General features: G+C 52.1%; 119 protein-coding genes and 6 tRNA genes. 20 read left to right on the forward strand and 105 right to left on the reverse strand.

Annotated features, from left to right (window positions below; all coding sequences use genetic code 11):
• On the forward strand, positions 1 to 298 hold a 298-nt coding region (locus GX659_05430), incomplete at its 5' end, for a four helix bundle protein (protein ID NLD28230.1).
• Between the two features lie 174 nt (positions 299 to 472).
• Here GX659_05430 and truA read toward each other — a convergent pair.
• The 7 genes from truA to GX659_05465 form a co-directional block, all read right to left on the reverse strand.
• Positions 473 to 1,237 carry a tRNA pseudouridine(38-40) synthase TruA gene (gene truA / locus GX659_05435; protein ID NLD28231.1) on the reverse strand — a complete coding sequence of 255 codons (765 nt, stop codon included), beginning with the start codon at positions 1,235 to 1,237 and terminating at the stop codon, positions 473 to 475.
• Between the two features lies 1 nt (position 1,238).
• The gene (locus GX659_05440; protein NLD28232.1) at positions 1,239 to 3,767 is read right to left on the reverse strand and encodes a hypothetical protein; all 2,529 of its coding nucleotides are present in this window, start codon (positions 3,765 to 3,767) and stop codon (positions 1,239 to 1,241) included.
• Positions 3,768 to 3,779: 12 nt separating this feature from the next.
• Positions 3,780 to 4,799: an aspartate-semialdehyde dehydrogenase gene (locus GX659_05445; GenBank protein NLD28233.1), complete on the reverse strand. Its 1,020-nt coding sequence runs from the start codon at positions 4,797 to 4,799 to the stop codon at positions 3,780 to 3,782.
• Between the two features lie 7 nt (positions 4,800 to 4,806).
• A complete protein-coding gene (locus GX659_05450) occupies positions 4,807 to 5,094 on the reverse strand; it encodes a hypothetical protein (GenBank protein ID NLD28234.1) in 288 nt (95 codons plus the stop codon).
• Positions 5,091 to 5,966, reverse strand: a complete 876-nt coding sequence (pssA, locus tag GX659_05455) for a CDP-diacylglycerol--serine O-phosphatidyltransferase (protein NLD28235.1) — start codon at positions 5,964 to 5,966, stop codon at positions 5,091 to 5,093. Before pssA ends, GX659_05450 begins: the two co-directional genes overlap by 4 nt.
• Positions 5,963 to 6,634: a phosphatidylserine decarboxylase family protein gene (locus GX659_05460; protein ID NLD28236.1), complete on the reverse strand. Its 672-nt coding sequence runs from the start codon at positions 6,632 to 6,634 to the stop codon at positions 5,963 to 5,965. The genes pssA and GX659_05460 overlap by 4 nt, the downstream gene beginning before the upstream one ends.
• A gap of 242 nt (positions 6,635 to 6,876) precedes the next feature.
• Complete coding sequence (locus GX659_05465) at positions 6,877 to 7,362, reverse strand: YajQ family cyclic di-GMP-binding protein (GenBank protein NLD28237.1); 486 nt, start codon at positions 7,360 to 7,362, stop codon at positions 6,877 to 6,879.
• Positions 7,363 to 7,587: 225 nt separating this feature from the next.
• Here GX659_05465 and GX659_05470 point away from each other — a divergent pair, with 225 nt between their 5' ends.
• Positions 7,588 to 7,812 carry a DUF465 domain-containing protein gene (locus tag GX659_05470; GenBank protein NLD28238.1) on the forward strand — a complete coding sequence of 75 codons (225 nt, stop codon included), beginning with the start codon at positions 7,588 to 7,590 and terminating at the stop codon, positions 7,810 to 7,812.
• A 49-nt stretch (positions 7,813 to 7,861) separates the two neighbouring features.
• Here GX659_05470 and hutH read toward each other — a convergent pair whose 3' ends face one another.
• From hutH to rpsB, 10 genes are all read right to left on the reverse strand, one after another.
• A complete protein-coding gene (gene hutH, locus GX659_05475; protein NLD28239.1) occupies positions 7,862 to 9,394 on the reverse strand; it encodes a histidine ammonia-lyase in 1,533 nt (510 codons plus the stop codon).
• Between the two features lies 1 nt (position 9,395).
• Positions 9,396 to 10,100, reverse strand: a complete 705-nt coding sequence (tsaB, locus tag GX659_05480) for a tRNA (adenosine(37)-N6)-threonylcarbamoyltransferase complex dimerization subunit type 1 TsaB (protein ID NLD28240.1) — start codon at positions 10,098 to 10,100, stop codon at positions 9,396 to 9,398.
• The gene (gene rseP / locus GX659_05485; GenBank protein NLD28241.1) at positions 10,100 to 11,452 is read right to left on the reverse strand and encodes an RIP metalloprotease RseP; all 1,353 of its coding nucleotides are present in this window, start codon (positions 11,450 to 11,452) and stop codon (positions 10,100 to 10,102) included. The genes tsaB and rseP overlap by 1 nt, the downstream gene beginning before the upstream one ends.
• The gene (locus GX659_05490) at positions 11,449 to 12,603 is read right to left on the reverse strand and encodes a 1-deoxy-D-xylulose-5-phosphate reductoisomerase (protein ID NLD28242.1); all 1,155 of its coding nucleotides are present in this window, start codon (positions 12,601 to 12,603) and stop codon (positions 11,449 to 11,451) included. Before GX659_05490 ends, rseP begins: the two co-directional genes overlap by 4 nt.
• A 9-nt stretch (positions 12,604 to 12,612) precedes the next feature.
• Positions 12,613 to 13,407: a phosphatidate cytidylyltransferase gene (locus GX659_05495; protein ID NLD28243.1), complete on the reverse strand. Its 795-nt coding sequence runs from the start codon at positions 13,405 to 13,407 to the stop codon at positions 12,613 to 12,615.
• A gap of 14 nt (positions 13,408 to 13,421) precedes the next feature.
• Positions 13,422 to 14,120 carry a di-trans,poly-cis-decaprenylcistransferase gene (uppS, locus tag GX659_05500; protein NLD28244.1) on the reverse strand — a complete coding sequence of 233 codons (699 nt, stop codon included), beginning with the start codon at positions 14,118 to 14,120 and terminating at the stop codon, positions 13,422 to 13,424.
• Positions 14,121 to 14,415: 295 nt separating this feature from the next.
• Entirely contained in the window at positions 14,416 to 14,973 is a 558-nt protein-coding gene (frr, locus tag GX659_05505; protein ID NLD28245.1) for a ribosome recycling factor, read from the reverse strand.
• Positions 14,966 to 15,679: a UMP kinase gene (locus tag GX659_05510; GenBank protein ID NLD28246.1), complete on the reverse strand. Its 714-nt coding sequence runs from the start codon at positions 15,677 to 15,679 to the stop codon at positions 14,966 to 14,968. Before GX659_05510 ends, frr begins: the two co-directional genes overlap by 8 nt.
• Before the next feature lie 103 nt (positions 15,680 to 15,782).
• The gene (locus GX659_05515; protein NLD28247.1) at positions 15,783 to 16,652 is read right to left on the reverse strand and encodes an elongation factor Ts; all 870 of its coding nucleotides are present in this window, start codon (positions 16,650 to 16,652) and stop codon (positions 15,783 to 15,785) included.
• A 376-nt stretch (positions 16,653 to 17,028) separates the two neighbouring features.
• On the reverse strand, positions 17,029 to 17,934 hold the full coding sequence (gene rpsB, locus GX659_05520) for a 30S ribosomal protein S2 (GenBank protein NLD28248.1): 906 nt from the start codon (positions 17,932 to 17,934) through the stop codon (positions 17,029 to 17,031).
• A gap of 438 nt (positions 17,935 to 18,372) precedes the next feature.
• On the opposite strand from rpsB, the gene GX659_05525 reads away from it, so the two are divergent.
• Positions 18,373 to 19,338: a tetratricopeptide repeat protein gene (locus GX659_05525; GenBank protein NLD28249.1), complete on the forward strand. Its 966-nt coding sequence runs from the start codon at positions 18,373 to 18,375 to the stop codon at positions 19,336 to 19,338.
• Between the two features lie 330 nt (positions 19,339 to 19,668).
• Here the strand turns inward: GX659_05525 and GX659_05530 are convergent, their stop codons facing one another.
• Together GX659_05530 and GX659_05535 are read right to left on the reverse strand one after the other, a co-directional pair.
• Positions 19,669 to 23,784, reverse strand: a complete 4,116-nt coding sequence (locus GX659_05530; GenBank protein NLD28250.1) for a hypothetical protein — start codon at positions 23,782 to 23,784, stop codon at positions 19,669 to 19,671.
• Between the two features lie 95 nt (positions 23,785 to 23,879).
• The gene (locus tag GX659_05535) at positions 23,880 to 24,887 is read right to left on the reverse strand and encodes a hypothetical protein (protein ID NLD28251.1); all 1,008 of its coding nucleotides are present in this window, start codon (positions 24,885 to 24,887) and stop codon (positions 23,880 to 23,882) included.
• 524 nt (positions 24,888 to 25,411) lie between these two features.
• Between GX659_05535 and GX659_05540 the strand changes: the two genes are divergently transcribed.
• Entirely contained in the window at positions 25,412 to 26,125 is a 714-nt protein-coding gene (locus GX659_05540) for a transposase (protein NLD28252.1), read from the forward strand.
• Between the two features lie 501 nt (positions 26,126 to 26,626).
• On the opposite strand, the gene rmuC is transcribed toward GX659_05540, so the two are convergent.
• The 5 genes from rmuC to GX659_05565 form a co-directional block, all read right to left on the reverse strand.
• Positions 26,627 to 27,805 (reverse strand): DNA recombination protein RmuC, encoded by a 1,179-nt coding sequence (gene rmuC, locus GX659_05545; protein NLD28253.1) that lies wholly within the window; start codon positions 27,803 to 27,805, stop codon positions 26,627 to 26,629.
• 72 nt (positions 27,806 to 27,877) lie between these two features.
• Complete coding sequence (locus tag GX659_05550; GenBank protein ID NLD28254.1) at positions 27,878 to 28,969, reverse strand: AsmA family protein; 1,092 nt, start codon at positions 28,967 to 28,969, stop codon at positions 27,878 to 27,880.
• A gap of 99 nt (positions 28,970 to 29,068) precedes the next feature.
• Positions 29,069 to 29,518, reverse strand: coding sequence for a large-conductance mechanosensitive channel protein MscL (mscL, locus tag GX659_05555; GenBank protein NLD28255.1), 450 nt, complete (start codon positions 29,516 to 29,518; stop codon positions 29,069 to 29,071).
• Positions 29,519 to 29,534: 16 nt separating this feature from the next.
• Entirely contained in the window at positions 29,535 to 29,990 is a 456-nt protein-coding gene (locus GX659_05560; GenBank protein NLD28256.1) for a hypothetical protein, read from the reverse strand.
• The gene (locus GX659_05565) at positions 29,975 to 30,418 is read right to left on the reverse strand and encodes a hypothetical protein (protein NLD28257.1); all 444 of its coding nucleotides are present in this window, start codon (positions 30,416 to 30,418) and stop codon (positions 29,975 to 29,977) included. Before GX659_05565 ends, GX659_05560 begins: the two co-directional genes overlap by 16 nt.
• Before the next feature lie 120 nt (positions 30,419 to 30,538).
• Here GX659_05565 and GX659_05570 point away from each other — a divergent pair, with 120 nt between their 5' ends.
• A complete protein-coding gene (locus tag GX659_05570) occupies positions 30,539 to 32,134 on the forward strand; it encodes a peptide MFS transporter (protein NLD28258.1) in 1,596 nt (531 codons plus the stop codon).
• A gap of 97 nt (positions 32,135 to 32,231) precedes the next feature.
• Here GX659_05570 and GX659_05575 read toward each other — a convergent pair whose 3' ends face one another.
• The 4 genes from GX659_05575 to GX659_05590 form a co-directional block, all read right to left on the reverse strand.
• Positions 32,232 to 32,597 carry a hypothetical protein gene (locus GX659_05575; GenBank protein NLD28259.1) on the reverse strand — a complete coding sequence of 122 codons (366 nt, stop codon included), beginning with the start codon at positions 32,595 to 32,597 and terminating at the stop codon, positions 32,232 to 32,234.
• Complete coding sequence (locus tag GX659_05580) at positions 32,578 to 33,048, reverse strand: PTS sugar transporter subunit IIA (GenBank protein ID NLD28260.1); 471 nt, start codon at positions 33,046 to 33,048, stop codon at positions 32,578 to 32,580. Before GX659_05580 ends, GX659_05575 begins: the two co-directional genes overlap by 20 nt.
• Before the next feature lie 67 nt (positions 33,049 to 33,115).
• Positions 33,116 to 33,727: an excisionase family DNA-binding protein gene (locus GX659_05585; protein NLD28261.1), complete on the reverse strand. Its 612-nt coding sequence runs from the start codon at positions 33,725 to 33,727 to the stop codon at positions 33,116 to 33,118.
• A gap of 107 nt (positions 33,728 to 33,834) precedes the next feature.
• Positions 33,835 to 35,094 carry an RsmB/NOP family class I SAM-dependent RNA methyltransferase gene (locus GX659_05590; GenBank protein ID NLD28262.1) on the reverse strand — a complete coding sequence of 420 codons (1,260 nt, stop codon included), beginning with the start codon at positions 35,092 to 35,094 and terminating at the stop codon, positions 33,835 to 33,837.
• Positions 35,095 to 35,184: 90 nt separating this feature from the next.
• Between GX659_05590 and GX659_05595 the strand changes: the two genes are divergently transcribed.
• Both GX659_05595 and GX659_05600 read left to right on the forward strand, forming a co-directional pair.
• Complete coding sequence (locus GX659_05595) at positions 35,185 to 35,919, forward strand: hypothetical protein (protein ID NLD28263.1); 735 nt, start codon at positions 35,185 to 35,187, stop codon at positions 35,917 to 35,919.
• A complete protein-coding gene (locus GX659_05600; GenBank protein NLD28264.1) occupies positions 35,916 to 36,677 on the forward strand; it encodes an ABC transporter ATP-binding protein in 762 nt (253 codons plus the stop codon). The genes GX659_05595 and GX659_05600 overlap by 4 nt, the downstream gene beginning before the upstream one ends.
• Here GX659_05600 and GX659_05605 read toward each other — a convergent pair.
• From GX659_05605 to GX659_05630, 6 genes are all read right to left on the reverse strand, one after another.
• Entirely contained in the window at positions 36,639 to 37,931 is a 1,293-nt protein-coding gene (locus GX659_05605) for an adenylosuccinate synthase (protein NLD28265.1), read from the reverse strand. The two genes, GX659_05600 and GX659_05605, sit on opposite strands and share 39 nt — an antisense overlap.
• A gap of 24 nt (positions 37,932 to 37,955) precedes the next feature.
• Complete coding sequence (hslU, locus tag GX659_05610; GenBank protein NLD28266.1) at positions 37,956 to 39,359, reverse strand: ATP-dependent protease ATPase subunit HslU; 1,404 nt, start codon at positions 39,357 to 39,359, stop codon at positions 37,956 to 37,958.
• Positions 39,360 to 39,375: 16 nt separating this feature from the next.
• Positions 39,376 to 39,906: an ATP-dependent protease subunit HslV gene (hslV, locus tag GX659_05615; protein NLD28267.1), complete on the reverse strand. Its 531-nt coding sequence runs from the start codon at positions 39,904 to 39,906 to the stop codon at positions 39,376 to 39,378.
• A gap of 389 nt (positions 39,907 to 40,295) precedes the next feature.
• Complete coding sequence (xerC, locus tag GX659_05620) at positions 40,296 to 41,201, reverse strand: tyrosine recombinase XerC (GenBank protein NLD28268.1); 906 nt, start codon at positions 41,199 to 41,201, stop codon at positions 40,296 to 40,298.
• Between the two features lie 149 nt (positions 41,202 to 41,350).
• Positions 41,351 to 42,841: a hypothetical protein gene (locus tag GX659_05625; GenBank protein NLD28269.1), complete on the reverse strand. Its 1,491-nt coding sequence runs from the start codon at positions 42,839 to 42,841 to the stop codon at positions 41,351 to 41,353.
• Positions 42,838 to 43,617, reverse strand: coding sequence for a hypothetical protein (locus GX659_05630; protein ID NLD28270.1), 780 nt, complete (start codon positions 43,615 to 43,617; stop codon positions 42,838 to 42,840). The genes GX659_05625 and GX659_05630 overlap by 4 nt, the downstream gene beginning before the upstream one ends.
• 232 nt (positions 43,618 to 43,849) lie before the next feature.
• Here GX659_05630 and GX659_05635 point away from each other — a divergent pair, with 232 nt between their 5' ends.
• Complete coding sequence (locus tag GX659_05635; GenBank protein ID NLD28271.1) at positions 43,850 to 44,833, forward strand: hypothetical protein; 984 nt, start codon at positions 43,850 to 43,852, stop codon at positions 44,831 to 44,833.
• Positions 44,834 to 44,855: 22 nt separating this feature from the next.
• Here GX659_05635 and topA read toward each other — a convergent pair whose 3' ends face one another.
• The 8 genes from topA to surE form a co-directional block, all read right to left on the reverse strand.
• On the reverse strand, positions 44,856 to 47,117 hold the full coding sequence (topA, locus tag GX659_05640; GenBank protein ID NLD28272.1) for a type I DNA topoisomerase: 2,262 nt from the start codon (positions 47,115 to 47,117) through the stop codon (positions 44,856 to 44,858).
• Positions 47,114 to 48,226: a DNA-protecting protein DprA gene (gene dprA, locus GX659_05645; protein NLD28273.1), complete on the reverse strand. Its 1,113-nt coding sequence runs from the start codon at positions 48,224 to 48,226 to the stop codon at positions 47,114 to 47,116. Before dprA ends, topA begins: the two co-directional genes overlap by 4 nt.
• Positions 48,227 to 48,281: 55 nt before the next feature.
• Entirely contained in the window at positions 48,282 to 48,605 is a 324-nt protein-coding gene (locus GX659_05650) for an integration host factor subunit beta (protein ID NLD28274.1), read from the reverse strand.
• 129 nt (positions 48,606 to 48,734) lie between these two features.
• Positions 48,735 to 49,364: a hypothetical protein gene (locus tag GX659_05655; protein NLD28275.1), complete on the reverse strand. Its 630-nt coding sequence runs from the start codon at positions 49,362 to 49,364 to the stop codon at positions 48,735 to 48,737.
• Between the two features lie 42 nt (positions 49,365 to 49,406).
• The gene (locus tag GX659_05660) at positions 49,407 to 49,928 is read right to left on the reverse strand and encodes an adenine phosphoribosyltransferase (protein NLD28276.1); all 522 of its coding nucleotides are present in this window, start codon (positions 49,926 to 49,928) and stop codon (positions 49,407 to 49,409) included.
• Positions 49,929 to 49,938: 10 nt separating this feature from the next.
• Complete coding sequence (locus tag GX659_05665; GenBank protein ID NLD28277.1) at positions 49,939 to 50,691, reverse strand: peptidoglycan DD-metalloendopeptidase family protein; 753 nt, start codon at positions 50,689 to 50,691, stop codon at positions 49,939 to 49,941.
• Positions 50,684 to 51,364, reverse strand: a complete 681-nt coding sequence (locus GX659_05670) for a protein-L-isoaspartate(D-aspartate) O-methyltransferase (GenBank protein NLD28278.1) — start codon at positions 51,362 to 51,364, stop codon at positions 50,684 to 50,686. Before GX659_05670 ends, GX659_05665 begins: the two co-directional genes overlap by 8 nt.
• Before the next feature lie 7 nt (positions 51,365 to 51,371).
• Entirely contained in the window at positions 51,372 to 52,124 is a 753-nt protein-coding gene (surE, locus tag GX659_05675) for a 5'/3'-nucleotidase SurE (protein ID NLD28279.1), read from the reverse strand.
• A 141-nt stretch (positions 52,125 to 52,265) separates the two neighbouring features.
• On the opposite strand from surE, the gene GX659_05680 reads away from it, so the two are divergent.
• Genes GX659_05680 through GX659_05695 form a run of 4 tightly spaced genes read left to right on the forward strand, consistent with a single transcriptional unit; the run spans position 52,266 to position 55,299 of the window.
• Positions 52,266 to 53,300: a phosphoribosylformylglycinamidine cyclo-ligase gene (locus GX659_05680; protein ID NLD28280.1), complete on the forward strand. Its 1,035-nt coding sequence runs from the start codon at positions 52,266 to 52,268 to the stop codon at positions 53,298 to 53,300.
• Positions 53,301 to 53,307: 7 nt separating this feature from the next.
• Positions 53,308 to 53,940 (forward strand): phosphoribosylglycinamide formyltransferase, encoded by a 633-nt coding sequence (locus tag GX659_05685; GenBank protein ID NLD28281.1) that lies wholly within the window; start codon positions 53,308 to 53,310, stop codon positions 53,938 to 53,940.
• Positions 53,941 to 53,967: 27 nt separating this feature from the next.
• Entirely contained in the window at positions 53,968 to 54,546 is a 579-nt protein-coding gene (locus GX659_05690; protein NLD28282.1) for a porin family protein, read from the forward strand.
• Between the two features lie 18 nt (positions 54,547 to 54,564).
• Positions 54,565 to 55,299, forward strand: a complete 735-nt coding sequence (locus GX659_05695) for a protein-L-isoaspartate(D-aspartate) O-methyltransferase (protein ID NLD28283.1) — start codon at positions 54,565 to 54,567, stop codon at positions 55,297 to 55,299.
• A 15-nt stretch (positions 55,300 to 55,314) separates the two neighbouring features.
• Here the strand turns inward: GX659_05695 and sctU are convergent, their stop codons facing one another.
• Positions 55,315 to 56,406: a type III secretion system export apparatus subunit SctU gene (sctU, locus tag GX659_05700; GenBank protein ID NLD28284.1), complete on the reverse strand. Its 1,092-nt coding sequence runs from the start codon at positions 56,404 to 56,406 to the stop codon at positions 55,315 to 55,317.
• A gap of 161 nt (positions 56,407 to 56,567) precedes the next feature.
• On the opposite strand from sctU, the gene GX659_05705 reads away from it, so the two are divergent.
• The 7 genes from GX659_05705 to GX659_05735 are packed head-to-tail and all read left to right on the forward strand — an operon-like array spanning position 56,568 to position 64,824.
• Positions 56,568 to 58,652: a protein kinase gene (locus GX659_05705; protein NLD28285.1), complete on the forward strand. Its 2,085-nt coding sequence runs from the start codon at positions 56,568 to 56,570 to the stop codon at positions 58,650 to 58,652.
• On the forward strand, positions 58,606 to 59,547 hold the full coding sequence (locus GX659_05710) for a GGDEF domain-containing protein (GenBank protein ID NLD28286.1): 942 nt from the start codon (positions 58,606 to 58,608) through the stop codon (positions 59,545 to 59,547). Before GX659_05705 ends, GX659_05710 begins: the two co-directional genes overlap by 47 nt.
• A gap of 50 nt (positions 59,548 to 59,597) precedes the next feature.
• Positions 59,598 to 60,440 (forward strand): bifunctional methylenetetrahydrofolate dehydrogenase/methenyltetrahydrofolate cyclohydrolase FolD, encoded by an 843-nt coding sequence (folD, locus tag GX659_05715; protein ID NLD28287.1) that lies wholly within the window; start codon positions 59,598 to 59,600, stop codon positions 60,438 to 60,440.
• A 46-nt stretch (positions 60,441 to 60,486) separates the two neighbouring features.
• Positions 60,487 to 61,575: a glycine cleavage system aminomethyltransferase GcvT gene (gcvT, locus tag GX659_05720; GenBank protein NLD28288.1), complete on the forward strand. Its 1,089-nt coding sequence runs from the start codon at positions 60,487 to 60,489 to the stop codon at positions 61,573 to 61,575.
• Positions 61,576 to 61,605: 30 nt separating this feature from the next.
• Positions 61,606 to 61,995: a glycine cleavage system protein GcvH gene (gene gcvH, locus GX659_05725; GenBank protein ID NLD28289.1), complete on the forward strand. Its 390-nt coding sequence runs from the start codon at positions 61,606 to 61,608 to the stop codon at positions 61,993 to 61,995.
• 1 nt (position 61,996) lies between these two features.
• Positions 61,997 to 63,340: an aminomethyl-transferring glycine dehydrogenase subunit GcvPA gene (locus GX659_05730; protein ID NLD28290.1), complete on the forward strand. Its 1,344-nt coding sequence runs from the start codon at positions 61,997 to 61,999 to the stop codon at positions 63,338 to 63,340.
• Positions 63,337 to 64,824, forward strand: a complete 1,488-nt coding sequence (locus GX659_05735; protein NLD28291.1) for an aminomethyl-transferring glycine dehydrogenase subunit GcvPB — start codon at positions 63,337 to 63,339, stop codon at positions 64,822 to 64,824. Before GX659_05730 ends, GX659_05735 begins: the two co-directional genes overlap by 4 nt.
• Before the next feature lie 38 nt (positions 64,825 to 64,862).
• Here GX659_05735 and GX659_05740 read toward each other — a convergent pair whose 3' ends face one another.
• The 5 genes from GX659_05740 to rlmN all read right to left on the reverse strand — a co-directional run bounded on the left by GX659_05740 (position 64,863) and on the right by rlmN (position 71,127).
• Positions 64,863 to 67,067, reverse strand: a complete 2,205-nt coding sequence (locus GX659_05740) for an amino acid permease (protein NLD28292.1) — start codon at positions 67,065 to 67,067, stop codon at positions 64,863 to 64,865.
• Between the two features lie 539 nt (positions 67,068 to 67,606).
• Positions 67,607 to 68,380 carry an energy transducer TonB gene (locus tag GX659_05745; GenBank protein NLD28293.1) on the reverse strand — a complete coding sequence of 258 codons (774 nt, stop codon included), beginning with the start codon at positions 68,378 to 68,380 and terminating at the stop codon, positions 67,607 to 67,609.
• Between the two features lie 59 nt (positions 68,381 to 68,439).
• Complete coding sequence (gene recO, locus GX659_05750; GenBank protein ID NLD28294.1) at positions 68,440 to 69,156, reverse strand: DNA repair protein RecO; 717 nt, start codon at positions 69,154 to 69,156, stop codon at positions 68,440 to 68,442.
• A gap of 62 nt (positions 69,157 to 69,218) precedes the next feature.
• Positions 69,219 to 70,082, reverse strand: a complete 864-nt coding sequence (gene mtnP, locus GX659_05755; protein NLD28295.1) for an S-methyl-5'-thioadenosine phosphorylase — start codon at positions 70,080 to 70,082, stop codon at positions 69,219 to 69,221.
• Positions 70,075 to 71,127 (reverse strand): 23S rRNA (adenine(2503)-C(2))-methyltransferase RlmN, encoded by a 1,053-nt coding sequence (gene rlmN / locus GX659_05760; GenBank protein NLD28296.1) that lies wholly within the window; start codon positions 71,125 to 71,127, stop codon positions 70,075 to 70,077. The genes mtnP and rlmN overlap by 8 nt, the downstream gene beginning before the upstream one ends.
• 77 nt (positions 71,128 to 71,204) lie before the next feature.
• Here rlmN and ftcD point away from each other — a divergent pair, with 77 nt between their 5' ends.
• Positions 71,205 to 72,869, forward strand: a complete 1,665-nt coding sequence (ftcD, locus tag GX659_05765; GenBank protein NLD28297.1) for a glutamate formimidoyltransferase — start codon at positions 71,205 to 71,207, stop codon at positions 72,867 to 72,869.
• 143 nt (positions 72,870 to 73,012) lie between these two features.
• Here the strand turns inward: ftcD and GX659_05770 are convergent.
• The 57 genes from GX659_05770 to GX659_06050 all read right to left on the reverse strand — a co-directional run bounded on the left by GX659_05770 (position 73,013) and on the right by GX659_06050 (position 114,524).
• A tRNA-Ala gene (locus GX659_05770) sits at positions 73,013 to 73,088 on the reverse strand.
• Between the two features lie 105 nt (positions 73,089 to 73,193).
• On the reverse strand, positions 73,194 to 74,429 hold the full coding sequence (locus tag GX659_05775; GenBank protein ID NLD28298.1) for an imidazolonepropionase: 1,236 nt from the start codon (positions 74,427 to 74,429) through the stop codon (positions 73,194 to 73,196).
• Between the two features lie 109 nt (positions 74,430 to 74,538).
• Positions 74,539 to 76,194: a urocanate hydratase gene (gene hutU / locus GX659_05780; protein NLD28299.1), complete on the reverse strand. Its 1,656-nt coding sequence runs from the start codon at positions 76,192 to 76,194 to the stop codon at positions 74,539 to 74,541.
• Positions 76,160 to 76,711 (reverse strand): TlpA family protein disulfide reductase, encoded by a 552-nt coding sequence (locus GX659_05785; protein ID NLD28300.1) that lies wholly within the window; start codon positions 76,709 to 76,711, stop codon positions 76,160 to 76,162. The genes hutU and GX659_05785 overlap by 35 nt, the downstream gene beginning before the upstream one ends.
• 2 nt (positions 76,712 to 76,713) lie before the next feature.
• A complete protein-coding gene (gene rplQ / locus GX659_05790) occupies positions 76,714 to 77,316 on the reverse strand; it encodes a 50S ribosomal protein L17 (protein ID NLD28301.1) in 603 nt (200 codons plus the stop codon).
• A gap of 13 nt (positions 77,317 to 77,329) precedes the next feature.
• Positions 77,330 to 78,340, reverse strand: coding sequence for a DNA-directed RNA polymerase subunit alpha (locus tag GX659_05795; GenBank protein NLD28302.1), 1,011 nt, complete (start codon positions 78,338 to 78,340; stop codon positions 77,330 to 77,332).
• 69 nt (positions 78,341 to 78,409) lie between these two features.
• Positions 78,410 to 79,039 carry a 30S ribosomal protein S4 gene (rpsD, locus tag GX659_05800; protein ID NLD28303.1) on the reverse strand — a complete coding sequence of 210 codons (630 nt, stop codon included), beginning with the start codon at positions 79,037 to 79,039 and terminating at the stop codon, positions 78,410 to 78,412.
• A gap of 41 nt (positions 79,040 to 79,080) precedes the next feature.
• Complete coding sequence (gene rpsK, locus GX659_05805) at positions 79,081 to 79,482, reverse strand: 30S ribosomal protein S11 (protein ID NLD28304.1); 402 nt, start codon at positions 79,480 to 79,482, stop codon at positions 79,081 to 79,083.
• 29 nt (positions 79,483 to 79,511) lie between these two features.
• Positions 79,512 to 79,895 carry a 30S ribosomal protein S13 gene (gene rpsM / locus GX659_05810; protein NLD28305.1) on the reverse strand — a complete coding sequence of 128 codons (384 nt, stop codon included), beginning with the start codon at positions 79,893 to 79,895 and terminating at the stop codon, positions 79,512 to 79,514.
• A gap of 23 nt (positions 79,896 to 79,918) precedes the next feature.
• Positions 79,919 to 80,032, reverse strand: a complete 114-nt coding sequence (rpmJ, locus tag GX659_05815; GenBank protein NLD28306.1) for a 50S ribosomal protein L36 — start codon at positions 80,030 to 80,032, stop codon at positions 79,919 to 79,921.
• 18 nt (positions 80,033 to 80,050) lie between these two features.
• Positions 80,051 to 80,269 (reverse strand): translation initiation factor IF-1, encoded by a 219-nt coding sequence (infA, locus tag GX659_05820; GenBank protein NLD28307.1) that lies wholly within the window; start codon positions 80,267 to 80,269, stop codon positions 80,051 to 80,053.
• Positions 80,270 to 80,272: 3 nt separating this feature from the next.
• Positions 80,273 to 81,019, reverse strand: coding sequence for a type I methionyl aminopeptidase (map, locus tag GX659_05825; GenBank protein ID NLD28308.1), 747 nt, complete (start codon positions 81,017 to 81,019; stop codon positions 80,273 to 80,275).
• The gene (locus GX659_05830) at positions 81,016 to 81,681 is read right to left on the reverse strand and encodes an adenylate kinase (protein ID NLD28309.1); all 666 of its coding nucleotides are present in this window, start codon (positions 81,679 to 81,681) and stop codon (positions 81,016 to 81,018) included. The genes map and GX659_05830 overlap by 4 nt, the downstream gene beginning before the upstream one ends.
• Before the next feature lie 14 nt (positions 81,682 to 81,695).
• Complete coding sequence (secY, locus tag GX659_05835; protein ID NLD28310.1) at positions 81,696 to 83,003, reverse strand: preprotein translocase subunit SecY; 1,308 nt, start codon at positions 83,001 to 83,003, stop codon at positions 81,696 to 81,698.
• Positions 82,996 to 83,445, reverse strand: coding sequence for a 50S ribosomal protein L15 (gene rplO / locus GX659_05840; protein ID NLD28311.1), 450 nt, complete (start codon positions 83,443 to 83,445; stop codon positions 82,996 to 82,998). Before rplO ends, secY begins: the two co-directional genes overlap by 8 nt.
• A 28-nt stretch (positions 83,446 to 83,473) precedes the next feature.
• Positions 83,474 to 83,668, reverse strand: coding sequence for a 50S ribosomal protein L30 (rpmD, locus tag GX659_05845; GenBank protein ID NLD28312.1), 195 nt, complete (start codon positions 83,666 to 83,668; stop codon positions 83,474 to 83,476).
• Positions 83,646 to 84,146, reverse strand: coding sequence for a 30S ribosomal protein S5 (gene rpsE / locus GX659_05850; GenBank protein NLD28313.1), 501 nt, complete (start codon positions 84,144 to 84,146; stop codon positions 83,646 to 83,648). The genes rpmD and rpsE overlap by 23 nt, the downstream gene beginning before the upstream one ends.
• Before the next feature lies 1 nt (position 84,147).
• Positions 84,148 to 84,498 carry a 50S ribosomal protein L18 gene (locus GX659_05855; protein NLD28314.1) on the reverse strand — a complete coding sequence of 117 codons (351 nt, stop codon included), beginning with the start codon at positions 84,496 to 84,498 and terminating at the stop codon, positions 84,148 to 84,150.
• Positions 84,499 to 84,500: 2 nt separating this feature from the next.
• The gene (gene rplF / locus GX659_05860) at positions 84,501 to 85,064 is read right to left on the reverse strand and encodes a 50S ribosomal protein L6 (GenBank protein NLD28315.1); all 564 of its coding nucleotides are present in this window, start codon (positions 85,062 to 85,064) and stop codon (positions 84,501 to 84,503) included.
• Between the two features lie 20 nt (positions 85,065 to 85,084).
• The gene (gene rpsH, locus GX659_05865; protein ID NLD28316.1) at positions 85,085 to 85,480 is read right to left on the reverse strand and encodes a 30S ribosomal protein S8; all 396 of its coding nucleotides are present in this window, start codon (positions 85,478 to 85,480) and stop codon (positions 85,085 to 85,087) included.
• Positions 85,481 to 85,511: 31 nt separating this feature from the next.
• Positions 85,512 to 85,697 (reverse strand): type Z 30S ribosomal protein S14, encoded by a 186-nt coding sequence (locus GX659_05870; protein NLD28317.1) that lies wholly within the window; start codon positions 85,695 to 85,697, stop codon positions 85,512 to 85,514.
• Between the two features lie 21 nt (positions 85,698 to 85,718).
• On the reverse strand, positions 85,719 to 86,372 hold the full coding sequence (gene rplE, locus GX659_05875) for a 50S ribosomal protein L5 (GenBank protein ID NLD28318.1): 654 nt from the start codon (positions 86,370 to 86,372) through the stop codon (positions 85,719 to 85,721).
• A gap of 36 nt (positions 86,373 to 86,408) precedes the next feature.
• Entirely contained in the window at positions 86,409 to 86,723 is a 315-nt protein-coding gene (rplX, locus tag GX659_05880; protein NLD28319.1) for a 50S ribosomal protein L24, read from the reverse strand.
• 31 nt (positions 86,724 to 86,754) lie between these two features.
• Positions 86,755 to 87,123 carry a 50S ribosomal protein L14 gene (gene rplN, locus GX659_05885; GenBank protein ID NLD28320.1) on the reverse strand — a complete coding sequence of 123 codons (369 nt, stop codon included), beginning with the start codon at positions 87,121 to 87,123 and terminating at the stop codon, positions 86,755 to 86,757.
• A gap of 27 nt (positions 87,124 to 87,150) precedes the next feature.
• The gene (gene rpsQ, locus GX659_05890) at positions 87,151 to 87,402 is read right to left on the reverse strand and encodes a 30S ribosomal protein S17 (GenBank protein ID NLD28321.1); all 252 of its coding nucleotides are present in this window, start codon (positions 87,400 to 87,402) and stop codon (positions 87,151 to 87,153) included.
• Positions 87,403 to 87,404: 2 nt separating this feature from the next.
• A complete protein-coding gene (gene rpmC, locus GX659_05895; GenBank protein ID NLD28322.1) occupies positions 87,405 to 87,611 on the reverse strand; it encodes a 50S ribosomal protein L29 in 207 nt (68 codons plus the stop codon).
• Positions 87,598 to 88,023 carry a 50S ribosomal protein L16 gene (rplP, locus tag GX659_05900; GenBank protein ID NLD28323.1) on the reverse strand — a complete coding sequence of 142 codons (426 nt, stop codon included), beginning with the start codon at positions 88,021 to 88,023 and terminating at the stop codon, positions 87,598 to 87,600. Before rplP ends, rpmC begins: the two co-directional genes overlap by 14 nt.
• A gap of 17 nt (positions 88,024 to 88,040) precedes the next feature.
• Entirely contained in the window at positions 88,041 to 88,709 is a 669-nt protein-coding gene (gene rpsC / locus GX659_05905) for a 30S ribosomal protein S3 (GenBank protein NLD28324.1), read from the reverse strand.
• A 24-nt stretch (positions 88,710 to 88,733) separates the two neighbouring features.
• Positions 88,734 to 89,060: a 50S ribosomal protein L22 gene (gene rplV / locus GX659_05910; GenBank protein ID NLD28325.1), complete on the reverse strand. Its 327-nt coding sequence runs from the start codon at positions 89,058 to 89,060 to the stop codon at positions 88,734 to 88,736.
• On the reverse strand, positions 89,057 to 89,353 hold the full coding sequence (gene rpsS / locus GX659_05915; GenBank protein NLD28326.1) for a 30S ribosomal protein S19: 297 nt from the start codon (positions 89,351 to 89,353) through the stop codon (positions 89,057 to 89,059). The genes rplV and rpsS overlap by 4 nt, the downstream gene beginning before the upstream one ends.
• A 21-nt stretch (positions 89,354 to 89,374) precedes the next feature.
• Positions 89,375 to 90,199 carry a 50S ribosomal protein L2 gene (gene rplB, locus GX659_05920; GenBank protein ID NLD28327.1) on the reverse strand — a complete coding sequence of 275 codons (825 nt, stop codon included), beginning with the start codon at positions 90,197 to 90,199 and terminating at the stop codon, positions 89,375 to 89,377.
• A 54-nt stretch (positions 90,200 to 90,253) separates the two neighbouring features.
• A complete protein-coding gene (locus GX659_05925; GenBank protein NLD28328.1) occupies positions 90,254 to 90,541 on the reverse strand; it encodes a 50S ribosomal protein L23 in 288 nt (95 codons plus the stop codon).
• Entirely contained in the window at positions 90,538 to 91,158 is a 621-nt protein-coding gene (rplD, locus tag GX659_05930) for a 50S ribosomal protein L4 (GenBank protein NLD28329.1), read from the reverse strand. Before rplD ends, GX659_05925 begins: the two co-directional genes overlap by 4 nt.
• A gap of 44 nt (positions 91,159 to 91,202) precedes the next feature.
• A complete protein-coding gene (gene rplC / locus GX659_05935) occupies positions 91,203 to 91,946 on the reverse strand; it encodes a 50S ribosomal protein L3 (GenBank protein ID NLD28330.1) in 744 nt (247 codons plus the stop codon).
• A gap of 18 nt (positions 91,947 to 91,964) precedes the next feature.
• A complete protein-coding gene (gene rpsJ / locus GX659_05940; GenBank protein NLD28331.1) occupies positions 91,965 to 92,291 on the reverse strand; it encodes a 30S ribosomal protein S10 in 327 nt (108 codons plus the stop codon).
• 14 nt (positions 92,292 to 92,305) lie between these two features.
• Complete coding sequence (tuf, locus tag GX659_05945) at positions 92,306 to 93,496, reverse strand: elongation factor Tu (protein ID NLD28332.1); 1,191 nt, start codon at positions 93,494 to 93,496, stop codon at positions 92,306 to 92,308.
• 24 nt (positions 93,497 to 93,520) lie between these two features.
• A complete protein-coding gene (gene fusA / locus GX659_05950; protein ID NLD28333.1) occupies positions 93,521 to 95,608 on the reverse strand; it encodes an elongation factor G in 2,088 nt (695 codons plus the stop codon).
• An 81-nt stretch (positions 95,609 to 95,689) separates the two neighbouring features.
• Positions 95,690 to 96,163: a 30S ribosomal protein S7 gene (rpsG, locus tag GX659_05955; protein NLD28334.1), complete on the reverse strand. Its 474-nt coding sequence runs from the start codon at positions 96,161 to 96,163 to the stop codon at positions 95,690 to 95,692.
• 55 nt (positions 96,164 to 96,218) lie between these two features.
• A complete protein-coding gene (locus GX659_05960; protein ID NLD28335.1) occupies positions 96,219 to 96,590 on the reverse strand; it encodes a 30S ribosomal protein S12 in 372 nt (123 codons plus the stop codon).
• Between the two features lie 175 nt (positions 96,591 to 96,765).
• Positions 96,766 to 100,899 carry a DNA-directed RNA polymerase subunit beta' gene (gene rpoC / locus GX659_05965; GenBank protein NLD28336.1) on the reverse strand — a complete coding sequence of 1,378 codons (4,134 nt, stop codon included), beginning with the start codon at positions 100,897 to 100,899 and terminating at the stop codon, positions 96,766 to 96,768.
• Positions 100,900 to 100,916: 17 nt separating this feature from the next.
• Positions 100,917 to 105,014 (reverse strand): DNA-directed RNA polymerase subunit beta, encoded by a 4,098-nt coding sequence (gene rpoB, locus GX659_05970; protein ID NLD28337.1) that lies wholly within the window; start codon positions 105,012 to 105,014, stop codon positions 100,917 to 100,919.
• Positions 105,015 to 105,147: 133 nt separating this feature from the next.
• Positions 105,148 to 105,525 carry a 50S ribosomal protein L7/L12 gene (gene rplL, locus GX659_05975; GenBank protein NLD28338.1) on the reverse strand — a complete coding sequence of 126 codons (378 nt, stop codon included), beginning with the start codon at positions 105,523 to 105,525 and terminating at the stop codon, positions 105,148 to 105,150.
• 110 nt (positions 105,526 to 105,635) lie between these two features.
• Positions 105,636 to 106,154, reverse strand: coding sequence for a 50S ribosomal protein L10 (gene rplJ, locus GX659_05980; GenBank protein NLD28339.1), 519 nt, complete (start codon positions 106,152 to 106,154; stop codon positions 105,636 to 105,638).
• Between the two features lie 35 nt (positions 106,155 to 106,189).
• Positions 106,190 to 106,879 (reverse strand): 50S ribosomal protein L1, encoded by a 690-nt coding sequence (locus GX659_05985; protein NLD28340.1) that lies wholly within the window; start codon positions 106,877 to 106,879, stop codon positions 106,190 to 106,192.
• Positions 106,880 to 106,939: 60 nt separating this feature from the next.
• Entirely contained in the window at positions 106,940 to 107,365 is a 426-nt protein-coding gene (gene rplK, locus GX659_05990) for a 50S ribosomal protein L11 (GenBank protein ID NLD28341.1), read from the reverse strand.
• A 27-nt stretch (positions 107,366 to 107,392) separates the two neighbouring features.
• Entirely contained in the window at positions 107,393 to 107,926 is a 534-nt protein-coding gene (gene nusG / locus GX659_05995) for a transcription termination/antitermination protein NusG (protein ID NLD28342.1), read from the reverse strand.
• A 15-nt stretch (positions 107,927 to 107,941) separates the two neighbouring features.
• Positions 107,942 to 108,316 (reverse strand): preprotein translocase subunit SecE, encoded by a 375-nt coding sequence (gene secE / locus GX659_06000; GenBank protein NLD28343.1) that lies wholly within the window; start codon positions 108,314 to 108,316, stop codon positions 107,942 to 107,944.
• A gap of 83 nt (positions 108,317 to 108,399) precedes the next feature.
• A tRNA-Trp gene (locus GX659_06005) sits at positions 108,400 to 108,472 on the reverse strand.
• Between the two features lie 73 nt (positions 108,473 to 108,545).
• A complete protein-coding gene (rpmG, locus tag GX659_06010) occupies positions 108,546 to 108,695 on the reverse strand; it encodes a 50S ribosomal protein L33 (protein ID NLD28344.1) in 150 nt (49 codons plus the stop codon).
• 71 nt (positions 108,696 to 108,766) lie between these two features.
• Positions 108,767 to 109,972: an elongation factor Tu gene (gene tuf, locus GX659_06015; protein NLD28345.1), complete on the reverse strand. Its 1,206-nt coding sequence runs from the start codon at positions 109,970 to 109,972 to the stop codon at positions 108,767 to 108,769.
• A gap of 173 nt (positions 109,973 to 110,145) precedes the next feature.
• Positions 110,146 to 110,218, reverse strand: a tRNA-Thr gene (locus GX659_06020).
• A gap of 136 nt (positions 110,219 to 110,354) precedes the next feature.
• Positions 110,355 to 110,426 (reverse strand) — tRNA-Gly (locus tag GX659_06025).
• Between the two features lie 186 nt (positions 110,427 to 110,612).
• A tRNA-Tyr gene (locus GX659_06030) sits at positions 110,613 to 110,695 on the reverse strand.
• A 12-nt stretch (positions 110,696 to 110,707) separates the two neighbouring features.
• A tRNA-Thr gene (locus tag GX659_06035) sits at positions 110,708 to 110,780 on the reverse strand.
• A gap of 276 nt (positions 110,781 to 111,056) precedes the next feature.
• Complete coding sequence (rlmB, locus tag GX659_06040) at positions 111,057 to 111,857, reverse strand: 23S rRNA (guanosine(2251)-2'-O)-methyltransferase RlmB (GenBank protein ID NLD28346.1); 801 nt, start codon at positions 111,855 to 111,857, stop codon at positions 111,057 to 111,059.
• 37 nt (positions 111,858 to 111,894) lie between these two features.
• A complete protein-coding gene (gene fusA / locus GX659_06045; GenBank protein ID NLD28347.1) occupies positions 111,895 to 113,964 on the reverse strand; it encodes an elongation factor G in 2,070 nt (689 codons plus the stop codon).
• Positions 113,965 to 114,182: 218 nt separating this feature from the next.
• A complete protein-coding gene (locus GX659_06050; GenBank protein NLD28348.1) occupies positions 114,183 to 114,524 on the reverse strand; it encodes a hypothetical protein in 342 nt (113 codons plus the stop codon).
• Positions 114,525 to 114,770: the final 246 nt, after the last annotated feature.

The following is a 114,770-nucleotide window of genomic DNA, read 5'->3' on the forward strand; positions in this document are numbered from 1 at the left end:
GATGCCAGAGCTAATCGGATCCCTTCCAAGGGGGAATTACTATCTGGAGGATCAGCTTAAACGGGCGTTTTCTAGCACGCTACTTAACTTGGCGGAGGGAAACGGCAGGAGATCGCAGAGAGACAGGAATCGGTTCTTCGATATTTCGCTAGGGTCAATAGCCGAGGTTGCCTCGATTATCGATATCTTGTCGGCTTATGGATATATATCGGCAGGCCATCAGGAGGAGCTGAAAACGCTGCTTCGCAGGGCTTATGCGATGATCATCAATCTGAAGAAGTTTAATCCGGTATCTTAAGTCTTCAGCTTCATCCTCATCTTGATCTTAATGACGCCGCGCTTGCCCCTTTTGCGTTATTCAGATGACTTGTAATTGATGGTTATTTCTTAGTTTGTAAGATTCGATGATGATTAAAAATAGAATATGTCAGAATATGTTGTGGTTGTTACAGACAAATCAGGCCTGACCAAATCAGTAAATAACCTTCACCAGGCAAAGCCCCCTTGCCGGGGCGCATTCAAATCGCTCCTGCCTGTTTTTTTGAAGAAGGATCCTTGCAATATCATCTGGAGTCATACGCCCTCTTCCCACCTCGACAAGTGCGCCCGTCATATTTCTAACCATATGCCTCAGAAACCCCTCCCCTTCAAAAATCAGATCCACAAATTGAGCCCCCGAGTAATCTGAAAAGGGAAAGCCGGATCCCCTTCGAACCTCTATTCTGTTTATGGTTCTGACGGAAGATTTTGCGCAACATCCGGTCGCGCGAAAACTCTCGAAGTCATGCCTGCCGACGAGTTTTTCCGCCCCTTCCCTCATCGCTTCGAGATCGAGTCTCGTTGAAATATGCCACGCGAAGGGATCCTCAAGCGGCAGCCTATTCGATGAAACGTAAATCCTATAAAGGTAGATTTTTCCCTTGGCGCTGTTTTTTGCATGAAAACCTTCGGTTGCATCTGAGGCATCCACGACGGATATGTCCGGAGGAAGCATTGAATTAGCGCCGCGGCGGATTCCATCGCAGGAAACCTCCGAGTCCGTCTGGAAGTGAGCGACCTGCCCTACCGCGTGAACTCCGGCGTCGGTTCTGCCTGCCCCCGTTATGGAAACATCGTGGGAGAGGATCCTCGAAATAGTTTCCTCGAGTTTCTGTTGGATCGATTCCCCCGCAGGCTGGCGCTGCCACCCGACGTAGTTTGTCCCCTTGTACGAGATTGTGAGCTTGACGATGCGCATTTCAGAATTCCATCAGAAGGCCGGCCGAGTAGACAAACCCGGAAAGATTGAGCCCCCTCTTTCCAAAATTATCCACCCACTGGTACTGCGCCTCCAGCGTGAGGAAAAAATCGTTGATCCCGATGTCGCTGTCTAGCGAAGAGGAGCTGTCGGCCATCTCTCCGATATTTATCTGAATCCCTCCGGTGCCGTGGATTCCATATTTCAAACCTTTGATCACGTTGCCGCTGAGGCTCTGCCTGAAATAAATCATGTCTGGGCCCACACGAATATAGGGGACTAGATATCTCCAGGAAAAGTAGTCGGCCCGCCAGGTGAAGTTGAGCTGCATCGGAACCAGAATCATGTTGAAACGCTCCTGCGCACGCTCACCTGTGTGAACTCCTCCTGCAAATGCCTGGGCGCTCTTGTAGAAAAAACCCACCCCAGCCCCGATCCCATAGCGTTTCTGAAGCAGCAGGCCTCCCTCAAGCCTCGTTATCATGTTGCAGCACTTGCCGAAGGCTTCATTGAGTATCTCGTTTTTCGGCATCCAAAAACCGGTCTTGATCTCGAATTCCCAAAGCTGTTTGGATGCGACATTGGGAGTGAACATGGCCGAGACAGATCGTTCGCTGATATCAGCGCCCTCCTGCTGCGCCAAAACGCTCGGGGGAACCAGGAAAAGCGCAGCAAATAAAATAATCGGAAGAATTTTTCTGCAAGGCGATCGCCTACGGAAAAAAATCAGGAAAACCGCAAACAGCAGCGGAATAATATCTGCCACCCTACCTTCTGCAGAGGGCAGCATCGAGCACCCTTTTTCACCGGAGAGTTCCGCCGGGCCGTAGGTTGGAGATGGCGTCTCGCTTGTTACACTGCGCGAGGGGCTGACATTTCCGGCCTCGTCTATCGCTTCAACGGCTATGTAGTATAGCTTGTCATTTTCAAGCCCGCCCACGCTAGCTGTCTGCGTCGTGCCACTTGAGGCCTGCGCTACCTGTGCCGTTGGCGTCGTCATCGTGATCACTTCGTCATAGTCCTGGCTGGCGTAAAAGCGGTACTTTGAAATGTCGGACTGCGTTAGCCTGTTGAAGGTTACATAGATCATCTCATCGCCAAAACCGGCCGATCTGATAGTGACAACCGGCGGAGGGGTGTCGACCAAAATCTCTGTGGAAAGGCGCCCCCTGTCGTCATCGGATGTTACAAAAACCCATATATCGACGTAACCTTCGTCGAATTTTCTCGAATTATCGTCATAGTTTATCTGAACGCTTTTTTCCTCATCGGCGGCGACCGTTCCGCTGCTATCCCCCTCCGAATCAACGAGCACATCGCCGGATGCATCGCTGCCCCCGCCGGATACTATCTGGTAGGTTCCTCCAAGATCGGACTGAAAGGTTATCACGAAGTAGCCTTCTATCGTGAGCTTGCTCAGCTCGTCATTGAAGACGACCGAATCTATGGTGACCCACGGATTTGCCGAAATGACGCCGACCGCACCGGTCGCAAAACCCATATAGACGTAACCATCGGTGGAACTTGAGGCCGCAAGCACCGAAGGAACCGCCGAAGTGGGCAGCGGCTCTCTTTCGGTATCCGGATCGTCGGACATATTGAAGACCTCGTCGTTGAAGGTGTTGACGACGCTAACTCCGTCGGTCCCGGCGACATAGGCGTATGCGCCGTTGGGTTTTTTCACGTTCGTTATGACGATGTCGGTTGGGTTGAGATTCTCCGAAATATCTATGCCGCTTTTGACTATCTCCCCGGAAGCAGGATTGATCTTCACCAACTGCGGCGTAGTGGAATCCACAACATAGATGTAATTTTGATTGGGGAAAATATCTATGGCAGTGAGCTTGTAGGAAGTGCCGATCTTCACATACGAGGCAGAGCTCCCACCTTCCGGCAGGCCGACGATATAGCCAACGTCGGTAGTGAAATATATCTCTCCATCGTCCTCGGCCAGCACGCCGTCGGTCAGATTAAAATCTGTGGATCCAGGAACCGTCAGGTTGATAGTTCTCGCCACCGACCTGTCGTTGAGATTCACCACCTGCACGGCGCCTTTGGTATTATCCGCTATGTAGAGGCTTTCTTCACTTCCATCTATCACGATGACTCCCAAAACGCTCTGTTCTGCCACCGTCACGATGACCGGCTTCTTCTCAAGGTCGTTCATATCGTATATCAGCAGATCCCCATCCTGCTGCGAGAGATACATCTCGTTTCTACCGCTTGAGTATGCGAGCCCGCCGGCGATCCCCTTCGTGTCCTCGTCATCGGATGGCTGAAAGGGCTGAAGCCTCGCAAGGGAATAGCTGCCCATATCTACGATTTTCAGAGACTCGGCATAGGCCACTAGAAGAGTCGTATCGTTTATCAGCTTGAACCCATCGAAGGCCGATCTGACTCCAAAGTCAAAGGGAGGATTCTCGTCGTTCGGGCCGAAGAGCTCAGCGTCAGGATAGGCCGAAGCGGACCGCGACAGGATAAGGATGGAGATGAAGGCAAAGCAGAGAATGAAGCAGCGTGGTATTTTCACGACAAAGGCTCCTCAGAGATAGTCTTTTGCTAGAATCTCAGCTATCTGCACGGCATTTAAAGCCGCGCCTTTTCGGATATTGTCGGCCGCTATCCACATCGAAATGCCGAACTCGACGGTGGGATCTTTTCTGATCCTCCCTGCGAAGACCTCATCTTTTCCGGTGACCTCTATCGCCATCGGATATCTGCAGAGTCCCGGATCGTCGAGAAGAAGAACTCCTGAAGCCGATGAAAGGATTTCCTTTACCGATGAAGGGGAAATCTCGTCCGAGAATTCGATATTCAGAGATTCAGCATGCCCGGAAAAAACCGGCACCCTGACCGCGGTGGCGGAGACCTTTATGGAATCATCCTCCATTATTTTTGCTGTTTCGTTGACGAGCTTCAGCTCCTCTTCAGTATCCCCATCGGCGTTGAATTTGCCGATGTGCGGAATGCAGTTGAATGCGATCCTGTGCGGGAAAACTTTCGAATCGCACTCCGCGCCGGAGAAGAGATTGACTGCTTGTTTTGAAAGTTCTTCCATGGCGGAAATTCCGGCTCCGGAAACAGACTGGAACGTGGTAACGACCACCCTCTTTATCGGAACCACGTCGTGCAATGGCTTCAGCACCATGACCATCTGTATCGTGGAACAGTTAGGGTTGGCTATTATCCCCTTCTCCTTGTAGTCGGCGATCCTATGGGGATTTATCTCCGGAACGACGAGTGGAATCTTCGGGTCATTTCTAAATGCAGAGGTATTGTCTATCACCACAGCACCGGCGCCGGCTGCTATCGGAGCGTGTTTTTCGCTGACCTTGCCGCCGGCCGAAAAAAGCGCAATATCGACGCCCGTGAAAGATTTTTCATCCAGAATCTCGACCGGCAGATTTTTCTCCCCGAACTGGACCTCCTTGCCGATGGAGTTGTCCGAAGCTAGCGGAAGAATTTTGCCAACGGGAAAATTTCTTTCTTCCAAAACCGCAAGGATCTCGCCGCCCACGACTCCTGTGGCACCGACGACGGCAATATTATATTGCTTTCTCATGATGCCATCATCCCTTCTTGAAAAGGGCCTCGAGCTTAACTTTGGCGCTCGCGGCGTCCTGCTTCTCTCTTACCGCATCCCTGCCCAACTGAAAAAATTCGCAAAAATTCGCGTCATCCTTGTTGCCAACCGGTGGAGCCTGATTTTCACGGCAGTCGTTGTGATAGCTCCTGTCGTAAAATTTACACTGCACGCAGGAGTGCAGATATTTTCCGCAACGCGGACACTCCTCGAGCCTGCCTATCTTGAAAATTATTTCTATCTCCGTTCCGCAGAAATAGCAGATTGGCATCACCGCACCCCGCCCGCTTCGGAGTTTTTTCTCTCGTCTGAAGAATCGAACCGAATGATGTTATCCGCGCCATCGAACAGCATCTTCTCTTCACGTTCCTTCTTCTTGGAAGCCCTGCGCTCCCGCATCTTGTTCATAAACTTTCTGCTGTGATGAAGCGTAACCAGCTCCTCGAAGATCCCTGAGAAGACGTAGCCGGTCGCCAGAAGAAAGATTGTGACCTCCGGTTTGATCGCGACGAGAACTATTCCTACCACGACGAGGACCAAGGCGTAAAAGCTGTTCCTCTTTTTTATATTAACCACCTTCATGCTTCGGTATCTGATCTTGGAAACCATAAGCATGGCGAGGAATATCGTCATCACTCCGAGGAGGATGCTTCCCTCTGGAGGAAACTCGAATACGTGGTGATGAAATATGACATAAGTTGCGATTACATAGGCCGCAACAGGTATCGGAAGCCCCTGGAAGTATTTCACCTCAACATCGTCATGCTGGACGTTGAAGCGGGCGAGGCGAAGCGCGCCGCAGGCGAAATAGAGAAAGCCTGCGAGCCATCCCAATTTTCCCAACCCATATAGCGACCATGTGTAGGCCAGTATCCCCGGCGCGAGACCAAATGAAGAGAGGTCAACGAGGGAATCATATTCAATTCCGAAGGCGCTCTCGGCCTTGGCAAGCCGCGCTATGCGTCCGTCGAGAAGATCGAAGACCCCGGCAAGGAGTATCGCCCAGGCCGCGGCGATGAACTCTCCGGAAAGGGATTTGATCACAGAGAAAAAACCGCAGAAGAGGCTGGCTGAAGTGCACAGATTGGGCAGGAGATAGACCCCCTTCTTCATGCTCTCGCGCTCTCTAAGCCCCCTGAGTTTCATTTAAACCTCCCGATGATCGTAGCGCCGGAAAGGACCTTCTCGCCCGCCTTCACAGCAATTTCCACGCAGGGTGGAAGATACAGATCTACGCGCGAGCCAAATTTAATCATTCCAAAACGTTCTCCCTTGCGCAGCTTGTCGCCCGGTTTTACATAGCACACGATTCTTCTGGCAACGAGACCGGCTATCTGCACCATCACGATTTTTCGCGAAGAGTCGTCTGCGAGAAGGATGATGTTTCTCTCATTCTCCTCGCAGGCCTTGTCCATGCTCGCCACAAAAAATTTGCCGGGGATGTATTTCACATCCTCAACCCTGGCCTCTATCGGAAACCTGTTTACGTGGACGTTGAAGGCTGACATGAAGATGCTGATCTTGGTACACAGCTCACCTGTAACAGGGGCAGCAGCTCCCTGCGTCACCGAAAGAATTTTCCCGTCGGCCGGCGATATGATCGTACCCGATTCGGGAGAATGGGTTCGCTCAGGATTCCTGAAGAAGAATGCGGAGAAAGCCGCCGCAGCGAAGGAGAGAAATGCAAAGATCCCCCAGCCTACAATCCACATGAAAAGCGCAGCTGCGAGCAGCACGGCGATGGTGAAGTGCCCTTCCTTTGCTATGTACAGCTGCTTCGGCATCACCCTGAAGGGGTTATATGATTTGGTCATTGAGGCCTCTCGGTTCCTAAGTAAGCACATGCACTTTCGCGCAAGTCGTATTATCAGAGAGAACAGTGCAAATCAAAATCTTCCAGTCACGATCGTTCAAACCCAGCAATTGACTATTGGCCAAAAACCGAAAGGTCGAGGTTGAGGTTCAGAAAAACCACTCCTGCTCAGCCTTAACCTTAGTCTGAACCTGTTTTTTGGGTCAACGGTCCATTGTCAATCGTCACGGATGTTACGGTCCTTCAATCTCTATAATTTATAAACTGGAGAGGGAGATTGAACCCCTTCCCCTTGATAAGTTCGATCGCGAGCTGCAGGTCATCCCTCTTTTTTCCGGATACGCGCACCTGATTTTCCTGTATCTGCGCCTGAACCTTTATTTTGGAATTTTTTATGGCCTTGGTGATCTCCTTTGCGGTTTCGGTTGGGACTCCCTGTTTGAGAAGGACCTCGCATTTTTTCAATGCGCTGGGCCCGTCGAGAACCTTCCCAAATTCAAGGGCCCTGGCGTCGATGCCGCGCCTTAACATCTTCTCAAGTAAAATATCGCATAATGAGCGCATCTTGAAGTCATCGTCGGCAAAGAGCTCCAGTTTTTTCTTGTCCCAGTCGATCTTGCTCTTGCTGCCGCGAAAGTCGTAGCGAGTTCCTACCTCCTTGCGGGCCTGGTTGATGGCGTTTTCAACCTCCTGCATATCGATCTGCGAAACGACGTCAAATGATGGCATAACCCAATCCTCCGGAAGGTAGCTAATATTGCGAATCTCTTGGAAAAACAAGCATTTTGTTGACTGGAGCGCAATCCGTCGTATAGAATGAAGTCATGAAAGACCGAGAGACGGGGTGGGTCTCGATCTAGACCGCTTGGAGCCCGCCCTGTAAAAAGTTGCGATTTGGGGCTTGGGCTTATTGGTAAAGTTCAAGCCCTTTTTCTTTGTCAAAGGAGGCATAAAATGGAGGCACATGATCTGGAGTTAATTGAAAAGCACATCAGTTCAGACAACGCGTTGAAGTCCCTCTACGACGAACATATCGATTTTGAACGCCAGCTGGAGAAGTTCAACAATAAACCGTTTTTGACGCCGCAAGAAGAGATAGATCGTAAACTTATTCAAAAGAAAAAACTGCGCGGCAGGGATATGATCGAGGAGATTTTAAAGGAGTACAGGGGCAAATAAACCCGCCCCCTCGGGGGACGCAAACGGCTTGTCTCCCCCGATTCCAGATTCATATGATGAGAATTCCAACCGCCTCTTCCGCCGCTGCCACGACCCTTCCATCGGAAAGCATGTGAATGCAGCTCTCGATATCGAAGCGGTACTCCCTATCCTCCTCGGCAGTTTCGACCTCGCTCCTTACCAGATTATAGACGGCAAGAGTCCCCTTCCCGGGTTTTCCATGCCCCCTCTGCAAATCAATCGCCTGACAGGCGGCAAAGAGTTCTATCGCCAGAATTTTCTCCACATTCTCCACCACCTTGAGAGCCTTCCTCGCCGCTATCGTCCCCATGCTGACATGGTCCTCCTGCCCCCCAAAGGTCGGAATCGAATCTACCGATGCAGGGTGCGCAAGCGCCTTATTCTCTGAGACGAGCGCACTCATCGTCACATGCGAGGTCATGAGGCCAGAAGATAGTCCGGGATTGGAAATCAGGCTGCGCGTCGGAATCTCTCCCTCGAGAGGGGTCGTAAGCACCGCCACCCTTCTCTCCGATATGCTGCCGAGCTCGGCGGCCGCGATCGCGAGCATATCCATCGCAAATGCCAGAGGCTCCCCGTGAAAATTTCCGCCCGAAATTATCTCGTCATCCTTGTCGAATATCAGCGGATTATCGGTGCAGCTGCCTATTTCGCGCAACAGGACGGAACGCGAATATTCGGCGGCATCCTTCACAGCGCCGTGAACCTGAGGAATACACCTGAAGGAATACGGATCCTGAACCCTGTTGCAGTTCCTATGACCCGCTATCATTCCGCTTCCGTCGAGAAGCGCGCGAATGTTCCTCGCAGTTTTATCCTGCCCAGGATGCGGACGCAGCTTCTGAATGCGCTCGTCGAAGGGGCGAAGAGAGGCCAGGTCCCCTTCTATCGAGAGCGCTCCCGCTATATCGGCGACCTTAATGAGGTTCCTCATCCGCAGATGCGCGATCGCACCTATCGCCGTCATCACCTGCGTTCCGTTGATGAGCGCCAGCCCCTCCTTCGCCTGAAGCCTGATGGGTTCGAGGCGTTCGGAGTTAAAAACCTCCGCCGCCGGCATGATGATTCCGTTATAATGAATCTCTCCGCGCCCGATGAGATTTAGAGCGATGTGCGCCAGTGGAGCCAGATCGCCGCTGGCGCCTACCGATCCCTGTTCCGGAATCACGGCTACGAGCCTGCGGTTTATCAACTCTATGAGAAGCTCGAACGTCTCGTACCTTATTCCGGAATAGCCCGCTGCCAGCACGTTAGCGCGCAGCAGCATGACCAAGAGCGAGGTCTCAAGCGGAAGCGGATCGCCGACGCCAACGGAATGCGAGAGGATAAGATTTTCCTGCAGCTTCTCCAGATCCTCGCGCGAGATATGGCAGTTGGCCATATTCCCGAATCCGGTGTTTATCCCGTAATAAGGTTTCCCCGAATCGAGTTTCTCCTCGACGAATTTTCGGACTCGCCTTATTCGCGCGGCGGTCTTTTTCGGTATCTCGATTTTCGCGCCGCCGAGAAATTCCGATATCTGTTCAAGAGAGAGAGGGCCGCCGTCTATTTCGATAATCATGTCACTTCCCCTTTCCGAGAAATCCTATCTCGGCGTCGGATTGCCTGATGTAATTCGGAACGAGTTTCTTCAGATCATCCCCGCCGGAGGAAAGCCTCTCCGACGCGAGCACGGCAAGATTGTGGGCGTTGGGAAGAATGTCGTCCCCTTCGGCTATCTGAATCAGGTCGCCTAGGTCAACCGATAGGCGGTCGCGATAGGCGATCGCCCCGTCGCCGACCGCTAAAAAGGGAGATCCGAACTGGCGCAGCTTTGCGATGAGGGCTTCGGGGGGCAAGACGCATTCTGCGATAATTTCTTTGGGAGAGTTTCCAGCGGAAAGATCCCAAAGGGCGGCATAGATCTCGCCGCGCCTGGCATCTATGAGAGTCGCTACGACCTTAGATGGGGAAAGAGCCCCGTTTAACGCCAGCGATTTTAGCGATGACACCCCCGCAATCGGAATTCCAAGCGAAAGCGCTATCCCTTTTGCCGCGGCAAGGCCGGTTCGAAGCCCCGTGAAGGAGCCCGGCCCTATCGCTACGGCAACCCCTTCGATATCGGATATCCCCCAACCGATTTCACCGAGCATGGAATCGAGCTTGCCGAAGAGCCTCTCGGAATGGCTGGAGGGGGCCTGTTGCCTGTCGAGGGCAACAAGAGTTGCTCCGTCTGACAGGGAGATCGATCCGCGCATCGATGTAGTGTCTATCGACAGTATCTTCATTAATGGCTAAAAAACTTTTTTATCCAGCTAGTTATACCCCAAACGCTCTCAATATCCTTTAACGTTATGAGGAGCATGAATGTAATCAGGATGGCAAACCCTACCTGGCTGGCGACCGACCTTATCCGTTCGCTCAGCGGTTTTCCCCTCACCCCCTCGATGAAGAGGAAGAGGATATGTCCACCATCCAGCACAGGAAATGGGAGCAGGTTTAAAACCGAGAGCTGTATGCTCAAAAAGGCCATGAAGTATAAAAAGTTGGCCAGCCCAACCGAGGCAGCCTCCGCCGAGACCTTGGCGATGATTATCGGCCCCCCCAGCACCTTGTATGAAAGCTGAAGGGTTAGAAGCCTGTAGAGGACATCCAGGGTAAGCCCTGCGAGTTTGATCGCCTCCTTCCCCCCTTTGACGAGCGAATCGATAAAATTGTACTTCACCACCTCCACCGGCCCGGAATTTTTCCTCTTTGAGGAGATTCCTATCACCCACCTTTTCGACTCAGCGCTGTAGGAGGGGTGCACGGATATGGAAACTTCTTCATCCCCCCTTTGCACCGTAATTGGGATCTCCCTGTCGCCGGCGGCATGTATTATCGCCGCAAGGTCGTAAAAATTTGTCACCGCCATTTTGTCGGCGGAAATTATAAGGTCACCCGCCTCGATCCCCGCCAGTTCGGCCGGACTGCCCGGGGATACCTCGTCAACGCGCGGCTCATTGCCTATGAATAGAATCGGCTCAACCCCGATGTAGCCCCCTTTTATCTCCGGCAACTCGCCGACGGAGACAGCCCTCTCCACCATCTCGCCATCCCTGACGATTACAAAGGTGAGCTCCATCCCCGGGCTCATCACGACCTCGCTTAGCACATCGTCCCAAGTTGCGACCTCCTCCTCTTCTATCGAAAGGATGAGATCGCCCTTCTTCAGGCCTGCGAGCTCGGCGGGAGAGTCCTTCTTCACATCGACGATTATGGGAGACTCGCGCAGGTAGGCCGGCTCGGCCCTGCCTATCATGAAGACGATGGGCATCAGCACCAGCGCCAGCACGAAGTTCATCAGCGGGCCGAAGAAGACGACCTTGCCGCGCGCCAGGATACTTTTTTGGGAAAATGAGCGCGGGTCAGTTGCCTCCTCGTCGGTGGGATCCTCGCCGAGCATCTTCACGTAGCCGCCGAGAGGAAATGCTGAAATCCGGTAATCGGTTTCGCCGATCTTGATTCCCAGCAGGCGCGGCCCGAATCCCAAAGAGAAAGCCTCGACCTTTATCCCCGCGCGCTTGGCCATTATGAAATGCCCCAGCTCGTGTATGAATATGAGTATCCCAAGCGTGATCACAAAATATATGATAGTCATCTCTTAGCTATTATCTCCTCTGCGCTTTTTCTGGCGGCGCTGTCTATCTCCAAAATCTCCTCTATCGATGAAAAATCGGATGCTGTGAATCTGCCCATGGTCTCGGAAACCACTCTGGAAATTCCGCCGAACGGGATGCGCTCCTTGAGAAAGGCATCGACAGCAATCTCGTTCGCGGCATTCAGAACCGCAGGCATCGACCCTCCCTCACCTATCGCATCGAACGCAAGCGCAAGACACGGAAAGCGGGAAGGATCGGGCTCCTCGAAAGTGAGTTCGCCTATCGCTGCCAGGTTCAGCCTCTCCACGCCGCTCACGGTCCTTTCCGGATACGATATCGCATACGCTATCGGGGCGCGCATGTCCGGGACTCCGAGCTCGGCTATGACGCATCCATCGACGTATTCCACCATCGAATGTATGATGCTCTGCGGGTGGACGACTACCGCGATCTTTTCGACAGGAAGATCGAAGAGCCACTTCGCCTCGATAACCTCCAGCCCCTTGTTCATAAGCGACGCGGAATCTATCGTGATCTTCGCCCCCATCGACCATCTCGGATGCTTCAGCGCCGCGGCTGGCGTCGCATTCTCTATCTCCTGCGCGCTCTTCCTTAGAAAGGGACCGCCTGACGCTGTGAGGATTATCCTGTCGATGTCCTTCGCACTGTGGCCGACCAGCGACTGGAATATCGCCGAATGCTCGCTGTCTATCGGAATTATCTCTACTGCATTTTCCTTTGCAAGCTTGGAGACGAGAGGGCCGGCTACGACCATCGACTCCTTGTTTGCAAGTGCGAGTTTTTTTCCGCTTTCGATCGCAGCAACTGTAGGCTTGAGCCCCGCAGCCCCCACTATCGCGGAGACGACCATCTCTGCGCTTTCCATTCTGGCGACATCGCAGGCGCCATCTGTGCCGAATCTTATCTCGGGAATTTGTCCGGATAGAATCGAACGAAGTTCCACCGCGGATTTTTCATCCCTGACTGAAACTATCTCCGGTGAAAATTCGCCTATCTGAGCGGCAAGCGCCTTCACATCATGCCCTTCGGCGAGGCCGACCACCTTGAATTTTTGGGAATTGGCGCGGACGACGTCGAGCGTGCTTAGCCCTATCGAACCGGTGCTGCCCAATATGGATATTTTTTTCATCTGAGTCCTCTAGCCGATGACGTACTTGAAATAGATGAATGCGAAGGGGGCGGTGAAAATAAGAGCGTCTAGCCTGTCCAGGATTCCACCATGCCCAGGTATTATGGAGCCGGAGTCCTTGACGCCGCAGCTGCGCTTGAACATCGACTCGATGAGATCGCCGAATGTCGAAGTTATCCAGATGACGGCGGCAAGACCGGCGGTGGCGACAGCGTCCATCTCGGGAAGCAGAAGCCATCTTATGAGGAACGCACCTGTCATCGATCCGGCGAGAGCCGCGAAAAAACCTTCCATCGTCTTGTTCGGGCTGACCATCGGCGCAAATTTATGTCTTCCGAAGCTTTTTCCCGCCACATATGCGAAGGTATCGCAAAGACACGCGGGGGCCATTGCAAGCAGAACCATCGAGTTGCCGAACGGCAACTCCCTTATCCAGGCCCAGAATGGAAATGCAATGCCGAGGTACATCATCCCAAGAGTCGCGAGGCCTATTCGGTCGGCAACCCCTTCGAGCCTCGGAGTTGAACGCATAAAAAGAACAGAGACTGTAAAAAGCATGGCGACGGATATCGAAATTATAGCGGCTGGGGTGTCGGTCATCCATATCATCGGAATCGCGGCGGCAAGAATGGCGGTGACGCAGATCTTTCTTTCAATTTTTTCCGCGAAGAACATCCTGGAAAACTCTATGCCGCCGAGGAGAGTTACAGCCAACAGCACACCCTTGAAGCCGGAAATGGGCAGGCACCATATGGCGGCGACGAAGACGAAACCCATAATTATAGCAGTGACAACCCTTGTCATCTCTCCCCCCGATGTCAGGCGCTTTGGCCGCTCACCTTGCCAAACCTTCGTTCGCGGGCTTTGTAGGATTCTATCGCCCTGTCCAGTTCGGCCGAATCGAAATCAGGCCATAGCGCTTCGGTAAAATAAAGCTCAGAGTAAGCTATCTGCCAGAGAAGAAAATTGCTGACGCGAAACTCCCCGCTTGTTCTTATCAGAAGATCGGGGTCGGGAATCCCGCGCGTGTCGAGCGCGGAGGTAAAATCCTCCTGCGTGACCTCCCCTTTTCCGCTCTTCAGCATGGCATTGACGGCGCGAAGGATCTCCTGCCTTCCTCCGTATGAAAGAGCTACGATCATCGTGATATCGGAACAGTGCGAGGTAAGCGCCTCCGTCTCCCTTATCTCACTACGAAGCTCGGCTGGCAGCCTCGCGATATCGCCTATCACACGAAAGCGGACTCCTTTTTCCACCATCCCCTTGCGCTTGCTGATCAGAAAATATCTCAAGAGCTGCATGAGAGCCAATATTTCATCGGAAGGACGCTGCCAGTTCTCGTCGGAAAATGCGTAGAGAGTTATATACTTCACACCCCGATTTTTGCAGTCCTCGATCACGCCCTCTATGCGCTCGGCTCCCTTGCGATGCCCCTCGGAGCGCGAAAGGTCGTTCTCCGCAGCCCATCTTCCGTTTCCATCCATTATGATGGCTATGTGTTTAGGCGTTTTTGGCATTTGGACCCTTAGTGGTTCGATCTTTTTCCGGGAACACGCACCGTTTGCGTCCCCAATTGGATACGGTTGAGGTTAAGGTTCCAGAAGCTAGAATCTAGAAGTGAGGAGCGTGATTTTCACGGTCGAGGTTTTTCTAGCTTCTGGCCTCTGCTTTGCCACTAGTTACGAGTCACCAGTCACAGCTGTCTCACAAACTTGCTCCGTCTGACAGAATCTCCTGCTTTTTACAGTCACAAACTTGCTCCGTCTGACAGAATCTCCTGCTTTTTCCACCAGTTACCAGTCACGACAGTAATCACACCGACATGATATCCTTTTCCTTATGGGTGACCGTCTCATCAACTTTCTTGATGAAGTCATCGGTGATCTTCTGAATCCTGTCGTATCCCGAACGCTCGTCGTCCTCGGTGATCTTCGAGTCCTTCTTGAGCCGTTTGAGCTCCTCGTTGGAATCGCGGCGCACGTTGCGGACTGCGACCTTGCAATCCTCAGCATGTTTTTTGACCAACTTGACCAGATCACGCCTGCGTTCCTCGTTGAGCGCCGGTATCGGAATACGGATTATCTTCCCATCGCTGATGGGATTCAACCCGAGCCCCGACTTGAGGATCGCCTTCTCTATCGCCTGACCTGCGGAGGCGTCCCACGGCTGAATCGCTATCGTGCGCGCATCCGGAATTGAAAGCGAAGAGAGCTGGTTGAGCGGCGTCATCGTGCCGTAGTACTCGACACGGACTTCATCCACCAGCGAAAGAGAGGCGCGGCCGGTGCGCAGCCTCGCCAGCTCGTGGTGAAGAGCGTCCATCGCCCTGCTCATCTTTGCTTCGGTTTCCTTGAAAATTTTGTCATCCATAAACCACCGTCCCTATTTTTTCGCCCTTCACCACCTTCGCAAGGTTGCCGGACTTGAATATGTCGAAGACGATGATGGGGATGTTGTGATCCATGCACATCGAAACAGCGGTAGAATCCATAACTTTAAGCTGATTTTTCAGAACGTCTATGAATGAAACGGAATCGAAACGTTTCGCGGAAGGATCATTCTTCGGATCGGCGGAATAAACTCCGTCGACCTTGGTTCCCTTGAGAATAGCCTCTGCACCGACCTCGAGAGCTCGGAGAGATGCTGCGGTGTCGGTAGAAAAAAACGGCGAGCCCGTTCCTCCGCAGAAGATCAGGACCCGCCCCTCCTTCATATCGCGTATCGCGCTGCGCCTGTCGAAGGAGTGAGCCACCCCTTCTATCGCGAGCGAACTCATCAGAACCGCGTCGAGCCCGGAACCGATCATCACCTCTTGAAGAGCGAGACCGTTGATGACGGTAGCAAGCATCCCCATCCGGTCGGCTTGCGCCTGGCAGATCCCGCCCTCTTTTGCGATGGGGGCGCCGCGGAAGATATTTCCGCCGCCGATGACGATGCCGATCTCTACGCCGAGATCGATCGCGCTGCGAACCTCCGAAACGAGCTTTGCAGCGGCATCGAGGGAAATCCCTTTTTCGACTCCCGGAGAGAGAAGAGCCTCACCGGAAAGTTTCAGGATGATTCTTCGGTATTTCATGCTCTCCCCCTTACCAGTCACAAAAACTTGCTCCGTCTGACAAAATCTTCCGCTTTTTCCACCAGTTACCAGTCACGAGTCGCTAGTCAACGGTCACGGCTTTTCAGTCTTTTCTCTTCTCAATCCCTTCCCCTACCTGGAACCTCACGAATGAATCGATCGTGATGGCCGAATCTATCTTCTTAAGCCAGCCCCCTACCGAGGACTTGCCGTCCGGGTCGCGGACATAGACCTGCTCACTCAGACAGATCTCGGTATAAAATTTGTTGATCTTTCCGCCGAGGATCTTCTCGAGTATCTCAGCCGGCTTTTTCGTCTCACCCATCTGCGCCAGCATTATTTCCTTTTCCTTGGCGATCACCGACTCCGGAACGTCGCTCTTATTGACGTACTGCGGATGCATCGCAGCGACGTGCATTGCAACTTCCCTGCCGGTCGTGTCATCGAGCTTTGCGTTTGGATCGTTGTAAACCACCACGACGCCGATCTTGGATCCGGCGTGTATGTATTGCGCGAGTTTTTTTCCTGCGCCGATCTCTACGCGGGCAAAGCGCCTGGCATTGATATTCTCGCCGATCTTGGCAACGACATCGGTCTGGATATCCTTCACGCTCTTGCCATCAACTGTAGTCGCAAGAAGCCCATCGAGATCGGCCGGATTCCTGTCGCGAACTATTTCCGTTACCCTTGAAACATAGCCGCGGAAGTCTTCGGTCTTGGTGACGAAGTCGGTTTCACAGTTGACCTCCACCAGAGTCGCGACTTTGCCATCGGCGGAGATATCGTGTCCGATGAGGCCGTCGGCTGCGACGCGCACGGACTTCTTCTCGGCGGTAGCGACTCCTTTTTTGCGCAGAGACTCTATCGCGGCTTCCATATCCCCATTGGATTCGGAAAGAGCCCTTTTGCAGTCCATCATTCCGGCGCCGGTTTTCTCCCTCAACTCTTTAACTATCTCTGATGATATCGTCATTATTGTTTTCCTTTCCGGGAGAGGCCTGCTCAATCACTCCCAAAGTAAATTTATTATGTCGTTTCTTTTCCGGAAACACGCACCGTTTGTGTCCCCAATTGGATACGGTTGAGGTTAAGGTTCCAGAAGCTAGAATCTAGAAGTGAGAAGCGTGATTTCCACGGTCGAGGTTTTTCTAGCTTCTAACCTCTCGCATCTGGCCTCTGTTTTTTCACCAGTTACGAGTCACGGTAACTCTTGCTCCGTCTGACAAAATCTTCCGATTTTTCCAGCAGTTACCAGTCACGAGTCAGCAGTCACGGCAGTAATCACACCGACACAAACTTGCTCCGTCTGACAGGATCTCCTGTTTTTTCCAGCAGTTACCAGTCGCCATTCACGGATTCTGATCGCTGCCAGCTTCGGTGGTCTCTTCGACCTTCACCTTGGCAAATTGTTCCGCATCAGCATCGCTCGCCGCCTCAGCAGTGGCGCCCCGCGCTACCCATGCACGCCCTCTGCCTGTGATCTTTTTCTCGCGTATCGCCGGACCTTTGAATTTCTGTTCCTTCGCCTGCTCGGCTGCCTGAGCCTCCTGCTCGCGCAGGGAGATCTCACGCCTCCTGTTTCCATCTTCGCAGGCATCGGCGATTATCTTCGAAAAATACTGTATGGAGCGAATCGCGTCGTCATTGCCGGGGATGATATAATCGATCCCCTCAGGGTCGCTGTTGGTATCGATGAGCGCTATCACGGGGATGCCGAGCTTGTTCGCCTCTTTTTTAGCGATTATCTCGCTGCTCGGGTCGATCAGAAAAACCGCGCCGGGAATCTTCTTCATCATCTTGATTCCGCCGAGGGAGAATTCGAGCTTTTCGATCTCGCGTTCGATCTGGAGGGCTTCCTTCTTGGTCAATTTCTCGAGCTCGCCCTTCTCGCGCTTCTCGACGAGATCGTTGAGGCGGTCGATGGACTGCCGGATCGTGCGGAAGTTGGTGAGCATCCCGCCCAGCCAGCGGTTGGAGACGTAGAACTGCCCGACCCTCTTGGCTTCGGACTCGACGACATCCTTGGCCTGCTTTTTCGTTCCGACGAAGAGGATGCTGTTGCCAAGCGCGACCGTATCGGCGACGAACTTGTAGGCATCGCGTGCCAGAGAGGCCGTCTGATCGAGATCGATGATGTGGATCCCATCCCTTGCGGCGAAGATGTATGGACGCATCTTCGGATTCCAGCGGCGGGTCTGATGTCCGAAATGGACGCCCGCTTCCAGCATGTCTTTCACCTGCACTTCAACTGTCATACCTTACTCCTTTGGTTTAAACCTTTAGGAGGCCCTCGCGCCGCGGCCGGACAAACCCGGCAAACGGAACCAAAGGGAGGGCCCCTTTTGGGATTTTGGCCTTTTCAATGAGCTCTCTACTACAAAGCTCGGAAAGTCGCGCTGGACTATCACGTAACTGGTTAATACGCAATAGAAATATGTCCATTTGTTGTACCCAAGTGAACTTGTCAGGGTAATTGACCACGTGATTATGTCAGGGTCATGAAAAGGCAAAGGTGACAGGTGTTTTCTATCAGACGGAGCAAATTAATATCCTGTGTAACATCCTGTGATATCATTATTTTTTCTTTCCTCCGTCTGACGCAAAAACTTGCTCCGTCTGACAAAAACTTTCTGACAAAAACTTCTCCCTCTCTCTTTGACAGAAACCCCCTTGAAATGTAGTATAGCCGCCATATGAAGAAAAAACCCTTTATTTTACAAATAACTACAATCGTAGCGCTGGCGGCGCTCTCAATTCCAACAACTCTCCCGGCGCAGATGCTCGGAGAGGCCCCTATCCCCTCCCCATCCGCTTCTCCGCCGCCGAGAGGGCCTGGAGAGGCCGGAAAACCTGTAAGTGAGGGGCAGCCGCAATCTATCGCAGACACGATAGCCATTCCGAAGCCCCCCGAAGGGGGCAGGGATGAAAGCGCCGCAAAACCGGCCTCAACCGAGATCAACCCGCTGACCCAAAAGGACTACAGCTGGTATCTGAAATCCGGAGATAAATCCCCTAAATGGAACGAATTCATAGAGCCGGCTTTCCAGAGCTTCGACAGCGGAAACTTCGCCACCGCCGGGATATTTCTCCAGCGCGCCTACGACGCAGGCTGCCGCGATCCGCTCATCCTTTTTCGCCTGGCCCTGATAAAGGAGAGCCGCGAAGGATACATAGAGGCGGCCAATATGTACCTCGAGGCGGCAAAGGGCGTGGAAAAACGATATCCCGGCCACCCTATATCGCGCGGCATACACAAGCACGTCGGGCGCTCGCTCTATAAGGTCGATAGACCGGCCGAGGCCCTCCCCTTCATCACGGAGGCGCTGCGCCACTCACCCAATGATTTCATGATGCTGCTGATGGCGGGGCAGATCCTTCGCAGCATCGGAGAAAATGACAAAGCACGAATCGCACTTGAAAAGGCGCTGACGGTGGAAAGGCCGGCAGGGAGCGACGGGCTCGACTCGATAAGGCCTGTGCTCCACGAGCTGATTCTGGCGACCTTTGCGCTGCAAAATGTGGGGATGTGCTCGAAATATGTGGAGCAGATGACTTCACTTGATCCGTCAGATCAGGTCGCGTCGATATACCGCAGAAAGATAGCTGAAATCGAAAACAAACGCCGCGAACGTGAATTGATAAAGAGGCTGACGGAATAGGCAGATCAACTTAACCTTACCCTCAGCCTTAACCTGTTTTTTCACAAAAACTTGCTCCGTCTGACAAAATCTCCCGCTTTTTCCACCAGTTCCATCAGTTCCAGCCACGGCAGAAGTACTTTCCTCCGTCTGACGCAAAATCCTCCTCCGTCTGCCACCAGCCACCAGCCACGGCAGTAAACACGGCAGTAAAAAAGAACCCCGGGGAGCTTTCGCCACGCCCGGGGCCTTTGGGGGAGCTATTTAAACTTCCTAACCCTCTACCTCCCGTCCAGCCTTCCTTATATGGAGGTCTCACGCGAGACCATCCTCCCTAATCCCGTCCTTTTCTCAAGCAGGGGTCTTCCTGATCCTCCTGGCAGCAGCCTTCACCGCCAGTATCATCATTCCGAACAGGTAGAACATGCTGCTCGGTGATCCGCTCGCGGAACCTGACAGCGAGCAGCCTTCGTTTCTGGTCGTCGCCATCGAAAGGTTGGCCATGTTGCCGCCGATTTCCTCGCCGTCGGACACGCCATCTAAGTCGGAGTCGATGTTCAGCGGATCGGTTTCCAACCATTCGCCGCGCTCATTGCGATCGCGCTGACCATTGCAGTTGAAGTCTTCGCCGAGTCCGTTGAAGAATCCATCCGGCAATCCGTCACCATCGGTATCCATGAGCGTTGCGTCGGTCTCATTAGAGTCCCTCTTATGATCGGCGTTCTTGTTCTCACCGAGGCTGTATATCTCTTCACCCAGGTGGTTCCTGATCATCATCGGGCCATCCGGTATGCAGTCGCCATCGGTATCCCACTGACGCGGATCGGAGCCGTAGGCCGCTTCATTGCCATCGCTCACGCCGTCGCCATCGGTGTCGGGCATATCAGGGTTGATATCGCCGGCATCCGGATCGTAGGTGCAATCAAAGTGTGCCTTAAGAGTGCTGCCATCTTTGAACACCCTAAGATCCTTGCTGAGCTTGTACTCTTCGAGCACCATCTGGAAATTGACCTCCGCTCCATCCCATATTCCATCGTTGTCGGAATCGGCAAGGTTTGGATCGGTGCCGAGGATCTTCTCGCAGCTATCTGTGAGACCATCGTTGTCGCTGTCCCTGCCTCTATTCAGAACAGTGGTGGCTTTGCAGTTCGTATCAGGGTTGAGTCCGCAACCTTCGAATTCATCTATATCATTAACACCGTCGTTGTCGGAATCCCACATGCATGGATTGGTGCTAAACCAGTCAACGAATGAACCGTTGTATTCTTCAGCATCCGGAATTCCATCGCCGTCGGAATCGACAGACCTCGGGTTGGAGCCTACTGCAATCTTGCCGATGGTATCCCAAACATTATCATCCATGATCGCGTTGATGAAGAGCTGGCCTACAAAGATGTCGCCGCTTACTTCCTGATAATCGGTCAATCCGTCACCATCGGTGTCGGGGTTCGTCGGGTCGGTATCGAGCTTCATCGCACCGACGCAGCCCTCAGAACCTATCACCAGCGTCGTAACGTTTGTAAAGAGGCCATCGCCGTCCCTGTCCTCCTGACCATCCAGAAGCCCGTCGCCATCGGTATCTGGGTTTCTCGGATTGGTGTAGTACTCGTCGCGAACCGGATAGCGCTTTTCATTAAAGTCTGTTATTCCGTCGCCGTCGGTATCGGCAAGCATCGGGTTGGTTTCCATAGAGTTGACATCTTCATAGGTCATGTTGACTAACTTGCCATCGGCCGAAAATTTGGAGGATAAGGATCCGTCGAAGCCCTTACCATCGAGGTTGAGGTCTTCTTCGTAATCATACTGCAACAGCAACAATCTCAGCTGATAAAATTTCAGCTTACCATCGAGGTTGAGGTCTTCTTCGTAATCATACAGCCCGTCCTGATCGCGATCCCATATGAAGGCCCTGATCTTGTGAAGAGGGTTCTTGGTGTAGAGGTCCGCATAGACATCGCAGCCGTAGTCCCTCTTAGGATCCTTGGTAGGATCGTATAAATGTTGGCTTCCCGCTCCCCTGCTTTCTGGGCACACATCGTACAAATCTTCAATACCATCGCCGTCGGAGTCCGCCTCCCAATACTTTAGTTCGTCTCCAGTAGGGCAGGTCATGCTGGGCTGCTCTACGCAGTCCGGTATGCCGTCGCCGTCCATATCGCCCTGACAGATCTCGCGTAGGAACAAGTTCTTGTCGCCGTCATAGTTCATCACATCCGTGAAAAAGAGCGGCTGGGTTCCATCCATCACATACCCTGTGGGCATGCCGGTGCCCGAGTCTGTCTCGACATATTTGGGATCGATACCCCAGAGTACGTCCTTAACCCTCACAACTGTGCATTTCGTCTCACCCTTGCAGGCCTCTTTGGTATTTTCTGCAGTACTGAAGAGCGGGCAGAGATCGACGTCGTCTCTAAATGTATCTCCATCCGTGTCAGGATTACCAGGATCAAGCTCATAGTTGCCAATATCGCGGACACCATTGAAGTTCTCCTTCGCACCGAGGCTTACGTTGCGGCAGGCATAGGAGTGAATCGTCCTCTTGTATTCAACTCCCTGGGAGTCGGTCTGTGTCCCCTCAGCCAAAGGTGCCATAAAATTGGCCCCTCTTTCCGGCGTGCCAAACACTCTGGAACATGTCTGATCGGAGCAATAGACGTTATAGAGATCGTAACCTACGCCGAGGATCTGTTCATGTCCGGAGCTAAGAGAACATTCAACTGGTTTGCCGTTCTCATCCTTCACAGCATTGCTGATGCTGAAGGTAGTATTAAGGGAGACATTAAAGAGGTAGTTCTTCGATCTGAAAGATCCCACGCCGAAGTTGAAGTTCTGATTTCTGTCTTCCTGTCCGTCCAGGAGACCGTCCCCATCGACGTCGGGGATCAGGGCGTTAAGAACCTTCTCCTCAACTCCATCCACATCAAGGATGCTATAGTTCCGCTCAAACGGAGTGCCATCCGGTATGCCGTCGTTGTCGCTGTCGGCATTGAAGTATGAGGTTTCGCCGGCGTCTACGCGACAGTTGCGGTTTATATCTTCATCATCATCGGACTTTCCGTCGCCGTCTGTATCCCACCACTGATCGCCTTCAACGAGAGGCTCGCCGCGGATATTTTTGCCGCAGGACTCCAGATCGCCATAAAAGCGGAGCTGACAACAGTGGTTATAACCTTGCATCCTCTTGCCGTTAACGCCGGTAAGCCAGTTGTTCGGATCATCATCGTCGCCGTTTCCATCTGGGCATTCTACCTGACCTTCTTCATCCTCGTCGTCCATCGAGATCACATTTGAAGCATTGCCGAGGCCACCGTTCGCAAGAACAGGGACAAGTACGACATTTTCAAACTCCACCGGGAGATAAACCTTGAAGATTTTCGTCTTCTTATTGAGCCCGAGAAAGCTGGTATCGCTGGCGTAATCCCTTGGAATTAAGTACGCAACTAATTTTCCATTTTGTTTGACACTTTCTCCAGTATCGACATCTTCTCCAACACCTCCAGTGCTGAAAACCAATATGCGATCGATAGTTTTACCCTCACCGCAGGCATCCTCAGAATCAGCAGATGCGCTGACAACCTTGCCTACCACTTTTACATGCGTAAGATTTCCCGACTCATCCCTCTTGTAATTTTTGCTCATCAACTTGACTTTATAGGGGATAGCCGATTCTATCCAGTTCTCGACCTGCGTAATAGTCATAGCGGAATCTTCACTCACCGAAGCGTAGCCATTTTCGTTATCATCGCCAACCGCGCCATTAGGAATAATGGCATTGTTGGCCTGTGGATTTGAGTTATCCATAACAATTGCACGCGTAAGGTTGCTAAGTGAAGCATTTGCCATGATTGTGTTTCCAGCAGAACTATCTGCTATAACTATTCCGTCGGAACCACCGTTGATCGTAACACCGTCTATCATTGCGTCATTGCCGTTGATGCATATGCCTTTTTTAGTTCCGGCGTTTATGATCTCAATGTTCCCTATTTCAACATCATTGGCATCCGTCGTAATATCGATGACGCATGAATACTTGTCAGGAATATTCTTGGCATCGAGGACCGTCTTTTTGCCTTCGACGAACTCATCGCACTTTCCATCTTTATCATCGTCGGCCTTGCAGCCACCCTTTATTACGAAGGGCTTGTCGGAGCCGCCATTGTGCCTGATTATAAGAGGGCTTCTCATGAAGATGGTATCGTCCGGCTTTACCGCCAGGGCGATTTCCTCACCGCACGCGTAGTGCGGGCTTTCTCCGCCGAGGTTTGCCGACTGGATGGCTATCGGCAGGGTCAAATTCTCACTTGGGGTACTGATATCCCACTGAGAATTTGTAACCGTGCAATGAGTGATGCTCATGCGAGGCTTCTTGAATGAGGCCATCGCTGAAGAAGATACGAGCATGACGGCGGCAACCGTCATTGCTAAAATCAATCTGCTCGCTCTTACCATTTCTATTTTGATAACCATATTTCCTCCAATCAACATTCTCCCCCTTGCGGAATTTCTTTTCATTTTCTTTCAGCATCGGAGCTGGATTTTAATTCCAGCCCCGCCGTTCATTCTCACTTCCACGTGGCCCGCAGAACAAAACCTCCGTTTACATTAAAGCCGTCTCCGCCTCCGGGAGAAACACGGCCTTGGACCTCTTGGACATCCGAATTCGTCGCCTTAAATGAAATTTGCGTCATGCCGGGGATATCCGGCGAAAAAATTAGTTGGAAGCCCGGTATTAAAAAAGCCCTTTCTCCGGCCTTTATCTTTACGCCCAATCTGAGGGCGAGATCCAGGAACCCCATAAATTCCGAAACAACTCCCGAATCTGGGAGAACGACGTTATTGACGTATCTGCCGCCGACAATGGCGCTTATATCCGCATCAAAAGCCGCCTTTTCACTCCCTATTGTTCCGCCGATTCCAACCATTCCATAAGCGCCAATACCCACTTTGGGATATTGATCGATCATGTCTGAAGCGTTATAGTGGGTGCCGGTAACCGGAACTTCCAACCCAACACCGAAAACGGCTTTCCATCCCTTCATATTGGTTCCCGAGAAGTAATAAGCTCCCTCGAATCCGATCCTGGGATTGAAAACAAGCTGTCCGCCTGAGCCTTCGTCGCTATAATCCCCGTTCGCGGTGAATGTGCTCCCGTCGCTAATCAGGGCCTTCGCACCGTTGAGGGTTATCAACAGGCCTAGTTCCCATTTGCTATCCGATGGCGCCTTGGGTTCGGAGGGAGTTTTTTCGAGTTCTGCGTTGATCTCGCTTATCTCGGCATCTGTAATTTTGGCCACTTCGTAAAATTTTTTGTAGATGGGGCCAACTGCGGGAGGAAGAGATGACAGAGAGTTGAAATGATCGACGCAAGTGTTGGCAAAGGCAAACCTATCGTCTTCGTATTGCAGATCTTTAGAAAATTCAAGGTATTCAGCTTCAGTTACTGCATTTGCATCTGCATCTGCATAGGAGAAGCAGCCATCCCCGATTCTTCTAATAAAATTCTTGAAAGCACTATCTGATTCCAGACTCCCCAGCGTTCTTTGCGTTGCGTTTGATGCGGCTGCTGACATATCTTCCTCCTTTGAATTCCCCCAAGAATAGTTTAAAAGCTCTAAAGACTCTTCTCCGTATCCTTCCATCTTCATTATCGGAGGAGTTTGAAAAAAGTTGCGGCATTTCTACCAACTATTTCCCCCCCACGTCAGACGGAGCAAAAATCCCCTAGTTTGCCCCCAGAATCGGAGTCGCCCCCTCGCCGACATGTCAAGCGAACTAATTGATTTTTAAGGTGTTTTTTCGGCACACCCCTCCCCCTTTCGTCAGACGGAGCAGGGGTTTCGTCAGGCGGAGGACGCTTCGTCCTTCGTCCTTTCGTCAGACGGAGCAAAAAGCCTTAACTGGTATTTGTCAGACGGATCAGCAGACGGAGCAGAATCGACCAGATACAGATATATAATGTAGTGTGTAGTGGAGCATAATCGGCCAGATGTAGTGAAATCATACATCTCACTGTCGCAGCTTTTCAGCTAAACCATCCCTGCGTGCATTTTATCCCATAATACCAGTGGCATGATGCTTGCTCTCGTCAGCCAGCATGGCTTATTTGCCTAGATACGAAATCATCTACGACAACGCTTTCTTCCACGTCACCTGGCAGTGCCACAACAAAGACTGGCTCATGCGGTGGGAATGGGCAAAACGAGCATACTACGACCTCCTCCTGAAATATAAGGACCGATATGGAGTCAAAATTCACTCATATAACTTTATGGATAACCACCCGCATATCGCCGGACATCTCGAGAATAAGGAACAATTTTCCGCGTTCTTTCGTCTCGTAAACAGCCGCTTTGCCAAAATAGTGAATAAAAGGCTTTCGAGGCGTGGGCAGGTCGTCATGGACCGTTTTAAATCTCCTGTCATAGAATCGGACAGTCAGATGCTCACAGTGATGGCATACATCGATCTGAATCAGCATAGAGTAAAAAAGGTGAAGGATCCAAAAGACAACGAGTGGTCTTCTTACAGATATTATGCATATGGAAAAGAGGATCCGCTGATAACGCCTTCTCCCTCATATCTCGCATTAAGCGAGGATCCCATGGAAAGACGGCGTGAATATCTCGCCATCGTCAAATCGCTGATAGAACACCGTAAGCAGCTGAACATCTCCCATACGCACTTCATAGGAAATCCGGAATGGGTGTTTAAAAAATACCGTGAACTGTGCACGCGGCTCGGTCGCCAGATAAACGAGGTAATGTTTCTGAGACTTACAAGTCCGCCCGAGTTAGAGTTACAAGAATAGAAGAAATCAAAAATTATTTTATCCTGAAACCCTTAATCGAAAAAGATGCGCGGTGCTTTATCCAAAATGGATCATCGCTGATCATTTTGGACTGCAAACTACATATTGAACAATCCGCTAACTGAACGATCTATTGAAAATCATTCTTTTGAGGATGCCAGGGAGTCCCACTCATGGATTTGGCAGAGATCATGGAGGCTCTTAACTTAGCCTAACGCAATTCTGCTCCGTCTGACGGTGTTGCCTAACGCAATTCTGCTCCGTCTGACGGTGTTTGTGTTTGTGCTCCGTTTCTCCGTCTGACGGTGTTATGGCTCCGTCTGACGGTGTTTATTTCTCCGTCTGACGGTGTTATGCTCCGTCTGACGGTGTTGCCTAACGCAATTCTGCTCCGTCTGACGGTGTTTTGCTCCGTCTGACGGTGTTCGTCTGACGGTGTTTATTGTGACGTCTGTGCTCCGTTTGACGGTGGGGTTTGACGGTGGGGTTCGGCGAGGTTGATTATTGCTGCAACGAACGGGAATTATGTTCGACAGGATCTACAGAAGGGACCTCGGCATCGGCCTCGCGCGTCGCGCCAAGCTCCTTCAGCGTCCGCGCGCCAGGGACGAGTTTGTGCTCCCAAGAACCTACCGCCTTGTTGAAGCTCTCGACGGCGCGATCCAGGCTGCCCCCGACCTTCGAAAAATGCTCCGCAAAATTTTGCAACCTCTCGTAGAGGCTCTTCCCCGCCTCGGAAATCTTCTGAGCATTCTCAGCGAGCCGCTCCTGATTCCATCCGAGGGCCACGACGCGCAAAAGCGCGATCAGCGATGTAGGCGTCGCAATCAGGACCTTGCTGGCCCAGCCGTCCTCGATCAGCTTGCGATCCGCCTCGAGCGCCGCTGAAAAAAACGATTCCCCCGGGATGAAAAGGACCACGAAGTCCGGAGAATTTTCAAACTGCGCCCAGTAGGACTTCAGCGAAAGACGCTTGATATGATCCCGCACCGCCTGCGCGTGCGCCAAAAGATGTGCCTGTCGCGAATTTTCGTCGGAGGCCTCGAGCGCCTTCATATAGCAATCGATCGGGGCCTTGGCATCGACCACGACCGTCTTGCCCGCCGGCATGCGAACTACCATATCCGGACGAAGTTTGCCATCACCCCCATCGACGGAAAACTGCTCGTCGAAATCGCAGTAAGCCGACATGCCGGACAGCTCCGCTACGCGCCGCAACGTAAGTTCACCCCAGCGCCCGCGCGCCGCAGGATTTTTCAGCGCGGTCGCAAGAGAGCTGGTTTCGATGGATAGGCGCGCCTGCCCCGCCTCGACGCTCTTTAGCATCCCCTTTATTCCTCCGTAGGCCTCCTCGCGTTTTCCCTCGATATCCGATATCGCGCGATCGAGACGCTCCAGAGCATCTTTGAGAGGACGCACCTGCTCGCCGAGCTTCGGCTCGGCCTGTTTGATGAACTCGTCGCGACTCTCCTTGAGGACCTTCGATGATACCCCCTCGAAAAGCCGTTCAAGATTCGAAAGATTTTCGCGCTCGCGATCGAGCCCCTCTTTGGCATCCTGCGCACGCTGATTGGCTATCTGAATCCTTCCCTCATATTCCTTTTTGCGAAGGAGATAAAAAACAGCGACAGCGGCAGCGCCAAGAACCATTCCGATCAGAAGATATATTATTGATGTCATAACCGATATCTAAGTAAAGGCGCCCTCATTGGCAAGAAAATTGGGGAGAGAAACGGCTTGTGTCCCCAATTGTTACCTTTTGAATATATTCCTTATCCCCTCCTTGATTGGCGCAATTTTTTTCACCCGCTCAAGCGCCTTCTCGGGCAGAGATGCCGAGACGCGGCGCAGTATCTCATCGGCGATCCCTCTCGAAAGCTCGGCGGAGACTGAAAACTTTCCGGTCGAGAGGTCGCCGCTCACGGCGGTATCGACCTCGATAGGAGCGCGATTCAACCGCAGGAACTGATTTATCAGTTCCCCCTTCCCTCCCCCTCCCGCCTCAAGCCCGTATATCGTCGCATGATGAGATGAAGTGAGAAGATTTTTCACGGCCTTCCCCTTGCTGCTCACCTCAATCGAGCCGGCCGCTATTTCAAATGGGACGGAGCCGGCATAAAAAGATGAGAAGGCGGTGATCGGGGTGCTGGAGAGCCCGCCCGCCACATCAAACGATATGGAATCGCCGAGGAGATCAGCCATCCCCTCAACCGATAGTTTTCCGCCAGTCCCCCCTACCTTTCCCTCCATCTCTATCCCGGTCGGCAGCTCCCCCTCCTTGCGCGCGGCCCTGATATCCTCGATGGAGATATCCACCTCCCGAAGCTCCAGGTTCTGACCATTCACATCGTTGCGATATAAAACGCGACCATCCTCGATTTCAACATCATCTACAACGAGCTCCCACCCCTTCCCCGCTGCTTCATCTCCTTTTTTCCCCTCCCCCTTCGCCGGAGACTCGCGCTCCCCAAGATCGAGGGCATCCCAGTTCGCGGATTTCCTCCCGGTGATCACATAGTTTATCTCCGGCTTTTTCAGCTCCACCTTTTTGGCGCGCAGTTTGCCGCGCAGGAGATCGAAAGGCGCGACGCTTATGAAAAGTTTTTCAGCGCTGGCGAGCAGAAACTGAGGCTCTTCCTTCCCCGCGGGATAGATCTTGATTTCCTTGAGCGAGAGGCTCGCGGAAAAAATTCCCAGCGAATAACCTCCGATGTCGAGGGCGAGCCCAGCGACATCATGCCGCCTCTCCTCGATCATCCTCCTTGCCGCCAGCGATCCGTACAAAGCCACGGCGATCAGCAAGAGAAGGAGCGCTGCCAAAATCATCATCAGTTTTTTCTTCATAGCGCGGTCATTATCCCTTCAGAAAGGAGAGGTGTAAACCGAAATGCTGCCGACCCCTGCAGTGTCGCAGATCGCACATGCCGCTCTTCCGCGAAAAACTTACACAAGCTCCGTAAGCTCGGATGTGCAATTCGGGCACCTGCAGGCGTCGATCGATATCGAAGATATGCAGTACGGACATTTTTTCGTGTCCGGCGACTCCGGCGGCCCTTTGCGCCTCAACATATTCATCTGCGAAATCAGGATGAAGATCGCAAATGCGATTATCAGAAAATTGACCACGTTGTTGATGAAGATGCCGTAGTTGAGGGTCGAGGCCCCGGCAGCCTGTGCCTGAGCCAGCGTGTCATAGCTACCGCCGGAAAGCGTAATGAAAAGGTTGCTGAAATCCACTCTCCCGATCAAAAGCCCGAGCGGCGGCATTATTACATCGGCGACGAGGGATGAAACTATCTTCCCGAAGGCCGCACCTATGATGATTCCGACAGCCATATCGATCATGTTTCCCATAATCGCAAATTCTTTGAACTCCTTCAGGAACCTCGACATATCTCCCTCCTTGTAGCTAAGGTTTAAAGATCCTCAAACCAGCTCCGCCGCGCCCACCGACTATCGCCCTGCAGAAATCGCCGCTCAGGGATTTAACTCTCACCCCCGTCGATATCGTATCGATCTGATATTCGGTCGCCGATCCTTCGCCGCCGGATTTTTTCCTCTTCGAGGGGGGCTTCTTGCCGGGTTGTTCTTTGGCCGGTTCTATCACTATGAGATTGCCGACGAACCTCTCCTCGACGCTGTAGCTGACCTTTTTACGATCCCGATCCTGCGCGCTTACTCCCCCTTCGCCTCCATCTATGACGATTCTTCCCTTGATGGGTAGCGCCTTGGGGGGGCGCTGCATCATCTCCATGGTCTCCTGATCGAATTCGATCCTCTCGTTATCCTCATCGTTTATGCTTCGCCCTCCTTCACCAGAGCCTCTGCGTCCGCCGCGCAACCTGTCCATTATTGACTCGTCCAAAATAAGGGTGTCCCCTCTGGGAGAGCGTTCGCTTCGAGATCCATCGTCGCGCAGCTCCTCACCGAGGAGGCCGGACATCGGATCGCCACCCCTCTCGATCTTCTGTCGGCTGATTCCATTTCCTCATGCCCAACCGGGGCCCTAGCACTGGCAACTCCGCTGTCGAAATCGGCGCGGGCATCGTTGATGAGCTTTCGTCTGCGCTCCATCTCTTTTTCAGGGGTCTTTGCAGGGGCAATATCCGGGACCCTTTTGCCGGTAATCGCGGAGGATGCGACGGAGGCGGCCCGAATCGCATCCTCCATCTGAGAACGCATGTCCGCCGCGCCGCGAAGTTCCGGCGGAATCGGATCGGCAGCCATCAGACCGGTGCACGGCAAAATAAAAGCGACTATCCAGAACATCGCGATAAAGGCAATCTTCTTCATATCCTCACCTCGGGGAGACAAGCGGTTCGTGTCTCGGGGTGGGGTCTAGCAATTTCTATAGCGCTAGTCCAGTTTCATCCTTGCGCTCGATGAAAGGAGTGATATAGGGGAAAAAACCCGATGGCAAATAAAGACAACGGAGGTCACATGAGCGAAGAGAGGGAGCAGATCCCGCAGAGGGCCACCTTCAGCGAGGCCCTGAAAAAGACCTGGCAGGAAACCAAAGAGACATTCGGCGGGGTAATTCGAGCGCCGCGAGCGTTGTGGGGATTGAACTTCGCCGACGTCATAGTGCAGGGGCTTGCATATTTCGGCCTTCTCACCATACTCGGCAAATTCCTCTCGGAAAACGTAGCCCTCTCCGACCTCCATGCCGGATGGATCTACAGTTTTCTGACCGGCGGATTCACCTTCGCAATGCTCTTCCTCGGCGGAGTATGCGACAGGATCGGCGTCCGAAAGGCGCTGGCAATTTCAATACTCCTGATCGCCGCCGGATTTCTCGTCCTCTCGCTATCGAGCACACTCAACATGGACACGGGACTGATGTCCCCCACCTTCTACACAGTCCTCATCGCGATCTTCATCATGGTGATCGGAAACGGGATGCTGCAGCCGACGATGTACGCCGGCGTAAAACAGTTCACCAACGAGAAGACATCGGCGGTCGGTTACGCCATGATCTACGGCCTGATGAATCTCGGCGCATTTCTCGCGGGCCTGATATCGCCGCTTGTCCGCCGCAGCTCCGAAACGACCTTCCCGCCGAACGGAATACCCGGAGTTCTCTGGGTATATACCGCTCTGACCATAGTGACGCTGGTCGTGGTGATGTTCATCCTCACCAAGAGGACGGTGGAAAAATCCACGCTCACGCAGATAAGCGAGACGAAGGAGGAAAGGGATGCGAAAGCCGCCATCCCGAAGATGTTGACGGTGATCATGGCGCTGGCTGCGATCGCATCCTTCGCAATCTACATGGCCACGAAGAATCCCCTCTGGTATGTCCCGACCGGGGCCTTCGCGCTGATGGCCATCTGGGATTTTCTCAGGAAACGACCCGACCACCCGTTCCGCGACAGCAAGTTCACATTCTTCATCTTCATACTCATACCGGTGCAAACGCTCTTCGCTCACCAGTGGCTGACGATACCGTATTACATCGACCGCGCCTTCGCGGGAACGACGATCGGAAACAACTTCGAGTTCTTCTCGAACATAAACCCGATCCTGATCTTCTTCCTCTGCCCGATGGTCGCCGTGATGACAAGCCGTGCAAATGTCTATAGAATGATGATCGTCGGAACGTTGGTGATGGCGCTGCCTACATTCTTCCTCGCCATCGGCCCAAATCCGGCGATGCTCCTCGCATATATAGTCTTAATGACCGTGGGCGAAGCGATGTGGCAACCACGCTTCTTGCAGTTTGCAGCCCAGATCGCCCCGAAGGGAAAAACCGGCGTCTATATGGGGGTGGCGCAGTTCCCGTGGTTTTTGACAAAGGTGATCACCGGCCTGTATTCTGGATGGTTTCTCGCGAAATATTGTCCGAAGCCGGAGCTCGGGCTCGCGCTTAACACCGAGACGATGTGGTTCATCTACGGCCTGATAGCGCTCATATCTCCGCTGGCCCTGATGCTTGCCAAAAAATGGATAGGGCAAGAGATGCACGAACGCGCAACCGCAACATGCACCTGCTCCGAGGAGCGCTGCTGAAAAGATGTCAACTCGCAACTGAATGCGAAAATCCCCCATCCCGAAAGGATGGGGGATTTTTTATTTGTCTTGTCAGAGGGGGAAACTGCGAAGCGGCCTACCCCTTGATCGGCATGAATCTGCCGACCGGGAGGGTGAAGAGGACGCCTATTCCGTCCTCATCGCAATCGCCGCAAACCTCTTTCACGAGCGCCATCGCCTTTTCGACCTGTTCCCTGTCGGCCACGGAAAATACCATGTGAGTATCGAACTCGAGGCCGGGAAGCATATCCTTCAGACTGGCGAAAATCGGGACGTCGGATGAGAGCACCTGCCCCATCCCTCGACCTCCGACGACGGTGGCCCCCCTGATTCCGATATCGACAAAACCGGTGAGGATTTCGTCGAGAAACTTCGCCTGTTTTATCACCAAGACTATGAGTTCCAATGTTCCTCCAGAGCGTTCATCCCACGCATTTTTCATCCGCCGCCAAGAAAGCCTCTCTCAGCGCATCCTCATCCTTCGCCTCCATTATCTCCGCGAGAATCGCGTCGCGCGAACATATCCTCGCCACCCTGGCAAGCATGCGAAGGTGTCCATCCGCCATTCCCTCCGGACTGAGTATCATCACTATCAGAGAAACTTTTTTGCGGTCCACCGAGTTGAAATCGATCGGCTCTTTAAGGGTAGCTACAGCCATGACCGTGGAGTCGAGCCCTTCAGAGACCGTAGCGTGAGGGATGGCAATCCCCTTGCCTATCCCGGTCGAACTCTCCTGTTCGCGGATCAGGATATCTTTCAGCACCGACTCGACCTCGAGATCCGGAATCGACGCGCGAAGTTTTCGCAGCATCATCCTCAAAGCGACGTCACGGGTCGGCGCATCGGTCTCCGCGATTATGACTGCGTTTTGAATGAATGGAGCAAGCCTCATATATCACCCGTTTTAGTTGCAGGGATTTTATATATGAATCCAAAAAGGAAAGACCAGATATTTCGGCTCAGGCATCCCTTTTATTTCGATGGGAACGAACACCCTTTTTGGGCAATATCATAGGCTCTATCGACTCGTAGATCTCAACCTTGTCGATCGGCTCCTTGAAAAAAAAGTCGGCGGCGCAAGAAGCGCCGACATCCGAAAGGGAATCCGGGGCGGATCTGATGCCGATAACGCCTATCTTCGCATGCTTTAAGGCGCTGCGCTTTTTTACATGCGAGCAGATCCTCGCAGCATCGACGCCGGGAAGCTGGCTGTTGATTATGAAGATATCGGGCTTTCTCGATTCCACGAGGGAGCCCGCCTCGAATGGATCCTTGGTGGAATACAGATCGATCTTGTCGGAATAGCGGTTCAGCGAATCGCTGAAAAGGCGGGTAAAATTGCCGTTGTCGAGGATGAGAACCCTCCGTTTGTTCCCCCCATCCTTATCCGCAATCGGGATTCCGTACTCCCTCGAAAAACTTTCGAGGTCGGAAGACTTGATACGGAGGTGTCCGCCGGCGGTCCTGTATGCGGAGAGCATATTCCGCTTGATCCAGTTTTTGATCGTGTTGTAACTCACGCTGCAAAGGGATGCTGCCTCGAATGTCGTGAGTATATCCTTCCTGACCATTGCACTGCCTCCGTCACTTAGTTAAAGATTTACTTTAATTATTTGAGGCATTCCTCCTGTCCTTTAGATGATATTATTAATATAATTCTCGTTAACAGGCAACCTTTTTATACGAAATTTTCCCCTGAGAGGTAGAAGGAAGCTACGAAAAAGCCATCCCAATCCCCTCGCGATGGATCGATCCTCAAAAAACCTTCCGGCGTTATAAACTCTTCAAGATATCCTCGAAAAGTTCCCCCTATTTCTGAAATCGGCCCCGGAGAAAGGGGGAGATTTTTTAAAATCCAGAGCGCCTGCTCCTCGTTCTCCTCGGGGAATATGCTGCAGGTAAGATATACGAACCTTCCGCCGGGAGCGAGCCACGCTACCGCGGATTTCAGGATATCTCTCTGCAGCGATACGCTCCGCGCTATCGTGGAATCGGTGACGCGCCACCTCACATCCGGATTCCTTCTGATCGTTCCGCTCCCCGTACAAGGGGCATCGACGAGGATGAGGTCGAATTTGCCGCGAAGATCTCCCCTCTTCGAAAGTTCCTTAGAACCTATCACATCTATCGCGGCACCAGCGCGCCTCGCCCTCTTTTTCAATTCGGAGAGCTTTCCCGAATCGGGATCCGATGCGACTATTCGAGCCGATCCCCCTGCCAACATCGCAAGCATGAGGGATTTTCCCCCTGCGCCTGCACAAAGGTCCAGAATGTTCCTGCCCCCCGCCCCCGCTGCGACGAGGGTGGCGAGCTGGCTCCCCTCGTCCTGAACCTCCACCAACCCCTCCCTGTATGCGGAAGATTCGCGCAGATTCACGCGCTGCGGAATTCTTATTCCGAAGGGGGAATGCCCCGTCGGCAGCGCATCGATTCCGTCGGTCCGCAGCCTTGAAATTGCATCCTCCCTTTTCCCCTTGAGGAGGTTCGCGCGAAGCGACGGGGGGATAGGGCGGTTCATCATCTCGCACGCATCGAAACTCCTCGAAGGATACATCGCGACGATTCTCGAATAGAAGATCTGCGGCATTGAGAGATAGGACTGGAGGCCGCCGGGAAATGACCTCTCGAAAGGGGCGCTAAAATCGACCTTTTTCAGAAAAGCGAGATGATGAGGAAGCTCCGTAGAAGCCCCCTGCCAAAAGAGGTAACAGATGACCCTGTCGAGAATCGAAGGCTTGACGACACCCGCCATCGACAGCCAGGCATCGAGCCTCATCTGCCAGCGGGTCACCCCGAAGACCGCTTCGGAGATCTCCCTCCTGGCGCGGCTTCCGAGCGATTTGTGCCGCAGGAAATATTCCGCCGCTATCCTGTCCATCGGCTTAGGTTCGATCTGAAAGGCCCTGAGTATGGCGGCCGCATGTTCCGGCGTATTCATAAAACCCCCTCCATCCCAAGGAGATAGACAATTTTTTGACTCGAGTCCAGCGCCGTGCTAGCAGGACCGCCACCGAAGGAAGGAAGAGGCATGCACCACAGTTTCCTTGACGCTCTCAGCTACAGCGACGGCCCGCTGCACGGATGGGATCCGCGTGTGAAACTCATGGCCGCCCTCGTTACGATCTTCTGCACCGCAAGCACCCCCTTCCCGCGTTTCGGAGCGCTCGCCGCTACAATCCTGATACTGATGGCGATTTCCACATTCGCAAAACTTCCTCCGCTACAGATCGTAAAAAAAATATCGATGGTCCTCCCCTTCGTTCTAATAGCCTCTATTTCGCTGATCATAGCGGACTCTGAAAATCGCGCGGAGATTCTGGCAAGGCTGATCTTTCTGATAATGAAAGCAGCTGCATCGGTGGGAGCCCTGATAATCCTGTCATCCACGACAAAATTTCACGAAACGCTAAAGGGGATGCGGTGGATAGGAATTCCGCGGATAATCACCGCCCTGATATCATTCATGTACAGCTTCGAATTCATACTGATAGATGAATTCCAGAGGCTCAGCACAGGCAGAAAAAGCAGAGATGTAGCGCCAGGAATTATTCTGACATGGCGCAGCCGGGCATGGATGCTCGGAACATTTTTCATCCGCAGCATGGAGAGATCGGCGCGAATCCATAACGCGATGCTCGCGCGCGGATACTGCGGCGAGATAAAATCCTTCGACAGCTCGTCGCCGGTGCCGTCTAACCAGATTGCGATGGCCACCATCTACAGCGCAATGCTGATATTGATCAGATCAGGAGTCGTACTATGACAGCTCATATAGAAATACGGGGGCTCGACTATTCCTATCCCGATGGAAGTCGCGCGCTCTCCGGAATAAACCTGCGGATCGAAAAAGGTGAAAAAGTAGCGCTGATCGGATCCAACGGAGCAGGGAAATCCACGCTCCTTCTGCACCTGAACGGAACCCTTCGGGGCAGCGGACGCATATCGATAGACGGAGTCACGATAGAGGATTCCTCGATACGGGAGATACGCAAAAAGGTGGGGTTGATATTTCAGGACCCGAACGACCAGCTATTCTGCCCTACCGTCGAGGAGGATGTGGCCTTTGGCCCGATGCATTTTTCAATTCCCAAAAATGAACTCAGCGAGTTGGTAATATCCTCTCTAGATGAGGTCGGAATGAGGGGGCTTGCAAAGCGCCCTTCACACCACTTGAGTCTCGGGGAACGCCGCAGGGTCAGCATCGCCGCGGTGCTGTCGATGAAACCGGAAATACTGGCTCTCGACGAACCGGCATCCGCCCTGGATCCAAAGCGCAAAAGGTGGCTGATCGATTTTCTTAGATCGAGCACGCTGACCACCCTTCTGGCCACTCACGATTTGATGATGGCATTCGAGCTCTGCGACAGAACGATAATATTACGCGAAGGCAAAATAACTTTCGACGGAAGGACGAAGGAAATCGCATCCAACGCCGATCTCCTGTTGCAAAACGACCTCGAAATTCCTGTCATGCCCGCGGTACTAGGCGGAAAACGGGTCCTTCACCACGATGGAAGATGATCTCTCCACGCCTACGGATACGACGGAAATTTCTGCGCCTATGAGCTCCTCCATTCTGTTGAGATATGCGACAGCGGAGGAGGGAAGATCAGAGATCTTTTTAGCGGCGGATATATCCTCCTCCCAGCCGGGGAGTTCCTCGTAAACGGGCTCTATGCGGTCGAAGCGCGATGCCACCGAAGGAAGAAACTCGAAAATTCTTCCGTTTATCCTGTAGCCAATACATACTTTAAGCTTCTTCAAGCCGGAAAGAACATCGAGTTTGGTGATAGTAAGTTTGGTCACGCCGTTGATTCTCGCCGCATGGCGCGCGACTACGGCGTCGAACCATCCGCATCGACGTTTCCTTCCGGTCGTCGCCCCGACTTCTCCGCCCTTCTCCTGCATATATTCGCCGATCTCGTCGTCAAGCTCGGTGGGGAAGGGGCCGTTTCCCACCCTCGTAGTATAGGCCTTCGCGATTCCCATCACATCATCTATCGCGGTGGGTCCGATGCCGGATCCAGTGCAGGCTGCTCCGGCCGCCGTATTGGAGGATGTCACGAAGGGATACGTTCCATGATCTACGTCCAGCATCGCCCCCTGAGCCCCCTCAAACAAAATGTTTTTGCCGGAGGAGATATGTGAATGAATGATAAAATCCGTATCGACGATATGACTTGAAAGCCTATCCGACCAAATCTTCGCCTCCGCCGCCATTTTTTCCACATCTAACGGTTCGCCTCCGAGCTCCGCTATCTGTGAATTTTTAAACTGCATTACCTCGCGCAGACTCTCCCTGAATGATGCAAAGTCAACCAACTCTCCGGCGCGAAGCCCAAGCCTCGCGGCCTTATCCTCATAACAGGGACCTATCCCACGGCCTGTGGTCCCTATCGAGGCACCACCGAGAGCCTGTTCGCGAAGGGCATCTATCACCTTGTGATAAGGCATCACCAGATGTGCACGCTCGCTTATCGAGAGCCTCCCCGAATCGGAGAGAAAACCGCCCGCGACGAGTCCTTCAATCTCGCTTATCAGCGAAGATGGATCGAGAGCCACGCCGTTTCCTATCACGCAGGAACAGCGCTCGTGTAGAATTCCGGATGGAACGAGATGAAGGACCGATTTCTTCCCATCGACCACGACTGTGTGGCCAGCATTCGCACCCCCCTGAAACCGCACGACCAGATCCACGGAGGGGGTAAGAAGATCTATTATCTTACCTTTTCCTTCATCGCCCCATTGCATTCCTACGACGACGATATTCGGCATTGAAAATCCTTTCTGATTTCAAAACTAGAGTATGTACCTGCTGAGATCGCGATCCTTGACGATCTCTGAAAGATTTTTCACGACATATCCACGATCGACTTTCACCGTCTGTCCCCCTCTTTCCGGAGCTTCAAATGAAAGCCCTTCAAGGAGCTTTTCCATTATAGTATGAAGCCTACGGGCGCCGATATCCTCCATCTGAGAATTCACGTCAGCCGCAACCTGACATATCTCGTCTATGGCCGAATAGTCGAACTCCAGCGATACCCCCTCTGTCTGCATCATCGCCCTGTACTGTTTGATGAGCGAATTTTCTGGCTCGGTCAGGATCCTGATGAAATCCCCTTTCGAAAGGGAGTTGAGCTCGACCCTTATCGGAAATCTGCCCTGCAGCTCCGGAATCAAATCGCTCGGCTTTGCGCTGTGAAAAGCTCCGGCGGCTATGAAGAGTATGTGATCCGTCTTGACCAGACCGTGCTTGGTGTTGACGGTCGAGCCCTCGATAATGGGGAGTATGTCGCGCTGCACTCCCTCGCGAGAGACGTCGGGGCCATGTCCTCGACCCTCCCCCGCCGAACGCGCGATCTTGTCTATCTCGTCCAAAAAAACTATGCCGTTTTGTTCAGTGCATTCGATCGCAAGCTTGACCACCGATTCCATATCGATGAGGCGCTGCGATTCCTCGGAGGAGAGATACGCAAGCGCTTCCGGAACGCGCATCTTCTTTTTCTTGTTCCCACCCTGAAAAAGACCGGAGAACATATCGCGCAGATTGGACTGCATCTCCTCCATGCTTCCTGCGGCCACCACCTCTATCGATGGCATCGCCGGACGTACTGCAGGCTGAATTTCGACCATACGATCGTCGAGTTTTCCTTCGCGAAGAAGCTTCCTCAGCCGCTCCCTCGTATCGGCCCTGCGCCTCCCGCTCTCTGCGGAGGGCTCCGGCACCACTTCGGATGCGGCATCGTCGAAGCTCTGCGGAAGATCATGCTCAGGCTCGAGGGAGCCCGGAAGGAGAAGATCCAAAAGTTTTTCCTCCGCCATCTCCTGAGCGCGAACCATGACCTTGCGCGACTCCTCCTCGCGCACCATCTTTACCGCAACCTCGACCAGCTCCCTGATCATCGACTCGACATCCTTGCCGACGTAGCCGACTTCGGTGAACTTGGAGGCCTCTACCTTTATGAAGGGAGCATCTGCGAGTTTTGCGAGCCTTCTGGCGATTTCTGTTTTCCCGACTCCGGTGGGGCCTATCATGATGATATTTTTTGGAACTATCTCGTCGCGCAGATCACCTTCCACCTGCCTGCGGCGCCACCTGTTCCTGAGAGCTATGGCGACCGATCTCTTCGCCTTGTCCTGGCCGATGATGTATCTGTCGAGCTCTGAAACTATTTCCCTTGGCGTAAAATTTTTTTCTTCCATGTCAGTCAACAGCTCCTCATTTCAAAACTTCGCTTTGAATGTTTTCGTTCGTATAGATACATATCTCGGACGCTATCTTCATCGCCTCAGCGACGATCTGCAAAGCGTCGAGAGATGAATGTCTGAGCATCGCCCTTGCCGCGGCCAGCGCGTACGGACCGCCTGATCCTATCGCGGTGACATCGTCATCAGGCTCGAGGAGATCCCCCGTGCCCGAGATGGTAAAGGTTTTTTCGCGATCGGCCACGATCATCATAGCCTCAAGTTTGCGCAGGATTCTGTCGGTTCGCCAGTCCTTGGCGAGCTCAACCGCGGCGCGGGTGAGGTTGCCACGAAATTCCTCCAGCTTTCCCTCGAAGCGCTCGAATAGCGTGAAGGCATCCGCGCTCGAGCCTGCAAATCCTGCGAGGACCGTCCCATCCCTCATCGTCCGAATCTTTCTGGCCCCGCTTTTCATTATGGTATTGCCGAAGCTGACCTGCCCATCGCCGGCCAGCGCGACCATGCCGTCTCTTCTTACGCAAAGAATCGTCGTGGACTTGAACATCGCCCCTCCGTTTTAGGAACCTCTAAGAAATTAGCGAATTTGTCATCCCCTGCATCATTAGGCAGTTTTCTGCCGAATTTTTCGAAAGGTGCCTCTAAAAACTACTTGGCGTCACCGCCTGCCTGGGAAAATTTGTGAATCTTCACGGCGGTTCGACAAGCTCACCGTCATGAGTAAACGAGAGCGAGTCGAATGAATGAAGTTCGTCCCAGGCTCAAAAATTTTCCCGGGCGGCGGCATCATTAATACAGTTCCTTTTCGAGGAACCCTGTATGCAGCTTTTCAGAGGTTCCTTAAAATTATTTTGGGTAAAAGACGACAGCGGCTTCAGATATTAACATCCGACCGCAGCGTCAATGAAATAAGCGAAAGGAGAGTTTAAACCGGCATTATGCCTTCGGATGCGCCTTGTCGTACGTCTTCATGAGCCCTTCGAGGCTCACATGCGTATATTTCTGCGTCGTAGAGAGGCTCGCATGACCGAGGAGCTCCTGAATGCCGCGCATGTCGGCACCGGAACCAAGCAGGTGCGTGGCGAAGGTGTGCCTCAAAACGTGGGGCGTCACCTTTTTCTGCAGACCGCAGACCTTGATGTATTTGTTGAGCATCCTCTCAACCGAACGCGCGGTAAGCCTTCCACCCCGCCTGTTCACAAAAAGCGCGTTTTCCTCGGCGCTCTCGGGGCAAAGCGCCGCTCTGTAATTCAGGTATGAAGCGATGGCACTGCATGCCTTTTCACCCATCGGAACTATTCTCTCCTTGCGCCCCTTCCCCATAACACGAACTGTCTTGGCTGCAAGATCGATAGAGTCTACGTCCAGATCGACGAGCTCGCCGACGCGCAGGCCGGAAGCATAAAGCAGCTCTATGATCGCCTTGTCCCTGGAACCGAGGGCCTCGTTACCGGATGGTGCATCGATAAGCGAGAAGACCTCGTCCACCGTCAAAAATCTCGGAATTCTCTTCGGGACCTTCGGGGTGGCTACCTCTTTCGCCGGATTTGAAGGGACGACCCCTTTTCGCAAACAAAACTGAAAAAATGTCCTCAGAGAGGCCAGCTTTCTAGCCATTGAGGAAGGAGAGCGATCCTTGATCATCTTTCCGAGGTATTCCCTCACCGTGTTTGGATCGACATTGGAAAGAAAGGATGGCTCTTTGGACATTATGTCCGGATACTTCGTTGATAGAAAAGTGAAAAACTGCGTGAGATCGACCATGTAGTTCTTATGCGTGTGCAGCGAAGAACCCTTCTCATTGAGCAGGTAACTCTCGAATTTCTTTATAAATTGCTTCATAATCGTCCCTCCCCCAAGGTTAGGGCGATTTTACAGGAGGAAATGCTAAAAGCAACAACTTTGTCGCATAAAGAGCCCTGCCGATAAACACAGATTTATTGGGGATTTGCGGGTTTTTTATGGATTACAGAAGATTGCTGAAAGATCGTTCAGCGCTGCGAAAGACGCCTTTTCAAGGCGATCACCGATGAAACTGCCAAGATGAAAATCATGGCCATTACATAAATTTTGGCAATCTCATTATCAGGGAGATAGAGCAAAAGCAGCGCGCAGGAACCCCCCGCATCGGAGAAGAAATATTTTGATTCCTCTGAAGCCCTGCTCCCGACCTCCGAAGAATCGGGGGCCTTACCTCCACCACCCCCTCCTCCACCGGCGGATGGATCAGGGCAAACCTTGGCCTGGGGATCATATACATCCGGTATGCCGTTGTTATTGGCATCAACCCATACCCCCCCTTCCATGCTGTCAGGGCAGCCATCCCCGTCGGAATCCTCGTCGCGGCTGTTAGGAATGCCATCGCAATCGATGTCATGGATGGAAGCGGGGGTCAGACATTCCCCCTCACCTACCACCTTCGTGTAATCGAAGTCCGGCACACCGTCGCCGTCGAAATCTCCGAGATCCTCAAGTCCATCCTCAAGTCCATCGCCATCGGTATCTGCGACGGTCGGATCGCTCTCTTCGGCATCCAACCAGCCATTGGCGTTGGCATCCTCTTCACCATCCAGCCTTCCATCGCCATCGGAATCCGGGTTCAGCGGGTCGAGCACGCTTGGCCTTTTAAAATTCGTGCCCACCGCCTGAAGGCCATGGCACCCCTTGTAAGGTATCGGCTGGATTTTCCCCAGCTCGATTCCATCCGAGAGGCCATCTCCGTCGGTGTCGCATTTATTCGGAAGGGTGCCAATCCGGCGCTCTTCGCTGTCGCTAACTCCATCTCCGTCGCTGTCGAAGCGCAGTGGGTCGCTCTCGTCGAATCCGATCTCGCCGTCGCCGTCGCGATCCCCCTCCTCGCCGTCGAGAAGTCCGTCGCCATCGCTATCCGAATCGTTGGGATCGGTCTCCAGCCAGCTTACTATCGCACCTTCTTCGGGAGGAAAGTCCCCTTCAAAATCCCTTCTGCCGTTGAAATTAAAATCCTCCATCCCATCGATAACGCCGTCGTTGTCGCTATCCTCTGAGGTCGGATCCGTGGTGCTAGATGGGTCGAGGTCAAACAGTATGGATATATTAGACAACCCCTGCGGGGCGTTCGGGTCCGCCGCAATAGCGTTGGCAAGAACAGTGATCTTCTTGTCCTGCAAAATTTTCAGGCATCGTTCGGAAAATTTGTGGACGGGGCGAATCTTCATCCCCTCGACCAAGGCCCGCGCCTCGGCCTCGGTCAGCCCCATCTCGAGGCCATCCGGAAGGCAGTCCCCATCGGTATCCGAATTCTGAAAATCCGTCTCCCCCTCGCTTGCATCCCATTTCCCATTTCCGTTTTTGTCCTCGATCGCGTCGGGAATACCGTCGCAGTCGAAATCGCCGGGACACCCCTGCTGCCCGAGGGCGTCGGCAACAAACGCTCCGGAGAGGATAAGCAACGCAAGCAAGGTCGCTGCACAGATGTTGTATAGGTTCTTCCTCGCTCTCATAGCTGGCGCCCCCTTCTCTCAAGCTCCTTCTCCAAATCTCTGGCAATCGCATCCATCGTATTCCACAAAAATGCCAGATTGGGATTTTCCTGCCATGGAGGGAGCGCAATAAAACCGCTGCGCGTTATCCCAGCCTCCTCCAGCGCCTTTCTCCCATCCCATCCGTGCACGCGACTCGCGTACTGCAGATAGCTTTCTATAAAACCCCCGACGCCCATTTCCTCGAACTCCTCGCGGGAGACTCCGAGCTCGGGATATATGGAACCCCGCAAAAGGCCGAAGTGCTTGAGGTCGCAAAAATGTGCCGACATATACAGGACGTTCTGCATAGCCCTGTTGCTTCCTACCTTCCCCGTACGAAATACCCTCGCGGCTCCGACTCGAAGATCCAGCTGATACTTCAGCAAGGGCGTCGTCATTATCTCCGAAAGATAGATACTCACATCCCCGCTGAACCTGAAGGCCGATCGTTCAGAAAGTTGCGTCGTCAATCTGAAGGGATTGCCCAAATGAATTTCAACTTGGCTGTCCGGGGAACTGAAGATAACGGGTATCTTATCCTGCCGCGACTCCCCTGAAGCCATCTTCCGCATGGCTTCGATCCCATGAGCGGCGCGTTCGAGGATATCGCTTTCCCCGATGCCGATGCCGCTTATCGCAACGGAGGACGCGGGTCCCGCGATGATAGGGAGCGGAACCGATGGAAGCTGTTGAAAAGATCCTATCCTCCAGGATGCGGCTGTGGGTGCTAAAGCGGAATAAAAGGTGAGGGACATTGAACCAGCTCCTTTTTCTGCGCCTGTAAAAACCAGCGCGTTGAAGATGCTCCCTTATCGATTTTATTCGGAGAAAGTTGCTTTAAAAAATAGAGGAAGAAAAAGGTCGCTGCGTCAATAAAATGACGCAAGGGGTCAGGTGGGTGCGTATTGCCCCTTTGACTATCCAGTGGAAAAGATCTCACAACTTTTTTCGGACATAGCCGATAAGCCCGCTGATCGGAGAGAAACCATGTCGAGAGAACAAGCCTCAAAACTGTGCGGCTCTATCCCCCCCGACAGGAGAGAATACTGCGAAACCCTGGCGGAGCAGTGTCTGGCCCAGAGAAAAGAACGGGCTATCACATACAACCTCGAGCTCGATGGGGAGAACTCCCTCTCCCTGCCAAACTTCGATAACTGCATCTCCTACGCAAAATTCAGGGCGAAAACTGTTGCACCCATGCCTCCGGTAGCCAGAAAAGAACCGGCCAAGCCGGAGCCGGCAGCTAAAGAGCGCGCAAGAGAAAAACCCCCCGCCAAGCAGAAAGATGCGGCGAAAGAAACTTCAGAACTGAAATTTAGCGACAGGCAGGCGGCTGCCGATGCGGGAGCACAATGCGAAGAGATGTTCGATCCGAACTCTGCGGCGATGAGATCCTGCGTGGAACATACCTATCCATGTTTCTCGAAGGAGGCGCCCCCCTTCACCCTGCCCTTTACCAGCTCCACATTCCCAACGAGGGACAGGTGCTTGCAATTTGTAAAATTTTACATAGGAGGAATTCTTGGGGACGAACCTATAAAAAAATCCCCTCCGGCGGAATCCCCTCCACCAGCTCGCACGGAGTCAAAGAGCTCGGGCGCTGTCAGCCCCCTTAAAAAAGCGGATGAAAATGCGCCACTCGCCTCCTTCGCGCGCCTGAATTTTTCAATGGAAAATTCCAAAGAGATACGCGTCGAAAAGATGATCGCGCCATTCATACATGACAAGAGACAGTACGGAGTTGAATTCACGCTCGGGTATTTCGTCGAAGAGCTCGGCTACGGGAAATACAGAATTCATTATCAGGCCGTCCCGGGAAAGAGGGAGAAGTTCAACAGGGAGGAATTGGAAAAAAGCGCCGATTTCACGGTGGAGGGAAAAAAGATACTGGAGACCCTCGCCTTCCAGTTCAAACTATATCACAGAGGAAACTTCAAAGGGATATCGTCCATAGAGATAGTTCAGCTCTAAATTTTCTGAGATCGAGGCTCAACTACTCCATTTTTTTGCGATAAGGACACCCTTTTTGGGGGCATAGGATAAAGACCTCGCCGGTCTTTTTGGATGTGCGTTCAACCAGAATCTTAGAGCCGCACTCCGGGCAGCTCTTCGCAATAGGCTTGTCCCAAGTGGCATAATCGCATTTCGGATATTTGTCACAGCCGTAGAAGATCTTGCTGCGCTTGGTGCTCTTTTGGACCAGATCGCCCTCCCCGCACTTCGGGCATTTCACACCGCTGCTGATCGACTTGGTGTTCTTGCATTTCGGATATTCCGAACAGGCCAAGAACTGACCATAGCGCCCGCGTTTCATAAGCATCGGCTTGCCGCAGAGATCGCACACCTCACCGGTCGGCTCTACCTTCTGAAGCCTGAGCTCGCCATTTTCCTCGCGTGAAAACTCCTTGGTCGTGCGGCATTCGGGATATTTCGAACACGCGAGGAACTCTCCATGTCTTCCCCATTTGATGACCATCTTGCTGCCGCACTTATCGCAGAGGATTTCAGTCTCGACCTGCTGCCCTTTCACGCTGCGCATGTTTTTCCTGGCGAGTGAAAGCGCAGATTCAAAGGGAGCGTAAAAATTGTCGAGCGCCTTTTTCCAGTCGCGCCGCCCCTCTTCGACCTCGTCAAGTTCTCCCTCCATCTGAGCGGTGAATCCCACATCGATAACCTTCGGAAAATTTTCGACCAGCAGTTCGTTGACGAGTTTGCCAAGTTCAGATGGGTGAAACCTCTTTTCGAGTTTCCTCACATATCCCTTTTCCTGGATGGTACTAAGAATCGAGGCGTATGTAGAAGGTCTGCCTATCCCCTTCTCCTCCAACTCCTTGACGAGAGAGGCTTCCGTAAAACGCGGAGGCGGCTGCGTGAAATGCTGATGCGGCTCTATTCCCAACAACTCCAGCTTTTCCCCTTCAGAGAGATTCGGAAGTGTCGGATTTTCCTCCTCACCCTTTTCCGCCTCATCGTCCACGCCCTCCATATACACCGAGATGAAACCGGCGAACTTCATCACCTGTCCGGTTGCCCTGAGCAGATACTTTCCGGCTTCGATATCAAATGAGGTCTGGTCGAATACAGCGGGCTCCATCTGAGAGGCGACAAACCTCTTCCATATAAGATCGTAAAGCCTGTAGGCGTCCCTATCGAGATGCTCCTTTACAAGTTCGGGCGGCATCGTCATGAGCGTCGGACGGATTGCCTCATGGGCGTCCTGCGCGCCTCGCTTGCTCTTGTATATCACCGGTTCGGCCGGGAGCATATCCTTGCCGAACTTGTCAGCTATGTATTTTCTCACAGCTTCTATTGCGACATCGGAGACGCGGATCGAATCGGTTCTCATGTAGGTGATCAGGCCGACCGAACCTTCGCTGCCTATCTCCACTCCTTCATAGAGCATCTGCGCCATGGCCATCGTCTTCTTCGCGGTGAAGCCGAGTTTTCTCGCGGCCTCCTGCTGGAGCTTCGAGGTGATAAATGGCGGCGCCGGCCTTCTCCTTCGTTCGCTCTTCTTTATCGTCGAAAGAAGAAAGCTCTCTTTCGAGATGGCGTTGACCAATTTTTTCGCCTCGGACTCCTCGGCTATTTCGAAGTCCTTGCCTGAAATTTTTATAAGCTTAGCCTCGAACGGAGGGGGAACTCCGCCTTTAAGCCTCGTCACTATGGACCAGTACTCCTTCGCTTTGAAAGCGTCTATCTCCTGCTCGCGCTCACATACGATTCTGACGGCTACCGACTGAACCCTCCCGGCGGAAAGCCCACGCCTGACTTTTTCCCAAAGCAGCGGGCTTATTCGATAACCGACCAGCCTGTCTAGGATCCTTCTCGCCTGCTGCGCGTCGAATAGATTTTTATCCAGATCGCCCGGCGAGGCGATCGCGTTTTTAACCGCATCTTTTGTTATCTCGTTGAACTTGACGCGATAGATGGGTGGAGTTTTGGATTTCGAGGACTTCCTTATCCTGTCGGCGATGTGCCAGGCTATCGCCTCCCCCTCACGATCGGGATCGGGGGCCAGATACACCGCGTCGGCCTTTTTAGCCGCATCGGTGATTTTTTTAAGAATCTTGGATTTGCCGCGGATGATGACGTAGTTTGGTTCGAAGCCGTTTTCCACATCGACGCCGAGCTCCCTCATAGGAAGGTCGATCACATGGCCGACGGAGGCCAGCACGTTGAAATTTTTCCCTAGATATTTTTTAAGCGTCGAGGCCTTCGCTGGAGACTCGACTATTACCAGAGATCCGCTCATCTATCACTCCTCAAACGATACAGTTTGCCCGGAAGTTCCTCCACCAACCCATCTATCACCAAAAGTGAGAGCTCCTTCAATACATCGGAGGCAGCCATCCCGCTGCGCCTTATGACATCATCAACTCCCGAGGGAGAATTCGGCAGAAGACTTTTTAAAAGAGGTGAACCCTTATAAATATCGCCGACCAAATGTCCAGATTTTTTCAAAAACGGATATTTCCTGTGTTCGAATTCGAGAATTCTTACAGCATCTTCGGCGTTTTCCACCAGACCCGCACCATCGCGTATCAGGGCGTTGCACCCCTGAGCCCCCGGATCACCGCCGCGCCCGGGAATCGACATGACCTCCCTTCCAAATTCGAGGGCGAATTTTGCGGTGATCAGGCTTCCGCTGGCTCGCGCCGCCTGAACGACGAGCACCGCGAGGGCGAGCCCGCTGATCACCCTGTTTCTCTGTGGAAACCTCGGAGGAATGGGCCGAACTCCGAGAGGAAACTCGGAAATCGCAAGCCCTCGATCGACGATTCTTTTCATCAGTCCGACATGCTCAGACGGGTATATGTAATCAACTCCGCATCCGAAAACAGCTATGGTTTTTCCCGAGGATTCCAGCGCCCCGAGATGTGCCGCCGCATCGATCCCATAGGCCATTCCGCTGATTATCGGATATCCCATTTCTGCGACATCCCTGGAAATGGAGAAAGCCAGCTCGCGGCTGTAGGGAAAGGATTTGCGCGCGCCGACGACGGCGAGTGAAGCGGAATTCAGAAGCGAGAGATCTTCCCCGATAGCCCAAAGCGCAAGCGGAGGATCAGGTATCTGCGCCAAGAGTTTCGGATATTCATCATCGGCAATCGTTATGAGAGAAATTCCTCTCTTTGAATATGATTCGAGTTCGCGATGGAGCACCTCCGCTTCCGGAATGACGCAGAAACGATTGTAGAGAGTCTCCATTCCGGCAAACAGCGATCTAAAATCGCTCCGGTCGCCTTTAAGAAGTGCCTCTGCGGATCCGGCAGACTCTATCAGGGCGCGCGCGACCGCTGGTGCGGAATAAAAAACTTTTTGAAGTGCGAACAAAAAAATACGCTCGTGCAGATCGGTCATAAATCCTCCGTTGGATGATCTGGCATGAGCGCGAAAGGTCTCTTGTTTTTTTACGTCAGGCGATATCTTCCTCATCGCCGAGGTCAACTGGCAGCGGAGCCCTCATGGCATCCACCCTCTCCTTCAATTCCTTGCCGACTTTGAAAAAGGGAAGCCTCTTGGGTTCGACGTGGATCGATTCGCCGGTCCTTGGGTTCCTCCCCGTATAGGCCTTGTAATCCTTGACTACAAAACTTCCAAAGCCGCGAATTTCTATGCGGCCCCCGCGAGCCATGGTCCGAGTCATGGAATCGAATATCAGGTTCACAACATCCTCAGCCTTCTTCTTGGTGATCTTCGACCTCTCTGAAATCAACTCGATGAGCTCTGACTTATTCATCCCCCGCCCCTTTGTAATCGGTGGAATTCATTGAGGAAAATAGCAATAGTGTCCGAAGCTGTCAAGCCTCCATTTCACAACTCTCGGCAATTTTCTGAATGATATCAGAGTCGTCGGCAAACCCGCGCCCTATTTGAGAGAGATGCACATAAGGTTCCTGTCACGCTCCCTTGGATACCCCCATGCACGCTCAAAAACTGATCTTTTCACGCGATGCTCAGGGTATGGAGGGATGCCAGGATCATGCAATATCACATTTTCCGAGGTAAGATCGCATATGACTACGAAATGCCCGGAATAACCGGGGAGGCCATGCAAGGCCGCTGAATTTAGATTCACCAGGACGATTCCGCCATCGGATATCATCCGCTCGATATCTTCAAAGTCAGGAATCCTGTATTCGATTGGGGCAAGCTCCACAAATTTTGCAGCTATCTTACGTTCCTTCTCTATATCGCTGTGATTGGCTTGGGCCGCGGCCACCTCTTTACCGTATCTCCTTATGAGGTACTTCAACCCGGATTTCACGAATGCCCTATAATCAAATTCTTCTATTAATCTTACAGTTAAACCTAAATCCATCATCCATAACATCGCTTGTGTGGGCCAGGTCCACTGTCCCTCCCCTTTGCCGGAGATTTTGTCTAGATATTCATATGAAAACTCTTGATCAGGAAGGAGTTTTGCCAGCGCCATCTTGAGAGCAGCCTGAAAGCAGTGTGTCCCATCGCCTATATTTGGATAGAAAGGGATCTTCATTATCTATAAGGGATCTTCATTATCTATATATGATGTAGCCCACTACTTGTAGCTCACCAGCGAGTGGATCGGCACCCCGGGGATCTTGTCGCGTCCGTTTAGAAAAGCCAGTTCGACTATAAAGGCGCACTCGACGACCTCTCCCCCCTGCTGCCTTACCAGCTCGCATGCCGCCCCTGCCGTTCCCCCAGTCGCCAGTAGGTCGTCTATTATAACGACGCGCTCCCCCTTCTTTATCGCATCTGTGTGCATCTCTATCGTGGCGGAACCGTATTCCAGGTCATAGGATATATTTATCGTCTTATAGGGGAGCCTCCCCTTCTTTCGCACCGGCACAAAGCCAGCCTGCAGCTGATGAGCCAGGGGGGTGCCAAACAGAAAACCGCGAGATTCTATCCCGACAACAGAGTCGATCCTCTCCCCCGAATATCTCTTCACCAATGCCTGGATCGTGCCGTCAAAGACCTTGTGATTTTGAAGAAGAGGGGTGATGTCTTTGAACATTATTCCGGGCTTCGGAAAATCCGGGACATCCCTGATATATCTTTTTATCGAATCCTGCATAGATTCTCCTTTATTTGCGCTCCGGCAAAAAGAAGAGCGGGTTGCGCGCCTTTTGACCACTGCGAATCTCAAAATGCAAGTGTGAACCGGTCGCGCGACCGGTTCTGCCGACGGTGGCGATCAACTGCCCCTGCTTTACCTCGTCGCCCTTTTTGATCCTGTTTTTTTGATTGTGCGCATAGGCCGTAAAAAAGTTGTCTGAATGGCGAAGGAGTATCAAGTTCCCATATCCGCGCATAGTCCCAACAAATACCGCTGTACCGGGGGCGGACGCCTTTATCGGAGTCCCCTCGCGAGCAGCTATGTCTATACCATCGTGCCGCCTTCCGTTTCTGATTCCAAACGGGGAGGTGAGACGCCCTTCGACGGGCCATATGAATTTTCCGCGAAAGGTCTTGATCTGCGACTGCGAGGAATCGGCGCGTGAATATTTGCTTCCGCCGCGTCTGGAAGATCGGGAGGAAGAATCCGAGGGAAGCTCTTTGAAGGGGGGTTTTTTTTCCTTCTCCGGAATATAGAGCTGCTGCCCCGCTTTCATATCTCCGGGCTTGAATATATTGTTATACTCGGCGAGCTCCTGGAGATCGAGGCCGTAGAATCGTGCGATGGTCCAGATCGATTCGCCGGAACGCACCCTGTGGAATTTTCCCCTTTTATCAAAGGAGGTGGCGCACCCCCCTAGGAGAGCGGCGATCATTACGAATGAAAGCGCTAGGATAACCCCTCTCGGAAAAACATTATATTTAGGAAAAAATTCAGTCACCCTTCCATCCCTGTTTTCCTACCAGCTTGACGAAGCGGCACGACGTCAGAGTTTCTTTGTCATAGCCGGCGCCGCGCTTCGTTACAACCTCCAGACGCTGAAGCTCCTCCCCTCCCACCGGAATGATGAGGCGTCCCCCGTCCCCTAACTGTTCGATCAAATCCTCCGGAATACACGGCGCTCCGGCAGTTACTATGATGCCGTCGAAGGGAGCCTCTTCGGGCCAGCCGAGCGTACCATCTCCAATCCTGAGTTTGATGTTGTCGTACCTCAATTTATAAAGAACCTTGCGCGCCCGCAACGAAAGTTCCTTTAGGCGTTCTATCGAATAGACCTGCTCGACCAGCTCGGCGAGAATGGCCGCCTGATAACCGGAACCTGTCCCGATCTCGAGGACCTTCTTGCAAGGGCGCTTCAGAAGTTCCTCGGTCATCAGCGCTACGATGAGAGGCTGTGAGATGGTCTGACCTAGCCCCATCTGCAGAGGTCTGTCCTCATAGGCCTGACATTCCATCCCCTTGCTGACGAATTCCTGCCTCGGCACACGCCCCATGGCATCCAAAACTCTCTGATCCGCTATTCCTTTTTTGACCAGCTGCTCGGCGACCATCCTCCTGCGTGCGACCTCGAATGGATCGCGATCGCGATCCCGCCTTTTCGACTTCACTATCATCGTCATCCTATATCCTCCAGCTCGAGATACTTTTCAAAGCATCGACATCGGTGATATCGACCTTCAGAGGCGTTATCGAAACTTTGCCTGCCCTTATCGCATTGCAATCTGAATTGGGAATATCCTCGAAGCCGTTCTCATTGCCACCGATCCAGTAATATTTGCGTCCCTTGGGATCTACCTTCTCGACTACGATATCCCCATAGTCCCTCTTTCCCTGCTTGGTGAATGCGCACCCCTTGATCTTAGAAATGGGGAGATCCGGGATATTCACGTTCAAAATAATTCCCTTAGGGAGTCCCTCCTTTAAAACTTTTTTGGTTATCCTCATGGCGAAGTGGGCAGCGGTATCGAAGCGCCCCCGCTCATTCATCGCCAGTGAAAAGGCTATAGATGGTATCCCCATTATCCCGCCCTCGTAGGCTGCCGAGACCGTCCCTGAATAATGCACATCATCCCCGAGGTTGGGGCCGTGATTTATCCCGGAAAGTATGAGATCGGGGGGGGAATTGAGAATCTCGTGGACGGCGAGGATCACGCAGTCGGTGGGAGTTCCGCTGACTAGATAGAGATCCTTCTCTGGATTCTCTATCCTCAGAGGGGAGTGAAGGGTTATTGAATGGCTGGCAGCGCTCCTCTGCTGATCGGGGGCGACGACGACCACAGCCCCCAGCCTTTTTATGGCCTTTCGGAGGACCAAAATACCCTCGGCCTGGTAGCCATCGTCATTTGAAAGCAGGATAAGCGGCTTTTTTTTCATCATACAAACTTTCAAAGGGTTATCCTTGAAGAGGAAAATATCCAATGTTTTAAGCAAGTTATGAAATTAGAGTCTCCCTGTCAAGCCGTAACCCCGCATACCAACTTGCTTTTTTAAAACCCTGTGCTATTTCGGCGCGCCATGAGCGAGGCATATAAAAAGGCAGGGGTCGATATCGACTCCGGAAATGCATTTGTCGACAGGATAAAGGGGTATGTCAAAGAGACCCGCCAACGCGGGGTCATATCCGACCTCGGCGGGTTCAGCGCGCTATTTGCCCCTGATATATCGGAGATGAAGGAGCCGGTTCTCGTCTCCGGGACCGACGGGGTCGGCACCAAGCTGAAGATCGCGATCAACATGGAAAAGCTCGACACCATCGGAATCGATCTGGTCGCGATGTGTGTAAACGACATCGCGTGCTCAGGCGCAAAGCCCCTCTTCTTCCTCGACTACTTCGCCACCTCATGCCTCGAGCCGGACAAACACGCCGATGTGATCAAGGGGATCGCAGAAGGATGCAAGCTGGCGCGCTGCGCGCTGGTCGGGGGCGAGACCGCAGAAATGCCGGAGTTCTATAAGCCGAACGATTTCGATATGGCCGGTTTTGCGGTGGGCATAGTAGATAGGATGAAGATAATCGACGGCAGCGAGATCGGAACCGGAAATGCGATAATAGGAATCGCATCCTCGGGGCCGCACAGCAACGGATACTCCCTCATCAATCACCTCATAAAAGACAAAAATCTCAGACTCGATCACATCTACGACGGATTCGACGCCACGCTGGGCGAGATACTCCTCAGGCCGACCTTCATTTACACCCAACTGATCGAGGCGCTGACCAAGTTCGGAGACGTGAAAGGAATCGTGCATATCACAGGCGGCGGATTCTGGGATAATATCCCGAGGGTGCTGCCTCGCGGCGTCGAGGCTTCCATCGATAGAAGCGCGCTGGAGATCCCGCAGATATTCCGCTTCATACAGTCACATGCAGGAATTGATGAGAATGAGATGTTGAGGGTCTTCAACTGCGGCACAGGCATGGTTATGTTCACCCCGGCGGAGAAGGCGGACGAAACGACGGACTTCATAAATGCACACGGCTTCAGTGCCAAGGTAATAGGCAATACGAAGATCAGACAGGATGAAAACATCCCCATCTCGATCTCGTGAGGTTTAGATGAAAAAGAGCGTTATCCCGGTCGGCGTTCTCGCCTCCGGAAATGGCAGCAACCTTCAGGCGCTTATAGACGCCTGCGAGTCCGGATCGACAAGTGCGAAGATTGCCGTGGTCATAAGCGACAAGGGCGATGCCCACGCGCTGAAGCGGGCCGAAAAACATCGCATCCCGAACTTTCACCTCGATAGAAAAGCGTTCGACAGCAGGCGGACCTACGAGGGCAGAATTGTCGAAATCCTCCGCCAACATAAAGTCGAACTCGTATGTCTCGCAGGATATATGAAGATAGTTGGCGAGACCATCCTTGGCGCATTCAAGGACCGCGTCATGAACATACATCCTGCGCTGCTTCCCTCTTTTCCGGGGCCCGATGGACAAAAACAGGCCTTCGACTATGGTGTGAAAATTGCGGGATGCACGGTGCATTTCGTGGATGCAAAGGTGGATCACGGCCCGATAATATGTCAGGCCGCTCTCCCCGTCATGGATGACGACACCCTCGAGACGCTGAAGGCGAGGATCTTGGGGAAGGAGCATGAGATATATCCGAAGGCGGTCGCCCTCTTCGCTGATAATCGGTTAAAAATCGAAGGCAGGAGGGTTTACATTTTACCCAAAAAAGTATTACCCTGACCAAAATCTACAATTCATGGGGGCGAAATGAAAAAGATACTCTGCACAATCGCAATAGCTTCGGCTCTTTTTGCAGCATCGACTGTCTCGGCCAAAAGCTCCGGCGGAAATTTTTCGGTCGGGCTCGGTCCGGTGGGAAATATATTCGTCGTAGATTCCAGGCCGGAACTGGACCCGGGAATCGGCGGATATGTGTTTTTCGATTACAGGTGGTCACCGCAGTTTTCAACACAGTTCGGAGTGGTGGTGACAACCGAGGACGGCACCGGAATATCTGATGGCGACAACGGGATCGAATTCCTCGGCATACCGACCTTCGACCTGAAATTCTACGTGTTGAAGGAGCCATCGCGCTGGGATCCCTATGCCCTGATAGGAATGGGAGTTTACGCTGTAACCGAAGGAACTGCAAAGGATGGAACCACCGCAGTCGGCATAGGCGCCAATATGGGGATCGGCACCGATTTCTACATAACCGAATCTCTTTCGGTAGGGCTCGCCGCTATATTCCGTTCAATCGGTCTGATCGATTCGACAAGCGGTCCGAACAATGGGACCGCGCTATTCCCATTTTCGCTTATGGGAAATATCGCATACCACTTCTAATTCGGAGGCTTCATAGGGATGAAAAAGCCATCGGCGACTCTAAAACTTTCATCTCCGCTCATAGCTATACTGACCACCGCGTTCCTCCTGTCGTGCAGCGGATCTTCGACGAACTTTGAAGGCTTGCGCAGGGATATGATCGAAAGCCAGATAAAGGCAAGAGGTCTGAACAACGATGACATATTGCAGGCGATGAGCTCAGTACCGCGCGAAATTTTCGTGATGGAAAAATTCAAGGCGCACGCCTATGATGACAACGAGGTTCCGATCTCCAATCACGACTCGCTCAATAGGCCCTTCGAAGACGCGGCGATGCTCGATGCGCTGGATTTAAAAAGTTCAGACAGGGTCATGGAAGTAGGAACGGGCACCGGATACTTCGCCTCTCTCCTGTCAAAACTCGCGGGAGAGGTATTCACGATAGAGATAGAACCGCCGCTGGCCGAGCGCGCCAGAAAAATCCTCCCTAAACTGGGAATACGAAACGTCAAGGTCGTAACCGGGGATGGATTCCTCGGACTTCCTGAACACGCCCCCTACGACGCCATCGTGATGCAGTGCAGCCCTCCTCAGGTCCCTGAGCCGCTCGTAGAACAGCTGAAAGAGGGGGGCAGGCTTCTCGCCCCGATCGGCGGCGGAGAAAAGTTCCAAGAGCTCACGCTCTTCGTAAAAAAAGACGGGAAGCTATCCACGGAGAAAAGACTTTCACCAGCAAACTTCACGCCGATGAGAGGGATCATTCTGGAAAAATAGAAAAACCTGAATCTATTATAGCTGCGAACCGTCCTTATCGGCCCGCTCGCGCTCATCTCTTATCTTATAGACATACACCAGAATTTCAGCGACTGCGGCATACAGCTCCTCTGGAATTTCATCGTCTACCTCGAGCTCTATGAGAGTCCAGGCCAGCGGCACGTTCTGTATTATAGGCACTCCAAACTCCTCCGCCATCTCCCTTATCGCATTTGCAAAAAGCCTCTGCCCCTTTGCAACGATCTGCGGGGCCGCCATCTCCTTGTCGTCATATTTTATCGCTATCGCAAGTTCGGTTGGATTTGTTATCACCGCATCTGCGGATTTTACCGACTGCCTCGTGTCGCTCATCGCAAGCTCCTGATGCAGCTGTCGGCGCGCGCTCTTTATCAACGGATCTCCCTCGTCCTGCTTGTACTCCCTTTTCACCTCTTCCTTGCTCATCCTCATCTGTTTTTTGTAGTTCCATCTCTGGACATAGAAGTCGATCATGGCGATCACTATGAAGACGATGAAGACTTTGATGAGAAATTCAACGAGGATCTTTCCGGCCAGAGTTTCTGCCTGATATGGTGTCCCCTTCACCGTCAGGACCACATCCCTGATGCTATCGCTGACAACCAGATATGCGAGCATGAATATAAGGGTTATCTTCGCGATGTTCTTGATCAGCTCCACGAATGTGGTGACCTTGAACATGTTCTTGAGATTTTCCAGGGCGTTTAGTCTCTTCATCTGCGGCTTCATCTGCTCGGTCGAAAAGATGGGGCCTATCTGAAGGAAACCGACCGCTATCGCGAAGACTATCATGACTATCCCGAACGGGATTATGATGCTCAGGAATAAAAAGAAGTCATTTTGCACCTGGAGGAAGATGGCCTCCATGGAGACATCCCTGCTGGCGGCCAGACTGAAATCAGCCACCATCACGCCGCGCATCTTGTCGCCGATGAAGTCCCTCATGAAGAGGATCGTCGCAAAGGCTGCGATCAGGATGACTACCGTGTTGAGATCGCGGGAACGCGCCACCTGCCCTTTCTTGCGCGCATCCCGCAGTCGCTTCGGGGTCGCCTCCTCGGTTTTTTCTTGGCTGCTGGATTCGGCCACTGCGATCTCCTGTCCGTATTATCGGCAGGAAGGTAGCAAAAATTCCCTCTTCCAGCAAGAAATAGACAAGGTTGAGTTGAGCCTCAGCCTTAATCTCAACCTTGCTCTAATCCTCAGCCTTATTCTTGCCTTTCTGTAAAAATATCGATATCTTGCAGCGCATGCTCGGGAAGAGATCAAATAGACGACCCCAGCAGGTCGGCCAATATTATCTGATGGAAAAGATCGCGCAAGGGGGCATGGCCGAGATATTCAAGGGGATATCCTACGATGTCAGCGGAATCAAAAAGACCGTCTGCATAAAAAAGATCCTGCCGCATATTTCCGCCAGCGAGGAGTTCATCGGAACCCTCATCGACGAGGCTAAAATAGCGGTCAAGCTGGTCCACGGGAACATCGCCCAGACGTATGATCTCGGAAAGGTCGGGGATGACTACTTCATGGTCATGGAGTTCGTCGACGGCAAATCCCTATCCCAGATAAACAAGAGATGCGCCTCCCTTGGAGAGCTCCTTCCGACCGAGCACCTGATCTATTTCATATCCGAAGCCTTAAACGGACTCGACTATATCCACAGGAGAACCGATGAGCACGGCGTTCCCCTCCACATAGTCCACAGGGATATGAGCCCACAGAACATCATGGTCTCGTATTCAGGCACCGTGAAGATCATCGATTTCGGCATCGCCAAAATAGGCTTCAAGGTAGGCTCCACCGACTCCGGCGTCCTGAAGGGAAAATTCGCGTATATGTCACCGGAGCAGGCCTACGGCGATACGATAGACAACAGGTCCGACATATATTCAGTCGGAATAATTCTGCATGAGATGCTCACTGGCAAGCGCCTCTTCAAGGCCGCCGACAGCCGTGAGACGATACGCAACGTTAGAAAAGCAGAGGTCGCTCCCCCTTCCACCATACTGAGCGGAATTCCCGATGACCTCGACAGGATAACTCTGAAGGCGCTCAGCAAGGACAGGAGGCGCAGGTACAGCCATGCCTCCGAGATGAGGGATGACCTCATCAAGTTTCTGCATATGAATTATCCTGAATTCGGGCCATCCCATTCAGCTGAGTTCATACAGGCCCTCTTTGACGACGAGTTCGGCAAACCCCGGAAAGACGACGCCGACGCTAAAACACCGTATCTCATAATCGACAGATCCAACTCCGCCTTGGCGAACGACAGCCAGTTCGAGACCACCGGGGCCATCAGGGTGCCGGTCAACCTCGAGGAGTATATGGTCGAAGGAGAACGCCCGAACGAGGATACCGGAGAGGATGAAAGCTCCGAGGCAAAAAAAATTCTGCCGGAGCTCGATGACAAAGATGAGAAAACTTCAAGAAAGTTTTCCTCGCTATGGTCCATCATTTCGGCGATAAAGTACCAGCTCGTAGTCCTGCTCCTTGCCTCCATTGTAATCGCGGGCTCGATATATCACAGATCAAAAACGGCAACGGAAAAAACTCCGCACATGGCATCCGGAAGAGTCATGGTCGCCACCATTCCGACCGATGCGGAGGTCTATCTCGATGGATCCTTTAAGGGAAAAGGATCGCCGGTCTCAATACCAAACGTTCCAGCAGGAAAGGATATCAAACTTGAAGTGAAACGGGACGGTTACTTTTCGCACGAGCGCGTTATCACCCTTGCCTCCGACGGTTTTGAAAGCCTCTCGATATCCCTATCCCCGGCCGTCAAACCGACCGCTACGATAGAAATCACTACGGAGCCAGCCGGTGCCACCGTATTCATAGATGACAGGGAGACCTCTCACCGGACCCCGGCCAGAATAGAAAAGATAAGTCCCGACAAGGAAATCTCGGTGGGGCTCTTTTTAAAAGACCATCAGTTCTGGAGTAGAAAAATCTCCCTGAATGCAGGTGAAACGAAATCTTTCGACGTTCAGATGGCAAAGGCCATGGGTTCGGTCTCCATCACCAGCATCCCGCCGGAGGCGCTCGTGATGATAGACCATGTCCCGGCAGGTCAGACTCCGATGGTAAAGGGAGAACTCGATCCAGGGCAGGTCCATACGGTCGATGTATGGCTGCAGGGGTATGAAACTGCTACAAAGGAGTTCAGGGTTCTCTCCGGCAAGGAGCTTTCGCTTAGATTCGTCCTCACGAAACTTCCAACCGAGGCGGAGATGGAAGCAGCTACAAGGGGATCCGACACTCAACCCAAGGAAAAAAAAGATGGCGAAAAAAGGGACAAAGAAGAGGTCATGGAAGACAAAGATTGAAACCGCGCCTGAGGAGGAGCTCTCCGAACGGACGGTGGTGACCTCAATTGAAAAAGTCAGCATACCAGTTGATGAGAAGGCCTACATACTTTTCATTTCGGGGCCCCTCATCGGTAAGATGTACCTTCTCGAGGACGAGGTTACCATCATAGGTCGCGCGCCCGATATCGACATATCGATAAGCGACTCGAGGATATCAAGGCGCCACCTGGAAATTTCCCTCCGCGAGGGACGCGCTGTCATAAAGGATCTCGACTCGACCAACGGAACATTCGTCAACGGCAAGCGCGTGGCGACCAAAGTCCTGGAAAACGGCGATAAGATCCACATCTCCTCCGACACTTTTTTCAAATTCGCGCTGGGCGATGCCGCCGAGAGGATGTTTCAGGAGGAAATGCACCAGATGGCGAACTACGACGCCGTCACAAACGTCTTAAACAAGCACGCCTTCCTCCGCCGACTGAAGGAGGAATTCAGCTATTCGAAGAGGCAGAAGCTCCCGCTCTCCCTGATCATGATCGACATAGATTTTTTCAAGAAGGTCAACGATACTTACGGCCATATGGCCGGTGACTACGTCCTGCACGGAGTCGCAGAAAGAATTCAAAAGGGGCTGCGCGACGAAGACATAGTCTCGCGATACGGCGGCGAGGAGTTCGCAGTTATCCTTAGAAATACCGATGCAAAAAGCGCCTTGATGCTCGGCGAAAGAATCCGCAGATCGGTTGAAGAAAAACCCTTTCAATTCGAAAAAGATTCAATATCGGTCACCGTAAGCCTTGGGATCTCTACCCTCGCCGATGGCAATTTTACGACATCGAGCGATCTGCTCGCCAGATCCGATGCATGCCTGTACAAGTCCAAACAGGACGGTAGAAACCGCGTAACATCATAGAGTTATCTACCTTGACTTTTATCTCTTCAGGGAATAGCCAAGGCTCTCCTATGGCAAACCTCATCGATGGCAAGGCCCTCGCGGCAAAGATCCGTAACGAAATCGCAAAAGATGTGGAGGCGCTGAAGGCACGGAATATCAACCCCGGGCTAGCGGTCGTGTTGGTCGGCAACGATCCGGCATCCAGCCTCTACGTCAGCAGCAAAAAGAAGGCCTGCGCCAAGGCCGGAATAGAAAGTTTCTCCTACGAACTCCCCGCCTCCGCATCCGAAAAAGAACTGCTCGATCTGATCGGAAAGCTTAATTCGAACGGAAAAATCCACGGAATTCTCGTGCAGCTTCCCCTCCCCGATCACATGGATGAATCAAGGATCATCAACGCAATCTCCCCGGAAAAGGATGTGGATGGCTTTCATCCGGTGAGCGTCGGCAGGCTGGTGCTCGGCGAACCGGGCTTTCGCTCATGCACCCCCGCCGGAATCATGGAGCTGATCGACTCCACCGAAATAGATATCAAGGGAAAGCGCGCAGTCATAGTCGGCAGAAGCAATATCGTCGGGAAGCCCCTCGCTTTCATGCTTCTTGAGCGCCATGCCACCGTGACCATCTGCCATTCCAAAACCGCTGACCTGAAAGGCGAAGTCAGAAATGCCGACATACTGATCGCAGCCATAGGCAGAGCCAGATTCATCGGCGGGGATTGGATAAAGCCGGGAGCAATGGTCATAGATGTCGGAATCAACCGCCTTGACGACGGACGCATAGTGGGCGATGTGGATTTTGATTCGGCGAAGGATGTCGCCGGAGCGATAACGCCGGTCCCCAAAGGAGTCGGCCCGATGACGATCACGATGCTGCTCAAAAACACGGTTCTATCCGCACAAAGAAGCTGAATCGCTATTTGTGCAGAAGGAGCCATTTTGGAAGGTGATAACAGATATGACAAAACGCACCCCCCTATATGAAGAACACGTAAAACTCGGCGCTAAGATAGTCGAATTCGCAGGATGGGAGATGCCCGTCTCCTACACAGGCGTCATCGACGAGCACAAAGCGGTGCGCTCATCAGCCGGCATCTTCGATGTATCCCATATGGGACAGATAGAATTTGCAGGCCCGGACGCGGAAAAATACCTTCAGAGCATCACCACCAACGACCTTCACAGAATACATGACGGCAAAGCGCAGTATTCAATTCTCTGCAACGAACGTGGGACGGTGATAGACGACATAATAATCTACAGGTTTTCACCGGAAAGATTCATGCTGGTCGTCAACGCATCCAACGCATCGAAGGACTTTGACTGGTTCATGAAAAACAAAAAGGGAAATGTTGAAGTCAAGGATCTGAGCGAAAAATTTGCTCTGATCGCCTTTCAAGGGCCAAAATCCATAGAAATTTTAAAGACCCTGACAGATATAAATCTCGATTCCGTGGGAACGTACGCATTTGCAGAAGGTTCTGTAGCGGGATGCAAGAACTGCATCGTAGCAAAAACAGGATACACCGGCGAAGAAGGGGTTGAAATATTCTCTTCCCCTGACGATGCACCGAAGATCTGGCGCTCGCTGCTTGAAAATGAGGGGCCGGAAGTCGTCAAAGCGGCCGGGCTCGGCGCCCGCGACACGCTCAGGATGGAAATGAAGTACAGCCTCTATGGGCACGAGATAGACGACACCACCACTCCGATAGAAGCCGGGCTTTCATGGGCGGTAAAGCTCGACACCCCTGAGGATTTCATAGGCAAGAGTGCCCTTCTCGATTTCGTAGGACAGGGAGCGAAAAGAAAATTGGTCGGCTTCAAGCTCCTCGATCGGGGCATACCGAGGCAGGGATACCCTATTCTCATCGACGAAAAGCCTGTTGGAATAGTAACCAGCGGCACGATGAGTCCCTCGCTGGGCTATCCGATAGGGATAGGCTTCGTCCCCTCTGAAAATGCAAAAATAGGCAGCGAAATTTTCGTTGACATCAGAGGTCAGGCAAGGAAAGCAGTTATCGTTAAGACTCCGTTTTACAAAAAATAAACTACCAGCGTCACAAAACAAGGAGCGATCATGAATATACCTGACGATCTCAAGTACACCAAGGAACATGAGTGGGTTAAGCTCGAAGGGAAGACCGCGACGATTGGCATCACCGACTACGCGCAGGAGCAGTTGGGCGATGTGGTCTACGTCGAACTCCCGGAAGAAGGGGAGGAACTGGCCAAGGACGACACCTTCGGTTCCATCGAGTCCGTCAAGGCGGTCTCCGACTGCTATTCTCCTCTCTCCGGAACGATAAACGACGTCAACAGCCTGCTGGCTGACAGCCCCGAGGTCCTCAATGAAGATTGCTACGGTGAGGGATGGTTGATCAAGATCAAGGTCGCCGACCCTTCAGATCTGGACGATATGATGGATCACGAGGAATACAAGGCCTTCGTAGCAGAGGAATCCGCATAAGATGAGAAACCTTCCGCATACGGATAAAGAAATAAATGACATGCTCGCAACCGTCGGGCTCCGCGATATCGAAGAGCTCTTCAGGGGTATCCCCGAAACGATGAGATGCAGGGAAAAGCTCAGGCTGGGTGACGGGATGTCCGAACAGGAACTGGTTGCGCATCTGCGCGAACTCGCATCAAAAAACGACCCCCTCTCCGGAGGGGTTTCGTTTATCGGCGCCGGCGCTTACAGGCACTACGTCCCAACCGCTGTCTCCGAACTCGCATCTCGCTCCGAATTCGTAACGCCATACACCCCTTACCAGCCTGAAATCAGCCAGGGAACCCTCCAGGTGCTCTACGAATATCAAACTATGATAGCCAGGCTCTTCGCAATGGATGTCTCCAACGCCTCCCACTACAGCGGAGCTACGGCGTGCGCCGATGCCTGCCTGATGGCCAAGCGCGTTGGCAAGCGCAGGACCAAAATCATAGTTCCGGATTCTCTGCATCCGGAATACAGAAGGGTTTTAAAGACGGTGCTGACAAGCGAAACCGATGTCACTGAGCTCCCATCGAGTTCGTCGGGGCTGATAGACAGAAAGTCGCTATCATACGCTCTCGACGATTCTACAGCGGCGGTCCTCGCGCAGTATCCAAACTTTTTTGGCATAGTGGAAGATCTCAAGGATATCTCAGACTCCGCGCATGCAGCAGGGGCCCTCTTCATAACGGTAACTCCGGAACCGCTCGCCCTCTCGATATTGAAACCTCCCGGGGAATTCGGCGCAGACATAGCGGTCGGCGAAGGGCTATCCTTCGGTTTGCCGGTCTGTTTCGGCGGACCTTCACTAGGAATTTTCACATGCAGCGAAAAACTCGTCCGCCAGATGCCAGGAAGGATCTGCGGCAAAGCCTTCGACAGCGAGGGGCGCCAGAGCTATACGCTCACCCTCTCCACGCGCGAACAACACATAAGGCGCGAAAAGGCCACCTCGAACATATGCTCCAATCAGGCTCTCTGCGCGACGACCGCAGCAATATATCTCTCGCTGCTCGGGCGCGAGGGGTTGAGGGAGCTCGCGCACATAAATCTCTCCCTTGCGGAGTACGCGAAGGAAAAACTTTCGTCGACGGGAAAGGTAAGACTCCCCTTCCAGTCGACGACCTTCAATGAATTCGTCATCGAAGTAAACGGTTCGGCAGAAGATGTCATCTCCAGACTCGCTTCGCAGAAAATATTTGCAGGAGTGAATCTCAGCCGATGGTACGAAGGAATGGAAAATAGAATTTTGGTGTGCTGCACTGAGATGACTAACACATCTGAAATCGACAGATTCGCCGAGGCGCTGAAAAACATATGAGCGAAAAATCAAATTTCAAAAATGGTCACGGTTCATCCGGCCTCTCCCTGGAGGAGCCGACGCTCTTCGAACAGAGCATAAAAGGAAGGCGCGGCATATCGTTGGAAAAAACGGGGCTCAAAAAAACCGACCTCGGAAAGAGCCTCGGAGCGCTTTTAAGGGAATCCCCCGCCGAGCTGCCGGAGCTTGCTGAGGTCGACATAGTCAGACACTTCACGCGCCTTTCCATCCAAAACTACAGCAAGGACCTCGGCTTCTATCCGCTCGGATCCTGCACGATGAAGCACAATCCGCGCGTGGCCAACGCCGCTGCGGCGATCGAGGCATTTCAAAACACGCATCCCTATCAGCGCGATGAGAATGTGCAGGGAAACCTGAAGCTCTGCCATGAGCTGGAAACGATGCTCGCTGAAATAAGCGGAATGGATTCGGTCACGCTTTGGCCCGCGGCGGGAAGCCACGGCGAACTCACCGGCATGCTGCTGATTCGCGCATATCACACCTCAAATGGAAATCCGCGCAGCAAGGTACTCATCCCTGATTCCGCCCATGGCACGAACCCGGCGTCGGCAGCTATATGTCACTATGAAGTCGTCACCGTAAAGTCCGGAGCGGACGGACTACTTGACCCAGATGCTGTAAGGGCTGCGATGGACGATGAAGTAGCCGCAATAATGATAACGAATCCGAACACGCTCGGCATCTTCGAGGAAAACTTCAAGGAGGTCGCCGACATCGTCCACGAAAAAGGAGGGCTCGTCTATCTGGATGGAGCCAATTTGAACGCGCTCATGGGATATGTAAAGCCCGGCGAGATCGGCGCCGACGTGATGCACTTCAACCTGCACAAGACCTTCGGCACTCCGCACGGCGGAGGCGGCCCAGGCGCAGGACCTGTCGGAGTCGTGAAAAAGCTGGCGGAGTATCTTCCCCTTCCGCGCATCAAATTCGACGGGAAATCCTATAGCCTCATGCGCGATGGAAAAAATTCGATCGGGATGATAAATTCCTTCTTCGGAAATTTCGGCGTCTTCATCCGCGCCTACGCATATATAAAAGAGCTTGGCTCCGACGGGCTCAAGCGCTCCACGGAAATGGCGGTTCTGAACGCCAACTATGTGAAGTCGCGCCTCAAAGGACACTTCAATCTCCCATACGACAAACCGGTACTGCATGAATGCGTATTCGACGACAGGGTCCAGAATGAAATGGGGATAAAGACGATGGATATCGCCAAGCGCCTCATGGACTATGGCTTCCATCCCCCTACCATCTATTTCCCGCTGATCGTCCATGGCGCGATCATGATAGAACCTACCGAAAGCGAGCCTAAGTCAATCATCGACGACTTTTGCGATGCGATGATATCCATAGCCAAGGAGTGCAGGGAAAACCCGGATGTCGTGAAAAACGCTCCGGTCCGCCCCTTCCGCCGTCGCATCGATGAGGTCCGCGCCGCACGCGAAATCTGCCTCAGGGACTGACGTTTTGGGGGAGATAAATGGTACACATCCACGGATAATCAGGAAAATATTTCGCTGAATTTGATATCTTGGCCGATCAAAATAGCAGCCAGCAGCGGATACCCTTCCGTTCTCTGCATGAACTCCTCATAGTAGCTGGCATATTGCTCGTCGCTCTCATCTTCCCCAGGAGCCTTGATCCCAAGCATGACCAGATCCGCCCCCTGCGAAGATTCCTTGATTGTAGTGGCAAGCGGAGAATCGCCATACGGATGCACGATCGTTTCTAGATCTGCAATCAGCCTAGCGCTTTTAGTAAATCCAGCCGTCTCCATTTCAAAGGATTCCTTCTCCCTGTCGTCCCTGACGACGGTCTTAAGGCTAAGGCGCGAGCCTCTCCATTCCGGGCTCGTCTGAAGGAGATAGCTGAGAACCAACATCAAATTCGCATTATTGCGACGCCCTCCCCACCAGCATATGATTTTTCTGAGTTTCCTGTGCGGCAGCTCTTGGTCGCGATTTTCCCTTACAATAACTAGGTTGCGTTTAGCGGCATAGACCATCTTTATTATCTTAGCAAACTCAATCGAACGCCCCGGCTCGTCGCTGGCGCCTATAAATACAGTATTTGGAGTCAGAGGCCCTATCCCGTAAGCGGAGATCAAAGTCTTCACACCTGAAAGGCGATCAGTCGCCTTGATCACCTCGACAAGAGAAGGAATCTTTTTTTCCTTTAGATAAGTCATCACGACCTTCTCCATGGCTATCACCTTCTCTTCCCTGATGGAATCGTCGTCGTGTATTGAAGCCGTCGTCATGAACCCCTTGCCGTGCGATATCGCGTCTGCAAGTTCGATAAGATACATCCTCTTTGTCGGCGAACCACTTAAGACCAGTATGTTCGGCCTCCAGGTCTTTGCATGCTCCTCTGATTCGATGAGTTTGAAGATAGAATATCTTGAGAGTGCGAGATAAACGCTCCTTCTAATATCTATCCATCCACTCGCAAATTTTCTCTTAGCGACAAAATAATATATTCCCGCCACGACTATGGCAGATATGAATGTGGCTCCAGCGCTGATCATGAACATCACAACCATACATAGCGCCGACCCAAGCAGCGCTATGGGCCATGGCGTCCTGAATGCCGGTCTCCATGATGGATTGCCTATCATACCTTCAAGGGCAGCGACCAAATTCAAGGCTGCGTAAGTAACCAGAAAAAACATGGTAAGGACTGGAGCTATTGCATCCAAATCGCCCATGAGTATAGCGGCAAGCGCGATAAAGAAGGCAAAGGCCGTGGCAACTCTGGGGGTATCTCTTTTCGAATGCCCCTTTCCCAAAAAGGATGGCATCGTCTTGTCCCTCGCCAGAGCCTGCAGCGTGCGAGGCGCCCCCAAAAGGCTCCCCAGGGAGCTGGACAAACTTGCTCCCCAGACTCCAGCTATGATGAGCCATCTCCATCTGGCAACTTTTTCTACAATATACAGATCGCTACGCAAAAGGTCTTCAGATACAAAGACCCTAAGCAATATTGGAATAGCAAGGTACACCACATATCCAAGCAGCACTGCAGAAATCGTACCTATTGGGATGGAACGCCCGGGCTCCTTTAGATCACCAGACATCGAAAGACCAGCCTCAGCGCCTGTTACCGCCGGGAAAAAGACGGCAAAAACTACCCAAAAATTCTCCACTTCGGGGATAGCATTTACTGAAGCAATGTCATGATTCCCAAAAATCCCGAGAAAAAATGAAAATAGGGACGCTATTATAACGACGAGGATGAACATTGAGGCCTTGAGGGCGATATCGGCTGAAAGATATGCAAGCAAGGTCATCAATATAAGACTTACAACAGCAACTATTGTTACCGGGATTCCAGGAGCTATCATCCTCATGGATTCGGCAAATCCTGAAATGTAGAATGCAATTCCTATCGCCCTGGCAAAAAAGAGGGGGATCCCTATTGCAGCTCCTGCCTCCACTCCAAGCGAACGCGAAATCATGAAATACGCCCCGCCGGCACCAACCCGCATGTTAGTAGCAATAGAGGAGATCGAAAATGCGGTAATGAGAGTTATAGCGCTTGAAACCGAAACTATAAAGATCGTTCCGAATATACCAACATTTCCGACCACCCACCCCATCCTCAGATACATTATCACGCCAAAGATGGTGAGCACACTGGGGAGAAAGACCCCCTTGAAGGTGCCAAACTGGTTTTTGCCCTTTTTGATTTCAGATTCTCTGTTTGACATGAGGGAAGATTACAATATCGCACAAAAACCAGCAACCAATTACGAAGGTTGGTTATAGAAGCTAGAATCTAGAAGTGAGAAGCGAGATTTCTACAGGCGAGATTTTTCTAGCTTCTAGCCTCTCGCTTCTAGCTTCTGTTTTTCCCAGTCACGGTTGTTGCGGGATCCCCGATTAAAGCACTCGGGGATGACAACCTTCTCGTCACTCGGGGATGACGACCACACTATCATTCCCGCGGTCTTAAGCCGCCGCCTTTGGCGGGGCAGGCGGGAATCCCGTTCTGACCGTTCACCAGTTACGAGTCACTAGTCACGCCTGTTACGGGAGGGGTCGAATCCTGATCGCTGATCTTTGATCAGCATTTTGTAAGATTAGCTTATATTCGAAAACATCCTTATTAAGATTAAGATCAGGATCAAGATTAAGATGAAGATTAAGATGCGGAAAGGATTTTTTCTCAACCTCAGCCGGAACCTATTTTTTCGGTCAATGGTCTAATGATCCATTGTCAATCGTCATCGATCACGGTTGTGAACAGTCAAAGATAAACTGTGAATGTCCAGCTCATGCGCAGGATGCCGTCGTCATCAACGAACTTCGAGGGCGGGGTTGAAAATGGCGACGAGGCCCTGACGGTTCGAAGCGCCTCCTCGTCATAGCCCGCTATACCGGAACTTCTGAATACGAAGAGTTCAGAGAGTTCTCCGTTTTTGTCCACGCTGACGCCCAGCACAACCTCCACCGAGCCGACCGAAACATGATTCGATGAAAAATAGTTGCTCAGAGAGGGGGCAGGATTGAAGGTCATTCTAAATGCGCGTTTCATCCTGACGAAATAATCCACATCCGGATACCTGAGAACATTGAGATAAGTCCTCGCTCCACGCTTGAAGTCCGGAAAAAAATCTCCTGAAGGGGAAGCAGAATCGCCGCTCCTCTTACCCGAGCCATCCTTCCCCTCCTGAAAATCCTTTCTATTGACCGCAAATATATCTTTTTTGGGAGCCTTCTCGGATCTCAGTGGGCCAGCCTCCTGCGCCTGCGGCCTTTTCTGCGCCCTCCCATCTCCGCCTTTTTTAGCGACTGCACCGGTGGCCACGCTTTCCTCTTTGACGGAGCTGTCGTACATCCCCAAAAATTTCGGCTTGTCGGGTTTTTTATCTAGATCGGGTTTGTCGATGTCAGCGATCCTCAGATCCCTCGCATCAATGCTCTTGAGGTCTATCGGAATAACTTCGACCACATCCTCCTCGAACTTCGGAACTCTGGCAAAATATTGTGCTGAAAAAATAAGAAGCAGGTGAAGTATCAACGATACCAGAATAAACGGCCATATCTCCTGTTTTTCCCGAATTTCCTTCAGAGTTCCTCCTAAAGCGCTCTGTATTTCAGCGGTCGGCCGAGTATGTGATCTGAATATCTGCTCAGTACTGCAAAGGCCGCCTCGGCTGCGCAGCGTTCTATCCGGTGTTCCCCGAGGGCGGTGATTCGCAGTGCGTCAGCAGCGACACCGGTAAGAGGGAGGCGCGCCCCTACGCTCGAAGAGCATGAGGAACAGACGAAACCGCCATGATCGAGATCGAATGACCAGCCCCTGTTGGAGGCAAACCCTTCATCGCACATAAGGCATTTTGACAGCTCCGGCGTGAAACCGCAGCGCATCAGCCACTTGAATTCGAAGATCAGCGAGGTGCCCGGGGTGGGATCGTTCTCGCCAAGCCATAGCAAATATCTGTCGAGCAGTTTGAATTTCGATTCGGAGACCTGGTGAGGCTGTAAAAAGGCCGACGCGAGTTCGACCGCCCTCCCCATCGCATTGATCCTCTCTATCGACCTGAGCATTCCGTCGATGGGACGAAGCGGGTCGGCACGATCTATGCGCACGAGCTCAGAGGATGGTCTCTCCACGAACTGGACATCCACGAACATCCCCGGCTCGAGCGATCCGGCAAAACGCTTTCTGGAGGCGCGCGCCGATTTCGCAAGGCCGCTCATCTTTCCGAATTCCCTGGAGAAGAAGGTGACGATCAGGTCGGAATCGCCGTACGGTATCCTCTTGAGAATTATAGCTGTAGAGTTTTTCTGCATCGCACCGCCGTCGGTCATCATTTTTCCGGGGAGACAAAAGATATCCGTCCCCAGATGAAACTCTATTTCAGGTATTTCCCGGCTATCAGCGCAAGGCGACGGCGGGCCTCCGGGGAGATTCCATCCGGTGAGGTCATTATCGAATTGGCAAGTGCGCTGCCGCACCCGCAGTCCCCGCTAAAATCGCCGGATTTGAAGAGCTCGCGGACGGTCTTTTGTGCCATCGCCACATTTTTCTGCAGCGTAGCCAGAACCATCGAGGTATCGACCGCCCCCTCCTCCTCGTGCCAGCAGTCATAATCGGTGACGAGGGCAATAGTCGCATAGCAGATCTCGGCCTCACGGGCGAGCTTCGCTTCTTGGTAATTGGTCATGCCGATGACATCCACTCCCCAGCCGCGATAAACATTGGATTCCGCCCTGGAGGAGAACATCGGCCCTTCGATGCAGACATAAGTTCCGCCCTCGTGAACGGTAGCTCCCGCGACCTTGCACGCCTTTACCGCCTCGTGCTTCAAAACGGGACAGACAGGATCTGCGAAGGCGACGTGCGCCACGATCCCGTCCTCGAAGAAGGTATCCTTGCGCATCTTCGTCCGATCGATGAACTGATCCACGACGACGAACTCCCCAGGATGAAGTTTCTCCTTCATGGAACCGACCGCCGAGACCGATAAGATCCTGTCAACACCGAGTTCCTTCATAGCGTGGATATTCGCACGGTAATTTATCTGATGAGGTGGAACTCTGTGCCCCCTGCCATGCCTTGGAAGAAATACGAAGCGGCGCCCCTCCAGCTCGCTCAGGATGAAGGCGTCGGAAGGTTCGCCGAATGGAGTCGGCACCCTTTTCTCTTCGATAGTCTTCACACCTTCCATCTGATACAAACCGCTCCCTCCGATTATTCCGATCAACGATTCAGACATTTTTCTTTCCTCCCTTAGAAAACCTATCCGCAGCCAGCTGGCCGCAGGCAGCCATGATATCGCGCCCGCGACTCGCGCGAATGTTGGTCTGTATGCCGCAGTTATAGAGATACTCGCTCCACCACTCCACGGTACTCGAATCCGGTGAACGGAATTGTGACCCTTCGAATGGATTAAAGGGTATCAAATTTATCTTCGCATCGACCCCCTTGAGGAGTGACACCAGCCTCTTCGCATCGGACTCGGAATCGTTGACTCCGCCGAGCATCACGTACTCAAAAGTTATCCTGTGCCTCGAACGCTTCGTGTAACCATGGCAGAAATCCATAATTTTTGCTATCGGATATTTTTTATTGATCGGCATCAGCCTGTTTCGCACATCGTCCGAAGATGCGTTGAGGGATATCGCGATCTTCACGTCGAACTCCCTGGAGAAGCGGTCGAGTTCGGGGATGAGCCCGCAGGTGGAAAGCGTTATCCTGCGGCGCGACATCGCCAGCCCGCTATCATCGCAGAAGATCCGTATCGCCCCGGCAACCCCATCATAATTCTCCAGCGGCTCTCCCATCCCCATAAGCACTACGTTGGTGACAGGATTTTCACTCCCCCTCATCGCGATGAGGAGCTGTGAAACTATTTCACCCTGGGTGAGATTGCGCGTAAAACCCATCGAACCGGTGCGGCAGAAGGCACACCCCATAAGACAGCCGACCTGAGTCGATATGCATACGGTGGTGCGCCCGTCGCCGGCAGGAATCAATACGCACTCAACGATCGCGCCATCGCTTTTTGCTCTACACAGAAGCTTCCTGGTGCCGTCGGAGGATCCATGCACCGCGTCAACTTCTATAGGGTCAACCTCACAGATCGCATTCAGCCTGGATCTTCCATCCCTTGAGATGTTTGTCATGGCATCCACCGAATCAGTATGTTTCTGGTATATCCATTGCGCTATCTGCGCAGCAGCAAAAGGTTTGAGACCAGCCTCCTCGGCAAGCCCCTTCAAGGAATCAAGTGAGAGATCGGTCAAAAATCGTTTCATCATAATGGCTCCCAGCCGCTTGCCTTTAATCCCGTTTTGCCCTAAAAGGTCAACCCAATTCCAAGTACTGGAGGTTGATGATGAAACTCGTCGAATGCGTACCGAATTTCAGCGAAGGGCGCGATGCGGCCGTGATAGAGGCCATATCCGATGCCATAAAGAGTATTTCTGGAGTCGCACTGCTCGATGTCGATCCCGGGAAGGCGACAAATCGCACGGTTTATACCTTTGCCGGCGCTCCGGATGATGTCGTAGAGGCCGCATTTCAGGCGATTAAAAAGGGCACCTCCTTAATCGACATGCGCAAACATAAGGGGGAACACGCAAGGCAAGGGGCCTGCGACGTCTGCCCCTTCGTTCCGATATCAGATGTGACGATGGCCGAATGCGTAGCACTTTCAAACCGCCTCGCCAAGCGAGTCGGCGATGAGCTTGGGATCCCCGTTTATCTGTATGCCGAAGCGGCTAAGGTTCCAGAGCGTAAAAGGCTTCCCGACATCCGGAGCGGCGAATACGAGGCTCTGGAGGAAAAACTTAAAAAACCGGAGTGGAAACCGGACTTCGGACCGGCAAAATTCAACCCTTCCGCTGGCGCAACCGTAATTGGAGCACGTAATTTTCTGATCGCATACAACATCAACCTGAATACGAAGAACGTGAAACTAGCCAAGGATATAGCCTTTGAAATTCGCGAGAGCGGCAAGCTAAAACGCGATGAAAATGGAAATAAGATCCTTGGCCCCGATGGAGTCGCGTTGCGTGAGCCGGGGATATTTAAAAATCTTCAAGGGACAGGATGGATCATCCCTGAATACGGGCGCGCCCAGATTACGCTGAACATACTCGACACCGAGACTACCCCGGTTCATCTCGTTTACGACAAATGCTGCGAACTGGCTGAAAAACTGGGCTGCCGCGTCACAGGGAGCGAAGTCGTCGGGATGATACCTCGCAAGGTCCTTCGCGACGCCGGAATTTATTTTCTCAAAAAACAAGGATCGACTACCGGCATCTTTGACGACGGGATAATTCACAACGGGATAATCTCGCTGGGCCTTTCCGATATCGCCCCATTTGACTCGAAACAGAAGATAATCGAGGAGAGATTTGTGAATGAGAAACCACTCCTTTCGATGACATTGGAAGCATTCGCAAAAGAACTCTCTTCAAATTCTCCGGCTCCCGGCGGCGGATCGATAGCGGCGCTGGCCGGCGCGATGTCAGCAGGACTCACCTCGATGGTCGCCGCACTCTCCTTCGAAAAGAAAGGGCTCGAGGCGCTAAAACCCGAGATGGAAGAGATCGGATGCGAGGCACAGAAGATAATGAACTCCCAGCTCTCATCGATCGATGACGACACGAGCGCCTTCAACGCGATAATGGATGCGATGAGGATGCCGAAGGAATCCGACGAACAGAAATCGCTTCGAAAGGCTGCGATAACCGAGGCCACCAAGCGCGCGACGTTGGAGCCTTTCAGAGTCCTGGAGCGTTCGGTTCCATCGCTCGAGCTGGCCGCCCGCGTCGCAAAAAAAGGAAACCAGAGTTCCCTATCCGATGCCGGCGTCGCCGCGCTTATGGCGCACTCGGCCGCAATAGGAGCTTATTACAACGTGCTGATAAACCTCTCTGGAATCGACGACAAGAAATGGTGCGATGATGTAAAATCGCGCGCGACCGACCTCCTCAAAAAAGCCGACGATCTCGCCTCGAAGATTCGGGAAGGGATGATGGATAAGCTTTGATCAGGAAACACGCACCGCATGTGCCTCCAAAACAATCCAAAAAACTCTCAAGGAATGTCCTGTAGCTCGTTTGAATGGATGCTGTCTGCGCGGCAAAGCAGATCGCCCCGAGCCATCAGGTTCGGGGCGAGATGCGAAAAGGCTGGTGGAGCTGAGGGGAGTCGAACCCCTGACCTCCTGAATGCCATTCAGGCGCTCTCCCAACTGAGCTACAACCCCACAAAGAGTCTTTTGTCAAATATCCGGCTTATCCAAATAACACCAAAGCGCGCGGCAATATGTGTCCCAGACGCCACTCCTTGTCAATACTTTTTAAAAAATCAACTATTTACGATGGAAAAACTCCCGTCCGCCGATATACACATGCGAAACGAGATTGGCGCCATACCTGTAAAGTGGGTAATATTCGTCCGGCGCATCCAGAACGATAAAATCCCCGCGAGCCCCCTTCTCTATCACCCCGCGATCGGAAAGCCCGAGTGCACGCGCGGCATTTTTGGTGATAGCCAAAAGGGCCTCGTCGCAAGTCATCTTCATCTGCGTTATAGCGATGGAGGCGGTGAGAAAAAGATCGAGGGATGGGTTGGTGCCCGGATTGTAGTCGGTGGCTATCGCCACCACCAGTCCGCGATCTATCATGCGACGCGCATCAGGATATGATCCACCCCCCGAGAAAAAACTCGCTCCGGGAAGAAGAACTCCAACGACTCCTGACTTGACCATCGCATCCACCCCGGAATCGGAGGTCTTATCGAGATGATCGGCGGAAAGGGCGCCGAACTCGGCCGCTATTTCCCCGCCGCGCGCCGAGCTGAACTGGTCCACATGCAGATGAATCGCTAACCCGAAGCGTTTTGCGCTTGCGCATATTCTTCGCGCCTCATCCTCGTTGAAAGCGATCTCTTCGATAAATACATCACAGGAGGTCATCCACTTGCGCGCGGCCATCTCGGGCATCATCTCATCGAGGAGCATATCTATATATTTGGATCTGTTGTGTGCAAACTCAGGCGGAACTATGTGGGCACCGAGAAATGTCCCCATGACATCCATTGGATGTTTTTCATGGAGCAACCCTATCGCGTCGGCTATCTTAATCTCGTTTTCGAAATCCAAGCCGTAACCGGTCTTGATCTCCATCGTAGTGGTCCCATGCTGCAGCGCCTCGTCAGCGCGACGCGCAGACTCGCTGTAGAGGTCCTCTATCGAAGTTTCCCTAGTGGAGGTCACAGTAGAAACGATTCCGCCCCCCGATCTAGCTATCTGCTGATAGCTCATCCCCTTGGAGCGCATATTGAACTCGAGCTGCCTACTTCCCGAGTGGACGAGATGAGTATGGCAATCCACGAGCCCAGGCATTACGACGCGACCGCGGAGATCCAGTATCTGAGCGGATGAGCCAACTTTCACCTCCTCAGAATTTTTCCCGAGCCATGAAATCTTTCCATCTTTTATCAAAAGCGCCGCATCGCAAATTACCCCGAGAACTCCTTCGCGATCTTTAGCCTCTTGCATCGTAACCAAGCGCCCTACGTTTTTCAGAAGAAGTTCGTGGGACATAATAGCCTCGCAATTATTATGGAGTATGGACAATAGACCATAGATTTGAAAGGTTAATATTAAGGTTGAGGCTAAGGTTAAGAAAAACAATCTTCGCTAAACCTCAGCCTTAAACAGTGATTCCAGGAATCTTGATCCCAAATTTTTTAGCATTTTGGATCGCCTCCTCGTATCCAGCATCAGCGTGGCGCAAAATTCCCATCGCAGGATCGGTATCGAGAACCCTCTCAAGTCGCAGCGCCGCAGCATCCGTTCCATCGGCGACTATCACCTGCCCGGCATGCAGGGAATACCCCATGCCAACGCCGCCGCCATGATGAAAGCTCACCCACGATGCACCGCCAGCTGCGTTGATAAGCGCGTTGAGTATGGGCCAGTCTGCGACCGAGTCGGAGCCATCCCTCATAGCCTCGGTCTCGCGATTTGGGCTCGCCACCGATCCACAGTCCAGATGATCGCGACCTATCACTATAGGCGCCTTGACCTTTCCGCTGCGAACCAGCTCGTTGAACTTCAGCCCCGCCCGTTTCCGCTCGCCGTAGCCGAGCCAACATATCCTCGCCGGGAGTCCCTGCCATGCGATGCGCTCCTGCGCCATCTTTATCCACTTAGCCAGAGATTTATTCTCCGGAAAAAGCTTCAGTATCGCGCGATCGGTTTCATGGATATCAGCCGGATCCCCTGAAAGAGCTACCCAGCGAAAAGGCCCCTTCCCCTCGCAGAAAAGCGGGCGGATATAGGCGGGCACAAAACCGGGAAAATCAAATGCGTTTTCCACCCCAGCGTGCTCCTTTGCCTGCGCACGTATATTATTGCCATAATCGAAGGTGGGAATTCCCATGCGATGAAAGTCGAGCATCGCTCGCACATGCTCCCCTATACTCCTGTATGACTCGGCTATATAACGATCCGGATCAGCTACACGAAGTGCCATGGCATCATCATAAGGGATGGTATTTGGGATATAGCCATTCAGCGGATCATGCGCCGAGGTCTGGTCGGTGACAAAATCGGGCCGCAGCCCCCGCCTGACGAGCTCAGGAAATATGTCAGCCGCGTTCCCCAAAAGGCCTATCGAAATAACTTCCTTATTTTTCAAACCCTTTTCAAGTCTCCTTAAAGCTTCATCTAAATCATCAGAGATTTCGTCTAAATACTTAGTTTGTAATCTTTTTTCTATTCTAGAACGATCCGCCTCGACCCCGAGAAAAGAGGCCCCGGCCATCGTCGCTGCAAGGGGCTGCGCCCCTCCCATTCCCCCGAGGCCGGCCGAAAGGATCCATCGCCCTGACATATTTCCGTCATAGTGCTTCTTGCACGCTGCCTGAAAGGTCTCATAGGTCCCCTGTAAAATTCCCTGCGTCCCGATATATATCCAGGAGCCGGCGGTCATCTGGCCGTACATAATGAGCCCCTTCTTTTCGAGCTGCCGAAAGTGGTCCCAGTTGGCCCAGTTTCCTACGAGGTTTGAATTAGCAATTATCACGCGTGGTGCATCCTCGTGGCTCTTTAGGATCCCAACCGGCTTCCCAGACTGGACTAGAAGGGTCTCATCATTTTCCAGGGTCTCCAGCGAACGTACGATATTTTTGTAGGCATTCCAGTCGCGGGCCGCCTTGCCGCACCCGCCGTACACCACGAGCTCTTCGGGGCGCTCGGCCACTTCAGGGTCGAGATTGTTCATGAGCATGCGCATCGCAGCTTCCTGAACCCATCCCCTGCAGCTTATCTTACCTCCCCTGGGTGCCCTTATCCTCTGGAACATTTTTTCCTCCATTCCGTAAAAACAGGGTGTCGATGGTGGCATGTAGCTTTTCAGAATTCCAGTCTGCCGCTCCGACGAAGCGCTCGAAGATGATGCCCTCCGAATTTATTATGACGGTCTCCGGCACGCCCACGTTCCTGTAAAGATCGGAGGCAGTCCCTTTCGAATCCAGTAAAACCGGAAAGGCAAACCCCATGTTCTCCATGACCGCTTCAACGGCCTGTTTTTCCTCATCGATAGAGATCGCAAAAATTTTCAGACCTTTGTTCGAATAGACATCGTAAAAACGATTGAAGGATATAAGCTCACTCATGCACTGCCCGCACCACGTCGCCCAGAAATGTATGATTGCGGGAGAGGGATCCTCCCCTGGGAATGCGACCTCCCTCCCCGAGAGATCTTTCAATACAAAAGCTGGCGCAGACTCGCCGACTTTCGGGCGCGTATAAAAATGAAACGCCGACCACGCTATATAGGCGAGGCCGGCGATCACAGCTATTATCCAGAAACGTTTCATCTCTATTTGTTTTTGGCCTTCTTCTCCTTGGCAGGCTTCGCGCTCTTTTTCGCCGGTTTTTCCTTCTTCTCAGCCTTCGCCTTTTTCTCAGCCTTCCCCTTCTTCTCGGCCTTCCCCTTCTTCTCGGCTTTCACCCTCTTCTCTACAGCCTTTGCGGCCTTTGCATCGGCGGCTTTTACCGGCTTTTTAGAGGGCTTCTCTTTTGCATTGGACTTCTTCGAACCCTTAGCCTCATCTGAGAGAGATGCTGACTTGGGAAGATATTCGATGATTGCCATCGGAGCATTATCGCCATGGCGGAAGCCCAGCTTCATAATCCTCGTATAACCGCCGCTGCGCCCTTCAAAGCGCTTGCAGAGTTCTCCGAAGAGCTGCGCAACCGCTTCCCTGTTGCGAATCATGGAAACCGCACGCCTCCTAGCATCGAGCGTCTGTCTCTTGCCAAGTGTTATGAGCCTATCGGCTATTCTACGAAGCTCCTTGGCTCTTGGCAGCGTAGTCTCTATCCTTTCGTGCATGATCAGTGAGGACGCCAAATTTGCAAGCACCACGCGCCTGTGCGGCGTACTCATCCCGAGTTTTCTCTTATCTACACGGTGTCTCATCTCTCACTCCTCGCTATTCGATGTCCTTTGGACGAAATTTTTCGGCATCTTCGACATCAAAGCCATCTATCTGCATCCCGAGCGAAAGCCCCATGCTGCTCAGGATATCTTTGATCTCGTTTAGGGATTTACGTCCGAAGTTCTTTGTCTTTAACATCTCCTGTTCGCTCTTCTGACAGAGCTCACCTATGAATTTTATATTGGCGTTCTGCAGACAGTTGGCCGAACGTACAGAAAGTTCCAGCTCATCCACTCTTCTATAGAGATTCTCGTTGAGCTTCGGGCCATGCTCCTTTGCCGTATCTTCTTCCGGCTCCTGCAGTTCGCTGAAGTTGATAAAAATCTGCAACTGTTCTTTGAGTATCTTCGCAGCGAAAGCTAAGGCATCATCCGGCGTCACGGAGCCGTTAGTCCAGACCTCAAGAGTAAGTTTATCGTAATCCGTTCTCTGGCCCACGCGAGCATTGGTCACGTTGTAATTGCAGCGAACTATCGGCGAATGTATCGAATCGACAGGTATCGTGCCTATGGAAGCTTCCGGATCTTTGTTGAACTCGGCCGGAACGTACCCCTTCCCCATCCTGACGTTGAGCTCCGCCTTGAACTGCACGTCGGAGGCGATCGTGGCTATGTGTAAATCCGGGTTCAAAATTTCGATCTTTTCAGAGACTATGAGATCCTTGGCAGTGATCACACCATTGCCATGCGAGTCTATGCGGATCACATCGGTATCACCCTCGTTGAGCTTCAGTTTGAGATCCTTGATGTTGAGTATAACATCAGTCATATCTTCCTTGATCCCGGGGATGCTGGTGAACTCGTGAAGCACGCCGTCTATCTTGACGGAGGTCACTGCCGCACCCTGAAGCGAGGAAAGCAGGATTCTTCTGAGAGAGTTGCCTATCGTAATTCCAAAACCCCTTTCCAAGGGACTGGCAACGAACTTTCCATATGTCGGCGTGATTTTTTCACGGTCAACTTCCAGCGCCTTGGGACCTATCAACCTTCTCCAATTCCTATGCATCTAAAACCTCCTTAGCGCCTCCACTCCCCGTATATAGCGGGGCTCCACGGCGTCAGTTAAAGACGGTTGCTATTTCGAGTACAGTTCGACGATGAGCTGCTCCTGGATCGGAACGTTGAGCTGCTCCCTTGTCGGGTAGGCCATCACCTTGGCTTCGAATTTATCCTTTTCGAGCATGAGCCATTCCGGAACACCACGGCGTTCGACAGCTTCAAGCGACTCGATGATCGAAGGGATCTTCCTGCTCTTTTCGCGGACTGTGATGGTGTCGCCTTGACGAACCAGGTAGGAAGGTATGCTGACCTTTTTCCCGTTTACCGAAAAATGCCCGTGCATGACGAGCTGTCTGGCCTGCTCCCTCGAGTTGGCAAAGCCCATTCTGTAGACCATATTGTCCAAACGTCGTTCAAGTATCAGGAGGAGGTTGTCGCCAGTGACGCCCTTCATCCTGTCAGCAATCTCGAAATATTTGTGGAACTGGCGCTCAAGCACCCCGTACATCAGCTTGGCGCGCTGTTTTTCGCGCAGCTGAAGACCGTAGTCGGAATGTTTCTTACGCCTCGACTGGCCGTGTTGGCCGGGGCTGTAAGGCCTGCGTTCGAAAGCACACCTGTCAGCGTAACAACGATCGCCCTTGAGAAAGAGCTTTATCCCTTCCCTGCGGCACTGACGACATGATGGTTCAGAATTCCTTGCCATGCTTCCTCCAGTATATTCTTATCTTCGGCTTCTCTTAAAAGTTAGACTCTTCTCTTTTTGGGCGGCCTGCATCCATTGTGTGGAATCGGGGTCGTATCTCTCATGCTGACGACGCGCACGCCAGTCTTCTGAAGGATGCGAAGCGCGGATTCGCGGCCAGAGCCGGGGCCTTGCACTATCACGTAGGCGGAGCGCAAACCTTGGTCATAAGCTTTTTTAACAGCATCCTCACAGGCCAGCTGTGCAGCAAAAGGGGTGTTCTTCCTCGAGCCCTTGAATCCGCACACTCCAGCGGACGACCAAGAGACAACGTTGCCGGACATATCCGTGACCGTTATGAGCGTGTTATTAAAGGTTGACCTGATATGCACCAGACCAACAGGAACATTCTTCCTCACCTTCTTCTTGATCTTCTTGGTCGCTACTTTCTTTACCTCAGCCATTCAATCCTCCTAAAAGGTCGTTAGTGCCGTTACTTAGCTACAACCTGTTTCTTGCCGGCGATGGCGATACGCTTTCTACCCTTCACCGTTCGTGCATTTGTATGAGTACGCTGCCCTCTGCAGGGAAGCTTCCTGATGTGCCTCTGACCGCGATATGTGCTCAGATCTTTGAGGCGCTTGATGTTGCTCTGAACTTCGCGCCTCAGATCGCCTTCGACCTTGAACCCGGCGTCGATCACAGACCTGATCTTAGCCAGCTGCTCTTCTGAAAGATCGTCCGCGCGGACGCTCTCATCGATACCGGCTGTTTCGAGTATCTTCTTTGAGGTCGTGAGCCCAACTCCATATACATAGGTCAGAGCTATTACGATCCTCTTCTTCCCTGGAACATCAACACCTGAAATACGTGGCATACGTGAACTCCCTTAAGTAAAGGTTATCCCTGTTTCTGTTTATGTTTTGGATTAGAACAAATCACCCTCACAGTCCCCTTGCGGCGGATGATCTTGCACTTGTTACATATTTTTCTCACTGATGACCGCACCTTCATGATAACCTCCGAAATTTCTTATTTCGCCCTGTAAATTATCCTGCCCCTGGTCAAGTCGTATGGAGAAAGCTCTATGGTCACTTTATCTCCGGGGAGGATTTTTATGAAGTGCATCCTCATCTTTCCGGAAACATGCGCAAGAACCTTGTGTCCATTATCAAGCTCGACCTTGAACATCGCGTTTGGCAATGTCTCGAGCACCTTACCTTCAACCTGTATCGCATCCTGTTTAGCCATAGTCTATATCACACTCAAAATTTCCGGACCGTTTTCCATTATCGCAACAACATGCTCAAAATGCGCAGAAAGCTTTCTATCCTTTGTAACCACCGTCCAGCCATCACGCAGGACCTCGACTTCGTGCGTGCCGACGTTGAGCATGGGTTCCAGCGCAATCACCAACCCCCTCTTCAGCTTCAACCCGGTTCCAGGTTCCCCAAAATTAGGAACCTGGGGATCCTCGTGGAGAGAGCGCCCTATTCCGTGTCCGACGTAATCCCTCACCACTGAAAAACCGTTCTCGGAAGCGACATTCTCGATCACGGAAGATATATCGTGAAGCCTGTTGCCATCCTTTGCCTGTTCGATCCCCCTTAAAAGAGATTTCTCTCCGGCATCGAGGAGTTTTTTAGCTTCAGGAGAAACCTTACCAACCGGAAAGGTCCATGCATGATCGCCAAAAAAACCGTCGAGTATGACGCCGCAGTCGATGCTGACTATATCGCCATCTTCCAGCCTCCGCGCGCCTGGGATGCCGTGCACCACCTGTTCGTTCACTGAAACGCACAGGGCGTGATGATATCCCGGCACCGTAGGAAAGGCGGCCTTTGCACCGCGCTTCTTTATACCTGAGACCGCAATAGCTTCAAGATCCCCAGTGGTGATGCCCGGGGCAATAGCCTCGGAAAGTTCGATCAGCACCTCGGCAACTACCCGATTGGAGCGTCTCAAACTCTCAACCTCATCTCGGGACTTTAGCACGATCATGATCCTGAAACCGCCATCCTTTTATCAATCAAAGAGCAAATATTGTTAAAAATTTCATCTATCGATCCGGTTCCCGGAATCGAAAACAACAATCCGCGTTTCTCGTAATAGCCGAGGAGCGGCGCCGTCTTCTCATTGTAAACCAAAAGCCTGTCGCGAATTGTCTTCTCGTTATCGTCACTGCGCTGATACAACTCGCCGCCGCACTGGTCGCATACGCCATCTTTTGCAGGCTTCTTGAATTCAACATGATAGCCCATTCCGCAACTCTTGCATTGACGCCGACCGGAAATTCTAGCCACGACATCATCATCCGGAAGATCCATATTTATAGCGGCCAGAAGGCTGATTCCTTTTTCTTCAAAGAGCTCGTCGAGCGACTCGGCCTGTCCTATCGTTCTGGGATAGCCATCCAATATACACCCTCTCGAACAATCTTCGGACCCAAGCCTGTCGCGCATTATAGATATCAAAATTTCATCTGAAACCAGTTCGCCTCGATCCAGCTTCTCCTTGGCACGAACTCCTACGGGAGTAGCATCGCGAACCGCCTGCCTCAACATATCACCGGTGGAAAGCTGGGGAATGCCGTATTTCTTTTCCAGCATCTTGCCCTGAGTCCCCTTCCCGCATCCGGGCGGGCCCATCAAAATTATTCTGATAGCCCCGGAAATCGTCATGCTCTCCTGCCCCTGAAACGACCGCCCGCCTTTGCCCCGAGAAAACCCTCGTAATGCCTCGTCAGGAGGTGTGATTCAATCTGCGCCAGCGTATCCATCCCGACGCCAACCACAATCAACATCGAAGTTCCTCCGAAGGTATATGCTAGGGAGGAAGGAATTCCGAAACGGCTTATCAAAAGCTGTGGCAATACGCATATAGCGGCGATGTAAATAGCACCACCCAGCGTAATTTTAGTCAAAACCTTATCTATGTAGTCGGAGGTGTTCTTCCCGGGACGAATTCCTGGAATAAACCCTCCATACTTTTTCATATTCTCTGCGACGTCCATCGGATTGAAAGTCACCGCCGTATAGAAATAGGCAAAGAATATGATCAGCCCGGCATATATGGTAGTGTAAACCCAGCCACGCGAAAGCATCGCTGCGATATACTGCATGGTTCCCTGAGGCATAAACTGAGCAATCGTCGCAGGAAACATTATTATAGATGAGGCGAAAATCGCAGGAATGACGCCTGCTGTATTTACTTTCAGCGGAAGATGCGAGGACTGCCCGCCATACATCTTGTTGCCCACGACCCTCTTTGCGTACTGAACGGGGATTCTCCTCTGCGACCTCTCCACGTATATGATAAGACCGATCACCAGCAATATGAACGCAAGGAGGAGAATGAAGCCGAAAAACCCGGCGTATTGTTCCTTCATCGCCCAAGCATCCCTCAGTCCGACCGGTATCCTCGTGACTATTCCTGCAAAAATAATCAGCGAGATGCCATTCCCTATCCCGCGTTCGGTAATCATCTCTCCAAGCCACATCAAAAAGCACGTGCCAGCTGTAAGGGTGACCATGGTGGTGACGTAGAACTGAAGATGCGATACGCCGGGAAGTACGGCTCCCTGCTGCATAAGACCGAAGCTGATGCCGAAGCCCTGTATGAGGGAGAGGAGAACAGTCCCATACCTCGTATACTGCGTTATTTTTTTTCTTCCTGACTCACCCTCTTTGGAGAGCCTCTCCACCGCAGGAATCGCAACCGTAAGAAGCTGAAGGATAATAGAGGCGCTTATGTAAGGCATGATACCCAGAGCGAATACGGAAAACTGGGCAAGCGCACCGCCGGAGAACAGGTTGAATATTTCAAAGACCGTACCCTGCGAAACGATTTTTCGCACGGCTTCCGCGCTGATACCAGGGGTCGGTACGAAAATACCTATCCTGTATATCGCCAACATCGCTATCGTAAATACTATGCGCTTTCTGAGCTCAGGTATTTTTGCAATATTGGCAATTCCTTCAGACACGTATCACCTCCACCTTTCCGCCGACAGCTTCGATCTTCTGTCTGGCAGATTCGGTTATGGCGGCAACCTTCACAGTGATGGCATTTTTGAGCTCGCCGTTGCCAAGGACTTTCACCCCATCGCAAATCTTGTCAATCAGCCCGTTGGAGAGAAGGTAATTGGCATCTATATCTACGCCGGAAGGAATCGTCGCAAGCTTGGCTATGTTCACCACCGCATATTCCTTGGCAAATATATTGGTAAAACCGCGCTTGGGTAGCCTTCTCTGAAGCGGCATCTGTCCGCCTTCAAAGCCGACCTTGTGATAACCACCCGACCTGGCCTTTTGACCCTTGTGTCCACGGCAAGAGGTGCCGCCGTAACCGGAAGAATCGCCGCGACCACGGCGCTTGTTTTTTCTGGAAGCCCTGCCGCTCGGTAAGCCTATTTTATTGAGTTTCATCTCTTATCTCCTGAAGCCAAAATTGCTCTTAGGCATTTACGTCCGTCTCGAGGATCTTGACCATGTAGCAGACCTCTTTCACCATTCCTCGGGTCTGAGGAGTGTCCACTATGAGACGCTCCTGATAAAGCCTCCTGAAGCCCAACCCGCGAACGGTGTCGCGATGTTTTGGAATCTGGCCGGCCGGACTCTTCACCAATTTAATTTTCATCATTTTTTGCATCGCTATACCTCATCCTGATTTTCTCTTCCGGTGATATCAACTGCGTCAAACCATTGATCGCCGCCTTGACTACGTTGTGCGGATTATTTGTGCCAAGGCACTTGGTTAGGATGTTGTTAATGCCCACTGCTTCAATCACCGCCCTGACCGGTCCGCCGGCTATAACTCCGGTACCTAAAGAGGCCGGTTTCATGATGACCTTGCCAGCCCCGTAGCGACCGAAGACTTCATGCGGGATGGTACCGTTGACTATGGATACCGATATCATCTCGCGCCTGGCCCTTTCGGTTGCCTTCTTTATCGCAGCAGGAACTTCTCTCGCCTTTCCAACGGAAAAACCGACTTTGCCATTTCCGTCTCCGACGACGACCAGAGCAGAAAAGCTGAACCGCTTTCCGCCTTTGACCACCTTCGCGACGCGGCTTATGTGAACGACTTTTTCCAGCAGATCAGATTTTGCGGAAGTATATTTTTCCATATCAGAACTTGAGTCCTTTCTGCCTTGCACCTTCGGCGAGGGCTTTCACCCTTCCATGATAGCGATAACCGCCGCGATCGAACACGACAGCCTCGATCCCTTTCTGCTTCGCCCTTTCGGCAATCATCTCTCCGATGCCCTTGGCCGAAGTACAGTTGCCGGTACCTTTCGGAGCGTTCTTCTGATAGGTGGAAGCGCTGACGAGCGTGGTGCCGCTGTCGTCGTCTATGAGTTGAGCGCTGATATGCTTCGCGCTGCGAAACACGCTCAAACGCGGTTTCTCCGCCGTACCATGAATTTTTTTCCTGATGCGATTGCGTCTGCGATCGCGCCCAACCAATTCCATAGCCATTATCAGCCTCCCGTCGAACCGGCCGCTGCCTTGCCGACTTTATGTTTCACGATTTCATCAGCGTACCTGATCCCCTTGCCCTTGTAAGGCTCTGGGGGTCTCACTCTTCTGACGCTGGCGGCAACTTCGCCAACCAGACGTTTATCTATACCGGTGACCACGACCCTGGTCTGTTTTTCCACCACGACCTGAATCCCGTCGGGGATATGAAAGTCGACCGGATTGGAATGGCCGACGTTTAAAACGAGCGACTTTCCTTTCACCTCGGCTTTGTAGCCAACGCCGACGATATCCAGCTTCTGGGTATAACCTTCCAGGACGCCCAATGCCATATTCTGGATCAGGGCCCTGACAAGCCCCTGCTGTGTCCTGCCGAGCCTCGTCTCCTCGCGCCTGGTGACAACCACTGAATCACCCTCTACGGCCACGTTGATACCAGGATATCTCTTCTGGCTGATGGGAAGTTTCAGCTCCCCCTTAGGCCCTTTTACAGAGATAACGCCGCTGTCGATTTTAGCAGTTACGCCCTTGTTAAGAAGAACAGGTCTTTTTCCTATACGAGACATAAGCACACTCCCATTCGATATCACCAAACAGAGCAGATAACTTCGCCACCAAGCCCCATCCTCTTCGCATCCACATCCTTCATGATACCTTTGGATGTCGATATGATGGAGACGCCCATCCCCTGCCGGCTTGCTCCGATCTCTTTGTTTTTGAGATATACGCGTCTGCCCAACTTGCTCACCCTCTGAAGGCTTGAGAAGGTAGGGCTGCCGTCATCCCTGTATTTGAGATCGATGGCCAAGGCTTTCTCCTTGCCTGTGCCTACGACCTCGACACCGGAGAGGAAGCCTTCGGAAACTATTATCCTGGCAATCGACTCCTTGGCCTTTGAATAAGGAACAACGACCTTCTCGTGGCCGGCATTCGCGGCATTCCGTACTCTCGTCAGTAAATCTGCAATCGAATCGTTAAACATCTGTTCACCTCATTATAGATAGCTAGCTAACTTACCAGCTGGACTTTATGATGCCAGGGAGTTCGCCGTTTAGGGCCCTCTTCCTGAAGCAGATTCTACACATGTCAAACCTGCGCATATAGGCCCTGGGTCTTCCGCATATCGGACAGCGATTATAGGAACGAACGCCGAACCTCTGTTTTCTCCGTGATTTCACCATGATCGAAGTCTTAGCCATAATTTCCCTCTCGTTCCGTTATTAGTTCCTGAAGGGCATGCCCATCAGCGTCAAAAGCTCTTTTGCCTCTTCATCCGTCTTGGCCGTCGTCACAAAAGTTATGTTCATACCGTTGATTTTCTGAACCTTGTCGAAATCGATTTCCGGAAAAATCGTCTGCTCAGTGAGGCCCAGCGTGTAGTTACCACGCCCGTCGAAGGATTTGTTGGAAACGCCCTTAAAATCCCTCACCCTCGGCAATGCGACGTTCACAAGGCGGCTTACGAATTCGTACATATAAGCGCCGCGCAAAGTCACTCGCGCACCGACGGACTGACCCTGACGAAGTTTGAAGTTCGATATCGACTTTTTCGCCTTTGTGATGACAGGGCGCTGACCGGTTATGGACGCAATCTCATTGGCTGCCGTCTGTAAAATTTTCACATCCTGAAGGGCCTCCCTCATGGAGGTGTTGATGACGATCTTCTCAAGGCGAGGAACCTGCATCCTGTTCTTGTAGCCGAACTTTTCAATCAGCTTCGGAACGACCTCTCCCTGATATGTTTTTGCAAGCACGGACTGAAGTTTCGGCTTCTTCTCCCCCTTGCCACCCTTCTTGTCCTCTCTCTTGCCCTCGGCGCCCTTGCCTTGTCCTTCAGGTTTCGCCTTCGCCTTTTTTTCTTTTACCTCAGCCACGTTCGGCCTCCTCGAATATCTTATATCGTTTAATTCTTACTTCGCGCCTATTTCAGCGCCGGACCTTCTGGAGATCCTGACCTTCTCGCCCTTGACTATCTTGACGCCCAGCCTGGTGTGTTTAGCGCTCTTCTCATCATAATACATCACGTTTGACGCGTGTATGGCGGCCTCTTTCTCCACTATTCCGCCCTGCTTGAACTGCTGGTTGGGTTTTTGATGTCTCTTCACAAAATTGGTTTTCTCAACCCAGACGAGATTTTTGCCCTGATCGACTCTCAATATCTTGCCGATCTTTCCCTTCTCTTTGCCAGCCATCACCTTTACGGTATCGCCTTTTTTGATTCTCATAGTAACAAACCCCGTTTAATTTGCCCGCGTCTTATAGGACCTCTGGCGCGAGTGATATTATCTTCATGAATTTCTTGCTTCTGAGCTCTCTGGCCACCGGCCCGAAAATACGAGTACCGAGAGGCTCGCTGGCTTCGCTGATTATCACCGCCGAATTATCGTCGAATGATATGGTTGAGCCGTCGGCGCGCTTCACCGGTTTTTTTGTTCGAACTATGACCGCCTTTTTTACATCGCCCTTTTTAACCTTGGCCTTGGGCATGGCCTCCTTAACGGAGACGACTATGATATCGCCTATCGTCGCATAGCGCCTGCGCGAACCTCCAAGGACCTTTATGCAGCGCAAAAGCTTTGCACCCGAATTATCCGCAACCTGCAGTTCCGTCATGTGTTGAATCATAACAAGCTCCCGCTTTTAATTTCTTATTTACTGGACGCCCTTTTCAAGGATCGTCTCGACGCACCATCTTTTCATCTTCGACAAGGGGCTGCATTCGCGTATCATCACGACATCGCCCTTAGAACACTCATTCTTTTCGTCATGAGCCATGAATTTCTTCTTTCGCCTGATGTACTTTTTGAAGAGCGGCTCCATGAAAACCCTCTCGACCATGACGGTCACGCTCTTGTCCATGGCATCGCTGACGACGACCCCGACCTTTGTTTTGCCTTTTCTCATAACTAGCGAGTCTCCTTCCCGGCGGCCATCTTCTGATTCAGGATGGTATTGACCCTGGCCAGATCCCTGCGGACCTTCTTTATGTTAGCAGTCTGTTTGAGCTGCCCAGAGTTCTTGCGGAAGCGAAGGCGGAAAATTTCCTCCTCCATCTCCCCACGCATCTTGGTGAGCTCATCCACCGATTTTTCTCTAACCTCATTTGGCTTCACGGTATTCCTCCCGAATCACTATCTTCGTTCTAAGCGGAAGCTTATGGGATGCGAGCCTTAAGGACTCTATCGCGAGGTCCTTCGGAACTCCCTGCATCTCGTAGAGCATCCTGCCGCGCTTGACCGCGACCACCCATTCTTCCGGGTTTCCCTTTCCCTTTCCCATCCTGACTTCGGCGGGCTTTTTGCTGATCGGCTTGTCTGGGAAAATTCTCACCCAAAGCTTGCCGCCTCTTTTTGCAGCCCTGCTCATGGCCATACGGGCCGCTTCGATCTGGCGAGCGGTGATCCTGCCATGCGTTAAAGCCTGGAGACCGAAGTCGCCGAAGGAGAGATTGCAGCCCCTGCGGGCAACGCCCCTGATGCGGCCTTTCTGTTGTTTCCTGAATTTAGTCTTGCTTGGTTGAAGCATAACCGAACTCCGATGATTTATTGTTCAATATTAGCCTTGGAAAAACTCTGTCCTTTTTCACCAAGTATCTCGCCCTTGTATACCCAGCTCTTCACGCCGATAATTCCGTAGGTAGTGCGCGCTTCTGCAAAACCGTATTCGATGTCGGCGCGCAGCGTATGCAGCGGAACGCGGCCTTCGCGGTACCATTCGCTTCTGGCAAGCTCTGCACCGCCAAGACGTCCGGAGCAGTGGATCTTGATCCCGAGAGCCCCCAGCTTGAGCGCCGACTGAACGGCCTTCTTCATAGCACGACGGAATGCCACCCTCCTCACAAGCTGCTGCGCCACATTCTCAGCGACTAGCTGCGCATCTATCTCGGCCTTTCTGACTTCCTTGATGTTGACCGTGATGTCATCCTTGATGCTCTTTTGGAGATCGAGGCGTATCGAATCAATGCCAGCTCCCTTCTTGCCTATGACAAGACCAGGGCGGGCGGTGAAGATATTGACCGTCACTTTGCCAGCTGCGCGTTCGATCTCGACCTTGGAAACACCGGTGTGTTCGAGGCGTTTCTTAATCTCGCTGCGGATCAGGGCATCTTCCCTGATCTGCCTCTGGTAAATCCCCTTAGGCGCGTACCACTTGGAAACCCAAGTTTTGGTCACTCCCAGCCTAAAGCCAATCGGATGTGTCTTCTGTCCCATATCAACTCCAAATCGGATTAGAAATTAACGTTCCTGTAAAGTCAGACTCACCTTGCTCGATCTCTTGAGTATCTTGGTAGCCATTCCGCGCGCCCTGGGCATCCAACGTTTCATCGTAGGACCGCCGTCGACGAGCAACTCTTTTATATAGAGGTTATCCAAATCAACTCCGCCCTTCTGATCGGCATTGGCCACAGCCGATTTGATCAGCTTTGCCAAGGGTTTCGCCGCTTCACGACTGGAGAACTTCAAAAAGTCCAAGGCCTTCTGAACATTCTTGCCGCGAACCTGGTCAGCCACGAAGCGCATCTTGCGCGGAGTTATTCGCACCATCTTTATTTTTGCCTTCATGCGGCACCTCCAGTCTCGGCCACCTTGGTTTTCTTATCGCCGGAGTGCCCTCTGAAAACTCTGGTCATTGCGAACTCACCGAGTTTGTGCCCGACCATATTTTCTGTCACAAAGACCGGTATGAATTTGCGACCATTGTGCACCGCGATGGTAAGCCCGACCATGTCCGGAATTATCGTGGAACGGCGGGACCAGGTCTTGATGAGCTGTTTGCTCCTCTCCTGCTGCGCTTTTTCAACCTTGCGCAGAAGGTGATCGTCAATGAATGGACCTTTTTTCAGCGAACGTGTCATACATCACCCTATAGTTAAGAGTTATTTCCTTCGATCTTTTATAATGAAGCGATCGGTACGCGAATTGTTGCGCGTCTTCATGCCCTTTGTGCACCAGCCCCACGGAGAGACCGGGTTTCTTCCGCCCTTGGTTTTGCCTTCGCCTCCGCCGTGCGGATGATCGACCGGGTTCATAGCTGTACCGCGAACATGCGGTCTGAAGCCCATTCGACGGACCCTGCCAGCTTTGCCGATCTGAATCTTCTCGTGATCGATGTTTCCGATCTGGCCGACGGTCGCAAAACAATCCTTATGGATCATCCTGACTTCTCCAGAAGGGAGTTTCACCTGGCAATACATTCCCTCCCTCGCCATCAATTGAGCCACAGCTCCTGCACTTCTTACTATCTTGCCGCCGGCTCCCGGCATGAGCTCTATATTGTGAATTTCGGTACCGAGCGGCATATTGCGAAGCGGCATTGCATTGCCCGGGGAAACTTCAACGGTCTCGCCAGAGATCACGCTCTGACCAACCGTCATCCCGATCGGAGAGAGTATGTAGCGCTTCTCGCCATCGGCATAGGAGAGCAGGGCTATTCTGGCTGAACGGTTAGGATCGTACTCGATCGCGATGACCTTAGCCGGAACGTCGCGTTTATCCCTTCTGAAATCTATGATGCGATATTTTTTCTTCGCACCGCCACCGCGATGGCGCATCGTAATTTTGCCACTGTTGTTGCGGCCGCCGGACTTCTTTATCGATACGACAAGAGACTTCTCCGGAACAGACTTGGTGACTTCGGCAAAATCCGAGACGGTCATGCCCCTGCGACCTGCTGTAATCGGTTTATATATCTTGTTAGCCATAATTAAACCTCGCTCATACCCAACATGGGCGGGTGATCAAACGTTGACGGTTTATCAGACACCTTCCGCAAAGCTTATCTGATTATTCTCGGCCAGCTTCACCACGGCTTTTTTCCAATCAGCGGCCTTGCCAACATTCTTCCCTACCCTCTTGTACTTTCCGGGGACCACCATGGTCTTTATTTCCACAACCTTGACCTTGAAGAGACCCTCGACAGCGTTTCTGATATCGTTTTTGGTTGCTCTTCTCTCTACGGCGAACACATACTGGTTAGCGGACTGCTGCGCCAGCGAGCTCTTTTCCGTAATCAGCGGCTTTTTGATGACGTCTGTTATCTTCACGGTTTAAGCACCTCCTGAACTTTCTCCAACGCCTGCTTCATTATGATTGCGTGATCGTAGCGCAAAAGGTCGTACACATTGATACCCTCTGCCCTGACCAGTTTAAGGTGCTTGATGTTCCTGACCGACTTCTCCAATTTCTCGTCCTTCGCATCGACTACGAGAAGGCAGCTCTCAACACCGAGAGTCTTTAGGAAAGCGACTACCGGCTTGGTCTTGATCTCCTTCACAGGAAACTCATCCAGAATTATGAGCCTGCCCTCGCCGCTTTTCGCGGAGAGCGCTGAGCGAAGCCCGGCCTTGCGAGCCTTTTTCGGGATCTCGTAACTGTAATCCCTGGGTTTCGGTCCGAACGCCTTGCCGCCGCCGACAAATATTCCGGCCTTCATAGAGCCATGACGAGCTCTGCCGGTTCCCTTCTGACGATACATCTTGGCGGTCGTGGCGTTAATCTCGCCGCGCGACTTGCAGAAGGAAGTCCCCCTGCGACGATTGGCGAGTTGCATCTTCACATTTTCGTAAAGAAGCGCCTCATTGATCTTCGTGGCAAAGATCTCGTCAGAGAGATCCACGCTGCCGACTTCCTTGTTCTCGACATTTATGACTTTCGCCTTCACAGTAAACTCCTTTTTAAAGCGGGGAGCCCGCATTCACTCCATCGTTATTTTTGTTCCTCTGTCGCAGCCTCTGTAGCCGGAACATCGGCTTTGGATTCTGCAACCGGCGCGAGATCCGCGGAAGAATTGCCGGCAGCTTTCTTGAGCTCCGGCCTCTCGCTGATACAGCCATTGGAAAGAACGATCTCGACCAACCCCTCCCTACAACCCGGGATAGCTCCCCTGATAAGTATGGCGTTTTCTTCCGGCAGTACAGCTGCGACCTGAAGATTTTTTATCGTTACTGCGGTATCGCCCATGTGGCCGGGAAGCCCAGTGTTCTTGAAAACCCTTCCAGGCCAGGTTCTCATGCCTATGGAACCGGGACGGCGGTGAAAAGTCGAACCATGGGCGGTTGGTCCGCCATGCTTCCCATGCCTCTTCATGACGCCCTGAAAACCGCGACCCTTAGAAAAACCGCTTACCGCAACCATGTCACCTACCCTGAAGCCAGAGACACAAAGTTCATCGCCCTGATTGAAGGCTGTCACATCGTCTATTCTAAACTCCTTCAGATGAGCGAACAAAGGCAAAGACTTCTTCTCGAAGTGGCCGCGCATCGGCTTGGTCATCCTGCTAGCCCTCTTTGAAGCGTAGCCTAGTTGAAGCGCATTGTAGCCATCTCTGTCGATGGTTTTTTTCTGAACCACGACACAGGGGCCAAGTTCCACGACCGTCACAGGGATGTAGGTGCCGTTCTGATCGAATATCTGCGTCATACCCTTCTTTTTTCCAATCAAACCTAGCATGGGAAACCTCTCGTTCTTTTATATCATTTTAATTTCGACATCGACGCCTGAGGAAAGTTCCAACTTCATCAGGGAATCCACCGTCTGCTGCGTGGGCTCAAGGATGTCGATAAGCCTCTTGTGCGTCCTTATCTCGAACTGCTCCTGCGAACGCTTGTCCACATGGGGGCTTCTCAGGACGCAATACTTCTCTATCTTCGTCGGAAGCGGAATAGGCCCGGCGATATGCGCGCCAGTCCTCTGGACCGTACCGACGATCTCATGCGCCGACTGGTCCAGCAGCTTGTGATCATAAGCCTTGAGCCTGATCCTGATTTTCTGTCCTTTGTCATATTGCGTGCTCATATATCTCCTCACGTCTATTCTATAATTTCGGTGACCACTCCGGCGCCGACTGTACGACCGCCCTCGCGCACCGCAAACCTGAGTTCCTTTTCAAGTGCAATAGGGGCTATCAACTCTACTTCAGCAGCCACGTTGTCTCCCGGCATCACCATCTCTATATTGTCCGGCAACTGTAAAACCCCTGTAACATCAGTCGTCCTGAAATAAAACTGAGGTCGATACCCTTTAAAAAACGGCGTGTGCCTCCCGCCCTCCTCTTTCGTCAGCACGTAGATCTCCGACTTGAACTTTCTGTGCGGCGCTATCGAAGCGGGCCTCGCAACCACCTGCCCTCTTTCTACATCCTCCCTCTTGGTGCCTCTAAGGAGAAGACCGACATTATCGCCCGCCTCACCTTCATCGAGAATCTTTTTAAACATCTCTACACCGGTAACGACCGTGCTTTGAGTTTCCCTTAGCCCTACTATCTGAACTTCCTCGCCGGCCTTAACAACTCCTCTTTCAATTCTTCCCGTGACCACTGTTCCGCGCCCTGAAATGCTGAAAACGTCCTCTATCGGCATCAGAAAAGGCTTTTCCACGGGGCGTTCCGGCTCGGGTATGTAGGAATCAATCGCGTCGATCAACTTCCGTATCGAACTGTATCCCACATCCGACGGGTCGCCTTCCATCGCTTTAAGGGCCGACCCTCTTACAACCGGTATTTCATCGCCAGGGAACTCGTAGCGGTTGAGAAGCTCTCTTATCTCAAGCTCTACCAGGTCCAACAGCTCAGGATCATCGACCAGATCCACCTTGTTCATGTATACTACAATCCTCGGTACTCCAACCTGCCTTGCGAGAAGTATGTGCTCTCGCGTCTGAGGCATCGGTCCATCGGCAGCGCTAACGACCAGGACCGCTCCGTCCATCTGCGCCGCGCCGGTTATCATGTTCTTCACATAATCAGCATGCCCGGGGCAATCTACGTGAGCATAGTGGCGATTCTCCGACTGATACTCAACGTGCGCCGTCGCTATCGTGATGCCACGATCCTTCTCTTCGGGCGCCTTATCTATCTTGTCAAAGGACGTCTCCTCCGCCAGCTTTTTCGTCGCCAAATACTTAGTTATAGCGCTCGTCAGCGAGGTCTTTCCATGGTCAACGTGCCCTATCGTTCCAACGTTGACGTGCGGCTTCGTCCTCTCAAACCTCGCTTTAGACATCGCCCCTCCGGCAAGGTCGGCGCATTATCTCACACCCTGGGACCTTGCTATTATTTCATCCGCGACGCTCTTCGGTGCCAGCTCATAGTGCGAAAACTGCATCGTGTAGGTGGCCCTTCCCTGCGTAGCGCTTCTCAAGTCGGTCGAATACCCAAACATCTTTGAAAGAGGAACCTTCGATGCTATTATCTGCGAACCGGCATGGGATTCGCTCTTAATAATCTTGCCTCTCCTAGCCGTCAGATCGCCAGTCACAGCGCCGAGGTAATCATCCGGCACGACGACTTCAACGGACATTATCGGCTCTAAGATAATCGGCGAAGCCTTACGAACAGCGTCCTTAAAGGCCATCGAAGCACAAATCTTAAAGGCCATATCCGACGAATCGACCTCATGATACGAGCCATCGAAAACGCTGACCTTCACATCGACCAGAGGATAGCCAGCGATAACTCCGCCCTGCATCGCCTCTTCAATGCCCTTCTTCACTGCCGTCATATATTCCCTGGGAATGGAACCGCCCTTGGTATCATCCGTGAAGTGAAGACCGCTGCCTCTTTCTCCAGGAGCAACGGTAAGGCATACGTGAGCATACTGTCCCCTGCCGCCTGTCTGCTTGACATACTTGTTTTCGATTTCGGCAAGCTTCGTCACGCTCTCGCGATAAGCGACCTGCGGCTTACCGACGTTGGCCTCCACACCAAACTCGCGCACGAGCCTATCGACGATGATCTCGAGATGAAGTTCTCCCATTCCGGAGATGACGGTCTGGGCCGTTTCCTGATCCACGGAAACCTTAAAGGTAGGATCTTCATGCGCCAGCTTCTGCAGCGAAAGACCCAATCTCTCCTCATCGGCTCTGGTCTTTGGCTCGATTGCAATGGATATAACCGGTTCCGGAAATTCCATCTTTTCGAGGACTATCGGTTTTCCTTCATTGCAAAGAGTGTCGCCAGTTCCGGTGAACTTCAAACCGACCGCAGCCAGGATATCTCCAGCCTCGGCCATACCTACCTCTTCACGCTTATTAGCGTGCATCCTGAGAACTCGGCCGATCCTTTCGCGTTTACCCTTAACGGAATTCCAGAGCGACTGTCCGCTCTCGACCCTTCCGGAATAAACCCTGAAGTAAGTGAGCTGACCGACGTAAGGATCGGTCATCACCTTGAACGCAAGGGCCGCAAAGGGCTCTTCGATCGAGGACTTTCTGGTTTCGATCAATTCCTCTTTTGAAGGGTTGACGCCCTGAACAGGAGGAATGTCGATCGGAGCAGGCAGAAGATTTACTATGGCATCAAGAAGAAGCTGTACGCCCTTGTTCTTGAAAGCCGATCCGCAGAAAACGGGATTTACCTTCATCTGCAGCGTCGCTTTGCGCGCAGCTGAGATTATTTCCTCTTCCGAAAGCTCATGGCTTTCGAGGTACTTATGAAGAATTGCATCGTCGGCTTCGACGACAGACTCGATCATCAGTTCCCTGTATTCGGCCGCCCGCGCCTTCATCTCTTCAGGGATCTCGACAATCTCGAAAACCGATCCCTTTTCACTGTCGCTAAAGATGACCGCTTTGTTACGTACCAAATCAACTACACCTCTGTGTTCAGATTCAGTGCCGAGAGGAAGTTGAAACGCGACGGCGTTTACCCCTAGCCTGTCCTTCATCATCTGGATGGTCCTGAAAAAATTGGCGCCGATGCGGTCCATCTTGTTTACGAAGGCTATCATCGGCACATTATGGCGCCTGGCTTGTCTCCATACTGTTTCCGATTGGGGCTCAACGCCAGCGACTGAATCAAACAAACCTACCGCACCATCGAGAACTCTGAGGCTTCTTTCGACCTCGGCTGTGAAGTCCACGTGACCCGGCGTATCTATTATATTGATGGTGCAATCTTTCCATTTGCAGGTAGTGGCAGCCGATGTGATCGTTATACCGCGTTCCTGCTCCTGCTCCATCCAGTCCATCACGGCAGTGCCTTCATGAACCTCACCGAGCTTATAAGTGACGCCTGTATAAAAAAGGATGCGCTCGGAAACGGTAGTTTTCCCCGCGTCGATATGCGCGACTATCCCGATATTTCTTATCTTCTCTAGATTTAAACCAGCACCTATCATAAAACCTTCCTTACAGACCCGCCTGACAATACATCAGTTATACTGCAGCATGCTATCAAAGAGCATCCCGCTGATTGACTACCAGCGGTAGTGGGCAAAAGCCTTGTTGGCCTCGGCCATCTTATGAGTATCCTCGCGCTTCTTTACCGCAGCGCCCTTATTCTCCAGAGCCTCAAGCAGCTCTGCGGCAATTCTATCCTTCATAGTGTTCTCGCCGCGCGATCTTGCGGCGCCGAGCAACCAGCGAAGCCCAAGTGAAATCTTTCTGTCGGAGCGCACTTCCGTCGGAACCTGGTAAGTTGCACCGCCGACCCTGCGCGACCTGACTTCAACTATCGGCTTTATGTTTTCCATCGCCTGCTTGAAGATCTTCACAGGATCATCCTGTTTCTTCTCCTGCAGAACGTCGAAAGCGCCGTAGACGATCTTTTCTGCTATCGACTTCTTTCCGCTCCACATCAAATTCGTAATAAACTTGGAGACCAGCTGATCGCCATACTTCGGATCCGCAACAACCGTCCTCTTAAGACTTCCTCTTTTTTTCCTTGGCATCGCCTACCTCTTATAAATCATTCCTGAGTTAAAACCCGCCTAGACAAAAAACCGATTACTTCGGCCTTTTTGCACCATACTTGGAACGGCTCTTCCTCCTATTTTCAACACCGGTAGAATCCAGAGTTCCACGAACTATATGATAGCGAACTCCGGGGATATCCTTGACACGACCACCGCGCACCATCACAACTGAGTGCTCCTGCAGGTTGTGCCCCTCACCCGGTATGTAAGATGTAACTTCAATTCCATTCGTAAGACGAATTCTGGCAACCTTTCTCAAAGCCGAGTTAGGTTTCTTAGGGGTGGCTGTATAAACTCGAACACAGACGCCCCTCTTCTGCGGACACCGCATTAGAGCGGGAGAAGATGTTCTCACCTTCAATTTCCGTCTTCCGACCCTAACCAATTGATTTATAGTTGGCATAACACTCCATTTCCGTCTTTTTCAGGCGACGTGAGCCTATCAATTTTACCTTCAATTACGGGAAGTTACATGAACCGCCGCCTCACCTAAGGCGAAGCGGCGGGACCCTAACAAAAGGACTTTTCGAAGTCAAGGTATTTACACAACTTTTTTAACGTAAAGTCATTTCTAATAGTTATCCGACAACCTCTTGACTTGTATAGCTTTCCATTTCAACTGGCTGCTGGAGCTCCTCCTCTTCGGGGAGATCAACATCTATGTTGATATCGAGATATTTGGCGAGACCGGTTCCCGCGGGGATCAACCTGCCCATGATAACATTTTCTTTGAGCCCCCTCAGATAATCCACTTTACCGGATGCAGCCGCCTCGGTGAGCACCTTGGTTGTTTCCTGGAATGAGGCCGCCGAGATAAAGCTGTCCGTTGAGAGGGAGGCCTTCGTTATACCGAGGAGCATCGGTTCAGCGACCGCCGGCGTTTTTCCCTTCTCCCTCAACTTATCGTTGACCTCTTCAAAATGCCACTTATCGACATGCTCGTCTTCCAGAAAATCGCTGTCTCCGGTATCCACGATGCGAACTCTCTTTAGCATCTGACGAACTATCGTTTCAATGTGTTTGTCGTTGATGCGCACGCCCTGGAGCCTGTAGACCTCCTGAATTTCATCGACCAGATATTTTGCCAGTTCCTTTTCACCGAGAACTGCCAGGATGTCATGGGGGTTGGACGAACCGTCCATCAAGGCCTCGCCTGCTAAAACATAGTCTCCCTCGTGAACCGAGATATATTTTGAACGCGAAATCTGATATTCTTTCGGCTCTCCAACTTCGGGAGTAACGATGACCGTTCTCTTGCCCTTCACATCCTTGCCAAAGCTTACCTGGCCGTCGATCTCGGAAATCACGGCATGATCCTTCGGCTTGCGCGCTTCGAAAAGCTCTGCAACCCTGGGCAAACCACCTGTGATATCCTTCGTCTTGGTGGTTTCTCGCGGGATCTTGGCGATGACATCACCGGCCTGAACTGAATCCCCTTCAGATACGACGATGTTTGCAGAAACCGGCATCAGATAGCGGGCTTCTCCTCTTCCCGCAGGAAGGTGAAGCGTGGCGCCGCTTTCATCCTTGATTGAAATTCTCGGACGGCTCTTGGCATCCTTGGAAGGAATGATCACCTTTCTCGAAAGCCCCGTCACCTCATCGACCTGATCAACCACCGTAAAACCCTCGATGATGTCGCCGAACTTCACAAGCCCAGAAACTTCGGTAAGGATCGGAACCGTGTAAGGATCCCATTCGGCGAGCATCTGACCAGCTTCGACTTTATCTCCATCGCTGAAAGAGAGATGAGCTCCATAGCTCAATTTATAGCGCTCACGCTCGCGACCGGCTTCGTCCATGATGAGTATCATTCCGTTGCGATTCATCACCGTGCGCCTGCCCTCTTTGTTTATGACGCTCTGGACATTGTCGTATTTCACAATACCGTCATGTCTCGTCTCGAGCGAAGACTGCTCAACGCGCCTCGATGCGGTTCCACCGATATGGAAGGTACGCATCGTCAGCTGTGTTCCAGGTTCACCTATTGACTGCGCCGCAATAACGCCGACGGACTCGCCGATATTGACAAGATGGCCGCGCGCGAGATCTCTTCCATAGCACTTCGCACATATTCCATATCTGCACTTGCAGGTGAGCACCGATCTTATGAGGACCTTTTCAAGACCGGAATCCTCGATCTTCTGAATGAGATCCTCATTTATCATCTTACCGGCTTCTACTATGACCTCATCGGTATAAGGATCGCGGATATCTTCCAGCGCCACCCGGCCAAGAAGACGGTCGGCAAGAGGTTCTATCACTTCACCGCCTTCGACGAGCGGACTCATGAGAAGTCCGTCTAGGGTTCCACAATCATCCTCTATTACAGTTGCATCCTGCGCCACATCGACAAGCCTTCTTGTCAAGTAACCCGAGTTGGCTGTCTTCAGGGCTGTATCGGCCAGACCTTTTCGAGCGCCGTGGGTCGACGTAAAGTACTGAAGGACGTTTAACCCTTCACGAAAGTTCGCAACGATAGGGGTCTCGATGATTTCACCTGAGGGCTTGGCCATCAAGCCTCTCATTCCAGCCAGCTGTCTCATCTGCTGCGCTGAACCTCTAGCCCCGGAGTCCGCCATGATAAAAATCGAGTTGAAGCTCATCTGCTCACGGGTCTCTCCGTTTTTACCTGTAACCTTTTCCTTGGACATCCCCTTCATCATCTCGCCTGCCACATCTTCTGTGACGGCTGCCCAAATATCGACGACCTTGTTATATTTTTCACCGGAGGTGATGAGGCCTTCGGCGTACTGTTCTTCAACCTCCTTTACCTCCGCAAAGGCCTTCTCCAGGACATCCCTTTTCTTCTCAGGAACGATCATGTCGTCTATGCAGATGGAGATCCCGGCCTTCGTGGAGTTCTGGAATCCGAGAGTTCTGAGGTTGTCGGCCAGGAGCACAGTTTCCTTATCCTTGCAATGACGATAGCACTGATCGATCAGCTCGGTGATGGCTCTCTTGTCCATGACCTTGTTGACGGCATCAAAGGCTATTTGGGAAGGTATGATTTCGTAGAACAGAACCCTGCCAACTGTAGTTTCGCAAAGTTTGCCGTCGATCCTAACTTTGATTCTAGCCTGGAGATCTACCGCATCTGCATCGTAGGCTATGCGAACCTCCTCAGGAGAAGAGAATACGCCACCCTCTCCCTTCGCAAAAGCCCGCTCTCTGGTCATGTAATAAATTCCAAGGACCATATCCTGCGTGGGAACGATGATCGGCTTTCCGCTGGCAGGAGAAAGTATGTTGTTCGTTGAAAGCATCAAAACCCTCGCCTCCATCTGAGCTTCGATGGAAAGCGGAACATGCACTGCCATCTGATCGCCGTCGAAGTCGGCGTTGAAAGCCGCACAGACAAGCGGATGAAGCTGAATAGCCTTTCCTTCTGTAAGAACCGGTTCGAATGCCTGAATTCCAAGCCTGTGAAGTGTCGGAGCTCTGTTGAGCATGACCGGGTGCTCTTTGATCACCTCGTCGAGCGCATCCCAAACTTCGGGGACTTCTTTTTCGACCAATCTCTTCGCACTCTTGATCGTTGAAGCGAGTCCCTTTTCTTCGAGCTTGTTATAGATGAAAGGCTTGAAAAGTTCTAGCGCCATGCTCTTTGGAAGTCCGCACTGGTGAAGCCTCAGCTCTGGACCTACTACGATGACCGAACGCCCGGAGTAGTCCACGCGTTTTCCAAGGAGATTCTGTCTGAAGCGCCCCTGTTTTCCCTTGAGCATATCGGAAAGTGATCGCAGCGCCCTGCGATTGGGCCCCACAAAAGGTCTTGAACGACGGCCGTTGTCGAAAAGCGCATCGACTGCCTCCTGCAACATCCTCTTCTCGTTTCTTATGATGATGTCGGGAGCGTTTAGCTCTATGAGCCTCTTCAGACGGTTGTTTCTGTTGATCACCCTCCTGTAGAGATCGTTCAAATCGGATGTGGCAAAACGCCCGCCCTCAAGCGGAACGAGCGGCCTCAAATCCGGAGGAATCACCGGAACGACCTCGAGCATCATCCATTCGGGGCGATTTTCCGCCGTCTTGAAACTTTCAACCAGCTTCAGCCTCTTTGAGAGCTTTTGTGTTCCTGCGACGGACTTGGATTTTTTGAGATCCTTCCTTAGTTTTTTAGAGAGCTCATCAAGGTCGATCTTCATGAGAAGATCTCGCACCACCTCGCCGCCCATGCCAACTCTGAATCCAGGACCGAAATCGTCCAAAGCCTTTCTGTACGCCTCCTCGGAAAGAATTTCCCCCTCCGCCAGCGTAGTATTGCCGGGATCCACAACCATATAGGCTTCGCAATAGAGAACCTTTTCAAGATCCTTCAGCCTGATATCGAGCATAAGCCCAAGCCTGGAAGGAAGGCTTTTCAAAAACCAGATATGCGCAACTGGGGTCGCCAGAGTGATATGTCCCATCCTCTCGCGGCGGACCTTGCTCTGGATAACTTCGACTCCGCACTTTTCGCAGACGATTCCGCGGTGCTTCATCCTCTTGTACTTTCCGCAGTTGCACTCGTAGTCCTTAACTGGTCCGAATATCTTGGCACAGAAAAGGCCGTCCCTCTCGGGTTTAAAAGTACGGTAGTTGATCGTCTCCGGTTTTTTGACCTCACCGTGAGACCACTGTTTGATCTTCTCGGGAGAGGCAAGCTTGATTCTGACTCCTTCGAAGACAAGCGGATTTTTCGGTTTTTCAAAAAAGCGATAGATATCCATAACGCTCCCAGAAATTATTATTCGTGTTCAATCAGCTCTACATCCAGACAAAGGGCCTGAAGTTCCTTTATCAGGACCTTGAACGACTCCGGAAGTCCGGGCTCCAAAATCTTCTCACCCTTGACTATGGCTTCGTACATCCTGGTTCTGCCGATCACATCATCCGACTTCACGGTCAGGAACTCCTGGAGCGCATAAGCTGCGCCATAGGCCTCAAGCGCCCAGACTTCCATTTCTCCGAGTCTCTGTCCCCCGAACTGCGCCTTTCCTCCCAACGGCTGCTGGGTAACGAGCGAGTACGGTCCGATCGAACGTGCGTGCAGCTTCTCGTCGACCAGGTGATGCAACTTGAGCATGTACATGACACCGACTGTTACCGGTGAATCGAAAGCCTCCCCGGTCCTTCCATCGAAAAGCGTAGTCTGTCCTGAAAGTGGCAGACCAGCCTTTTTGAGCATCCCTTTGACTTCATCTTCCGAAGCTCCATCAAAAACCGGAGATGCAAATGGCACTCCCCTCTTAAGCTTAAGCAGCATTTCACGGATCTGCTTTTCAGATGCCTTGGATAAAAATTCTTCCATAGCTGAAGAATTATAGATCTTCTTTATTTCAGCTATCGCATCGTCCCTAGCCCTGTCTATGTAGGGCTGAAGGGCTTCGCCAAGTTGCTTCGCTGCCCAGCCCAGATGAGCCTCAAAAACCTGTCCGACGTTCATACGGGACGGGACGCCAAGAGGATTCAAAATGATATCGACCGGAGTTCCATCCTGAAGATATGGCATATCCTCTTCGGGAAGAATTCTTGAAATGACGCCCTTGTTTCCGTGTCGGCCTGCCATCTTGTCGCCGACGGCGAGCTTCCTCTTGATAGCGACGAATATCTTCACGATTTTGATCACTCCAGGAGGCAGCTCGTCACCCTTGGTGACGCGACTGACCTTCTGGTCGTACATCATCCTGACAAGGTCTTCCTGGTCCTCGACGTTTTCAAAGATATCGGCGAGCTCTGACTCGATCTCTTCGCCACCCTCTACGGATATCTCAGACCACTTATTGAAAGGAATCTTGTTGAGGGTATCATCAGTGATGGTCTTTCCCTTCTGCAGAAGAACCCTCTCTTCCTCTTCGTCCATCACCTTGGACCTGGAAACTTTACCCACGAGCAGCTGCTTTATCCTCTTGGCGGCCGTATCGCGGATGCCTTTCAGTTCAACGTCGAGATCCTTGCGGATCTTGATCTTTTCCTCGTCCTGGATCTCCTTCGCGCGATCGTCAAGCTCTACGCCCTCGCGACTGAAAACCTGAGCGCCGATTATGACTCCCCCAACTCCGGGTGGAACCCTGAGGCTCGTATCCTTGACGTCGCCAGCCTTGTCGCCAAAGATGGCGCGCAGCAAACGCTCTTCGGGAGAAAGTTGAGTTTCGCCCTTGGGGGTTACTTTTCCAACGAGAATATCACCGGGTTTAACTTCTGCGCCTATCCTGATTATGCCGGATTCGTCGAGATCTTTAAGTGCCTCGTCTCCGACGTTTGGAATATCGCGCGTCACATCTTCCTTGCCGAGCTTCGTATCTCTGGCTGCACATTCAAATTCTTCGATGTGTATCGAGGTGTACGAATCCTCTTTCAGAACTCTCTCGCTGATCAGTATGGAGTCTTCGAAGTTATACCCGCCCCATGGCATGAAAGCGACAACTACGTTGCGGCCGAGAGCGAGTTCGCCTTCATCCGTCGCGCCTCCATCGGCTATCACGTCGCCTTTTTTAACTTTATCACCAATATCGACTATCGGCTTTTGATTGATGCACGTGCTCTGGTTTGACCTTCTAAATTTTGTCAGGTTATAGATATCGACATCGGAGCTGAATTTCTTTCTATCCGCCTTGTCGGCCCTCACGACGATTCTGTTCGCATCGACCTCAGTGACAATTCCATCTCTCTTCGCTACGACGGTAACGCCTGAGTCAGCGGCGACAAGAGCCTCAACTCCCGTTCCAATCAGAGGAGATTCGGTTCTCAAGAGCGGAACCGCCTGTCTCTGCATGTTCGCTCCCATGAGAGCCCTGTTGGCATCATCATGTTCCAAAAATGGAATAAGCGCGGCTGCCACGGAAACCAACTGCTGTGGAGAAACGTCCATCAGCTTCACGTCGTTTCTGTCAGCGAGAACATATTCACCACGGTGCCTCGCTTGCACCAGAGGGTGCTTGAAGTGACCCTTTGCATCGAGCATCGCGTTAGCCTGCGCTATAGAAATATCCGCCTCCTCAAGCGCCGAACAATATTTGACATTGTCGGTAACTTTGCTGCCCTCGATAAGACGGTAGGGGGTCTCGATGAAGCCGTAGTCGTTGACTCTGCTGTATATTGAAAGAGAGGAAATAAGACCGATATTCGGGCCTTCCGGGGTTTCAACCGGACATATCCTTCCATAGTGAGTCGGGTGAACGTCTCTGACTTCAAAGCCAGCCCTTTCTCTTGTCAGGCCCCCCGGCCCAAGGGCTGAAAGCCTTCTCTTGTGAGTAATTTCAGAAAGCGGATTCGTCTGGTCCATGAACTGGGACAGCTGTGAAGAACCGAAGAATTCCTTGATCACAGCGGCGACCGGCTTTGGATTTATGAGGTCATTAGGCATCAGGGTTTCCACATCCTGAAGGCTCATACGCTCCCTTATCGCCCTCTCCATTCTGACCAAGCCGACCCTGTATTGATTCTCCAACAACTCACCAACCGAGCGCACACGCCTGTTGCCGAGGTGATCGATGTCGTCTATTTCACCCTCACCGTCCTTGAGCCCCACCAGATATTTGACCGTGGCAAGTATGTCTTCATTGCGCAGGGTGCTGATCTCAAGCGGAACATCGAAGCGAAACTTGTAGTTCAGTTTTAGACGGCCAACCTTTGAAAGGTCATAGCGCTCTGGATTTGAAAAAAGATTTTCAAAGAGCGACTGCGCCGCCTCAGGAGTTGAAGGGTCGCCGGGACGAAGCCGTCTATAAATCTCCAACCTTGCCTCTTCCGGAGTTGAGACCTTGTCCGAAAGGATCGTGTTCCTGATGTAAGGCCCGACGTTGAGATCATCTATGAACAGAAGTGATATCTCGGGAATCTTGCTCTTGTAGATTTCCTCGAGCTTCTCCTCAGTCAAAACCTCATTGACCGCAAGTATCACCTCTCCGGTCGACTGATCGACTATGTCATGAGCTGCGATGCGGTCTATCATCTCCGAGGAATCAACTGCAATCCGAAGCCCCTTGGTCGCAGCCAGTTTTTCAACGCTTTTTCTGTTAAAGCGCTTGCCCTTTTTAAGAAGCACCTCGCCGGAAGAATCTTTTACATCCTTCGTAGCTCTCTGGTAAATGAGAACGGAAGGCTCGACGCTTTTTTCTATTTTGTTTTTGCCACCGATGTAGAAAGTTTCGCTCTTGTAAAATGTATTTAAAAGATCCTCGACGGAATAACCGAGAGCTCGCAGAAGGACTGTGGCCAGCATCTTCCTTCTTCTGTCAATCCTGACGTGGATCAGGTCTTTGGAATCAAATTCAAAATCGAGCCATGCACCGCGATACGGAATAATTCTGGCAGCGAACAGAAGTTTCCCGGAGGCATGGGTTTTACCCTTGTCGTGTTCGAAAAATACTCCCGGGCTTCTGTGGAGTTGGGAAACGATAACTCTTTCGGTGCCGTTTATTATGAAGGTACCGAAATCGGTCATCAGCGGAACTTCGCCGAAATAGACCTCCTGCTCCTTTACGTCACGTATGGATTGCGCGCCGGTCGCTTCATCGACATCCCAAACAACCAGGCGCACCAGAACGCGTATGGGAGCGGCGTAGGTCATGCCTCGGTTTCTGCATTCCTCCTCGTCGTAACGGGGAGCGTCCAGATCGTAGCTCACGAACTCAAGGGATGCGGACTGGTTAAAGCCCTTTATGGGGAATACGCTTTTAAAAACACCCTGAAGACCGACATCTTCCCTCTGATCGGCAGGTATGTCCTTCTGCAAAAACTGTTCGAAAGATCGCTGTTGAATCTCGACCAGGTTTGGCACCTTGACGACTTCTTTTATCTTCGAAAAGTTCTCACGGAAGCGACGAACCGGGTAGGTTGCCATATCGACTCCTCACTTCTAACGATGTGTTGGACGCTCCCCCGCCGTGCGGAGGCTACGCCGTAAATTAGCTAATAGGCATTGCGCGCAAGGGCTCCGAAAGACCCTCACGCGCAACTATGTTCATGGAAAAAGCTTATTTTATTTCCACCTTTGCACCAGCGGCTTCCAACTTCTTCTTCATCTCTTCTGCCTCTTCCTTCGTGACGCCTTCCTTTACGACCTTCGGAGCGCCTTCGACCAAATCCTTGGCTTCCTTGAGGCCCAAGCCAGTGATAGCACGAACTTCTTTGATCGTATTGATCTTGTTTGCACCGGCATCGGCGAGAACGACGTTGAATTCGGTCTTCTCTTCCACCGCTTCCGCTGCCGCTCCAGGAGCTGCTGCGATAGCAACAGGGGCCGCCGCTGAAACGCCGAAGGTCTCTTCGAGCTGCTTCACCAAGTCAGCCACTTCCATGAGCGTCATCGCCTTTAGTGATTCGACAATCTGTTCTTTGCTTACCGTAGACATCTAATGCCTCCTTTAAACCACCCCAGATGACGACGTACCGTACCCCGTTACGACTCCAAGTGGGCCCCGCGGCTCGCGCGAGAATTAAGTGAATTAGATTACATTTTGAATCACTGCTGTTTGCTTTCCTTGATGGCGTTCAGAGCATAAACAAGCTTTCTCGGAATCGCTGCGAGCACTCCAGCCATGTTTGTCGCGGGGGCACTCATCGAAGCCAGTGCGCGGGCCAAGAGCTCTTCGCGCGAAGGCATCTTCGAAAGCTTGTCGATGTCATTAGCCGTAAGTGCCGAACCATCGAGGTATCCGCCCTTAAGGATCAAATTCGCATGATCCTTAGCGAAGGCCATTACTATCTTCGCCGGGCTCACCGGATCGGACTCGGAAGAAATAAGCGCTGTGGGGCCGGTGAAATAGGTGGAAAGATTTTCCAGACCATGCGCCTTGAGAACCAGCTTCATCAATCTATTCTTCACAACCTTGAGAGAAGATTTCTCTTTGCGGAGTTTGGAACGGAGCTCGTTGAGCTCGGAGACTTTCATCCCGCGGTAGTCCGTAAATATCATAGCCTTGGCGGCTTCCATGCGCTTGGTAAGAGCGTCTATCTCTTTCACTTTCTGTTCACGTCTCACAATATCCTCCTTGAGGCAAAAGCCTTAATTTTCAATTAAAGAGAATTCACATCAACCCGTAAACCAGGGGACATCGTCGATGAAATGGCCAACCCTAAAATATAGGTGCCCTTTGACGCCGGTGGTTTCGCCTTGTTTATGGAGTCGATTATGGCGAGAATATTGTCCTTGAGTTTCTGCGCTCCAAAACTGCGTTTTCCTACGGGAGCGTGCACGATGGCAGCTTTGTCGATCCTGAATTCCACCTTGCCCGCCTTCTGTTCAGCAACTGCCTTGGTCACATCCATAGTGACTGTGCCAAGCTTCGGGTTGGGCATGAGCCCTCTGGGTCCCAAGACCTTGCCCAGCTTGCCAACAACGCCCATCATATCCGGAGTCGCTATGACCTTGTCAAAATCCATAAAGCCGCCTTGGATCTTCTCAGCAAGATCATCGCCACCCACAACATCAGCGCCGGCCTGCGTGGCCTCTGCGACTTTATCGCCCTTAGCAAAGACGGCGACCCTGACTTTTTTTCCGATCCCATGGGGAAGTCCGCATGAACCGCGAACGGTCTGGTCGGTTTGCTTGGCATCGATGCCGAGTTTCACTGCGATATCGACCGTCTCGTCAAATTTGGCCTTGGCAAAGCTATCCAAAATAGCGAGAGCCTCTTCGAGCGTATACTTCTTGTTGGAATCCACTTTCTCTCGATTAGCCTTGTACTTTTTTCCTTGCCCCTTCATTTCGCACCTCCGTTGTGCCAGCGTGGGAACCGACTATCGGGGCCCACTCCAACAGTGATATCAACCAACAACCTCGATCCCCATGTTCAGCGCTGTGCCTTCTATGGTGCGCACGGCAGCCTCAAGGGTCTCACAATTCAGATCGGGTAGTTTCGTTTTCGCAATCTCTTCTATCTGTTGTCTGGTCACCTTCCCAACCTTCTGCTTGTTGGGAACCCCAGAACCCTTCTCTATTCCAGCCGCTTTTTTAAGAAGGACAGGGGCAGGGGGCGTCTTCAATATGAAAGAAAATGATCTGTCCTGATAGACGGTTATTATGACAGGGATTATCAGACCAGCCTGCTTCTGTGTCTTAGCGTTGAACTGTTTGCAAAACTCCATGATGTTCACGCCGTGCTGACCCAGCGCCGGGCCCACCGGAGGAGCCGGATTGGCCGCACCGGCCGGACATTGCAACTTTATCTGAGCCGTAACTTTCTTTGCCATGAGCACACCTCAAATCTCTCTTATGGTTTAGTTAACTTTTTCAACCTGCACAAAATCCAGCTCGATTGGAGTCGATCTGCCGAATATGCTGACAAGGACTCGAAGCTTGCCCTTGCCTTCGTGGACTTCGTCCACAATACCGGCGAACGTGGCAAACGGTCCGCTCACGACCCTCACGTTTTCGCCTTTTTCAAACTCGATCTTAGGAGTCGGCTGCATCGTGCCGTCCTTGATTCGATTTGTAATTCTATCGACCTCTTCATCCGGCACACTCGGAGGATTCAAAGAGCCTCCGACAAAACCGGTGATCTTCGGGGTGCCCTTGACTATATGCCAAGTCGTATCGTTGAGCTCCATCCTAACCAAGATGTACCCTGGAAAGAATTGCCTTTTGCTGTTTTTCTTAACGCCCTTCTTAACCTCAACCACATTTTCCTGAGGGACTAAAACTTCTTCAACAAGATGTTCAAGAGAGTGCTGCCTTATCCTCTCCTCAAGAGCCTTTTTTGCTTTCTGCTCATATCCTGAGTATGTGTGGACTACATACCATTGTTTTGCCATCTTAAACTCCAATGACTACTGATAGAATATCTTGACCAATGCGCCCCAAAGCATATCGAAACCGAAAAGTATCATGGCGCATATCATGACGAGCACGGTCACAACTACGGTGGACAGGGCTGTTTCTTTTCTATTCGGCCAGACAACTCGAGACAATTCCGCTATCACCTCGCCGGTGAACTCGGTGACTTTCGAGTTCGTGTACATTATAATGAAGACAGCAGCGCCCGAAAGTACAGCCAGCATCTCGGAGGGAGAAAGCACCCATCCGGCAGGGGATGGAAGCTTGGCGACAACCCAGATGGACTCAAACAACTCCCTGAGAATCATCCAAGCTATCGCCCCGCAGGCTAAAAATATAAGACTGAGAATTTTTCTGTCACTCCGCATCTAAACCTCTCTATCTGCCTCAAGTGTCGGGCAGAAAAACATTCCCAAACCGGCCGACTGATATAACTTGCATCGGCAACTTGCAGGGGAGACAGGAATCGAACCTGCAACCCCCGGTTTTGGAGACCGGTGCTCTGCCAATTGAGCTACTCCCCTTCAAAAGATTTGTAAAAGACCGGCAGAAAATACGTCCCGAAGCATCAGCCGCAAGACCTGACAAATCTTTTGCCTACTTCGTCTCCCTGTGAGGAGTGTGCTTTTTGCAAAATCTGCAATACTTTTTAAATTCCAGGCGATCGGGCGTCTTCTGCTTGTTCTTCGTTGTAGAGTAGTTGCGCCTCTTACATTCCTGGCATGCTAGCTGAATGATAGTTCTCATGTTTCATTTCCATTCTAAAAACTGCAGCGGGGCGCCGGGCATCAACCGGTACCCCGCCGATGTAAGTTTTGTTACTCTATTATTTCCGCGACCACTCCGGCACCGACTGTGCGTCCACCCTCGCGAACTGCGAAGCGGAGCTCTTTCTCCATGGCGATCGGCGTAATGAGCTCTATCTCTGCCGTGACGTTATCGCCGGGCATGACCATCTCTACGCTTTCCGGGAGCTGAAGAACGCCGGTCACGTCGGTCGTCCTGAAGTAGAACTGTGGACGATACCCTTTAAAGAACGGGGTGTGTCTTCCACCCTCTTCCTTCGTGAGGACGTAGATCTCTGCTTTAAATTTTTTGTGCGGGGTGATTGAACCCGGCTTTGATATGACCTGGCCTCTTTCAACTTCGTCCCTCTTCGTTCCGCGGAGGAGGAGACCGACGTTGTCACCTGCCCTTCCTTCGTCGAGAATTTTCCTGAACATTTCGACGCCAGTGACGATCGTCTTCTGCGTGTCGCGCAAACCGACGATTTCGATTTCTTCGCCAGTCTTGACCATACCTCTTTCGACCCTGCCGGTGACGACTGTTCCGCGCCCGGAGATGCTGAAGACATCTTCGATAGGCATGAGGAACGGCTTGTCGATGGCCCTCTGCGGTTCCGGAATATAGCTGTCGAGAGCAGCGAGGAGCTTCAAGATGGATTCAGAACCGGTCTCAGATGTGTCGCCTTTCAGGGCATTGATCGCGCTGCCGCGGATTATCGGAGTGTCATCCCCTGGAAAGTTGTACTTGGTAAGGAGTTCTCTGACTTCGAGTTCGACCAAGTCGAGGAGCTCCGGATCATCAACCACGTCCACCTTGTTGAGGAAGACGACGATATAAGGGACGCCGACCTGCCTGGCTAGGAGGATATGCTCGCGGGTCTGAGGCATCGGACCGTCCGCTGCGCTGACGACGAGAATCGCGCCGTCCATCTGCGCTGCACCGGTGATCATGTTCTTGACGTAATCAGCATGGCCTGGGCAATCGACGTGCGCATAGTGGCGGTTTTCACTCTGATACTCCACGTGCGATGTCGCGATCGTGAGAATCTTGGTATCGTCGCGGCGGCCCTGGGATTCAGATGCCTTTGCAACTTCGTCATACGGGACGTAGGTCGAAAGACCTTTGTCTGCGCAGACCTTCGTGATCGCGGCTGTAAGAGTCGTCTTGCCGTGATCGATGTGACCAATCGTTCCTACGTTAACGTGCGGTTTAGTTCTCTCAAATTTCTCCTTCGACATATTCCCTCCCGTATGAAGTATTTTTATCGTTTCAAAAAAACAGATTCTATATCTGAACGATGTCTGCGCATCGATTGACTAGCTCAAGCCGAGAATCCACACCATCGAAAATTCCGGAACGAAGGATGTGAACCTCCAGGCGACCATTCGCCCGAGCTCGATCTCGAATCCTGAGCCGAGAGCGGGAATCGAACCCGCGACCTCATGCTTACCATGCATGTGCTCTACCGACTGAGCTATCTCGGCAACTTGAGTGGGATGCGGGCTCCTAACCCGCGACCCTCAGCTTGCCCCGATTCGAGATGATTTTTCATTTTTAAAAAAAATCATCTGTCGAACCGAGAATCCCGCCCAGCCTTTCACCCGCCATCGGAAGAATCGGAGCGGGAGACGGGTTTCGAACCCGCGACCCTCAGCTTGGAAGGCTGATGCTCTACCGCTGAGCTACTCCCGCTCAGGTTCCTCCAACTTCGGGGTCCTCGACGCGACAGACATTTTTCATTCTGGAAACCGTGCCGCGTCGGGGGAAGGCTGACGTTCTACCGCTGAGCTACTCCCGCGACAATTCTTCAAAGAAAAATTGTCTTCCCGTTTTTGTTCTTCATTTTCCCAAAGAACTGAAAAACGAACATGCAACATGTGGAGAGGGGAGGATTCGAACCTCCGAAGGCTAATGCCGGCAGATTTACAGTCTGCTCCCTTTGACCGCTCGGGAACCCCTCCCCCGTGACTTTGAGCCGACGGCCGGACTTGAACCGGCGACCTGCTGATTACAAATCAGCAGCTCTACCAACTGAGCTACGTCGGCAAAACCTCAAGCTCGCCGATTCCGCCGATAAAAACCGTTCGGAATTTTGATAAACCCGTCATAAAAAAGCCAAGACATAGATTAACAAAGAGCAAAACTCCAAATACAGATGCAGAAAAACATGAAACAAACCCATCAAAAACGAATACAAAAATCCGTTTCCGATGCATCATCAAACGTATCACTGGAATCTTGCGAACAGCAAGCCGCCGCAAAAGTCGGGGCTTTCTAGGTGAGATCCCCAGTTTTGTCAAGGGGTTTTGCCCCTTTGGAACGCTATTTGCTAGGGCCCTCCAAGAGACGCTGTCTTGATATTTCTGACATTATTATAGCAGCAGCGGCAGAGGCGTTGAATGAGTCGATTTTCCCCCTCATGGGTATCGCAATCAGGTGGTCACAGCTCTCCCTGACCAGCCTCCTCATCCCTCTCCCCTCACTTCCCATAACAAATGCCAAGTTTTCACCTCTAAAATCAAGCGAGTATAGGTTTTGCCCCGCGTCCCCCTCGGCCCCGAATACCCAAAAACCTTTATCCTTTAAATTTTTAATTTCCCTAACAAGATTAGTAACTTGTGCTATTTTAGAATGCTCAGTAGCCCCAGCCGATGCCTTGACCACGGAAGCAGTTACGGCCGCCGAATTGTCCTTGGGAATTATAACCCCGGAGAGACCGAGGAGATGCGCGCTCCTTACTATCGATCCAAGATTCTGGGGGTCGGTTATGCCATCGAGAATCGCTAACAATGAACAGCGATCGCTGACCTCCTCGCAGGCCAAGAGCTCGGAGATATCGACATAGGGATAGGGGCTAACCTTGGCTATGATCCCCTGATGTTTTTTCCCTTCAGCCATGGAATCGATTTCATCACTTTGCGCAGTACGCAGCTTTATGTGGCTTCCAGATATAATCCCCTCAAGGCGCGTCAGAGAAGAATCTTTCTTCCCAGCGGCGATTATGACCTCGCGCACCTCCCTCCTCCCGGCTTTGATAAGTTCGCAGACGGGATTACATCCGTATATAATTTCATCCTTGCTCATCGCCACGCTCTCCGGACCCAATAAAGAAATGGGGATCATGCAAAGATGACCCCCATTTTAAAATTCTCAAGCCACACTATTTCTTTTCCTCTTTTTCCCTCTTAGCCTCATCGATCACCTTCTGCGCGATGTGCGACGGAACAACATCATAGTGCGAGAAGGACATCGAATAAGTTCCTGCGCCGCTGGTTATCGATTTGAGACTGGCTGAATACTGATAGAGTTCGGCCATCGGCACCTTCGCCTTTATAATTCCGTTGTCCATCCCTGAAACGCGCCCGCGCCTCTGGCTGATATCGCTCGACAGATCGCCCATATTTTCCTGCGGAGCATAGACCTCAAGATCCACCACCGGTTCGAGAAGTTGCGGCGCAGAATCCTGCATAGCGAGTTTGAAGGCAAGGGAACCGGCGATCTGGAAGGACATATCCGAGGAGTCGACATCGTGATAGGAGCCGTCGAAGACGGTCACCTTCAAATCTACCACCGGGTAACCGGCCAGCACTCCCTTCTGCATAGACTCGCGAACACCCTTCTCGATGGCTGGGATGTATTTCCCAGGTATGGAACCACCGACGATCGCATCGACGAATTCAAACCCTCCACCCGGAGGGAGGGGTTCGAGCTTAAGCCAGCAATCGCCGTATTGACCATGACCGCCGCTCTGCTTTTTGTGTTTGCCCTGCTTCTCGGACTTCTTCGTAATTTTCTCCCTGTATGGAATATGTGGCTTCTGAATCTCCACATCGACCCCGTACCTCTCTTGTAATCTTTTGATCATCACATCGATCTGGACCTCCCCCATCCCGGTTACTATCGTCTCAGAAAATTCCTTGTCCACGTGATAGGTAAATGTGGGATCTATTTCGGTCAGCTTGGAAAGGCCGATGCCTAGCTTGTCCTGATCCTTCTTGCTTTTCGGCACAACCGCCAGAGGAACCACCGGAGTCGGGAATACCACCTGCCTCGCTGTCAGCGGATGAGCCTTCGATGTAAATGTGTCGTTGATGTGCGTATTCTTCAACTTGGCAACCGCCGCGATATCTCCGGCGCTGACAGAGGAGAGCTCTATCCTTTCTTTGCCGCGCATCGTTATAAGGTGACCCAGCCTCTCCCCGCTGGACTGGTTTACGTTAAAAACATCGTCACCGGCGTTGATCGAGCCTGAATAGACGCGGAAGAAGAATATATCTCCTATTCCTGGATCTGAAGTGGTTTTGAAGACATGAGCGACCAAGGGGCCCTTTGGATCGGCAGTGACATCCGTCTCGCTCTTGCCGTCCTTGTCCAAGACCCTGATGGCTGGCATATCCGCAGGCGAAGGAAAATATTTTATTACGGCGTTGAGAAGAGCATCGACGCCGATGTTGTTGTAGCCGCTGGCGATAAATATCGGGTTGAGGTTTCCGGAAGCGATACCCTTTGCACAACCGCGTATGATTTCCTCGTCGGACAACTCGCCCGATTCCAGATATTTTTCAAGAAGCGACTCATCGTTCTCAGCTACAGCCTCGATAAGCACTGTTCTCTTCGATTTGGCCTCCTCGACCATGTCGGCGGGGATATCGGCCTCCTTCAAAGAACCTCCCTCATTTATATAAGCCTTCATGCCGAGCAGATCCACCACGCCCTTGAATTGCGCCTTCCCGCCGATAGCAATCTGAAACTCCGGGGCGGAAGATTCGAGGTTCTCGCGAATCGAAGCAACCGCTGCGGCCACATCGGCATGTTCCCCGTCGGCCTTGTTGATGAGAAATGCCCGACCGCGGCCCGTCTCTTTCATGTAATTGTAGAGTCTGATCGCAGGAATTTCCACTCCACTTGACGCATCGACAACGAACAAGGATACATCGCACACGCTCATGGCGCCGACCGCCTCGCCTATGAAATCTGAGTAGCCTGGGGTATCGAGGAGATTTATTTTGAACTGCTTCCACTCAATCGGAGTGATCTTTGAAATTATGGTCTGGTGACGTTCAACTTCTATTGGATCGTAATCTATAACAGAGTTTCCTTCCACAACCCTTCCCATCCTACCTGTAGCGCCTGATGAAAAAAGCGCCGCTTCCACGAAAGAGGTCTTGCCAACCCCCTTCGCACCGATCAACGCGATATTTCTGATGTTCGAAGTCCCGTAAGTCTTCACCGTCTCCTCCTTTTAGCCAGAGCGGCCATGGAAAAAAGATAGAACAGAATCTTCAAAGGCTGAGTTCTTTAGCCATCATAGGATGCAAAAGCAACCCTGAAATTATGCTGCTGCAGCTTATCTTCTTTTTTTGCGAAGAAATAAAAAAGGACAGGGGAGCCATCTCACGACGGTTCCCCTGCTTAAGAAAGGAGGGTTAGGGATCTTGTTTTCTATTTTCACACGTTATAATGCGTGATCGTGCTCTGTTTCTGTCTCAGGAGGTCCGCCTCAAAGTCCGCCAGCGCATAGGGGTCGTGCCTCTCAAGGGAAGTACGAGCCTCCATGTACTGCACCCTGCAATCCTCCATAAAATCCAGCAACTCTTCGCGCCTTTCACGGGAGCTGGTATCATCATATTCTATGCGGGCGTATTCATGGTTGATCGAGCTGGTCGCCATCTTAAGCTGCATCTCAAGGATGGTTCCCTGGGTTGAGCCTTCCTCGATCTCTACATCCTCGGGGATCAACGCAACCCGTTTTTCCAGCATCTGATTTTCCATCTTCTCTCGCCTCGCCATAACCCCTCCTGTATTTCGCCTTCGGCAAGGTAGAATGCACTTATGATGCCAAGTCGGATATTGACTATAACTATTTGAATTATAAGACTTTAATGGCTTTGAAGATCATTGGATAGGAGGAATTCAGATGTTCTCAAGCCCCTATTTTGGGGTGTTAAAACCCCATTTTAGAAGCAGAGTAATTTACGGAAGTTTAAAAAAAGAAAGGGAGCGAGGATTCTTTAACTCTTTAAGGAACCTCTGAAA

Source organism: Myxococcales bacterium, assembly GCA_012513515.1.
GTDB lineage: Bacteria > UBA10199 > UBA10199 > 2-02-FULL-44-16 > JAAZCA01 > JAAZCA01.

Bases quoted from the DNA above. Each gene is read 5' to 3' on its own strand.
- truA (NLD28231.1), bottom strand. From the start codon at position 1,237: ATGCGCATCGTCAAGCTCACAATCTCGTACAAGGGGACAAACTACGTC.
- rseP (NLD28241.1), bottom strand. From the start codon at position 11,452: ATGACTATCATATATTTTGTGATCACGCTTGGGATACTCATATTCATA.
- rpmJ (NLD28306.1), bottom strand. From the start codon at position 80,032: ATGAAGGTGCGGTCATCAGTGAGAAAAATATGTAACAAGTGCAAGATC.
- GX659_05535 (NLD28251.1), bottom strand. From the start codon at position 24,887: ATGTCAGCAGCCGCATCAAACGCAACGCAAAGAACGCTGGGGAGTCTG.
- GX659_05445 (NLD28233.1), bottom strand. From the start codon at position 4,799: ATGAGAAAGCAATATAATATTGCCGTCGTCGGTGCCACAGGAGTCGTG.
- GX659_05470 (NLD28238.1), top strand. From the start codon at position 7,588: ATGGAGGCACATGATCTGGAGTTAATTGAAAAGCACATCAGTTCAGAC.
- rpmG (NLD28344.1), bottom strand. From the start codon at position 108,695: ATGAGAACTATCATTCAGCTAGCATGCCAGGAATGTAAGAGGCGCAAC.
- infA (NLD28307.1), bottom strand. From the start codon at position 80,269: ATGGCTAAACAGGATGCGATACAGGTTGAAGGTAAGGTGCTCGAGACA.
- GX659_05575 (NLD28259.1), bottom strand. From the start codon at position 32,597: ATGAAAAATGCGTGGGATGAACGCTCTGGAGGAACATTGGAACTCATA.
- hutU (NLD28299.1), bottom strand. From the start codon at position 76,194: ATGTTCCAGAGGATAAGGGCACCCAGGGGAGGTAAGATAAGCTGCAGG.
- rlmB (NLD28346.1), bottom strand. From the start codon at position 111,857: ATGATCCCCATTTCTTTATTGGGTCCGGAGAGCGTGGCGATGAGCAAG.
- rpoB (NLD28337.1), bottom strand. From the start codon at position 105,014: ATGGCAACCTACCCGGTTCGTCGCTTCCGTGAGAACTTTTCGAAGATA.
- GX659_05460 (NLD28236.1), bottom strand. From the start codon at position 6,634: ATGACCAAATCATATAACCCCTTCAGGGTGATGCCGAAGCAGCTGTAC.
- GX659_05985 (NLD28340.1), bottom strand. From the start codon at position 106,879: ATGAAGGGGCAAGGAAAAAAGTACAAGGCTAATCGAGAGAAAGTGGAT.
- tuf (NLD28345.1), bottom strand. From the start codon at position 109,972: ATGTCGAAGGAGAAATTTGAGAGAACTAAACCGCACGTTAACGTAGGA.
- GX659_05590 (NLD28262.1), bottom strand. From the start codon at position 35,094: ATGAATACGCCGGAACATGCGGCCGCCATACTCAGGGCCTTTCAGATC.
- rplL (NLD28338.1), bottom strand. From the start codon at position 105,525: ATGTCTACGGTAAGCAAAGAACAGATTGTCGAATCACTAAAGGCGATG.
- GX659_05705 (NLD28285.1), top strand. From the start codon at position 56,568: ATGCTCGGGAAGAGATCAAATAGACGACCCCAGCAGGTCGGCCAATAT.
- recO (NLD28294.1), bottom strand. From the start codon at position 69,156: ATGCAGAAAAACTCTACAGCTATAATTCTCAAGAGGATACCGTACGGC.
- folD (NLD28287.1), top strand. From the start codon at position 59,598: ATGGCAAACCTCATCGATGGCAAGGCCCTCGCGGCAAAGATCCGTAAC.
- rplF (NLD28315.1), bottom strand. From the start codon at position 85,064: ATGTCTCGTATAGGAAAAAGACCTGTTCTTCTTAACAAGGGCGTAACT.
- GX659_05570 (NLD28258.1), top strand. From the start codon at position 30,539: ATGGCAAATAAAGACAACGGAGGTCACATGAGCGAAGAGAGGGAGCAG.
- GX659_05695 (NLD28283.1), top strand. From the start codon at position 54,565: ATGAAAAAGCCATCGGCGACTCTAAAACTTTCATCTCCGCTCATAGCT.
- GX659_05855 (NLD28314.1), bottom strand. From the start codon at position 84,498: ATGGCTATGGAATTGGTTGGGCGCGATCGCAGACGCAATCGCATCAGG.
- GX659_05600 (NLD28264.1), top strand. From the start codon at position 35,916: ATGACAGCTCATATAGAAATACGGGGGCTCGACTATTCCTATCCCGAT.
- rpsK (NLD28304.1), bottom strand. From the start codon at position 79,482: ATGGCTGAGGTAAAGAAAGTAGCGACCAAGAAGATCAAGAAGAAGGTG.
- rpsQ (NLD28321.1), bottom strand. From the start codon at position 87,402: ATGAGAAAAGGCAAAACAAAGGTCGGGGTCGTCGTCAGCGATGCCATG.
- GX659_05650 (NLD28274.1), bottom strand. From the start codon at position 48,605: ATGAATAAGTCAGAGCTCATCGAGTTGATTTCAGAGAGGTCGAAGATC.
- GX659_05630 (NLD28270.1), bottom strand. From the start codon at position 43,617: ATGTCCCTCACCTTTTATTCCGCTTTAGCACCCACAGCCGCATCCTGG.
- tuf (NLD28332.1), bottom strand. From the start codon at position 93,496: ATGTCTAAAGCGAGGTTTGAGAGGACGAAGCCGCACGTCAACGTTGGA.
- frr (NLD28245.1), bottom strand. From the start codon at position 14,973: ATGGATGACAAAATTTTCAAGGAAACCGAAGCAAAGATGAGCAGGGCG.
- gcvT (NLD28288.1), top strand. From the start codon at position 60,487: ATGACAAAACGCACCCCCCTATATGAAGAACACGTAAAACTCGGCGCT.
- GX659_05775 (NLD28298.1), bottom strand. From the start codon at position 74,429: ATGTCCCACGAACTTCTTCTGAAAAACGTAGGGCGCTTGGTTACGATG.
- GX659_05795 (NLD28302.1), bottom strand. From the start codon at position 78,340: ATGCATAGGAATTGGAGAAGGTTGATAGGTCCCAAGGCGCTGGAAGTT.
- dprA (NLD28273.1), bottom strand. From the start codon at position 48,226: ATGACCGATCTGCACGAGCGTATTTTTTTGTTCGCACTTCAAAAAGTT.
- rplX (NLD28319.1), bottom strand. From the start codon at position 86,723: ATGAGAATCAAAAAAGGCGATACCGTAAAGGTGATGGCTGGCAAAGAG.
- rpsJ (NLD28331.1), bottom strand. From the start codon at position 92,291: ATGAGCACGCAATATGACAAAGGACAGAAAATCAGGATCAGGCTCAAG.
- GX659_05550 (NLD28254.1), bottom strand. From the start codon at position 28,969: ATGAAGAAAAAACTGATGATGATTTTGGCAGCGCTCCTTCTCTTGCTG.
- GX659_05525 (NLD28249.1), top strand. From the start codon at position 18,373: ATGAAGAAAAAACCCTTTATTTTACAAATAACTACAATCGTAGCGCTG.
- GX659_05730 (NLD28290.1), top strand. From the start codon at position 61,997: ATGAGAAACCTTCCGCATACGGATAAAGAAATAAATGACATGCTCGCA.
- rpsE (NLD28313.1), bottom strand. From the start codon at position 84,146: ATGGAAAAATATACTTCCGCAAAATCTGATCTGCTGGAAAAAGTCGTT.
- GX659_05515 (NLD28247.1), bottom strand. From the start codon at position 16,652: ATGACGATATCATCAGAGATAGTTAAAGAGTTGAGGGAGAAAACCGGC.
- rpsD (NLD28303.1), bottom strand. From the start codon at position 79,039: ATGGCAAGGAATTCTGAACCATCATGTCGTCAGTGCCGCAGGGAAGGG.
- GX659_05710 (NLD28286.1), top strand. From the start codon at position 58,606: ATGGCGAAAAAAGGGACAAAGAAGAGGTCATGGAAGACAAAGATTGAA.
- rlmN (NLD28296.1), bottom strand. From the start codon at position 71,127: ATGATGAAACGATTTTTGACCGATCTCTCACTTGATTCCTTGAAGGGG.
- hslV (NLD28267.1), bottom strand. From the start codon at position 39,906: ATGTTCAAGTCCACGACGATTCTTTGCGTAAGAAGAGACGGCATGGTC.
- GX659_05625 (NLD28269.1), bottom strand. From the start codon at position 42,841: ATGAGAGCGAGGAAGAACCTATACAACATCTGTGCAGCGACCTTGCTT.
- GX659_05740 (NLD28292.1), bottom strand. From the start codon at position 67,067: ATGTCAAACAGAGAATCTGAAATCAAAAAGGGCAAAAACCAGTTTGGC.
- pssA (NLD28235.1), bottom strand. From the start codon at position 5,966: ATGAAACTCAGGGGGCTTAGAGAGCGCGAGAGCATGAAGAAGGGGGTC.
- rpsM (NLD28305.1), bottom strand. From the start codon at position 79,895: ATGCCACGTATTTCAGGTGTTGATGTTCCAGGGAAGAAGAGGATCGTA.
- rmuC (NLD28253.1), bottom strand. From the start codon at position 27,805: ATGACATCAATAATATATCTTCTGATCGGAATGGTTCTTGGCGCTGCC.
- hutH (NLD28239.1), bottom strand. From the start codon at position 9,394: ATGATTATCGAAATAGACGGCGGCCCTCTCTCTCTTGAACAGATATCG.
- rpsS (NLD28326.1), bottom strand. From the start codon at position 89,353: ATGACACGTTCGCTGAAAAAAGGTCCATTCATTGACGATCACCTTCTG.
- mscL (NLD28255.1), bottom strand. From the start codon at position 29,518: ATGTCGAGGTTCCTGAAGGAGTTCAAAGAATTTGCGATTATGGGAAAC.
- mtnP (NLD28295.1), bottom strand. From the start codon at position 70,082: ATGTCTGAATCGTTGATCGGAATAATCGGAGGGAGCGGTTTGTATCAG.
- GX659_05960 (NLD28335.1), bottom strand. From the start codon at position 96,590: ATGCCAACTATAAATCAATTGGTTAGGGTCGGAAGACGGAAATTGAAG.
- GX659_05735 (NLD28291.1), top strand. From the start codon at position 63,337: ATGAGCGAAAAATCAAATTTCAAAAATGGTCACGGTTCATCCGGCCTC.
- GX659_05530 (NLD28250.1), bottom strand. From the start codon at position 23,784: ATGGTTATCAAAATAGAAATGGTAAGAGCGAGCAGATTGATTTTAGCA.
- rplP (NLD28323.1), bottom strand. From the start codon at position 88,023: ATGCTTCAACCAAGCAAGACTAAATTCAGGAAACAACAGAAAGGCCGC.
- rpsB (NLD28248.1), bottom strand. From the start codon at position 17,934: ATGACAGTTGAAGTGCAGGTGAAAGACATGCTGGAAGCGGGCGTCCAT.
- rpsG (NLD28334.1), bottom strand. From the start codon at position 96,163: ATGCCAAGGAAAAAAAGAGGAAGTCTTAAGAGGACGGTTGTTGCGGAT.
- rpsH (NLD28316.1), bottom strand. From the start codon at position 85,480: ATGTTTAACGATTCGATTGCAGATTTACTGACGAGAGTACGGAATGCC.
- GX659_05660 (NLD28276.1), bottom strand. From the start codon at position 49,928: ATGCAGGATTCGATAAAAAGATATATCAGGGATGTCCCGGATTTTCCG.
- rpoC (NLD28336.1), bottom strand. From the start codon at position 100,899: ATGGATATCTATCGCTTTTTTGAAAAACCGAAAAATCCGCTTGTCTTC.
- rplQ (NLD28301.1), bottom strand. From the start codon at position 77,316: ATGAGACACCGTGTAGATAAGAGAAAACTCGGGATGAGTACGCCGCAC.
- GX659_06050 (NLD28348.1), bottom strand. From the start codon at position 114,524: ATGGCGAGGCGAGAGAAGATGGAAAATCAGATGCTGGAAAAACGGGTT.
- rplK (NLD28341.1), bottom strand. From the start codon at position 107,365: ATGGCAAAGAAAGTTACGGCTCAGATAAAGTTGCAATGTCCGGCCGGT.
- GX659_05510 (NLD28246.1), bottom strand. From the start codon at position 15,679: ATGAAATACCGAAGAATCATCCTGAAACTTTCCGGTGAGGCTCTTCTC.
- GX659_05690 (NLD28282.1), top strand. From the start codon at position 53,968: ATGAAAAAGATACTCTGCACAATCGCAATAGCTTCGGCTCTTTTTGCA.
- uppS (NLD28244.1), bottom strand. From the start codon at position 14,120: ATGCCAAAAACGCCTAAACACATAGCCATCATAATGGATGGAAACGGA.
- GX659_05585 (NLD28261.1), bottom strand. From the start codon at position 33,727: ATGGTCAGGAAGGATATACTCACGACATTCGAGGCAGCATCCCTTTGC.
- rpmD (NLD28312.1), bottom strand. From the start codon at position 83,668: ATGCAAAAAATGATGAAAATTAAATTGGTGAAGAGTCCGGCCGGCCAG.
- rpsC (NLD28324.1), bottom strand. From the start codon at position 88,709: ATGGGACAGAAGACACATCCGATTGGCTTTAGGCTGGGAGTGACCAAA.
- GX659_05685 (NLD28281.1), top strand. From the start codon at position 53,308: ATGAAAAAGAGCGTTATCCCGGTCGGCGTTCTCGCCTCCGGAAATGGC.
- GX659_05490 (NLD28242.1), bottom strand. From the start codon at position 12,603: ATGAAAAAAATATCCATATTGGGCAGCACCGGTTCGATAGGGCTAAGC.
- GX659_05540 (NLD28252.1), top strand. From the start codon at position 25,412: ATGGCTTATTTGCCTAGATACGAAATCATCTACGACAACGCTTTCTTC.
- rplO (NLD28311.1), bottom strand. From the start codon at position 83,445: ATGAAACTCAATAAAATAGGCTTACCGAGCGGCAGGGCTTCCAGAAAA.
- GX659_05465 (NLD28237.1), bottom strand. From the start codon at position 7,362: ATGCCATCATTTGACGTCGTTTCGCAGATCGATATGCAGGAGGTTGAA.
- GX659_05655 (NLD28275.1), bottom strand. From the start codon at position 49,364: ATGAAGATCCCTTTCTATCCAAATATAGGCGATGGGACACACTGCTTT.
- GX659_05605 (NLD28265.1), bottom strand. From the start codon at position 37,931: ATGCCGAATATCGTCGTCGTAGGAATGCAATGGGGCGATGAAGGAAAA.
- GX659_05635 (NLD28271.1), top strand. From the start codon at position 43,850: ATGTCGAGAGAACAAGCCTCAAAACTGTGCGGCTCTATCCCCCCCGAC.
- GX659_05870 (NLD28317.1), bottom strand. From the start codon at position 85,697: ATGGCTAAGACTTCGATCATGGTGAAATCACGGAGAAAACAGAGGTTC.
- rplN (NLD28320.1), bottom strand. From the start codon at position 87,123: ATGATTCAACACATGACGGAACTGCAGGTTGCGGATAATTCGGGTGCA.
- GX659_05565 (NLD28257.1), bottom strand. From the start codon at position 30,418: ATGAAGAAGATTGCCTTTATCGCGATGTTCTGGATAGTCGCTTTTATT.
- hslU (NLD28266.1), bottom strand. From the start codon at position 39,359: ATGGAAGAAAAAAATTTTACGCCAAGGGAAATAGTTTCAGAGCTCGAC.
- GX659_05680 (NLD28280.1), top strand. From the start codon at position 52,266: ATGAGCGAGGCATATAAAAAGGCAGGGGTCGATATCGACTCCGGAAAT.
- xerC (NLD28268.1), bottom strand. From the start codon at position 41,201: ATGAAGCAATTTATAAAGAAATTCGAGAGTTACCTGCTCAATGAGAAG.
- ftcD (NLD28297.1), top strand. From the start codon at position 71,205: ATGAAACTCGTCGAATGCGTACCGAATTTCAGCGAAGGGCGCGATGCG.
- nusG (NLD28342.1), bottom strand. From the start codon at position 107,926: ATGGCAAAACAATGGTATGTAGTCCACACATACTCAGGATATGAGCAG.
- topA (NLD28272.1), bottom strand. From the start codon at position 47,117: ATGAGCGGATCTCTGGTAATAGTCGAGTCTCCAGCGAAGGCCTCGACG.
- secE (NLD28343.1), bottom strand. From the start codon at position 108,316: ATGCGGAGTGACAGAAAAATTCTCAGTCTTATATTTTTAGCCTGCGGG.
- GX659_05670 (NLD28278.1), bottom strand. From the start codon at position 51,364: ATGATAGTGAAGTCGAAAAGGCGGGATCGCGATCGCGATCCATTCGAG.
- GX659_05595 (NLD28263.1), top strand. From the start codon at position 35,185: ATGCACCACAGTTTCCTTGACGCTCTCAGCTACAGCGACGGCCCGCTG.
- GX659_05580 (NLD28260.1), bottom strand. From the start codon at position 33,048: ATGAGGCTTGCTCCATTCATTCAAAACGCAGTCATAATCGCGGAGACC.
- rplB (NLD28327.1), bottom strand. From the start codon at position 90,199: ATGGCTAACAAGATATATAAACCGATTACAGCAGGTCGCAGGGGCATG.
- tsaB (NLD28240.1), bottom strand. From the start codon at position 10,100: ATGAAGATACTGTCGATAGACACTACATCGATGCGCGGATCGATCTCC.
- rplC (NLD28330.1), bottom strand. From the start codon at position 91,946: ATGCTAGGTTTGATTGGAAAAAAGAAGGGTATGACGCAGATATTCGAT.
- map (NLD28308.1), bottom strand. From the start codon at position 81,019: ATGATCGTGCTAAAGTCCCGAGATGAGGTTGAGAGTTTGAGACGCTCC.
- gcvH (NLD28289.1), top strand. From the start codon at position 61,606: ATGAATATACCTGACGATCTCAAGTACACCAAGGAACATGAGTGGGTT.
- surE (NLD28279.1), bottom strand. From the start codon at position 52,124: ATGAAAAAAAAGCCGCTTATCCTGCTTTCAAATGACGATGGCTACCAG.
- GX659_05785 (NLD28300.1), bottom strand. From the start codon at position 76,711: ATGAAACGTTTCTGGATAATAGCTGTGATCGCCGGCCTCGCCTATATA.
- GX659_05495 (NLD28243.1), bottom strand. From the start codon at position 13,407: ATGACAAGGGTTGTCACTGCTATAATTATGGGTTTCGTCTTCGTCGCC.
- rplV (NLD28325.1), bottom strand. From the start codon at position 89,060: ATGAAGGCAAAAATAAAGATGGTGCGAATAACTCCGCGCAAGATGCGC.